This window comes from Bradyrhizobium sp. SZCCHNRI2009 (assembly GCF_032485115.1).
GTDB lineage: Bacteria > Pseudomonadota > Alphaproteobacteria > Rhizobiales > Xanthobacteraceae > Bradyrhizobium.
In genome coordinates, this window is the sequence record NZ_JAUEUH010000001.1 from 1 (window position 1) to 112,430 (window position 112,430).

Below are 112,430 nucleotides of genomic sequence, written 5' to 3' on the forward strand. Positions count from 1 at the left end.
AGCGATTGATCTGCGCGACCCCAAAACTGTCAACTATGTCCCCGAACAGGTGTAAGCTATGTCTCCGGGCTGAACACCGGCGTGCTCATACATCACGACCGTCCGGAGGACGCCGATGCGCTGGCACGGCGGATCGGCGACGTGACAACGGTGCTCCAGTTCTTCTCGGCGCGCCCGCTGTCTGCCGGGGTGCTCGAGGCGTCGTCGGCCAAGCGGATCATTGTGGCGGGCCCGATCGGCGCGAGCGTCGATCTCGATGCGGCCGGACGCAGGAACATGGCGGTGTACGAGACCCCCGGGCTGGCGTCAGCCTCGGTTGCCGAGTACACGATCGCGCTGGCGCTCGCCATTGGCAGGCGGATGACGGATGGGTGCCTGGAGCTGAGATCCGGACGATGGCATGCGAGCTTCGGCCGAGGGCTGTTCGGCAAGACGGTCGGTATCGTCGGGCTGGGCCGCGTCGGCGGCCGTGTCGCTGAACTGTGTAAGGCGTTCTCCGCGCGGGTTGTCGCCTGGAGTCCGTCGCTGACGGATGGACGAGCCGCGGAACTAGGTGTCCGGCGAACAGAGCTGGACGAGCTCGCAGCCAGCAGTGACGTGATCAGTCTGCATATGAGATTGAGCCCGACGACCAAAGGCCTGTTCGATGCGCGATTGATCGATCTGATGCGACCCACGGCGTTTCTGATCAACACCGCCCGCGCCGGTCTCGTGGATGGGGAAGCATTGCGGCAGGCGTTGAACGCGCGTCGGATCGCCGGTGCGGCACTCGACGTTTTTGAGGATGAGCCGATCGGACCGGGATCGCCCTGGCTCCAGACCGACAACGTCCTGCTGTCGCCGCACATGGCATGGATGAGCGAGGAGGCGCTGGAGGCGTTTGTCGGTGCCGCGGTCGATTTTGCCATTCGTGGAGACGACTCGCGTGTCCGTCGTGTTGTCTGAGCCGGCGCAAGCCCGAGTAGCTGGCGCCACGGTGTTCGTCGGCAGCGACCGGGTTCTCGGCGACACCTTGGACCACGCGGCCGCAGCCTTGGGAGCGGCAGGTTGCAATGTTATCCGCGGCCACGCCGAACCGCCGCCACACCGCACGCGCTACGCGCTTTCGACCGCCCGACGATACTTCGAGGCGGCATCAGTGCTCCTGATCAGCTCGCGGACCATCATCGACGCGGCGATGCTCGAGGTCGCGCCTCGGCTACACGCTGTTGTCTTTGCCTCGATAGGCACGGATTCGATCGATCTGCCGGCGGCGACCGATCGCGGCATCATCGTCGCAAACGGCGCGACGGCCGAAAACGTCGAAAGCCTGGCGGAGGCAACCGTGATGCTCATTGCGGCTCTCCTGCTGGACCTGCCGCGCAAGCAGCGCCAGTTCGCGTTGCGGTTCGCCCGTGCGCGGGCGGATGAACTGTCGGCGCGTATGGTGTCCGGCAAGACCATCGGGCTGATCGGGTTCGGCCGCATCGCGCGCTCCGTCACGCGACGGTTGCAAGGCTGGGGCACCGAGATTCTGGCTTATGACAGACATCCGGATGAGACGCCGGTCGCCGGCGTGCGTTTCGTCGAGCTTGACGAACTGCTGGCGCGCAGCGACGTCGTCAGCGTTCACTTGCCGCTGACCGCCGAGACGCGCGGGCTGCTCGGAGCTGCGGAGTTCGCGCGCATGAAGCGCGAGGCCTGCGTCATCAACACCTCGCGCGGCGGCATCGTCGACGAGGCGGCGTTGGCGGAGGCGCTTTCCGCCGGACGGATCGCTGGCGCGGCCATCGACGTCTTTGAGACGGAGCCTCCCCCTGTGGATCATCCGCTTCGCGGGCTGGAGAATGTCATCCTCACCGAGCATACGGTCGGCTGTACGCGGGAGCTGTTCGCCTCGCTCGCGCCGACCGCGGTTGAGAACGTCATGCGCGTGATCCAGGGGCGGGATCCGCTGCACATCCGCAATCCGGCCGCGCTGCTCCGCTGGCGCGAACGATTTCGGCGCCAGTCGGCGCAGCAGGCCTGGCCTGGCGGCGACACGAATCTGCAGTACGGGACAGGGGAGTACCGATGACCGCGATGCCGTCGAAGATTGCGGGCCGCACCGACGCGCTCGCCGAGGACACGGAGGTCGTCCTCATTCGTCAAACCGGGGGACCGGAGGTGCTCTCCGTGGAGCAGTCGAGGCTCGATCCGCCAGGGCCGGGCCAGGTGAGATTGCGGCAGACCGCCATCGGCCTGAACTATGTCGATACTTACTACCGCACCGGGCTCTACAAGACGCCGCTGCCCAGCGGCATCGGCTTCGAAGCCGCGGGGATCGTCGAATGCCTCGGAGAAGGGGTGGCCGGTCTGCGGCCCGGAGATCGCGTCGTCTACGCGATTGCAAGCCTGGGCGCCTACGCCCGACTGCGCAACGTTCCCGCTGAGCGGCTGGTGAAGGTGCCCGATGACATCACCGATCATCAAGCCGCCGCCATCGCGCTTCAGGGCATGACCGCGCACTATCTGCTTCGGCGCGCCTATTCCGTGCAGCCCGGCGACACGATCCTGGTGCACGCTGCCGCCGGCGGTGTCGGTCTCATTCTCTGCCAGTGGGCGGCAAGTCTCGGTGCGACCGTCATTGGAACCGTAGGCACGGAAGAGAAGGCCGAGCTCGCGCGCGCCAACGGATGCACCCATACGATCCTGTATCGGAGCGAGAATCTGGTCGAGCGTGTCTGCGACCTCACCAAGGGTGCGAAGCTACGCGTCGTTTACGACTCGGTTGGCCGCGATACTTTCGTGAGCTCGATGGATTGCCTTCAGCCGTTCGGGCTGCTGGTCTCGTTCGGCCAATCCTCCGGGGCGATCGGGCCCTTCGAGACGCGAATTCTCGCCGAAAAGGGCTCGCTATACCTGACGCGGCCGACGCTTTGGACGTACATCGCACGTCGCGAGGATCTCGTGGCGTCTGCTTCGGAGCTGATGGCTGCCGTCTCGCGAGGAACCATCAAGCCGAGGATCAGCCAGACCCTTCCCTTGATGGAGGCGGCCCAGGCGCACCGTGATCTTCACAGCCGCAAGACGGTCGGAAAGACGCTTCTCATCCCCTGAGCAGCATCTGCCGCGGCCCTTGCCGGATGATCGGCTATTTCCTGTCCATGGCACGGGCCTGGGCGGCAACGATGAGCACGCCGATCACGACCAGCAGGCCGCCGGCCGACTGAATCGGCGACATCCTCTCGTCCAGCCCTAGATATCCTGAAACGACGGTGGCCACAGGGCCGAGGGCGCTGATCATCGCGACGCGGCTTGCGCCGATCCGGCGCAGCGCCTCGGCCATCATGAAGACCGGCATCACGGTACTGAACAGCGCCATGCAGAGGGCGAGCAGGTAGACCCGGGTGGGCAGCACGAGCGCGCTCAGCGGGCGGAGTGCCATGAACTGAACGATGCAATACACGCTGGCCGTGGTCGTGGCATAGGCCGTGAAGCGTATCGAACCGAGCCTCGGCACGACTTCGCCGCTTCCAACGAGATAGACCGAGAAACTCACCGCGCTCAGCATGACGAGCAGCGCACCGAGCCAGAAATTTTCACTGCTCTTGTCGAGCTGCCCCGAAAGAACCAGCGCGACACCGATATATGTAATCGCCAGCGCGATCAGCTCGCGCCGGGTAATCGGCTTCCTGAGGACGACCGAGGAGATCACCACCACGATGGTCGGATACACGAACAGGATCAGCCGGCCGACGCCGGCGGCGACATATTGCAGCCCGATCATGTCGAGGAAGCTTGACAGATAGTAGCCGACGAAGCCCAGGGCGGCGAGCGCCATCGCGTCGTGTGCGGTGATTGACGGAAGCGTCCGGCCGCCGGAAGGCCCCCGATACAGGACAACCGCAATGACGAAGAAGGGCAGTGAGAAGATCATTCTCAGGGCCAGCAGCGTCACAGGATCGCTCATGTCCTCATAGGCGAGCTTGACGAATATCGCGCGAAGGGAAAACGCCACCGCCCCGATCGCCGCCAGCGCTACGCCGACAATATTGTGTGTCCTGGACACGGTCGTCGTTGACGCGCCGGGGCCGAGCGCCTCCGGCGCAGGCCCGAGCGGCCGCGAGATTGCGAGGTCATGTCTTTCGGAGATTCCGGCCATAGTCCGTCTCACTGACTCCCAGGTGGCGGCAGGATGATGAGCCCTGCCGGAGAGCGCCAACGCTTTTTAGGCAAGGCACCCTTCGCGTTCGACGAAGGTCCGCCGGCCGCTACGGCGAGACATCGGACATCGAAGATCACTCACGCCCAGGAGGGATTTACGGTCTCTTTCGACCTTGACCGGGGTGTGGTGGGTCAGGCTTACTTACGGTAGTGCCGCGCACTGGCTGCGCGGGGGGCGGAGATCGTCGGGAGGATCGCTCATGGCCCACGGGAATTGAAGGACTGATGCGACAAATCAACAATCTCATCCGGCGTATCGATCTGACGTCGCTCCAGCTCTTCGTCGCGGTGTGCGAGGAGGGGACGCTGACGCGCGCGGCGTCGCGGGAAAACATTGCCATGAGCGCGGTGAGCAAGCGCCTTGCGGAGCTTGAAGAGGCGCTTGGAACCGACCTCTTTGTCCGGCACTCCAAGGGCATGATGCTGGCTCCCGCCGGGGAATCCCTGCTGCATCACGCGCGATCGATGCTGACGAGCGTCGAGAAGATGGGCGCGGAGCTCGACGAATACCGCATGGGCATCAGGGGCCACATCCGGATGCTCGCGAACGTATCGGCCATCGTCGAATTCCTTCCCGACGACCTGCCGGCCTTCTTCGCGACCCACAGTCTGGTCAAGATCCACCTTGAGGAAAGACTGAGTGCGGGTGTCGTCAAGGCCGTCGAGGAAGGGTATGCGGAAGTGGGCATCTGTGTGTCCACGACCAACAGCCGTGACCTGTTTGCGCGTCCCTATCGCAGCGACCGGCTTGCGCTGGCGGTGCCGCAAGATCATCCGCTGGCCGATCGGGCATCGATCGATTTCGTGGAAAGCCTGGATTTTGATCATATCGGCTTTCACGCCGATAGCGCGATCTACACCCGTTCGCGCGCGGCAGCCGCGGAGGCTGGAAAGGCGGTCAATCTGCGGATCAACGTACCGAGCTTTGATGCCATTTGTCGGATGGTGCAGTGTGGCCTGGGTGTCGGGTTGATCCCGGATCGGGCATTCGAAGTGCTGGCTTCGGGCATGGGCATCAAGGCGATTCCGCTCAGGGACGACTGGGCCTATCGGGAATTGAAGATCGTGACCCGCGATCCCGCCGGGCTCTCGACCGTGACCAAGATGCTCGTTGAGCATCTGGCGCAATCGGGCGGCAATCGCGCGCCTGCGTCAACGGCGGCAGCTTCGGTGTCGGCGCCGAGCCCCCGCCACGGTCGATGACGCGGCGGGGACATCATCGTTGGTCCAGCCTGACCGTCGGGGCGGTCCGGCGAAGCCAGATCGCCGCGACGAGCGGGCCGAGCAGGCCCATGAAGAGCGACAGCGCGACAATGACCGTGCCGGCGCCGTAACGGCCGGCGAATACGCTGACCAGGAGGCCGGCGAGAGGTTGGGACAGGTTGTTCAGCATGATGATCAGGCCCGTCGTCTTGCCGAGATCTTCCCGGGGAATGATCTTCATGCGCAGGCTGCGAATGAAGACACTGAACATCTTGTCGAAACCGACAACGAGAACGAAGCCGAGCGCGTAGACGTGGGCGTGGGAAGCCAGTCCGGAGACGGCGCCGCCGGCAAAGATCATCGCATAGCTGATGACGCCCAAGACCTGCAGGGACGCAGGCGCATGCGCGGTGGCGAACAAGATGACCACGGTCGCGATCGCGCCTGCGGCCTGAAGAACGGCATAGTAGGAGTCTGTTTCTCCGTGGACACCGGTCACCATTGCCGCTGACGTTGCGAGGGTCACGCCAATGATGAGGTTGACGGCGGCTGCGAGAAGGACGGTCTCGACCAGGCCCGGTCGTCCGATGACGTGCCGAAGTGCGGTTTTCAGCGGCAGTGTCCAGCCGCTTGGCGCCGGCGTCGGTTCGGCCAATGTCGGCCGGACGAATCGCTGCCAGATGATCATGGCGCCGTCAGCCGCCATGAACAGGGCGGTCGTCGAGATCACCACGTATTCCCAGGACCATAGCTTGAGAAGACCGGCGGCGACCAGCGGCCCGAGCACCATGCCGAGCTGATCGGCAATCTGGGTGTAGGAGGCGACCTTCTCGAACCTGTGCCGATGAAAGACTTGAGGCAGCAGAACCTCGCGCGCCATCAGCCCCTGCGTCGTCAGAACGCCGCAGGCCACAGATATCCCGATCAGCCAGCCGATTCCGCCGAAGCCCGCGTAGGCGATCATGCCTGCGAAGCAGGCCACGGCACGAAGCTGCTGACTAATGTGCAACAGCGCCAAAGGGGATTTTCGATCGCACAGCACCCCGCAGATCGGAAACGACAAATAGCGCGGCAATGTCTCGAGCAGGAATGCCGCTCCCGACCAGGCGACGCTGCCGGTCAACTGGAAGATGACGAGCGGGACCAGAAACAGAAGGATCTGGTCCGCGAGCCGTGAGAGGAAGAGAGAGTAGAAGAAGGCTTGATGCTTCAGTTCCAACGAGCAACCCCAACCAGCTGATGAACCGCCTTAGTAAGACGATCCGCTGTCGGCGTCGAGATTGTGCTGCTCGTGACCGGCAAGGGGCGGATTGAACACGCTCACCAGCACCAGATCCTGCGTCGGGCCGCCGCGCAGATAGTGTTCGTCATGTTCGTTGAGAACATAGATGCTGCCCGGGCGGAGCCGATACACATTGCCTTGCATGTCCTCGACTTCACCTTCCCCCGCGATGCAATAGCATGCTTCCAGGTGAGATCGGTATTGCAACCTTGATACTGTGCCGGCGCGAACCACGGTATGGCATACGGCGAAACCCATTCCATCGCTCGCCGTCAATAGCCGGTGGCTCGTGCCATTTCCCCACTCGACGAACCGGCCTGTTTTTTCGACTTCTTCGAGATCGCGTACAAACATGTTTCCTCAGTCATTTTGCACAACACGACGTGTAACGGAATTCTCCTACCATGAGCTGCGACTCTTTGTTATAAAAACTCATCCAGAGGTTGCGGGAGCTTCCGAGTGTGCCTTTTCCATCACTATATTGAACGCAGTGTTCGAGACTGCCCAGAGAAGATCGCGGTGAAGATCGATGGCGCGTGCGCGACCTATCGCGAGCTGGATGATATCGGCAATCAGGTCGCCGGTCGTCTCGTCGATGACGGCATCCGTGCTGGAGACAGGGTCGCGATCTATGGCGTGATTTCCATCCGTTTGCTCGGTGTTGTTCTCGGCATCTTCAAGGCCGGTGCAGTCCTCGTGGGAGTTCATCACACCTTCGGGCTCCGAAAGCTGATGTTCGAGCTTCGGGACTCCGGTGCTTGTGCGGTGATCACCGATCGGGCGGCCGAATTGCGGGAGCGCCAGTTAGATTATACAATCTATAGTTGTAACGATGATTTTTCTGCTGCCGTGCCAGAACGCGACTGCTCGTTTTTCCGGGAGGTGCGGGAAGAGGATATTTCAGTCATCTTCTATACGTCGGGCTCGACGTCGCGCCCGAAGGGCGTCGCCGTCAATCACAAGAATATGATTGCGGCGTTCGAATCGGTGACCGGCTATCTCAGGAACACGTCCGAGGATGTGGTTCTGAGCTATTCGACCTTGGGCTCCGACTACGGCTTCTATAATGTGATGATGCCGCTCATGTTCGGAGGGACCGCGCTCGTCGAGCGCGCGTTGCCGGACGATCCCGATGAGATCATCGATCTCATCGATGCCCACGGCGTGACTGGGCTGCAGGTGTTTCCTCCCTTCATCTTCCATCTGTTAAAGGCGAGCGCGCTGGGAAGGCGCGCGCCGAGATCGCTGCGTTATATCTCCACGAGCGGGCAGGCCCTGCCGGTGAAGCATATCCGCCGCTTGCGAGAGGCGTGGCCGGGCGTCCAGATCTTCTCGAATTATGGGCTCACGGAGTGCAAGCGCGTCTCGTTTCTGCCGCCCGACGAGATCGATCAACGGCCGCAGTCGGTCGGCCGGGCCATTCCCGGCGTGCGGACCTATCTGTTTGCCGAGGATCGCTCCCTCGTGACCGAGCCGGGGCAGGTCGGCGAGCTCGGTGTTGCCGGCGACCTGCTGATGCAGAAATATTGGAACATGCCGGACGAAACCTCCGCCCGAATGATTGAGGGGGCGGCCGGTGAAGCTCGGGTGTTCCTGACGGGCGACCTATTCCGCGTCGATGGCCAGGGGTATCTCTACTACGTCGCAAGGAAGGACGACGCTTTTGCGCGGAGCGGGTTCAAGGTCAATCCGCGAGAGATCGAGCAATTGCTGATGGCCCACCCCGCGGTTTCGGAAGCGGCTGTAGTCCCCGTCGCCGACGAATCCGTCGGACATCTCCCCAAGGCATTGATCGTTGCGGAGCAGGCGACGTCCATCACGAGCCACGAACTGGTCGAGTACTGCACGATGCATCTCGATTGGCACATGGTGCCCGCCTTCGTGGAGTTCGTACCGGCGCTGCCGCGGACCGCGTCGGGAAAGACCGCGACCCGCGCATTGTCCTGATCCCCATCCTCATCCTCATTCTCATCCTCGGCCCAGCATCAGTGGAGGTCTTCGGGCATGACCAATCGACCTGCGACCGACGTCGACGCCTATCTTCAGCAATCTTCGATGATCAGATTGGCGCAGCAATTCGAGCAGTTGGCGACCGGAGCGGCACAGGTGCCGCGGCAGCCAGTGCTGACGCGGATCCGCAACCGGATAGCGGATACCGACGTGCTGGAGTATCACGACCGGCTGGTACCGAAGGCGGGACCACTGTTCTCGCATTTCCTCGCCAGCATTCCAGGCATCCTCGAGGAAGTGTCGCGCGTGGGCGTGGCGCTGAGCCGTCTGTCGAGGCAGCGGGCCGAAAGCAGCGGTCGGCCCTGCCTGCTTTATGAGATCGATGCCTTCGACGGTTCCAACGGACGCACGCTTGCTGCGTTTTCCGGCGGCGCGGTCAAGACACTGACTTGTTCTCCGAACAGGGCGAACGAAGAGCATTTTGAGCGCTTTGCCGATCCGGCCCTGTCGAGATTCATTCCGACGTCGTTCCTCAAGCTCGACGGGGACGTACTTCGCACGCTGGTGGACGACGAGGATTTCCATGGCGGCTTTGACTATATCTACGAAACGGCCGCCTTTCAGTTTTACGGCAAGGACCGCGATTTCCAGATCGAGCAGGGCTGTCGCATGCTCAGGGACGACGGGCTGGTCTTCTTTCTCGAAAAGCTCGATCACACCGACCGCCTCGAGTACGAACGACGGGAGCGCGTCAAGGACGAGCAGCACAAGGCGCACTATTTTACGCCCGAAGAGATCGAGTGGAAACGGCAGCAGATGCTGCTGCGCATGTATGAGGGCGAGGTTCTCCTCGACGAGCTCGTGAGCTCGATTGGACGACACTTCTCGCACTGCTATCTGTTGTGGAATAGCACGAATTTCTACGAGTTCGTCGCCTCGAACGACGGGCAGCGCATCGAGGAGTTCGTCCGCCTTCTCGGCCCGCCCTTGATTGAAGATCAGTTCGTCTTCGAGCGGCCAATGTTGCGAAAGGTGCTGGAGCGTGCGCATGGATAGGCTGGACGGGACGGTCTATTGGGGAGCGGACCAGCCGTCGCTCGCGACGCTCTATGCGAGCGTCGAGGCGTTGTTGCCACGATGGCACAAACGTGCGGAGGAAGCCCGCAGGCTTGGGAAGCTGCCGCGCGAGTCCGTCGATGAGCTGTTCGACGCCGGATTGCTTCAGCTCGCGATGCCGAAGCGTTTCGGCGGCCTTGAATTGGATTGGCCTGTCCTTGCAGAAGTTGCAAGGCTCGCGGCGCGCGCGTGCCCTTCGACAGCATGGATCGTGGGCCTCGTTGGAGGACACATTCAGATCGTATCGCGATTTCCAGCGGAGGCGTTGAACGCGGTCTTCCGCGGCGGAGCTCGTCAACTTGTCACGACAGGATCGGCGACGGCGGCCGGCGGAATATCGCGGGACGGTGGCGCATATCGGGTCGATGGTCGCTGGCGGCTCGGCTCCGGCGTGGACTATGCGACATGGGTGATCGTGTCCGGCTCATGCCTGCATCCGTCTCGACGCGACGCCCGGACGGTTATGGCGCTGCTGCCAGCCATCGACATCGAGATCGGCGATGATTGGCAGGCCATCGGAATGGCAGGGACCGGGTCGCGCGACATCATTATCCGCGATCGTTCGCTTTCAGAAAGCTGGGCGCAGCCGCTGGACAATGTTCTCGGGCGTTCGGCGGAACGCGGCGGTCACTACTTGCAGTCGGTTTCTCTTATTCCCTATCTGACCAGCGTGATCGTCGGTCCTCTGCTCGGCTGTGCGGAGGGAGCGGTGGCGGCGGGACTTGCGATCATGCGAGAGCGGCATGGACGGCAGCCAAACGGGAACCAATGGGCGTTTGCCATGCGCGCCGGCGAGATCATCGCCGATATCGAATGCGCACGGCTTTTGTATCGCAGCATTTTATCGAGACTGCATGAGGCGGGCTGCAACGGCCGCGATCTCTCCGATAGAGACTACGCAGCGATCAAGCGCGACCGGGCCAGGCTGACCCGCTTATGCATGAACGCCGTGCAACAGCTGATGTCCCAGCTTGGAACTTCCGTCATCGCGCAGACGCACCCGGTGCAGCGCCACTGGTGCGATCTCCAGGTCATGGCTGCACACATGGATGTGAATTGGGATCGCGCGATGGCGGACTACGGCACGGCTCTTCTTGTGCAGCTCTGAAAACAAGTGATTGAATAGCGCCGTTGACCTAGGGATGGGATCGCCGGATGTATTTCTTGATCGCCTCCATCGTTTCGATACCTTCATTTACGATCCAGTCGCGAAAGCGTGCGATCTCGGGGCGCCGCGCGGCGGTGTCCTGACAGACCAGATAGTAGGACATTGGATTCGAGAGGCGCGCCGCAAATGGCGCCATCAGTCGTCCTGATGCGAGTGCAGAGATGACCAGCGGCGTTCGGCCGATGGCAAGTCCCAACCCATATTCGGCCATCTCGAGCGCGAGCGCAGAATTTTCGCAATGAAATCCTGAAGTGGTATCGAAATCCTCGAGTCCGGCCTCGACCTGCCAAGCTTGCCAGTCCGTCGGCCGAACGATGGTATGGACCAGTGAATGGCGACGAAGCAGGTCTGATCCAGCAGGAAGTGCGGCTTCGCGAAACAGGGTGGGCGAGCAAACGGGGAACAGCTCTTCGTTCATCACGAACGTCGAATGGAGCCCCGGCCAGGATCCGTAGCCTAGCCGCAAGGCGACATCGATATCCTCTCTCGTAAAATCGACCAGGCGGAACGACGTTGAGACGGCGACGGCGATATCCGGAAACTGTTGCCGAAAGCCGATCAACCTCGGCGCCAGCCATCTCTGTGCGACGGTCGCCAGAAAGCTGGTTCTAAGTTTCAACGCGCTATGCGACGTCAGCCCTGTGACTGCCGACGAAATATCTGAAAATGTTCGGCAAAGTACGGGAAAGAGTTGCTGGCCGTTTTCTGTCAACTCTACGCCGCGGCCAACGCGGCGGATCAGGCGACGACCAAGTGCGTCTTCCAGAATCTTGAGCTGCTGCGTCACCGCAGCTGGCGTTACGCAGAGCTCGTCGGCTGCTTTCGTGACACTGAGGTTGCGAGCTGCTGCTTCGAAGGCGCGAAGCGCGTTCAACGGGGGGAGGCGAGGGCGCATCTGCCAGACCATTCCGAGAAGGCTCGTCCAAAACTCAACGCAGATCGAAAGCCCGCTGCAGAAACGGGCTCTATTGCTTGGCTCTAGCGATGGGCGCCAGCGTTGACTCACGGTTCAGTTTCCGTTGGAGTCCATTGTACGGCGAGTGCCCTCACCTTTCAATTGTGTGGTAATAGAATACAATCTTAAGATGGAATCAAGAGTTTCAAGTGAGGTGGCTTCATAAGACGCCAGTTTTGTTTTCGCGAGCTGCGCTGCCGTGGCCGATGCGCCTGTCCATCTGATCAAGGCGTATTGTTTCCTTCCAACAAACATCTGTTTCGGATCGATGCCCTCCGCGGCAAGGGCCGCCGCGGCTTCGAACAAGTGATGGAAGCCGCGGTTGGGGTGCTGGTGGTGTCGACGATTGCGAAGATCCGTCGCGCCTATTTTGTTCATGGTCAACCGGTCAAGGCGATCTGCCGCGAGCTTGGCGTATCGTGCAAAGTAGTACGCGAGGTCATCGGTTCCGAGGCAACGAAGTCCGATACGAGCGAGAGACGCAGCCGCTTCCGAAGATGAGCCTCTGGAGTGACGAGCTTGACCGGTTTCTGGTGAACGGCTGTTCGCCCCGGTGCGGCGCGTCACGGTGAAGGCGCGGATCGCTAGGCACAAGGGCCGGGCGTCCAGGTCAGCGCCCCTGGCGGCGCATCTCACCTATCTCAAGAGGGACGGGGTCACTCGCGATGGCCAGCCGGCACGGATGTTCGACGCCGCGGGCGATCAGGCGAATGAGGCTGCGTTCGAGGCGCTGGGCAGGGGTGACCGGCATCATTTCCGGTTCATTGTCTCTCCCTAGGACGCAGCCGACATGGAGAACCTCAGAGCGTTTACCCGCGATTTGATGCGGCAGATGGAGGCCGATCTCGCGACCAGGCTTGAGAGTCGGGTCTCTGGGGAATTGGTCTCCTCGGCTGACAACGCTTGTCCAAATTATCCTGGGATCAAGCGAGCCGATGTTCGTAGCTTATAGGCCAGGGCGCTCGGTTCTCTACAAGGATCCGTACGCTGAGGTCTTGGCAAGCAAGCATCCGGCACTCGGACGGGTGACCTGCCAATCATGCGCGGTTTCCTCCCTTGGAGGCTTTCGGGCGCAAGCCGCCCGCATATTCCACACCGTCACCGCTGCGGCCGGCATCCGCAATCCTTCACAAGAGCTGACGTCCCGCGGGACATCGGGAGCACAAGGTCTGGCTATTCGCATGCGTTATTTTCGATGGCCGCGCTCATTCGTGCCGAATCCTGAGCTACGATCCGAAAAGCTCAGGCGGGGCCTTCTCCTTCAAGGCTCCGCCGATATGCTTGTCGAGAAGCTTGGCGGCGCCTTCGAGCGAGCCCTTCTCCAGCAGATCGATGATGGCTAGGTGCTCGCCTGGTTGCCGCCATACCCGATCGCGGTCGAGCGTCTGACGGTATTCGATCAGGCGCCGCAATTCGTTCTGACGGGCGACGGTCTGGGCCAAGAACCTGTTACCCGACATAAGGGCGAGCGCCTCGTGGAAGTCGCTGTTCGACTTGAACAGCTCAACTTGGCCAAGCGTCTTGAACCCCGCGCTATGGAGAAATTCCTGCCGCTTGCGCTGCTCCGAAAGGACGGGACGATCGAGCTTGAAGGTCGAGGATCGCAAGCCTTGAGGCTCTAGGAGATTGAGGCCGGGCTGATTAACCTCACACTCGACAACATCCAAGCCCTGGCCGTCGCGCTAGGCGTTGAGCCCTCTGATGCTTGTGGCATCTATGGCACGGCATTTGAGATGGTTCCGCGCCTTCCCCGTGAGCGTGGGTGTGATCCGAGGCCGTCACTCTGGCAGGCCTTCGAGGTCGTCCCAGCCGAGCCCCACCTTTGGAGGGTGCGGGCGCCGCCAAAAATTCTCATTTGAAATCAAGGCGCCTTAAAAGTAGGTAGGGGGCCATAAGTCATTGATCTTGCTCTTGGCTTTCTCCCCTGTCGTACCCACCATCGAGTGCTGCGTGTGATTTGCCGTAATAGTGATCGCAGTACTGAAGGGGGTGTCGCTCCGCTTGTTTCCCCGGTTGGCAGCTTGAGAGGAGGCGGGCGGTCCATCGGGTCGGAGCAGCTATTTGAACTTCTCCGGCCAAAGCCCTGGTGCGATCGACTAGCTCTGCCGGGAGCTGCCAATGCTGTTGACGGGCGCAGATGTCGTTGCAGCGAATTGCTCAGGTGCAAGCCGAAGCTGGCCACCGGTTGACCACCGAAACCCCGTGAACAAACGGCGATAAAGGACGTCAATCGCGAGCAAACTTCATTGTTTTTGTTGATCTTTTCGCATGCTACTTACGTTCGGGACGCAGGGGTCGCAGGTTCGAATCCTGCCGCTCCGACCATTTTTTCAGGCGCCTAGCTTTTCATCTCCCGAGAAGCGCAACGAAATCACACGGCGCCACCCTGCACCATCCGGCTATTCGTGAGCATTTCGCCGCGGCAGACGACAGCGCTTCATCAAGCGTCCAATTCCTTCAGCTTCCGGTAAAGCGTGCGCAGGCTGATGCCGAGGGATTCTGCAAGCGATTCTCGATTGCCGCGATGCGTCAACAGGGCGGTCCGAAGCGCTCGCGCCTCGCGCTCCTTCGATGACGGCGGGTTCTCACCGTCAGCAGGCGCCAGCTTTGTTGCGGTTCGCTGCACCCGGTCGCGTCCCTCAATGTCCGGCGATCGCAGCGTCAGAGCACGCTCGATCGTCGCGGCTGAGATGACATCGTCATCGCAGAGCAGGGCCGCGCGCTCCAACACGTTGCGCAACTCGCGAACATTGCCCGGCAAGGCGTCGCCCTCGAGCCGCTCGGGTGCCGGCTGGGACAAGGTGAGCCTTCGCTCCGGCGCCACGCGGGCAAGCAGCGCTGCGGCGAGAAGCGGTAGATCAGCGGCGCGCTCGCGCAATGCCGGCAGAAGGATCGGAAAGGTCGACAGTCGGTCGTAGAGATCGTTTCTCGACAATGCGCGACGCATGCGCGCGATCAATTCCGTGGACCAGCAGAGCGCGATCAGGAAGGCCGGTGCGCGACCATTCCGATCAGCGCAGAGCGGCCGTGATGGCCGCTGCCTTCGCTGAGCTCCGTCTCGTATTCGCGCAGTTCGATGATCTCCAACTCACGGAACGCCTCTCGGAGCATGGTTTCCGTATAGAGGTGCGAGAGGGCGGAAGGGCCGCCCGTCTTGTACTCCAACTGCTTGGGCGTATAGCCCTGCAGGATCAGCGTCCCGCCCGGCTTCAGGCTTGCGATCATGCGCGCGAACAGCCGTTTCCTCAAATCTGGGGCGGCGAACTGCACAAAAATCGCTGCGATGCCGTCATACGCCGCACTTGGCCACGCGAAGCCGTCGCAATCGGCAAGCTGGTAGTTCACGCTGACTCCGGCTGACGCGGCAAGTTTGCTCGCTTTCGCCAGACCCACCTCCGAGATGTCGAAGGCGTCGACCTGAAATCCCTGCCGGGCGAGCCAGACGCTGTTGCGGCCTTCTCCGTCGGCGACGCAGAGAATGCGACTGCGGTACGGGAACGTGCCGACATGGCCGCGCAGCCATTGATTGGGTTCGGTTCCGAAAACGAAATCATCGCCTTCGAACCGTCGGTTCCAGCGGCCGGCGCCGGTGTCTGGCGGTACCTTCGTGACCATCGGCAGTCCCACTTTGAAGATGACAAGCGTGTTTGTTGGCAGCCGCAAGGAGCTTGCGAACTCCTCGGTATCAGCTTGCGAACCCTTGATCGCAAGTTAGGTGAACTGGAAGCCGGATCGTAGTCCATCAGCCCGTCAGACGCGGCAGGCGCGTGAGCAGGGGACGATCGCGCCGGCGGCTCGATACCGTCTCGCACGAACCGCGCTGGGACAGGCTCGACCGCCTGTTTGTTATCGTCTCGCCAAAGTGATAGCAACACGGGACGGCCTTGCGGCATGACGCCGTGGCCGCCGATGTAACGGACCGAATTGGTCGATTGAGGAATATGCGGACGAATATGGCAACCAAGCGTGCACGCAGCAGGTCTTCGCTCGAGCCTGACGCGCTGCTCGAGAAGGCTCACAAGGCAAGCGAATTCCTCAAGGCGCTGTCGCACGAAGCGCGGCTTGCCATTCTGTGTCTGCTGCTTGACGGAGAGAAGTCCGTCAGCAGCATTGAGGATTCGCTGCAACTCCGCCAGCCGACGGTGTCGCAGCAACTTGCCCGGCTGCGCGCGGACGATCTCGTCAAGGTGCGCCGGGACGGCAGGAACGTGTATTATTCGGTCTCGCGGCCGGAAGTGATCGAGGTCATGTCCGCTCTCTATCGCGCTTTCTGCTAAGTGGTGCTGATGGAGTCTCGCTGCCCGCGGAGATCGTCCGTCAGGCGGAGCCGGGGACGGCGGCGACCGTGTTTCCTGCGGTCACTCGATCGATGAACCCGGCTGCCGCGGCTATCACCGCGGAGGTCGCCTGTTGGTGGGGCGCATGTCCACAGCCTTCCAGCACGCAGGTCTCGATCCGGGCTGGCACGAGGGCGCGGAGCGTCTCAAGCTGAATATGCGTGAAGAACTCGTCTTCGCTGCCCTGAACAGCCAGCACCGGGGCGCGAACCCGTCCAACGTAGGGCTTGATCCCCCAGTCGCGGGCTTCTTCCCCAGTCCAAGCATCGACCAGCCGGCCAAAAAGATGATCGGTTCTGCTGCCATGATACCGTGCGAGCCGCGCCCTCAGGTCGCCGTGCTCGAAGTCTCTGATCTGGGCTGCGATGCCGTCAACCGTCCGCTGTTCGCGGAAGAGGTGAGGGGCGATCGCGACGACCCCGCTGACCTCATCGGGAAACGCGCCGGCAAACGTCAACGCGATCGCAGCACCGTCGGAGTGTCCGACCAGGATCGGGCGCCGCGCTCCGGTCGTCCGTAGCACTTCGGGCAGGGCATCCAGAGCCTCGGCGAGCAGATATTGCCGCGAATGGGGCGGCTCGAGCGGCTCCGAGTCACCCGAGCCCCAGCGGTCGAACACCAGGACGGAGCAGCCGGTCGCGGCCGCAAGCCGCTCGGGAAAATCGCGCCAGAGCCGGGTGCAGCCCAAGGCGTCATGCAGCAGGACGAGCGGCGGACGTTCCGGTCGCGTCGCCGCGAGCCAATGGCCGCGAAGCCTCCGGCCGGCCGCAACGAAGCTGAGCTGCCGCGCCGCCGCGACGACCACGTCGCGAATGTCCGGCGGGCCGAGATTGACGAAGTCGGCCGACGTGCGCGAGAAGAAGTCCTCAACGAGGGATCCGGCATCAGCCAGTTCGGCGCCGCGCAGCGCTGCCTCGAGATCAAAGATGACGCGTGGCGGTGTAACGAAGAAATCGCCGGTGATCAGAGCTTCGCGAATTCGCCTGCGGTCTGGCCCCTCGAGGCGGATATCGGCGCGCAGGCTGCCGCCGCGCCGCGTCAGAGTGGCACTGACCAGCGAGCTGTCCACCTCGGGAGCGTCGACCATCTCGACGAAGTCGTCGCGGCCGATCTCGTCGCGATACAACTGGTCGGCGAGCTCTTCTTCGTGCATCGACGCCTGGCCCCATTGCGGAACAATGCCGAGGCCTTCCGCCAGGCCGTCGAGCAAGCCTCGCTGGATGGTGGCCAGATCAGGGAGCTTGTCGCCGAGGATCTCGCGCATGCTGACGACGCGCTGGTGGGCCGAGGCGAGGTCGCGCTTGGCGAGCTTTTCCACCGGCACTTTGAGCGCAGCGATCATCTGCTCGGGGTCGAAGTCGATCAGCAGTGTTCCCTGGTAGAACAGAGTATCGCCGTCAAAGAAGCCGCCGGTGCCGCTGATCTTGCGGCCGTCGACGTCGATGTCGTTGCGCGGGCGGTAGCGCGCGGGGACGCCGAGCTTGTTGAGCCCGAGTGCGACGCTTTCGCAGATCCGGCGTGTCGTTTCGGTGAGATTCATGGCGCCGAGGCTGGAGCGGCCGAACACGAGCTCCCATCCGATCTGACCCTCGTCGAGATAAAGACCTCCGCCTCCCGTGATCCGCCGGCCGATCTCGATTCCCTTGCTCCGGCAATAGTCGAGCCGGACCTCATGGCTCAGGATCTGATGGATTCCGACCAGCGCCGACGGACGAAACCGCAGGAAGCGGATGGTATCGGGAATCCGCCGTGCCTTGTGAGCGTCGATGAGCGCCTGGTCGAAGGCGATATTGGCGCGTCCGCCCCGAATCCCGGTGTCGATGACCCGAAATGACTTGGCGCTGCTGGCCATCGCATCTTCCTCCCGGTTATTTGGGTAGTCCGCGCCGGAGTTGGCTGCGCACGTGGCGAATGTCGCGGCGATCGGGCTTGAAAGGGTATGAAGCAATGTCGCGCGGCGGCGAGTCGCCATAGGGGCGGTCGCAGGCGGACACATCGGCGGCCTCCTTGCCCGGGCAGCCGGACGTGCGGAAGGCCACGCCCGCGTCGATGATCGCGTCGACTTCGTCCTGCGGCAGACCAAAATCGACGAGTTGACCGCGCTCGTCGAAACGCATGCGCTGCAGGGAGTGGCTTCGATAGTCGATGAGATAGCGGGCGAGCTGGATGCGTCGCCATTGCGGGCGCGGCGCCGGCGGGAGATGATCCATCAACGAGCCTTGTTCGGGAAAGAACGCGAACAGGTGGCTGTGGCCGCCGAGGTCGCGAATTCTCTGCACCTGCGAGAGAACGTCGTGGTCGCTCTCGCCCATCCCGACGATGAGATGGGCGCCGAAACGTTCCGGGCCAAATATCTCGGCGGCGGCCAGCAGGATCTCCCAATATTTGTCCCAGCTATGCGGCGATTGAACCCCGCGGCCGCGGGTGCGGTCAAAGATGACCGGGTTGGCTGCATCGAGCGCGACCGTAAATATCTCGGCGCCGAGATCCTTGAGCTCCTGCACATCCAGTTGCGTCATCGTCGTCGGGTTGGACAGGATGGACACGGGTACGTGCCTGATGCGTTCAACCCATTTCCGCAGGACAATGCGGGTGTCCTGGTCCGACCGCGGATGCGTGATCATGCTGATACACATGCGATGGAAGCGCCCGCCGTCGCCGCCCGATGCAACGATGTCAATCACCTGGTCGTAGGGCACCGCAGGCCAGTCGACCCGAATGAAGTTGCGGTCGGCATAGTTGCGCTCCGCTTCGCGATGGCGCGCAAGCCCGCAATAGGCGCAGTTGGCGCGGCAACCTTCCGGATAGGTCAGCAGCAGGTTCAGGCAACGGGTGCAACTGGTGCGATGCATGTAGCCGTTCATGATGCCGAGGGTGATCGCCGCCGCCGTCGACATTTGCACGTACTCGGGCGACCGCATGTTCGGCGTCAGAACATTGTCGTTCGGCAGGTACGTGCCGACCGGCCGCACATCCTGCGCTCTCACGCGCCCGCCGTTGCGTGCTTCCGCCGGCACGGCGCCGGGCGCGCGCGGCCGCATGGCTTCGGCCGCGTTGAAGGTGCGCGTCTCCCCGGTGAGGAAATTCGGCACCGGATGCGTCGGTCCTTCGAGACAGCTCATGACGTCCTCCCCTGATCCTGCATCTTCACGCCCAATAGTTCGGCGAACTGATCCACCCCTCGGCGAGCGCAGTCGCGTCGGGGCGACGGCCGTCGCCATAGTGCGCCAGCACTTGCCGTCGTCGCAGCAATGCCCGGCTCAAGGCTGCATCGAAAATGTCGCCGAGCTCTTCGTCATAGTCATCGAGGGCGCCGCTGCGGCCGGACAGCATGTCTGCCGCGGCGTGCCCGGCGAGTGCCCCCGATTGCACGGCGGAGGCGATGCCGGCGCCGGTCACGGGGTTGGTCAGGCCTGCCGCATCGCCGGCCAGCAACACCTGGGTTGCGCCGAGCCGGCCTGTCGAACCCACCCTGCCGCCCACGGGTATCGCCCCGCCCGTCAACGCGAACGGGCGCGTTCCGATGCGGCGCGATGCCGACAGCGAGGCGAAGAGCGCGGCGAGCATCGGTTTCAGTCGCCGCCGGTCCTCTATCATGATGCCGACGCCGATATTGGCCACGGCGCCCTTGGGAAACAGCCAGCCATAGCCGCCGCGGTAGTCGGCGCTCAGGAAGATATCCGTGGCATCGTGCGGCACGATCAGCGGCGCGGTCAGTTGCCTCGTATCGACAAGCGCGCGATTGGTCTGGCCGATGGCCGCGCCGACCCGCGAGCGAGGGCCGTCGCAGCCGATGAGGACGCGCGGTTTCAGGGCAAGACCATCGGACGTATGAACTGTGCCGTCGATATCGATGGCAACCACGGAGGTGCCGTATCGGCACGCGGTTCCCGCATTCGCCGCCTCATCAGCGAGCATTCGATCGAAGGCGGCGCGATCGATCATCCAGCCGCGGAAGTCCGGCGTTTCCTCGCAATCCGTCGCTTCGGTGAAGGTCAGCATGCGCGTGATCTTCTGTTCGGCGACGGCCGTGATGTTCGGAATGTCCCGCTCGATCATGGCGGGCACGAACTCGGCACATTGGACCGGGCGACCCGCCTCGAGCCGGCGATCGACGGCGACGACGCGGTAGCCGGCTTTCGCGGCAATCGCAGCCGCACGGCTCCCGGCCGGTCCTAGTCCGACGACGACGATATCCGCTGCCTCGGCGTTCATCGTGCACCTCAGGCTGCGCAAGCCCGCCGTCCGGCGAGGCCGTCAAGCGCGATCGAGCAGCAGGCATGCTCCTGCTCGACCGGCCGGCCGATGGCGCGGGCGAGAGCTACGATGCCGTCCGCGGGATAGGCGATACCGTCAAATCCCGCCATGACGGCGTATGCGTCGGTCATCAGCTTATGGCGGCCCGCGGGGCGGATACAGCCAAGTTGAACCGGCGCGTGATTGATCCGTTGCCGCGCGGCGACCAGCACCTTCGCCACGTCGTCGGTGGATATCGTGGCGAAGGGCCGATCCGGCGGCGCATAGATCGGGGTCACCACCACCAGGATCAAGGCGGCAACCGGGTGGCGCGAAACGATGTCCAGCGCGGTTGCTTCGCCGAGTAGCCGGCCATAGTGCAGACCGATGACGATGTGTGGCACGACCTGCATCTTGGTGCCTGAGAGCGCGGCGAGCGTCGCCTCGAAATCCGCGACAGGACGGTCGAGGTGATAGACTTCGCGGATCGTCTGCTCCGAGCCGATCACGTCGAGCATCGCGACGTCGACCCCGGCGGCCTCCATGGATCTGGCGCGCCGTTCGTCGAGCAACGCGGAATGGACGGCGATGCGCAGATGGGGAAAGTCGCGCTTGAGCCTTTCGATGGTCGGATAGAAGCGATCGTACGGAACCTCGTTGCGCCGGTTGGATCCGCCTGAGAGCAGGAACCCGCGCAGATCCTTGAGCAGAATGAGATCGCGCACCTTGCGGTCGAGTTCGTCCGGTGTCGTTGCCGCGATCATCGGTTCGAGGATCTTCGCCTGACAGTGATCGCAATTCAGCGCACAGGCGCCGCCGGTGATGGAAAAGGCGGGAAAACTCGCCTTGCCGCAGCCCTTGAGTTCCTCGCTGGCATAGGCGCGGAACGTCGGCGTGTAGAACCGCATCGGTCCGAGTGCGCGCTCACGGGCTGCCGCCTCGAGTGCATCGACGAGCCCATGATCAAAACGCAGGTCGTCGAGCGGTTCGATCTCCTGCAGCTTCTCATACCATGCCATTGCGTTCCTCGCTTTTCATATGCGAAAAAACATATATATTGTCGGTCCGCCGTCGGCTTCGGCCGTCATTGATGCCTCATCACTTGTCGCGGTTCGCCATGAAGACACTCTGCGTCTTGCAGCATTTTGAGGCGGACTATCTCGGCTTGATGGAAGACCAGTTCGAAGGGCGCAACGTCGGCTTTCGCTATTGCCGGCCGTTTACGGCCGGAGGATCGATACCTGCGACGGCCGGCGACTTTGACGGCCTCGTTGTTCTTGGCGCCGGACCGCTTGGAGTCGTCAGCGGCAACCTGCTTCCGAGCCTCGGGCCCGAGTTGCGTTTGGTACGGGATTTCCTGGCGCGCGACCTGCCTGTCATCGGCATCGGAGCCGGCAGCTGCATAGTTGCGACCGCGTGCGGCGGCGGCACTCAGGAAGCTCCGCTCCGCTTCGTTGTGGAGACGGCCCGACGGGTCGATCCCGCGGCGCTCGGCGGTCATCTGCCGCAATCCTTTCCCATCGCGATCTACATGCGCGATCGCCCGGTGCTGCCCGCCGATGCCCGTGTTCTCGCGATCGACTCTGCGGGGGAGCCGGCGGTGTTTCAGCTTCGTGATAACTGCTTCGGGTTCCTCGGCCATCCCGGAATCAAGTCGGCCATGATCGAGGATCTGATCATGGAATCCGAAGAATGTCCTGATCGCACGGCGGAAACGCTCGCCGACCTGCGCGTGGTGCAGCGCGAGATCGCTGCGGCGCTCGGACCGCTGATGATTGGTTTGATCGAGTCGACGCATTTGATGCGGCCGCTCCCGTAGGACCGTTCTCCCGAGCAACGAATTATTTTCTTCAGCCTATAGATGTCATTCAAAAAATGGAATATGTTTTGTGCGTTCGTCCGATGGATTGGATGAAATCGATGTCAGCTTGTTGTCCACCTGGGACTCTGGTTCCTGGGCTCGTTGATCTTCTTGATCTTCATCAACTCCAAGGCGATGCGCCTCAAGATAGACTTGCCATGCACGCTCGTGCGTCGATGTGTGCTGCGCACGCTCAATAGCAGACGATCGGGGAGGACATCGTAAGAATGGCGAAAAAGCTCATCATCATCATGGTCAATACCGATCCCCGCAACGGCGAGGAACTCGGCGCGCCGTTCTTCCAGGCCACCGTTGCCGCGGCGATGGACTACGAGGTCGATGTCGTCTGTACCGCGACGGCGGGGCAGCTCATGAAAAAGGGCGTCGCCGAGAAACTCGTGGTCAAGCCGGGATCTCCGAAGACCGTCTATGACTTCATCAAGGACGCGCACGGAGCTGGAGTGAAGTTCTATTGCTGCTCTCCGAACCTCGATCTGTTCGACATGACCGAGCAGGATCTGATCCCTGAATGCGAAGGCATCGTCGGGGGTGCAAAGGTCATCGAGGAGGTGATGGAAAACGATAATGCCAAGGTGCTGACCTACTGAGGAGAGCCGCCAGATGACGAGCGGAGCTTCAATGGAGCTGACCTCTATCGGCGATCCGGTCTCCGAAGCGCCGGTCGTTCCCTACGAGAAGCTGGAAGAGGTGTTCGACGACATTCGCTCGCACGTCCTCTACGATCATGAGCTGCATGGCTGTCTCAATTGCGGCATCTGCACCGCGACATGTCCCTCGGCGCACTACTACGATTATTCACCCCGCGAGATCGTCCAGCTGCTGTGGACCGAAAATCTCGAAGGCATCTACGACGCGATGCAGGAGAAGATCTGGTCCTGCGCGCAGTGCTACACCTGTGCGGCCCGCTGTCCGTTCGAAAATTCGCCGGGCGGGCTCGTCATGATCATGCGCGAGGTCGCGATCAAGCACGGCATGCAGTCGGCGAAGGATGTGCTGCGGCCGTTCTCGCGGGTGCTTCTGAAGGTCATTTCCACGGGAAACCAGCTCGCGCCGAACATGATCACGCGCGATGCGTTTCCCGACTGGGGCCCGAACGTCGCCAAGGTCGACGCCCCGCTCAATATCCTGCGCAAGGCCATTCCGGTCCCGACCATGCACACCATGGACACGGCCTGGGAGGTCAACCTGAAGACGTCCGTCGAACTCTACACTATTTGGGAGGCGACCGGCGTGCTCGATCAGCTCGAGACGATCGACGAGAATCTGTTCGATGTCGTCAGTGACGTGATGGATGAGAAGCGCGAGGAGTACAACGAGTGGCTTGAAGAGCAGCAGAAAGAATAGGCCGCTGAGATGACCACAACAGACGGCGAGATCAATCGCTGCGGTGGACGACGGAGGAAACGATGGACGAAAAGCGCAGTGACAGTCAGTCGGCCTACGCCGGCTTTGGCGCGGAGTGGCGCCCTTCCAATCTGACGCCGGGCGAGGCGCAGACAGCGACGGCCTGGGTGGAAACCCGGATCGACCGTCGCTCGATGCTGACCAACAAGGACCGTGTCCACGACATCCGCGACGCGATGTGGGAGCTGGAGAAGGACGGCGAAATCGTCGTCCATCGGATCGACGAGCGCCACGAGCCGGTGGTGGCGCGCACGCTGTACGGCTGGGACAAGCGCATTCCCACCACCAACCTCTGGCAGCACAAGTCCTGCGGACAGTGCGGCAATATCCCCGGCTATCCGTCGAGCGTGATGTGGCTGATGAACCAGCTCGGCGTGCGCTATCTCGACGAGACCGATCAAACCTCTTGCACCGCCTGGAATTATCACGGCTCCGGGGTCGGCAATGTCGTCAGTCTGGCCGCCGTCTTCCTGCGCAACTTCCACCAGGCATACATGTCGGCCAAGGCGCAGGGGCTGCCGGTCGGAACCTACTTCCCGCTGGTCCACTGCGGCACGTCGTTCGGCAATTACAAGGAGATGCGCATCTTCTTGATGCATTCGGCTGAACTGCGCGAGCAGGTGAAGAAGATTCTCGGCAAGCTGGGCCGCCTGGTCGACGGCAAGCTGCTGATCCCCGAAGAGATCGTGCACTATTCCGAGTGGCTGCACGTCATGCGTCACCGCATCCGGGAGCGGCAGGTCATAGACGTGAGCAGCCTTCGCGCCACCGTTCATCCGGCTTGTCACGTCTACAAGATGGTTCCGGAAGACGTGATCTATGACGACACCGTCATGGACGGCAATCGCGTCGCGGTATCGACCGGCCTGATGCAGGCGCTGGGTGCACAGGTGATCGACTACTCCACCTGGTACGACTGCTGCGGCTTCGGTTTTCGTCATATCATTGGCGAGCGTGAATTCACCCGCTCCTTCGCCATCGACCGCAAGATCAGGGTCGCGGTCGAGGAGGCGCGGGCGGACGTCATGATCGGCCACGACACGGGTTGCATCACCACGCTCGACAAGAACCAGTGGATCGGCAAAGCCGTCGACAAGGTCTACGCGCTGCCAGTCATGGCCGATTGCCAGTTCGCGGCGCTCGCCCTCGGTGCGCATCCATACAAGCTCGCGCAGCTTCATTGGCACGCCTCGCCGTTCGAGGGGCTGCTCGAGAAGCTCGGCATCGACTGGCAGAAAGCCAAAGCCGAATTCGAGGCCTACCTCGATGAAGTGAAGGCCGGCCGCATCGAGACGCTCTACGACCCCAAACGCGCGATTACGTCGGGCCCAGGCTATGTCAAGCCGACGGCGACCTTGTCAGGAGCCGCATCATGACCCGTCCCGTTCTCATCGTTGGCGGTGGGCCGTCGGGGCTTTCCGCCGCACATGCGCTGGCCGCGGCCGGCCAGCGCGTCGTTCTCGTCGAGAAGGCGGAGCAGCTCGGCGGCGCGCCGATCCAGTCGGGCTATGCCAAGCTGGTGCCGTCCGGCGAATGGGCCAAGGACGCCATCGGTGGCATGGTGCGCCGGGTCGAAACCGACAGCCGTATCGAGATCCGAAGGCGCGTCACGGTGAAGGCCTTCTCGGGCAGCCCAGGCGACTTTCGCGTGACGCTGTCGGATGGCACGGTGCTGGAGGCGGGGGCGGCGATCCTGTGCACCGGCTTCACGCATTTCGATTCCGTCAACAAGCCGGAATGGGGTTTCGGTACCTACCCTGATGTGGTCACGACGACCCAGGTCGAGCAGATGCTCTCCTCCGGCACGGGCGTGCGCTGTCCGTCCGACGGACGCGAGCCGGAACGGGTCGCGATCCTGCTATGCGTCGGCTCGCGCGACCGCCAGATCGGTCGCGAGTGGTGTTCGAAGATCTGCTGCACGGTCTCCGCCAACATTGCCATGGAGATCCGCGAGGCGGTGCCACGGTGCAACGTGTATATCTACTACATGGATATCCGCACCTTCGGCCTCTACGAAGATCTCTACTACTGGGAAAGCCAGGAGAAGCATCGGGTCAAATACATCAAGGCGCGGATCGCCGAAGTGACATCGGACGGCAGGCGGCTGATCGTGAAGGGCGAGGACACGCTGGTGAAGCGGCCGATCTCGATTCCGTTCGACATGGTGGTGCACGCCATCGGCATGGATCCCAATGTCGACAACATGACGTTGTCGGCGGTGTTCGACGTCAAACTGCAGAAGCACGGCCATATCCAGAAGGCATCGGTCTATTCCAACACATCGGCGACCTCGCGGCCCGGCGTCTTCGTCGCCGGCGCGGCGACCGGGCCCGAGACCATCGACGATTCCATCGCACAGGGCCAGTCGGCAGCGATGGCCGCGCTGACCCTGGTCCGCGGCGCCATGATGGAAGCGGCCGAGTGATGTGGCCGATCACCAGCCATAGAGGCAAGGCGGGGGCCGAGCCGATGCGGCCGGTGCTTGATCTGTCCGGCCCCAGGCTGCGGCGGGCGTTCGAGAACCTCGTGGAATCCGCCGACGACACCGGCGGCGTCGAGCGTTATGTCGGAGCGCTCGCGCTCAAGGCCTCGCTGTTCGAGGAGGTGCTGGGCAAGGGGCGGGTCAGCGAGCTGACGGAGGCCGAATTCTGCGACCTCGCCACGTTCATCACGCCGGTGCGCCGGCGTGTGGGTGCGTGGCTCGGCCGCAACGGATTTGTGGCGATGCGCAGCAGGCTCGAGGCCCTGCTGCGCGGATGGTCCGATCTCGGCACCACCGACCAGCGCGTCGCCGCGTTCGTCACGAGCTTTCCAGCCGATCGCGAGCACCGCTGGTCGCGCGATCTTGCCGCCGAGGTCCTTCATTTCACCGCGCCCGACCGCTATCCGCTGATGACGCGCTGGATGTGGGACGCCAGGGTCAATACCGGCGTGTTGCGCGAGATATGGTACGACGAGGATGCCGAGGCCGGTACGATCGCCGTCGGCGACGGCCTCGCCACTTTCACGATGCTACGCGAGGAGCTCGAAGGTTTCCTGCAGGCGAACGGTGTCTTCCGCGATCTGGCCTTCTACGTCGATCTGCTCTGTGCCCACACCTATGCAAATTATATCAACGACAAGGGCGGCCAGTTCCTGCACGCGGACTTCTGCGGCGGCTTCAAGGCAGACGCGATGGCACATACTCGGCGTCTCCTGGGACTCGATGCGGTCGATACCGAGTCGGGGCGCACCCGCCTGAAGCTGATCGATGGCAGGGCCTATGTGCTCGGGCAGCCCCGCCTGCTGAGCGAATGAGGGAACATCCATGCCGATTCACGAAAAATCGCTGATCCGGCCCGAGAACCTCGTCACGCATGAACACCTGGAAATCGATGGCGTCGATGTCTCCGGGCACTGGAGCACGTTCATCACCTCGCGCGCCATCACCGACTACAACGAGCAGATGCAGGAGGAGATCGCGGCGCTCCCGGGGGGCGAGTTCATCCACCGCTGCTGGCAATGCGGCTCATGCACCAATGCCTGCACGATCAACGCCGTGAATCCCGACTTCAACCCGCGCTATTGGATCTACCTGATCCGCATGGGCTTCGAAAGCGAGCTGCTGCGTGACAAGGACATCATCTGGCAGTGCGTCTCCTGCAACAAATGCACCTATGCCTGTCCGCGCGACGTCAGTCCGGAAGGCGTGATGAAGGCCACGGCACATTGGCTGGAGCTGAAGGGCTATACGGAGAAGAAGCCGTCCACCGCGTTCGATGAGGTCTTCTCCGAGCAGGTCTTCGCCACCGGCAAGATCGAGGAAGGCCGCGTGCTGCGCCGGTTCTTCGCGCGGACCGGGCAGTCCCTGTCGCAGGGCTGGCTTGTCGAACTGATACGCAGTCTCGCCAGCCGATTGCCGGTCGGCCTCCTGGTGAAGTTGGGACTTGCCAGCGTGATCCGTCCCCGCACGCGCGGATGGCGGGGCGCCAGCCTCGCGATCGACGAGTATGTCCGTGAGTGCGAAGCAGCTGCCCGCAAGGCGCTTCGGCTGGACGTTCAGGGAGCTGAGTGATGAGCGACAAACACAAGCAGGTCGCCTACTATCCGGGCTGCGCGCTCGAAGGCACCGGGCACGCCTACAACCGCTCGACCAAGGAGGTCGGCAAGGCACTCGGCCTCGACCTGGTCGAGCTCAAGAACTGGAACTGCTGCGGGGCCATGGAGGTCAAGAACATCGATCCCAAGCTGCAGACCTATCTGTCGGCCCGCAACCTCTCGATCGCCGATGCGATGGGGTTCGATACCGTGATGGCGCCGTGCAATGGCTGCTATCACAATCTCAAGAAGGCCGAATACGACCTCGCCAAGGATCCCGCGTCGCGCGAGGTGACGGACCGACTGTCGCGCAAGGCCGGCCACGCGACCTACGAAGCGGGCAAGGTCACGACCATTCACGCGCTCGACTGGATCAAGGAATCGGTCGGCGAACAAGGCCTCAAGGCACGCGTGAAGAACTCGCTCAAGGGCCTGAAGGTCGCCAACTACTACGGCTGCATGTACACGCGGCCGCGTCACATCTTTCCGGAAAAGGACAAGGGGCCCGGCTCGGAATCGACCTCCAAGCCCCATTTCATGGACGACCTGCTGGCCGCGGCGGGGGCCGAAAATGTCGAGTACCCCCTCAAGACGGCGTGCTGTGGCGGCGCTCACACGCTGTCCGACAGTGACACCTCGACCAAGCTCGTTCTCAACCTGCTCACGACGGCCGAGGCCTGCGGCGCGGACGTGATCGCCACCGAATGCCCGACCTGCCACACCGGGCTCGAAATGCATCAGGTGCGCGCCGAAAAGGTCTTCGGCCGCAAGACGAGCGTCAAGATCCTGTACTTCACCCAGCTCCTCGGCATGGCGCTCGGGCTGTCGGCGCGCAAGGTCGGCGTGCAGGAGAATTTCTCGGATTCGACGGGTCTGTTGCGTGCGCGGGGGCTCGGCTGATGGCGGATATCGGTATCACGAGCCTCGACAACGTCGCGATGCGGCTCGACGGCATGTTGGCCGCGTCCGATGCTGCACTCGCGGCGGACGCCGCGCCGCTTGCCGAGGAGTTGCTGCAACTCGGCGAAACGATTCTCGAAACATGGCTCGCTGCGCACGGCGAGATTCCGACCGATCGCAAGGTCGAGACGTTTCGCCTGCTGGCGCTGCATCGGCAGGGTGCGCGCGGCGATGCAAGCTTCAACGCCTGCCGCGAGACATGCCGCGAGCTCGTCTATCATTATAATCTCGTGCGCCTCGAGCCAGGCCACGCGGAGGTCGCCCGGCGGCTGCGGCTGGGCGCCATGGTCGCGCGGCACCTCATGCTGTTCATCGGCGGCAAGCTGGAGGTGGCCGGGCTCGGCGAATTCTGCTGCGCGTCCCGGACGCTACGTCAACTCGATGCATCGATGCAGACCAACGAAACTGTTTGAGACAAGGAGAAGACGATGCCCATCGTCCGCGGCTGCAACCTTCCCGACGACCTCCTCTATGACGTCGACAACAACATCTGGTATCGCGAGAACGCCGACGGCACCGTGACGCTCGGGATGACCGCTGTGGCCGCGGCCATGGCCGGTCAGCTTGTCGCCTTCACACCAAAGAAGGCCGGCCGGTCGGTCGATGCGGGCAAGTCTTGCGCCACGATCGAATCCGGCAAGTGGGTCGGCCCGGCAAAGGTCGCCTTCAATGCAGAAATCGTCGAGGTCAACGATGCAATGAGCGCAGCGCCCAAGCTCGCCAACACCGACCCATATGGCGAGGGATGGATGGTCAAGGTGCGCCCGAAGGATTGGGCTGCTGCCAAGGCGGGCCTCGTGCCGGGCACGGCGGCCGCCGCCCCTTATGAAGCGAAGATGGCTGCCGAGAATTTCGCCGGCTGCGCGTAAGGAAGTGGATAGGCCGTGACTGAGACCGTCGCAATCAGGACATCGATGATAAGTCGCGGCCTCGCGGCCTTCATGTCGCTGCCGACCTATTTCCCGGGTGTCCTGGCCAGTCTGATCATCGCGATCGCGGCAACCTTCCTGTCCGAGCACTATGGCGGGCCGGTCATGCTGTTCGCCTTGCTGCTTGGGATGGCCTTCTATTTCCTGTCGCAGGAGGGGCGCTGCGTTGCCGGCATCGAGCTCGCCTCGAAGCGCATCCTGCGCGTCGCCGTCGGCCTGCTCGGGGCGCAGATCACGATTGCCGAGATCATGAAGCTCGGTCCGACGCCCGTGATCACGGTCGTCGGCGCGGTGATCCTGACCATCCTGTTCGGCGCGCTGGCCTCCCGTGCCATGGGTTTGAGCCGGCGGTTCGGAATCCTCACCTCCGGGGCTGTGGCGATTTGCGGAGCGTCGGCGGCGCTCGCGATCTCGTCGGTGTTGCCCAAGGGGGAGCAGCACGAACGCGACACGGTCTTTACCGTGATCGGCGTGACCGCGCTCAGCACGATCGCGATGATCGTCTATCCGCTGGTGATCGCAGGATTCCATCTCGATCACGCTGCAGTCGGCATGTTTCTTGGCGGCACCATTCACGACGTTGCGCAAGTGGTTGGCGCCGGCTTCAGCGTGTCGGAGGAGACCGGAAACGTCGCGACCTTCACCAAGCTGCTCCGGGTTGCCATGCTGCTGCCTGTCGTGGTGATGCTGTCCTACGTGTTCCGCGCCCATCACGTCGGTAAGGCCGGGCGACAATTGCCGGGGTTCCTGGTGGTGTTCGCCGTTCTGGTGATGCTCAACAGCGCCGGCGTCATTCCCGCATTCCTGCTTGCCCTCATCAAGGACGTTTCAAGGTGGTGCCTGGTGACGGCGATCGCAGCGCTCGGGATGAAGACGTCGCTCAAGGCGATGGCCGATGTCGGCGGCCGGGCGATCGCGCTGATCGTCGCCGAGACGTTGTTCCTCGCAGTCCTCGTGCTGATGGTCGTGCGTTGGAAAGCAGGAATCCAGTAATGCGCGCGGTTGCGCCTGCGAGAGACCGAACGGAGAGATGCAATGGCCGATGATAACAATACCAAGCGCATGTCGATGATTGTCACCAAGGGCACGCTGGATTGGGCCTATCCGCCCTTTATCCTGGCCACGACAGCGGCGGCCATGGGCCTCGAAGTGACCATGTTCTTCACCTTCTACGGCTTGACGCTGCTCAAGAAGAATCTCGACCTGAAGATTTCGACGCTCGGCAATCCGGCCATGGAGATGCCGATGTTTGGAATGCACATCGGCATGCCGAATCTCGTATCGGCCATCCCCGGCGTCGACGCGGCGGCGACGACAATGATGAAGAACCTGATCAAGAAAAAGGGGGTCGCATCGATAGAGGAGTTGCGCACGATGGCCATCGAAGCCGAAGTCAAGATGATCGCCTGCCAGATGACCATGGATCTATTCGAGTACACCAAGGACGACATGATCGAGGGGCCGGTGCTCGGCGGCGCTGCGACCTACATCGAGACGGCGACCAAGAGCGACATCAACCTGTTCATTTGAATGTATCACGAAGCCAGCACCAGAAATTACGGAGAGACAGGATGGCTGACCAGGTTCTCGATGCCAAGGGACTGAACTGCCCGCTGCCGATCTTGCGCGCGAAGAAGGCACTCAAGGACGTGCCGATCGGTGGCACGCTTCAAGTGCTCGCCACCGATCCCGGCGCTGTGAAGGACTTCGAGGCGTTTTGTCGCACGACCGGAAATGATCTCTTGGAATCCAAGTCGGAAGGCAAGCAGTTCGAGTTCCTGATCAGGCGAACGTCCTGACGCTACGCAATCTCTGCTACGCCGGAGTGCCTTTCGGTTTGACCGAGAGCGGAACCGCAACCAACGGAGGGGACCGGTGCAGTCTGCACGCTCCGCCGCCGGCGTTTCGCCGCCGTTTGCCCACGCTGCAAGGCGTACGACTGTGAAACGTCACCCTTGCGTCTTCGCTGGGGCGTCCTCGATCAGGTGGTCCGCAATGATCTCCACCAGGCTCGCGAGCCCGCCTTCCCATTTCCAGTGGGCCTTGCTCTCGTCCATGGTCAGCCGGCAGTTCGAGCATGCCGAGACCATCGTCTTTGCACCGGTCTTCTCGACCTGATCCATTTTGATCTTGAATACCTTGTGGCGAAGATCGGCAGCGCGCGCGATCGCCTGCACGCCGCCCCCGCCACCGCAGCACCAGTTGAGATTTCCGGTCGGGGTCATCTCGCGGAAGTCCTTCGCGAAATCCTGCAGGAGGAATCGCGCATCTTCGGTCGCGCCGCCACGACGGGAGATCTGACAGGGATCGTGATAGGTGATCGACTCCTCGATCGGCTTCAGCCTCAGCCTGCCGTCCCGCTTGAGTTGCGCCATGAATTCCGAAATGTGCACGACTGCGAAGGGCAGGGGGCGGCCGAGAATGTTGGCGCCCGACCAGCGCAGCGCACCGAACGCGTGGCCGCACTCCGGAATCACCACCGTCTTGGCTCCCACCGCCTCGGCGGCCTCGGTGATCCGCTGAACCATGATCCTGGCGACGTCCGCCTTGCCGGCCAGATAGCCAAAATTCGTGGCTTCATAGCCCTTCGTGCTCAGCGTCCAGTCAACGCCCGCGTGGTTGAGCAGCTTGGCCATGGCCACCACGGAATCGGGGTATTTCATCGTCTCGACGGACGAGAGCGTCAGCAGAATGTCGGCCTTGTCCTTGTCGAGCGCGATGGGCACGTCGTGCTCATCTTCGAGCCATTCGATACGATCGCGCAGCTTTTCGGCCGTCACGCCCAGCGGGCTTCCATGATCGCGCGAATTGTCGGCGGCCTGCAGAAGGTCTTTCGGTCCAAGTCCCGCCTTGACGAAGGCCTGCCGTGCGCCGCCCACGATGGAAGCGATGTCGATCCCCATCGGACAGATCGTGGTGCAGCGACCGCACATGGTGCAGGTATCGAACAGCAGTTCCTCCCATTCCCTGAGGTCCTCTTCCGTGACGCGGGGGGCGAAGAGCGAGAGCGGGAATTTCTGCCGGCGATAGGCCTTGGCAATCGGAAACAGCTTGTAGGCGGGCGTGTGCCGCGGATCTCCGGAGGCCTGATAGAAGTGGCAGGCTTCGGCACAGTTCCCGCAATGGACGCAGGCCTCGAGATAGCTGACCAGATGTCCCTCGGTTCGCGCCAGGAACGCTCTGCTGGCTGCTTCGACGTCGATTTCGCCGCCCATCGCCTTACCTCACCCGCAATTGTATCAGCTCTTCGCCTTCCGGATCGATCACATGCACCGCGCACGCAATGCACGGATCGAAGCTGTGTATCGTGCGCTGGATCTCGAGCGGCTGCCGAGGATCGTGGAGGGTGTGGCGATCCATCAATGCCGCTTCGTAAGGTCCGGGCTGGCCCTTGGAATCGCGCGGTCCCGCGTTCCAGGTCGAGGGCACCACGGCCTGATAATTATCGATACGCTTGTTCTTGATCACCACCCAATGCGCCAGCGCCCCACGCGGCGCTTCCATGAAGCCGACACCCTTGGCTTCGGCGGGCCAGGTTGAGGGATCCCACTTGTTCGAATTGTGGACGTTCAGATCACCCGCGCGGATGTTGGAAAGAAGACGGTCGTACCAGGTCGACATCTGGTCGACGACGATCTTGCTTTCCAGGGCGCGCGCCGCAGTGCGTCCCATGGTCGAGAACATCGCCGTCAGCGGCAGCTCGAGCTTGCCCAGCGCGTAACCGGCCAGTTCGCGCGTCGGCTCGTGACCTTTGGCATGGAGCATCAGCACGCGCGCGAGCGGGCCGACCTCCATGACATGGCTCTTCCAGCGAGGCGCCTTCAGCCAGGAATAGCTCGCACCGACATCGAGCTGCTCGAAGGGAGGCTTGGGACCGGTGTAATGCAGATTGGTCTCGCCCTCGTAGGGATGCAGGCCTTTGTCCTTGCCGGTTGCATAGTCGTACCAGGAATGGGAGACGAACTCCTGGATTTCCTCCGAATTGTTCATGTCGACGGGATGGATCGTGGTCAGGTCGCGATTGAGGATGGCGCCCGCCGGGATCAGCCAGCTGGCCGGGTCGTCCATGCCCTTTTCGGGAAAGTCGCCGTAGGTCAGAAAGTTGCCCACGCCTTCGCCGCGCGCGAACCAGTCCTTGTAGAAGGATGCGATGGCCAGCGTGTCCGGCAGATAGACCTGCTCGACAAAATCCTTCATTCGGCCGATCACGGTCTTCACCGTCTGCAGACCGTCGATGCCGATGGCGGTGCCGCCGGTGTTCAGGCTGATCGCCGACGGGGCGCCGCCGACCAGGAAATTCGGATGCGGATTCTTGCCGCCGAAGACGGTATGGAGCTGCACCACCTCGCGCTGCCAGGCGAGCGCTTCCAAATAGTGCGCGACCGCCATCAGGTTTGCTTCGGCCGGCAGCTTGAATCCGGGATGTCCCCAGAATCCGCCTGCAAAGATGCCGAGCTGGCCGCCTTCGACGAAGGCTTTCAGTCTCTTCTGCGTATCTGCGAAATAGCCCGGGCTCGACTTCGGAAAGCTCGAGATCGATTGCGCCAGTTGCGACGTCGCCGCCGGATCGGCCTTCAACGCCGACACCACGTCGACCCAGTCGAGCGCGTGCAGATGATAGAAGTGCATGACATGGTCGTGCACATATTGTGCGGCAATCATCAGGTTGCGGATGAGTTGCGCGTTCGGCGGAATGGCGTATCCCAGCGCATTCTCCACGGCACGGACGCTGGCGATGCCGTGGACCAGCGTGCACACGCCGCATATGCGCTGCGCGAAAGCCCAGGCCTCGCGCGGATCGCGTCCTTTGAGGATCAGCTCGATGCCGCGCACCATCGTGCCGGAACTGTACGCACCGGTGATGGCGCCCTGGGGATCTGTTTCCGCCTCGATCCGCAGGTGCCCTTCGATGCGCGTGATGGGATCGACCACGATGCGCTGGTTCATATCTCAACTCCCCGGCGGCTGTAGAAGATCCCGGTCTCGCTTCTGGTCAGGAAGACGAGGAAGGCATGCATGAGCTTGCCGAACGGGAACCAGATCAGGAACAGGCACACGGTCAGGATGTGCACGGACAGGAGCGTTTCATACGGCGCCCATAGGTGGCTCACCGCGATCAGCCCTGTCACGACCGGAAGGAACGTCACCAGCCAGCTGAAGTAGTCGTCAATCGTCGAAAGCAGTCTCAAGACCGGATTCGTCATCCGCCGCGCCAGCGCAGCCAGCAGCGACGCCAGCGTGAGCACCGACGCGGCCGAGATCACGCCGGTGGGCAAATTCGGCCATGAAAAGCCGAACAATCCGCGCAGGAATAGAATGTGCTGCGCCAGTCCGAACACGACGATGGCAAGGCCGACGTGAAAGACATAGCCGTTCACCGTGCTGAACAGCGACGCGCGCAGATAGGTGTTCGCGGGCCATAGGTGACGCACGAAGCCCCGGAACGCGCCAACCACGGCGTGCGGTGCACCGGCTCGCTTCGCCGATCTGTCGTTGGTCCAGGGCAGGAGCAACAGTGACGCGAGCCGCCACACCACGCCGCCCACGAATATCGCGATTGCAATCTCGATCGCGGGCCCGCGCACGAAATCCAGTAGGCTCATGGCAGGGTCTCCCTCTCCGCTCGTTGTTTGCGCCGGCGCGCCAGCCAGGCGCTGGCGATCCCGACCGCCGCGCCCGCAGCCGCGGCGCCGCCGATGATCTCCGGATCATTCAACGTGTTTGAGGAAAGCGGCTGGTAGAAGCTGCCGCGATCCCAGAAATTCGGTTCGGAACACCCCAGACAGCCGTGCCCGGACTGGATCGGGAAGGAGACGCCACCATTCCATTTCACGGTCGCGCACGCATTGTAAGTCACGGGCCCCTTGCAACCGACTTCATAGAGGCACCAGCCCTTGCGTGCTCCCTCGTCGTCGAACTGCTTGGCGAACTGCCCCTTGTCGTAGAACGGTCGGCGATAGCAGCGGTCATGAATCGTATCGCCGAAAAACGCTTTCGGCCTGCCCTTGTCGTCGAGCTCGGGAAGCTTGTTGAAAGTCACGAAATACGCAACCGTGCCAGCGATGGCTTCCGGAATGGGCGGGCAACCGGAGACATTGATCACCGGTTTGTCGGTGATGATGTCGCTGACGGCAACTGCGCCGGTGGGGTTGGGATTTGCGTGCGGGATGCCGCCAAAGGCCGCGCAGGTCCCGACTGAGATCACCGCGGCTGCATCTGCGGCCGTCTCCTTCAGCACCTCGAGGTTGGTCTTGCCGGCGTTGGTGGAGTAGACCCCGCCATCTCTCGTCGAGACTGAGCCGTCGACCACGACGACATATTTGCCCTTGTTCTCCTTCATGGCAGCGAGGCGGGCCGCTTCCGCGGCAGCACCCGACACCGCCATCAGCGTTTCGTGATAGTCGAGCGAGATGAGATTGAAGATCATGTCCTCGATGGTCGGACCGAAAGAACGCGTCAGCGATTCCGTACAGCCCGTGCATTCCTGAAATGAGAGCCAGATCACGGATTGGCGCCGCGTATTTGCCAACGCCTCCGCCATGCCCTTCGCGGCCATCGGGGGCAACGCCAGAAGGCTGGCAAGATAGGTCGTATATTTCAGCAGGGCGCGGCGGGAGACGCCCCGGCGCGTCAAGAGCTCGCCGATTGTCTCGGTTTCATGCATCTTCGGCATCCTCTGAAGAGACGCGGTCGATCAGATCTTCAGACAGTTTGTTGCTGGCCGCAGCGATGTCGGCCGCATGGCCTGTCAGGACCTCCGGGGACGCCGTGATTTCGATGCGTTCGGCGGCGAGCTTGTCCCCGGCGCCCAGGTGGCGAACCCACCACACGCCGGCATAGCGCGTCTCCCAGATTTCGCTGATGCCGGCTGCGGTCAAAACGGCCTCCAGGTCACCGTGGCCCAACCGCTCCTCCAATTCGCTGCGGTCCGCAACCGTGAGAGGCAGGCTGCACAGATCGATCGCCGCGCAAGCGCCGGTATTGGCAAGCACATCGAGGTGATGGGCGATCTCGCGGAGCAGGCTGTCGATCATCCCGGTGCGGAACCCCGCTGCGGCATCCGCTTCAACTGTCATGGTGCCACCTGCTGAGTAGCGCTTTGATCTGCTGACATGCGGTGGGAATGGCCGCGCCAACCGCGGGCGTCAGCGACAGGCCCCATTGCGTGGATTCGGGTTGAACCGCGACGAGCGCCCGACGCGCCGGCTCGCAGCCGGTCAGCCGCGCCGCCGACATCAGGTCGGCAAGCGCGACCTCATGAGCCGTCCGCTTCTTTCCCGTCAGCTGCCGGTCCATCTCCGGACCTTGAAAGATCCTTACGGTGCCGGGCTTCGCGCCCAGTTCCACGGCGTCCACGGCGATGAGCGAGCCGAAATCTTCGATCTCCGAAAACAGGGACAGCCCGAGCGTCCCGCCATCCCGCAGAGCAACACGATGCGGTATCTCGCCCGTGCATTCCAGTGCATCGAGGGCCCGAATGACGTGCACGCCAATGCCGTCATCGCTCAGCAGGATATTGCCGATTCCGAGCACCAGCGTGTGGGTCGCCGCGACATGCGTCCGCATAGGAGAACTCCTGCGAGATCAGGCGCCTCATATTCTATGCAGCGAATATGATGCTCTTATCTTGATCCACGTCAAATCGAGTTCATCGAGCGGGCTATGATTTAGCACCCAAGTAATTGCGTGGAACCGACATGTGCCTTGGCATCCCGATGCGGGTCGTGGAGTGTGACGGAGTCATGGCGCGATGCGAGGCCAAAGGCATCGAGCGCATGGTGAGTCTGTTTTTGCTTCAGCATGAAACGATCGATCCCGGCGATCACGTCGTGGTTCATGTCGGTTACGCCATCCGGAAGATGTCAGAAGCCGAAGCGTCGAGTGCATGGGATCTCTTCGACGAACTGCTTGCGGCGGAAGACGCACTGCGCGGCAATGCATGAACGCGCCATGCGGGCCGCCTGCGTCAGCCGGACTAACGTAAGGGGACGCCGTCGGCGATCGAAGCCGCGCTGCTCGATCGGGCGCTTCGCTCCGAAGCACGACGACGTGCATTTGCATGTCACGACGGCATGGACTCTGCGGACCGTTGGCCTCGATCGTCGCGGCGCGGTTCAGGGCATCCGCTTCGGGCTGGCCTTCTGCGAGGCCTCAGGCAGGCGGCTGGTGCGCTGATCAGGTAATGACGAAGCATCGATCGATTTCAGAAGCAGACAGCCAGGCCGGCCATCTTGAACGCCTTTGTTCTCAGGGTGGCTTCGCGAGCGTATGCCCTCAAGCCGAGATCATCGGAAAAGTTGGAGCTGCTCTTACCGAAACGCCGCAACGAATCGCCACGAATCGGGTGAAACGAGCGTGCGCTTGCTACCCTGGCCCAGCGTAGCCGGATTCGACGAGGTGTTTTCCACATGACAGCGCGATCTCCACGCGAGGCGCCGCTTGCGCGACGAACCGGAACAGCATGGCGGCACGCCAATGTCGGCCGGCTGCTCAACAATGCGGTGCGCCGGTTCGAATCCCGGGTCCTCCAATTGATGGCCGAGAGCGGTCATGGCGGGACGCGGATCGCCCATGTCAGCCTCACCCGCAATCTCGATGTCGAGGGCACCCGGCTGACCGAGCTCGCGCGGCGGGCCTCGATGAGCAAGCAGGCGATGGGCGAGCTGGTCGATCAATGCGTCGAGCTGGGTCTGGTGTCGCGCGAGGCCGATCCGAGCGACCGGCGCGCGCGCCTGGTCCGCTTCACGGCGGCCGGACTGAAATGGCTGGAGGCGTTCGGCGACGCCGTCGACGTGGCCGAAGCCGAGATGCGCAAGGAGCTCGGCAAGGCCGTGATGGACGCGATTCTGCGAGGGCTGTCGGCCTACGGCGCCCGCTTCGATACGCTCGACGACACCAGATAGTCAGGTTGCTTGACTATTTTGCCGGGCGCGGTAGCCTTCCTCCGTTGCGAGGAGAAGCGCCGTGATCGAACGTCTGAGCGCCTCGGTGCTGATCGTGGGCGGCGGTCCGTGCGGGCTGATGCTGGCCAACGAGCTTGGCCGCCGCGGCGTGTCCGCAATCCTGGTCGACGAGAAGCCGGGAACGGCCTTCAACCCGCAGGCCAACGCGACGCAGGCGCGGACGATGGAGCATTTCCGCCGGCTCGGCTTCGCCGACGAGGTCCGGCGCGCCGGCCTGCCCGCGGATTACCCGACCGACGTCGCCTATTTCACGCGCTACACGGCGCATGAGCTGACACGTTTTCAATTGCCGTCCGCAGCACGCGCGACGGAACTGGTGAAGGGTCTGTCCGGCTCGTGGAGCGCAGCAGAGCTGCCGCACCGGGTGTCGCAGAAATTCGTCGAGGCGATCCTGCGTAGGCACGCGGCGCAGCTTGCGGGCATTCAGTTGCGCTACGGACATCGGTTGATCGGCTACGTCGCGGATGACGGCGGCATTGCCGCCGACGTCGAGCGTGTCAGCGACGGCGCGCGCTGCGAGGTCGCGGCTGAATTCCTGATCGGCGCCGACGGTCCGCGCTCCCCGGTGCGACAATCGCTCGGGATCTCCTACGGCGGAACGACGGGAATACGGCGCGATTTCATGGGCGGCCGCATGCTCGCGGTCTATCTCCGCTCGCCGGAGTTCTACGCCAGTGTCCCGCATGCGCGGGCCTGGATGTATGTCTGCTTCAATCGAGACCGCCGCGCCTTCATGGCCGCAGTGAACGGACGCGACGAGTTTGCCTTCCACACCCAGCTGCGGCCCGGCGAGGACGAAAGCGCGATCACTGCCGATGATGCAAGGACAGCGTTCCAGCGCGCCTGCGGTGCGCCCATTCCCTGCGAGGTGCTTTCGCACCTCACCTGGACCGCGGGTCATGCGCTGGTCGCCGAGCGCCTGCAGCGCGGCCGGGTCTTCCTTGGCGGCGATGCGGCGCATCTGTTCACGCCGACCGGCGGACTCGGCTACAACACCGCGATCGAGGACGCGGTCAATCTGGGCTGGAAGCTCGCGAGCGTCGTCAAGGGAACGAGCCCCGTCTCGCTGCTCGACAGCTATGAGGCCGAGCGCCGTCCGGTGGCGCTGCGCAACACCGACTACGCGCGCGGCTTTGCGGATTCGCTCGGCCTGTTTGCCGCGGCGCCCGAGATCGAGGACGCGACCGCGGCCGGCGACGAGGCACGGCGCATCGCCAGCGCCTATCTCGATCAGCATGCGCGCGCCGAGTTCAACATCCCCGGCGTCACCTTCGGCGGCCGCTATGATGGCTCACCGATCATCGTCCCCGATGGCACCCGGCCGCCGCCGGATGCGGCCAACGCCTACGTGCCGAGCGCCTGTCCCGGCGGCCGCGCGCCGCACGCCTGGCTGGAGCAAGGTATCTCGCTGTACGACCGCTTCGGCTTCGAATGGACGCTGCTGCGGTGTGAGGGCAGCGGCCTCGATGAGGATCAACTCCGTGAGGCCATGGGGCCGCTGCGTGCCGATGTCGAGATCGTCACCTTGCCGCGGGCCCTGCGCGATCTCTACGAGGCCGACCTCGCGTTGATCCGTCCCGATCAGATCGTGGCGTGGCGCGGGAGCGCGGCGCAGGCCGGCCTGCTTCGACGCGTGCTGGCTCGGGCGCTCGGAGGAGATGCACGCACTCACTGAGCGCTGTCTGGCGCGGGTCCGATACCGAGAAGCCATCGATGTCGTGCTGCGGGGGCGTGCCGCAGCATTTGGAACCCGCCGCGTAGTTGCGCGCGGAAGCATTCTGCAGGGCAGCCACGCGGGGCTTAGGAACGATCGTCGGGCGAGGCTCTTGCCGTCGGGACGATCAAGAGCCAACCCCTCGGAGATCAACGATGAGCAGGATGATCCACAACCATCAGACGAAAGCGATCCGAATTGCCATGGCCGCCTCTGCCGTGACCGTGTTGGTGGCCGGCGGCGCGGTCGCCGCTCCGAAAGGTCAGCCGCCCGCCAAGGATCAGCATTTCATGACCGAGGCGATCGAGGGCGACATGTCCGAGGTGAACATGGGCAAGCTGGCGCAGCAGAAGGGGCAGAGCGATCAGGTCAAGCAGTTCGGGCAGGCCTTGCAGCAGGACCATAGCGAGCATCTGCAGAAGGCGCAGCAGCTTGCGAGCCAGAACGGGATGAAGGTGCCGTCCGAGCCGAGCAAGAAGCAGAAGGCCATCTACAGCCGGTTGGAAGGCATGTCCGGCGGTCGGTTCGACCAGGCGTTCGCGCAGGCGATGGTTCGCGATCACCAGGAGGATATCAAGAAGTATCAGAAGCAGGCCGCGGCAAACTCACCGCTGTCGGACTTCGCCCAGCAGACCGTGCCGGTGCTGCAGAAGCACCTCGACATGGCGAAATCATTGGCGAAATGACATGGGCCAGAGCGACCACGATGCCTCAGCCTCGTCCAGGCGTCGTGATCGCCAATGATCGCGCCATCTGAAGAACAAGTTTGCCGACCACGAGGCCAATGCAACGCTGGCTGAGACGCTGGCGAAGCAGCCTCGCAAGATGGCCGAGCCGGGACCGGCGGAAAATCGCACGTCGGCACTGCGTGTTCGGCATCGGAGTGTCGTCCGCCCCAGCATTGCCCGACCTTCGTCCGGCTGCTAGCGTTCTCCCATGAGGCACGGGCAAGCGATAAGACGATGACTGACGTGATGACCGAATCGGAAAAGGCGCAGCAGATCGTGGCTGCGCTGAGGGCGGCGGAGGCGAGCCCGCCGGAAGCGGCACTGCAGACGTTGAACGGCCTGATGGGCCTCGTCCGCAGCCCGAGCGCGGAGCAGCCGCTCGAGGTGGAGGAGGCGCGCTCCGCGGCCTTCATGTCGATCTGCGAGGTCGGCAAGGCACTGCATCGCGGGCAGCCGACGGAGGCGCTGTGGCCGACGGCGCTGTCGGCCAGCGAACGCTGGCTGGCGCTTGCCAAGTGAGCAAGGGCGAGTGAGGACGAGCCAGACCGGTGCGGACCGCATGAGTTGGCGTGCCATGGCGCCAAGCGATCTTGCTGACGTCGATGGAATCGCAGCCCGCGTGCACCCGAACTATCCCGAGGACAGGAGTGTTTTCGCGGAGCGTCTGCGTCTCCACCCTGATGGATGCCGCGTGCTGCGTGGGACCGGCGCCGGCATCGCCGGCTATGTGCTCAGCCATCCCTGGCATCTCGGCCGGCCGCCGGCCTTGAACCGGCTGATCGGAAGCATTCCGTCGGCTGCATCGACCTACTACATCCACGATCTCGCCTTGCTGCCCGCGGTTCGCGGCAGCGGCTCGGCGACCGTGATCGTCGAGGAACTGATCCGACACGCGCGTGCGCTCGGCCTGGAGTCGCTGTCGCTGATCGCCGTCAACGGCTCGACGCCATTCTGGGAGAGGCAAGGATTTGTGGTCGACAAGGCGGCCGCCGCGGATCCGACCGGCAGCTATGGCAGCGACGCGAACCTGATGATCCTGCGGCTCGCCTAAATTGCGCGAGCGTCTTTCGCGGCGGGGGTACAATGCGTAGCGGCCCGGCGATGGGTCGGGCCGCTCGCTGTTCTTGACGTGCTCTATTCCGGCATCGACATCGGCCGCCGCCACATGTCGCGCCGCCGGCTGAAGCGATTGGCGTGCAGCATCCATCCGGTGACAGGCTTGCCGTCGCGGTGACGGCCACCGCTCTCCGCAGCCGCCCAGGCGGCGACGGCGCCGAGCAGCAGCGCGGTGGCCACCGAGAACGCCAGGATGACGGTGCCGGCGCGCGTGCGCGAGATCGCGTTCTTGGCTTCTGCGATCACGCTGTCCACCCGCCGCTCGGCATCGGGAGCAGCGAGACCGGTCGTGCCGCTGACGAGCTGCACGAGATAGCTGCGATCCTCCGGGCTGACGCCATTGTGGCTCGACGCCGTGAGCAGGATGCGGCCGGCCTCGCCGCGTGCGGGGGCGAGATCCGGGCTGGGTGCTCGCCGCGGCGCGCGGAACAGATGGTCGAGCTCATAGCTCAGGATCGATGGTTCATTGGCCGTCGCCGGCGCAGTCAGTGGATTGGTCCGCGTCGCCGCGGACGCGCCGAGCACGGCCAGGATAGCGCCGAGCACGACTGCCAGCGCCCAGGCTGAGACGCCATGCAGGCCGTCGCGCTTTTCGATATCTTCGCTTTCGGCAAGCCCGTGCGTTGCGCGCAAGCGGCCCGCCATGTAGCCGCCGCAGCCGAAGCTGATCAGCGCCTGCAGCACCAGATAGAGGCCGGACAGGAGCCAGAGCGCCACCGAGGCGTCGCGCCATGTCGGCGCGGTGGAGCTGACACCGAGGCCGACCGACATGGCAAAGCTGATCAGGATCGAAGAGACCGCGGCGGCGGTCAGGGCTCCTGCAACGACCGGCGTCCATTGCAGGGTCCAGCTATCGGCCGTCGCGCTTGAAAGGGGTGATGTGACGACCGGCGAAGTTTCCATGGCCATGATGTCGTCTCAGCGCAGACCGAAGAACGACAGAACGGCCATGATGACCACGATCAACCCCACGAGATAAATCAGTCCGTCCATGATGATCCTCCTCCGGTTCGACATTGGTCGCCGTATAAGCAACAGCGAGGCGCAATGTTCCGTGCACGTATCAGCGGAGGAGGAGAGGACGCGTGACCGTCGGCCTCGGATGGGACTTGCCGCAACAGCTAACGGATCATGAGCCAAAGGATCATGGTGCCGTTGCGCGATGCAATAGAGCAGGGCCAGGGGGGCGTGGCGGCCAGAGATGTCGCCGCCAGCCATGTTTCAATTGTTGCCAGGTTTGGATGGATCGCGCGGCTCATTCCCCGCGCGAGGGCTGACGCAATGACCCGCGGTCAATAGCGTGGGTCGTAGCCGCGCTGCCGGGCATAGGCGTAAGCGGGGTTGATGCCGCAGCCCGCATCGGTCCCCGAGGCCGCCGCCTGGCACTGACGATAGGTGGAGAACTGACAGTTGCCCGGATAGCCCCACATCCTGCCCTGCAGGCAGAAGCGGTCTTGCGCGGCGGAAGCCGGTGAGATCGCGGCGAAGCTCGCGAGGACGGCGGTGGCAGACAGCGAGGCAAATAACAGGCGGCGCATGCGTTTATCCTTGCGTTGAAAAGTACTATTGCAACGCGAGGGGGCGCAGGCCCGTTCCTCGCGCGCAACATCAACTGTTTTGTGTCGGCGGCGCAGCGACGCGTTCACAGGCCGACGAAATTGTCTGGATGTTGGCGCTTGCCCGAGTTGGCCTTTTGAAGATCGGAGGAGCCCACCGTTGCGGAGCTTGGCAACGCGCGTCATGGCGTGATGCCGGAACATTCGTCCACCGCTCCGGTTGCTTTTGGCCGCTGGTGATGGACCGATCCCATGTTTCGCCGATCCAAGACGTCAGACGCCGCACATCGCGACTCTTCGAGCGTTTTCGCGAGCCGCCCGCGCGCACCTGGCACCGGCGGGATGCTGGCTCTGCTCGGGTTCGCGTTCCTGATCCACTATTTCGATCAGCGGCCCGAACAGACGGAAGGCTCGGGAGGCGCGCGCCGGTCCGGCGCTGGACACGGCCGGCTGGCGCGTTCGCCCGCGGAGCTTCCCGCGCGCGGCTGGAAGGACGTCCTGTTCCGGGTCTATGAAAACGTCACCGAGCACAGGATCGTCGCGCTCGCCGCAGGCATGACGTTCTACACTCTGCTGGCGATCTTTCCGGCGCTGGCCGCGTTGGTGGCGATCTACGGCCTGTTCTCCGATCCGGCCAAAATCACCGGACATCTGGAACAGTTGCAGGGCGTGATGCCCGGCGGCGCCATCGACATCGCGCGCGACCAGTTGACGCGCGTCTCTGCCAACGGCCGTCAGGCGCTGGGCATCACCTTCCTCGTCAGCCTGGCGATCTCGCTGTGGAGCGCCAATGCGGCGATGAAGTCGCTGTTCGACACACTCAACATCGTCTATCGCGAGCCCGAGAGGCGCGGCTTCATCAAGCTGAACGCGATTTCGCTGCTGTTCACCGGCGGTGCGATCCTGTTCGCGCTGCTTGCGATCGGCGCCGTCGTCGTGCTCCCGGTGCTGCTGAACTATCTCGGCATGTCCGGGGCCGGCGACCTGGTGCTGCGGATCGGCCGCTGGCCGGCGATCTTCATCTGCGTCGCGCTCGGACTGGCCCTGATCTATCGCTACGGGCCGGACCGCGAGGAGCCTAGATGGCGCTGGATCAGTTGGGGCAGCGCGCTGGCGGCGGCGCTGTGGCTCGCGGGCTCGGCGCTGTTTTCCTGGTATGCGGCGAATTTCGGCAGCTTCAACGCGACCTACGGCTCGCTCGGCGCCGCCATCGGCTTCATGACCTGGATCTGGATCTCCGCCATCGTGATCCTGATCGGTGCCGAGCTCGATGCCGAATTGGAGCATCAGACCCGGCGCGACACCACCACCGGCGCCGCACAGCCACTTGGCACCCGCGGCGCCACGATGGCTGACACGGTGGGCCGTGGGAGCTGATCTGCCGTCGGCTGAGAATGCAGGTGCGATCGGCTCGGCCGTGCGAGATGCCGCACGGGCATCGCAACGCACGGGGCCCGCGCCACGGCGATCTCGTGGAACCGCCCGCCTGAGACGGAACCGGGGAACCCGAGGCGGATCCGCCGTGTTCCTATCGGGTCGTCGCGAAGCCCCGAATTGTCGGGTTCGCTGCGGCGTCGTCTCGATTGTCACGACGGAGCTTATGCATGACGGAGCAGCCTGTTCGCGGAAGCGACGAGGGTGGGCCCAGGGATCTGCCGCGCATTTCCACCGGAAGTGAAGGCCTCGACGACATTCTCGGCGGCGGCTTCGATCCCAATCGCCTGTATCTGTATGAAGGCCGGCCCGGCACCGGGAAGACCACCATCGCGCTGCAGTTCCTGCTCAAGGGCGCAAGTTGTGGCGAGCGCGTGCTGTACATCACGCTGTCGGAAACCCGGCGCGAGCTGGAGGTCGTGGCGCGGCGCCATGGCTGGTCGCTCGCCGGCGTCGACATGTTCGAGCTGGTGCCTCCGGAAACGACGCTCGACCCTGAGCGCGAGCTCACCGTGTTCCATCCGGCGGAGGTGGAGCTCAGCGAGACCACCGGTCTGATGTTCAACGAGGTCGAGCGCATCAATCCCAGCCGTGTTGTGATCGACAGCCTGTCGGAGCTTCGGCTGCTGGCCCAGAGCCCGCTGCGCTATCGCCGCCAGGTGCTCGCGCTGAAGCACTTCTTCACCAAGCGCAACTGTACCGTCGTCCTGCTCGACGACCTGTCATCCTCGCAGGACGACCTGCAGCTCCACTCGGTTGCGCATGGTGTCGTGATGCTGGAGCAGCTCGCGATCGAATATGGCGCGGAGCGCCGCCGGCTGCGCGTGATCAAGATGCGCGGCATCTCGTTCCGGGGCGGCTTCCATGATTTCACGATCGCCTCGGGCGGGCTCAGGATCTTTCCGCGCCTGGTCGCCGCGGAGCATCACCGATCCTTCGCCGGCGATTTCACCTCGAGCGGCAACGCCGAGCTCGATCAGCTCCTGGGCGGCGGGCTGGAGCGCGGCACCAATGCGCTTCTCATCGGTGGGGCCGGTGTCGGCAAATCCTCGGTGGCGCTGATCTACGCGATCGCGGCGGCCCAGCGCGGCGAGCACGCCGTCTTCTTCGCGTTCGACGAGGGCCGCGGCACCGTGGAAGCCCGTGCCCGGACGCTCGGCCTGCCGCTCGAGCGCCATATGGAATCCGGGCGCATCCATTTCCAGCAGATCGACCCGGCCGAGCTGTCGCCGGGCGAATTCGGCGCCATCGTTCGGCAGAGCGTCGAGCAGGACGGCGCCCGCCTGATCGTCATCGACAGTCTCAACGGCTATCTCAACGCGATGCCCGACGAGCGCTTTCTCATCCTGCAGATGCATGAGCTGCTGACCTATCTCGGCCAGCAGGGTGTGCTGACCATCCTGGTGCTCGCGCAGCACGGCCTGGTCGGGCCGTTGGATACGCCGCTGGACATCAGCTATCTCAGCGATGCCGTGCTGATGCTGCGCTATTTCGAGGTGGGAGGGGCGGTGCGCCGCGCATTGTCGGTGGTCAAGAAGCGCAGCGGTCACCACGAGCACAGCATCCGCGAGTTTCGCCTGAGCAGCTCCGGCATCACCCTCGGCCCGCCGCTCAAGGAATTCAGCGGAATATTTTCCGGCAATCCGCGCTTCACCGGAACGGATATCCCCGACATGGACGTGCGGGATGGGCATTGAGCGAGATCACCGCGTCCTCGTCTTCGCGCCGATCGGGCGGGACGGGCCGGCATCGGCAGAGCTGCTCCGCAGTGCAAGAATCGAGACGACCGTCTGCTCTGACCTCACGCAGCTGCTCAGTGAGTTGAGCGCAGGCGTGGGCACGGTCTTCGTTGCCGAGGAAGGGTTGTTCGCAAAGGACACCGCCGCCCTCACGCAATGGGTCGAGCGGCAGCCGGCCTGGTCCGATTTGCCCTTCATCGTGCTCACGAGTCACCGCGAGCAGAGTGCCGTCGTCACGTGGCGGCGCAATCTGGTAAGCGCGCTGCGCAATGTCTCGCTGCTCGAACGGCCGGTCCAGCCGATCACGCTCACCAGCGCCGTTCAATCCGCGCTGCGGGCGCGACGTCGTCAATACGAGATTCGCGCCCTCATCGAGGCGCGCGAGCAGGCGGCGCAGCAGCTCGAGCAACTCGTCGTCGAGCGGACGCGGGCGCTCGCGGAGTCGAACGAGCATCTTCGCATCGAGATGGCCGAGCGCGCGCGGGTCGAGGAGACCCTGCGCCAGACGCAGAAGATCGAGGCCATCGGCCGGCTGACCGGCGGCGTCGCGCACGACTTCAACAATCTGCTGATGGTGATCTCCGGCGGGCTCGACATGCTCGACCGCCAGAGCGATCCGGCGCGGCGTCGCCGCCTGATGGACGGCATGATCCAGGCGGCGCAGCGGGGCGCCAGCCTGACCCGCCAGCTGCTCGCGTTCTCGCGCCGGCAGGAGCTGCGGCCCGAGCCGGTCGACATCGCCCGCCAGATCGGCGGCATGCGCGAGCTGCTCGACCGCAGCCTGCGCGGCGACGTGCATGTCGAGTTCGATTTCCCCGATGCGCTCTGGCCCGTCGAGGTCGACCCCGGCGAGCTCGAGCTCGTCGTGCTGAATCTCGCCGTCAACGCTCGCGACGCGATGCCGACCGGCGGCACGATCGTGGTGCGGGCCGAGAACCTCCGCAACGTGCAAGACGATCAGATCGCCGGGGACTACGTCCGCCTGTCGGTGATCGATACCGGCACCGGCATGACGGAGGAGGTTCGCGTCCGGGTGTTCGAGCCGTTCTTCACGACCAAGGATGTCGGCAAAGGGTCCGGCCTCGGGCTGGCCCAGGTCTATGGATTCGTCACCCAGTCACGCGGCACTGTCCGCATCGACTCCGAGCCGGGCAAGGGGACGACGATTGCCCTCTACCTTCCGAGGTCCGAGCACGCGGCGTCCAGGGAGCCGCACCATCTCCTCGATCTGCAGCGGCCCCAGGCCCGCCGGCGCAACGAAGGCCGCGTGCTGCTGGTCGAGGATGACGATGAGGTCGCTGCGCTCGTCGGCGAGATGCTCCGCCAGCTTGGCTATGAGGTGACCCGCGCCTCCAGCGCCGCCGCGGCGCTCGGTGCGCTGGCTGACGGACGAATCGTCGATCTCGTGTTCTCCGACGTCATGATGCCGGGGGGCATGAACGGTGTCGAGCTGGCGCGCGAGATTCAGAAACGGCGCGGCGACATGCCGATCCTGCTGACCAGCGGCTATTCGGGCGCTGCCGTTCACGCCGCCAAGGAGGCGGGCGTCCGCATCCTGTCGAAGCCATATCGCATCGACGAACTGGCGACAGCGCTCGATGCGGTGAAGATGGACCACGTCTGGTCGCAGGCGCGCATCTCGTGATACGGGGGGCTGATCGGGAGCTGCTGATAGCGAGCTGCGGTCTTGGACCTCTCCGGTTCGCGATCAACCGCGCTCGATCAGCACCGAAACCGTGACATGCCCGACCTCGCCGTCATCGGAGCTGACCTTGAGGCTGACGTTCGTGGAGGAGGGATCGAGCCGGTCGCGCGCGATTGCAAGCGCGGTGTCCGCCGTCTGCATCAGCACCGTCTCGACATCATCGAAATCGACGCCATCGCCGCGCATTTCGCCAGGACTTGTCACATAGAAGCGCATCTCGTTCGTCCTGATCTGCCGTCACCCGAAGGCGGGAGCCGTCGATCTGGTGGAGATATGCGGGATCGAACCCTCCAGCAGCCCCGACCTTCTCAAAATCGAACATGGTGACAAGGTTCCTGCGGATGTCCGCAACACCCTGACTGCCGACCTCCTGAGGCACCCGGTTCACAGCTGAGACCGAGGGCTTCGGCGAGCGCAGCATCTTAATCGGGAACTGATACTCGTGGTCGGCGACGAGACCGAACCTCCGCCAGGCGTTGCCGCAGCTCAGCGACGAGTTGCGCCACGCGTGCCGCTGCCGAGCCAACGCCGAGGTGCCGATGGTGTTCAGCTCGTGCCCTTCCGCAACCGGCCGATCAGGATCGTCATGGGATGCCTGACCCGTTCGCGATGGCGAAGCTGACCATCGGCTTGAGGCCGGGTCTTCAGGACCGGAGGCGAACATCGAAAACGGCTGAATGCGAGGTTTGTTCCTCGCGGATCAGTTTTTTGCCGGCAGCCAGCCGCGACCGAACCGGTACTCACCGCCGGTCGTCCATCCAATTGACAGATCCGCAGGCGGTACAATTGAACAGACGCGCCGCTTCGCCGGTTCGTGGGTTCAGGATGCTCTGAACCGCGCGCGCCGGTTGTCCGCAGCCGCGGCAGCGCGCCGGCTCGGTCCGACCGCTGTGGGAGTCACTGCTCTGATCCGACACGTCTGCCATGGCTGCCCCGAAACGGACGAGAGCGGGCGGTGGATCAGGTCGACCGCGCACGCCGGTCTGAGATGGGAGTGGGGGCGCCCGACGCTGGCCTTTTCCGGTCGATCCGCGGTTCCCCGCACCCGGCCGCGCTGCGATGACCCGCCGAGAAAATAGATGGCGTCGGTGTCGGACCGCCGAACCTTGCATCGTCCTCTGCGAAGGACACGGAGGACTCCAGACATGACCCCCAGAATAGTCACTGCGGACGAATGGACCGAAGCGCATCGCGCCCACCTCGCCCAGGAGAAGGCCTTCATCAGGCAGCGCGATGCGCTGGCTGCCGCCCGCCGGGCGCTGCCGTGGGTCCGGGTCGAGAAGGACTATGTCTTCCAGGCGGCGGACGGACCCGTCAGCCTGGGCGATCTGTTTCAGGGACGGAGCCAGCTGATCGTCTATCATTTCATGATGGCGCCGGGCGATCCGCACCGCTGTCCCGGCTGCTCGTTTCTGTGCGACCACATCGACGGCGCCAACCAGCACCTCCGCCACCACGACGTCAGCCTGGTCGTCGTGTCGCGTGCGCCGCTCGCCGAGATCGCGCCGTTCAAGGCGCGCATGGGCTGGGCGTTCGACTGGGTGTCATCCGAGGGCAGTGATTTCAACTTCGACTTTCAGGTCTCGTTCTCGGACGAGCAGATCGCGACGGGCAAGGCCGCCTACAATTTCGCACCCTTGACGAGCAGGTCGCCCGAACTCCCGGGCCTGACCGTGTTCACCAAGGACGACGCCGGCAACATCTTCTGCACGTTCCAGGTCCGCTCCCGCGGCGGCGATCCCCTGATCGGCGCCTATCACTATCTCGATCTCACGCCCAAGGGCCGCAACGAGACCGGCCGCGGCAACCTCTCCGATTGGGTGCGCCTGCACGATGAATATGAGGAAAGCGGCGCGCGAGACTGTCATTGCGGCCGGTAGATCGAAACGAGTAGGGCGGATCAGCGCAGCGTGATCCGCGGCGCCGTCAGTGCCGCCATGCGGACACAGGAAATCGTGAAGGGTCCTCATAGGATCGATGCCCGGTCGGCGGACTTGTCGCGCGTGATGACGCATTCGAGGAGGCTTCCATGCGCCGAGCCATGTTGCGACTGACGATATCAGCCCTGGTTTTTGCCTGCGGCACCGCCGCCGCGCTGGCGCAAAGCCAGACCACGCCGGATCAGCAGAAGACGCAGCCGCCTGCGATGGCCCCGGGAACCGGCTCGCCGATGGGCGGCATGATGGGCGGCGGCATGATGGGGCATATGCCCGGCCCGATGGGACGCGGCGGGATGGGCGGCGGCGTCATGGGCCCGGCATTGATGCGCATGGTGTTCGCACTTGTCGACACCGACGGCGACGGCACGATCTCGCTGCAGGAATTCCAGGCGGCGCATGAGCGCATCTTCAAGGCCATGGACAGCAACAAGGACGGCAAGTTGACCCCGGAAGAGATGCAGGCGTTCATGCACGGGCCGCAATGACCGGCGTCAAACCGGCGTGATGGCCGGGCCTGCGCTGGCGCGAGTCCGGCAAGTGCGGCCATTTCGCTGATCTCGATCAAGTGCCCGCCGCACGGACGCGCAACAGTGCCGCCGTCAGATCCGATCGCCGCGTGCGACGAACTGCGTCGACGCGGCGGCAGACCAGCCGGAAAGAGGCGAGCATGACCTACTATTTTGCCAAAGCGGTAAATCTATCGTTCGACGCGGCGATCGAGCGGGTGACGGCCGAGCTGAAGGCACGCGGCTTCGGCGTTCTGACCCGCATCGATGTGCAGGCGACGCTGCGCGAGAAGATTGGCGCCGACTTTCGACCCTACACCATCCTGGGCGCCTGCAATCCGAAGCTGGCGCATGAGGCATTGCAGGCGGAGAGCCGGATCGGCACCATGCTTCCCTGCAACGTCATCGTCCAGGATGTCGGCGGGAGGGTCGAGGTCGCCGCCGTGAATCCCGTCGCCTCGATGCAGGCCATCGAGAACGCGGCGCTCGCGACGCTCGCCACAAAGGTCTCTGACGCTTTGAAGGCGGTGGTCGAGGCGGTCTAGCTCTGCCGTCCAACGGGACCACCGCTGATCGGAGGATCGCCGGCCCAGGTGCATGACGACACCAGGGCGGATGGACCGCGGTGATCGCCCGCGCGCATCAGGCGTTCTTGCAGTGGCGGTTGCTCCCGGCGCCGAGGTCCTGCGAGCTGGTGCGGCTGTTCGGAGAGGAGCTGCACGCCAACAAGGCGACGCCCCACGATCTCCGCGCCACGCGCCCGATTGTCGACGATCCTGGGGCCGCAGCGCAGCTTCCGCGTGACGTCATTGTATGTCGGACGTCATGTCACAGCGGTAGAACTACGGAAAAGCCGGAATTCTCAACGCGCTTTAACGAGAGTGGAACAAGTTGCATCAATTTTTGCGCAGACATGTCGCCGGGCGCGCGGGACGATCGTCACCGCCGCCGACCATCTGCAAACGAACTATTCATCTGGAGGTTACCTTGTTGTTTCGATCGAACAGCCGCTCGGACGCGGAAGCACAGCTTGCAGCAATCAGTCGCGCGATGGCCGTGATCGAATTCCAGCTCGACGGCACGATCATCACCGCGAACAAGAACTTCCTGAACGCACTCGGCTATCAGCTAGAGGAAATCCAGGGCAGGCATCACAGCATGTTCGTGGAGCCTTCCGAACGCGACGGTGCCGCCTACCGCGAGTTCTGGGCGGCGCTGAGCCGCGGCGAGCTCAAGGCCGCCGAGTTCAAGCGCATCGGCAAGGGCGGTCGCGAAATCTGGATCGAAGCGTCCTATAATCCCGTCCTCGACAGCGCCGGCAAGCCGGTGAAGGTCGTCAAGTTCGCGACCGACATCACCGAGAAGAAGCTGCGCAGCATGGCCGATGGCTCCAAGCTTGCCGCCATCGATCGCGCGCAGGCCATGATCGAATTCAAGCTCGACGGCACCATCGTCAGTGCCAACAAGAATTTCCTGGACGCGCTGGGCTATCGCCTCGACGAGATCCAGGGCAAGCATCACAGCATGTTCGTCGAACCGGCGCTGCGCGACAGCGCGGCCTACCGCGAGTTCTGGGCAGCTCTCAATCGCGGCGAATATCAGGGCGGCGAATACAAGCGCATCGGCAAGGGCGGCAAGGAAGTGTGGATCCTTGCCACCTACAATCCGGTGCTGGATGCGACGGGCAGGCCAATCGGGGTCGTCAAGTTCGCAACCGATGTCACCGCGCAGAAGCTGACGAACGCCGACCTCGCCGGCCAGATCGAGGCCATCGGCAAGTCCCAGGCCGTGATCGAGTTCAACATGGACGGTACGGTCATCACCGCGAACGACAATTTCCTGCATGCGCTCGGCTACACGCTGGCCGAGATCCGGGGCAAGCATCACAGCATGTTCGTCGAACCGTCCGAGCGGGAGAGCGCCGCCTACCGCGACTTCTGGGCCAGCCTGAACCGTGGTCAGTACCAGTCGGCCGAATACAAGCGCATCGGCAAGGGCGGCCGGGAGGTCTATATCCAGGCCTCCTACAATCCGATCCTCGACCTCAACGGCAAGCCGTTCAAGGTGGTCAAATACGCGACCGACGTCACCCGGCAGGTCTTCGTTCGCATGGGCAACGAGCGCGTGCGCGCCATGATGGAATCGGTGGCGGCGGGCGCGGAGGAGCTCAACGCGTCCGTGCGGGAGATTTCCGAAGCCATGACGAAGTCGCGCGAGACCGCCATGGGCGCGGTGGACCGTGTCACCTCAGCCGATGCGCAGGCGCAGCGGCTCTCTGATGCCGCTCAGTCGATGAGCGGCATCGTCGAGATGATCCACAACATCACCGGCCAGATCAATCTGCTGGCGCTGAATGCCACCATCGAGTCCGCCAGGGCCGGCGAAGCTGGCAGGGGCTTTGCCGTCGTTGCCTCCGAGGTCAAGAACCTCGCCACCCAGGCGAAGACCGCCACCGACAAGATCGCGACCGAGATCGACAGTCTCAACAATATATCCGGGGGCGTCGTCACGTCTCTCGGCTCGATCAAGCAGGCGATCCAGAACGTCAGCGAGTATGTGACGTCGACGGCTGCCGCCGTCGAGGAGCAGAGCACCGTTACGAGCGAGATGTCGTCCAGCATGGCGCGCGCCGCGGCCGAGGCTCAGGCGCTGGCCGAGCGCGCCGCGGCTTGAGGTCGGACCGGAAAGCACCGATCGCGCGGCGGCCTGTCAATCCAGGCCGCCGCGCCGTTGCAGGCAATGTCGCCGCTTCGCACGTCATGCGCCTGTCGTCTTTCGCCGAATTCCACCTTTCTCATCGGGGCGATCCGTGGCTGATATCCTCGCATTTCCCGCCCGGGCCCCGTTGCGGATCATCGGCGCGAAAGCAGAACGGCGGCGCGATGCGGTGGTCGCCAGCGAGATCGGACGGCTGCGGCGCGAATTGGAGGCCTGGCGAAGCGCGGTCGACAATCTGGACCGGTGCATCAGGTCGGATCCGGCGCTCGCGTCGCTTGCGGCCGAGTGCGACAAGATCCGCGACCTGATCTCCGTCACCGCGGGCAAGCTTGAAACATTGCTGTAGAACCGGCCGCCCCAGGGGTCGCGAGGAGTCGTGGTCAGGCTGGGACCGGCTGCTCCGGGCAGTTCGTCAGCCGCGCCGGCGCGCCCACGGCGGTGCAGCCCGACGGCACATCGGTGGTGACGACGGCACCGGCGCCGATCTTGGCAAAATCACCGATCGCGACGTCGCCCAGCACGGTCGCGCCCGAGGCGAGCAGCACGCCGCGGCCGATCCGCGGGGCGCGGCCGGGCAGCGCGTCGTGTCGTCCGATCGTAACGTTCTGCAGAATGGTGACGTCGTGGCCGATGCTGCTGTGGGCGCCAATGACGATGCCGGTGGCATGATCGAGAAACACCGCGGTCCCGAGCCGCGCCGAGGGATGGATGCTCACCTGCAGGGATGTTGACGAGTCCGCCTGCATCAGGAGCGCCAGGTCGGGTTGCCCGTTGCTCCAGAGCCAGTGCGCGACGCGATGCGCCTGCAGCGCGACGTAGCCTTTGTAGTTCAGCAGCGGCGGCAGCAGCGCCGTCGTCGCTGGATCCTGCGCCGCGATCGCCCCGAGGTCGCGACCCGCCGCCTCGACGAGCTCAGGCGCGGCGGCATACGCCTCGCGCGCGACCGCGGCAAATCGGGCGCGCGCGGCATCGCCGCTGCCGAGGCGGATGCCAATCTGCTGCGCGACGGCGCTGCCGAGATCAGAATGATCGAGGATTGCAGCCGACAGGGCGAGGCTGAACACGGGATCGGCCGCGGCGATGCGCCGGGCCTCGTGCTGGATCGACGACCAGAGCTCGGGACTGGATAGGTGTGTGTCGGCCATGGCAAAGCCTGCTCGATAACAGGTGACGGCGACAATATAGCCTGACCTGCGCGTTGCAGAAACCTGGACGACGCCGCGCGGGCGTCGTCATCCGATGTGGCCGGCGACAATCCACGCCGAAGGTCGCAGCCCGTTCAGTTCTGCGCCGTCCGCGCCGCCGCGGCGGCGACGCCCGCACCGATCAGAAGGGTGCCGCCCGCCTTGTTGAAGATGCTGATCACCTTCGCGCTCCGTACGAGCGCGCGGGCGCGCGAGGCGATCAGCGCATAGCCGACGGCATTGGCGAAGGCGAGCACGACGAAGGTCGATTCGAACACCACCATCTGCGTGAGGAAGCTGCCGTTCGGACTGAGGAACTGCGGCAAGAACGCGACGAAGAAGGTGATGCTCTTCGGGTTCAGCGCCGTGACGATCCAGGCGTGACCGAGCATTTTCGGCGCCGAGGTCCTGTCGGTCCGCGGCACGGCGTTCAGCGCGCCGCCGGCCTGCCACAGCTTGATCCCGAGCCAGACGAGATAGGCCGCGCCGATCCATTTCAGCACGGTGAACAGCAGCGCCGACGTGGCCAGCAACGCACCGACGCCCAGCATGGACAAGGTCATGGCGGTGAAGTCGCCCAGCGCGACGCCGAGGGCCGTCGGCAGCGCGGTTCGCCACCCCTGGCCCAGCGCATAGGAGACCACCAGCAGAACCGTCGGCCCCGGGATCACCAGGAGGATGATGGACGTTCCCGCAAACGCGAACAAAGTCTCGATCGTCATGCTGATCGTCTCTCGCGAGGACATATGCGACGTTGGTATATCGAGGCGGATAGGGCCTCAATGATCTTTGTTGCGAGGGCCGCTTTGCTGTTTTCCTCGACGATCACAATCCGTCTGCCAACGCAAGGCGTGTCATGAACGACCTTCGGTCGCTGCGGCGCTCCAAAAGAAAGCGCTTTCGCTTTTCCAGAAAATGTGCTCTACTGCATCCATCCTGCTTCGCCACGAGGGGCGTATCGCGATCGTCACGACACGTGAGGCGGGGAGGCGATGGCCGCTTATCTGCCGCAGCGTGCTTGCACGCGGACGAACGGCAGCTGGCGGACGTGAAGTCGTGTGGTCCTGGCGCCGCGACGCTGGCGCTAAGCTTTCGGGCGATGAGTCCGAGGGCGACGGTGGCTAAAGAGCCGTACACCGGGGAGATCACGGTATAAGCGTGAAGACCATCGCGCGGGGAATGCCGGGATGTCTCGGCTGAACCTGTGGTTCCTGCCGCCTGCATTTTTTTCGCAGGCGGGCCATGGGGGCGGCCAGCTCCCGGCATTCCCCGCGCCCTCGTGTTTCGCGAGGGATCGTCGATCCCATCAGCCCGGGCGCGTTGCGTCGCGGGATCTCGCCGATGCGCGCCAGAAGGCTGAGCCGGCGCGCGCGAAACAGAACGAGCGGGAGGACGCCTCCGTGCGCCGACGAGCGACCTGCCCAGTGGCCGTTTGCCCAGCGCGCGGGTGCTCGCGCCGCAGCCGGATTTGATCTACACGGGGGCGTTTACGATGGACCATTCATGACGTCTCGCGTGCACCGGTGCGTGGGACAATCCGGAGTTGCATATGTCGCCCAGCCAAGCATCGCCCCTGACACTCGTTGTCGAAACGGCCGAGATCCTGACCTCGCTCGGCGTCGCGCCGGAGCGGCTGCGCGGTGGGACGCGCGCCGCCCGTTCGCCGGTGACCGGCGAGGTGTTGGCCCATGTGCATGACGACAGCAGGGCGGATGCGACCGCGGTGATCGCGCGCGCGCATGCCGCGTTCCTGCAGTGGCGGCTCAAGCCGGCACCGAAGCGCGGCGAACTGGTGCGGCTGTTCGGCGAGGAGCTGCGCGCCCACAAGGCCGCGCTCGGCCGCCTGGTCTCGATCGAGGCCGGCAAGATCGTCTCCGAGGGGCTCGGCGAGGTCCAGGAGATGATCGACATCTGCGACTTCGCCGTCGGCCTGTCACGCCAGCTCTATGGCCTGACCATCGCCACCGAGCGCGCCGAGCACCGGATGATGGAGACCTGGCATCCCCTGGGGGTCACCGGCGTGATCTCCGCCTTCAACTTCCCCGTGGCGGTGTGGGCCTGGAATGCGGCGCTGGCGCTGGTGTGCGGCAACAGCGTCGTCTGGAAGCCGTCGGAGAAGACGCCGCTCACCGCGCTCGCGACCGACGCGCTGCTGGCGCGTGCGCTGCAGCGTTATCGCCGCGAGGGCGGCGAGGCGCCGGAGGGGCTCGCCGGCCTGCTGCTCGGCGGCCGCGCGGTCGGCGAGATGCTGGTCGACGATGCCAGGGTGCCGCTGGTGTCGGCGACCGGATCGACCGCCATGGGGCGCGTCGTCGGCGCCTGTCTTGCCGGCCGCTTTGCCCGCGCCATCCTCGAGCTCGGCGGCAACAATGCCGCGATCGTCACGCCCACGGCCGATCTCGATCTCACCCTGCGCGCCGTGGCGTTCGCGGCGATGGGCACCGCGGGCCAGCGCTGCACCAGCCTGCGCCGCCTGTTCGTGCATGCCGACGTCTACACCCAGCTCGTGCCGCGGCTGAAGCAGGCCTACGCCTCGGTGGCGATCGGCAATCCGCTGGAGCAGGGCACCTTGATCGGCCCGCTGATCGATCGCGGCGCCTACGACGCCATGCAGGACGCGCTGAGCGCCGCGCGGGATCACGGCGGCCGCGTGTTCGGCGGCGAGCGCGTCGCGGTCGGCGGCTTTGCGGAGGCGTACTACGTGCGGCCGGCCCTGGTCGAGATCGAATCGCAATCCGGTCCGGTCGAGCGCGAGACGTTCGCGCCGATTCTCTATGTGATGCCGTATCGCGATCTCGATGCCGCGATCGAGCTGCACAATGCGGTGCCGCAGGGGCTGTCGTCGTCGATCTTCACCAATGATCTGCGCGAGGCCGAACTGTTCGTGTCGTCGCGCGGCTCCGATTGCGGCATCGCCAACGTCAATATCGGCCCCTCGGGCGCCGAGATCGGCGGCGCGTTCGGCGGCGAGAAGGAGACCGGCGGCGGCCGCGAGTCCGGCTCGGATTCATGGAAGGCCTATATGCGCCGGGCCACCAACACCGTGAACTACGGCCGCAGCCTGCCGCTGGCGCAGGGCGTCAAGTTCGACCTCGGCTGATCGATGCGACGGGGCTCTCTCATCGGCGGAACCGCTTCGCTGCGTCGTGCGTTGCGCGCTGATAAGGAGATGCACCATGGCAACGAAGAAGAAAGCCTCGACCGCAAAGTCAGCGCGCGGACGCAACCAGGATCGCGCCCGCGTCGCGGGTGGACAGGACCACGAAGTCCGCTACGAAGCCAAGAAGAGCGGCCGCTCGGCGTCCGCGGTGAAGAAGGCGGTCAAGAAGGTCGGCAACAGCCGCAAGAAAGTCGAGCGCAAGCTGACGCGCCAGTGACGTCAATGTTGCTTCGGCCGCTCCGGCGGCCGAAGCGATCCCCTCGCCCAGCGGAGCGCCTTGGGCGAGTGCAGCGGATCGGGCCCATCGCAGGTCGGACAAGCAAGCTCGCGGCGCCCGCCCTTGCCCTCGCGAACCGCGAGCGCACGGCCGCAGGTCGGGCATGGCTTGCGCAGCAGCCACGGGACCGGATGATTCGGCATGATTGCGTCTCCCGGTGGAGGCCTCAGGCTAGGGCATCTCGGGGTAGTTACGGAATCACTTATTTGAATCACGGCGGATATTCCGGCTCTCCGTGCCGTGAACAATCAGGGCAGGTGTCGCCGGTCGCGGCCAGGACGGCCTCGATCGCCGCGAGCGCGTCCGAACTACACAAGCCGCGTGGCGGATCGTCGCGTGCGATGCGAAGCGCCCGTGCCAGCGCATGCGGGTCGCCGCGCTCGCGCATCCAGCCGTGCTGTTCGCATTCGACGATCGCGCCGGCCTCGCGCAGGGTGGCGACCGCCCAGCGCTCGAGACGCTGGCTCGCGGAATGGTGTGTGACGGCAGTCTGCATCGGCCACGCTCTCCCGCCGGGAGAATCCATGAATCGGCGGGCGTTTCCAGGCCCGTCCTGCAGGGCAGGGATTCCAAAATGGAGGGGCTGGCTTGCCGCGGATTATTCGGCGGCCCGGCTTGAGATCGCCGCGGGCTGGGGCCATCCTTGATGGAGTTTGAGTGAAACGGATGCAGACCGGAATGCAGATCAGGGCCAACGAGGATTTGCTGCTCATCATCGATGTGCAGAACGATTTTTGTCCCGGCGGCGCGCTCGCCGTGGCCGACGGCGATGCCGTGGTGCCGGCGATCAACCGGCTGAGCGGGATGTTCGATCACGTCGTCCTGACCCAGGACTGGCACCCGGCGGGACACAGCTCGTTCGCCTCGAGCCACCCCGGCAAGGCGCCGTTCGAGAGCGTCACGATGCCCTACGGGCCGCAGACCTTGTGGCCGGACCACTGCATCCAGGGCACGCCGGGCGCCGCCTTCCATGCCGAGCTTGCGACCGACAAGGCGCAGCTCATCATCCGCAAGGGCTTTCGTGGCGCGATCGATTCCTACTCGGCGTTCTTCGAGAACGACAAGACCACGCCCACGGGCCTCGCCGGCTATCTGCGCGAGCGCGGCCTGAAGCGGGTTTTCCTGGTCGGTCTCGCCACCGATTTCTGCGTGCACTATTCGGCGGTCGATGCGCGGCGGCTCGGCTTCGCGGCCATCGTCATCGACAACGCCTGCCGCGGCATCGACCTCGGCGGCTCGATGGCGGCGGCCAAGGCGCAGGGCGCGGAGGCCGGGGTCGAGCGGATCGCCGAGCTGGCGTAGCGACGATGGACTACGCCGCCGCGCCGATGGTCGGCTCGGCGATGGCGCCGGCGACGCGGACGCGGACGCGCAGCGCGTTGCCGGGGAGGTAGGCGATCGGCATGTCCTCGACATCGACCGTCTTGAGCGTGTCGCGGTCGGCGCCGGCCTGCACCGCGCGCTCCTCGGCGATGGCCCGCGCCGCCGCGATGGCCTCGTCGCGGGTCAGGTCGCGGAAGACCTGGTCGGCCTCGCCGGAGACCTGGGCGATGGCGGCGCCGACCGCGTTGGCGCAGTCGCCATGGTCGACGCGCACGATGGTGGAGATGCCGGCAAGGCGCTCCGGCACCAGGAAGGCGCCGCCGCCCACCGCGAGCAGCGGCACGTCGCCGGCCTCGGTCTTCATGCGGTCGATGTCGCCCTCGAGCTTGCGGTGGGCGTCGGCGAGCGCGGCGTCGATCAGGCTTTTCGGCAGATGCGCGACGCGCGATCTGTCGCCGATGTCGATCAGCCCCGCCGCGACCGCGACGTCGGTCGCGGTCAGACGGTCGCCGCCAAACACCAGCGCGTCGGATGTCAGCCGGTATCCGACGCTGAGTGGGCCGACGCGGACCGGATCCTGCTCGACATGGCTGCCGCCGCCGAGCCCGATCGAGAGCAAATCGGGCATGCGGAACAGCGTGCGGACGCCGCCGACCTCGACGACAGTGTTGGCCTCGCGCGGAAAGCCGTGGCGCAACTGGCCGATGTCGCTGGTGGTGCCGCCGACGTCGACGACCATGGCGTCGTCGAGGCCGGAGAGATACGCGGCGCCGCGCATCGAGTTGGTGGCGCCGGAGGCGAAGCTCATGACCGGGAAGGCGGTCGCGATCTCCGCCTGCATCACGGTGCCGTCGTTCTGCGTCAGGAACAGCGGCGCATCGATGCCGGACTCCGCGATCGCCTTGCGGAAGGCGGCGACCGTCGTGACCGCGAGGTCGTGGAGCGCGGCATTGAGCAGGGCGGCGTTCTCGCGCTCCAGCAGTCCGATGCGGCCGAGGTCGTGCGAGAGCGTGACGGCCACATCAGGGCAGATCTCGGCGAGGATTGCCCGCGCCGCGATCTCACAGCTCGGGTCGAGTGGCGAGAACGACGAGGCGACCGCGACCGCGCGCAGGCCCTTGGCCTTGATCGCGCGCGCGGCGGCTTTCAGGCCGCCGATGTCGAGCGGCATGAATGGGCGGCCATCATAATCGTGGCCGCCTTCGAGCATGAAAGTCTCGCCGCTGACCAGCGCGGCGAGATCGCCCGGCCAGTCGCAGAACGGCGGCAGCGAGGCGGAGGCGGGCATGCCGATGCGGATGGCGCCGATCTTCTGCAGGTGCCGCCGCTGCACCACCGCATTGATGAAATGCGTGGTGCCGATCACGACCGCGTCGACCGGCACGGCCGCCGCGGGATTTTCTCGCAGCGCCTTCAGCGCCGCGAGGATGCCGGAGGTGACGTCGGCGGTGGTCGCAGCCTTGACGGAGTGGACGACATGGTCGTCGGCAATCAGGACGGCGTCGGTGTTGGTGCCACCGACGTCAATGCCAATCCGCTTCATTCTCAGGGAGCTCCAGGGGTCGCAAACAGCGACCGGAAATCGAGGTCGTAACCGAAGGCGCGGGGGCCGACGAATTCGAGCCCGCGCGGGCTGGTCAATACGGCGGGCGCGGGCAGCGCGATCACGGTGACGCGCTGGCCGTAGCGCGCCGTCTCGGTGCCGATGCCGTGGCCGTTGACGCTGTCGAGCACGCAGATCAGGTCCGGCGACATCGCGATGGCTTCGCCATCGCGCCAAGCCACGATCCATTCGTTCTGGAACGACAGCTTGAGCCGGGTGCCGCGATCGTCGTCGCTGCCCTCCACGACGGCACTGCCGCGCAGAAAGCCCTCGGTGGTGCGGCGCTCGACGTCGACGATCTTGCCGCTGAACAGCCGCTGGCCGCCCTCACAATCGAGGATCGCCGCGATCGGATCCTGGTGGCGCCGGTTGGCTGCATCGACCGCACGGCCGATCGCAATCGCCTTGGTGGTGGTGAAATGGATGCCCCAGTCCTTGACCTCGCGGCCCGTGCGCGGCGCCTTGCTGGTCGAGGCGATCGAGCCCATCTCGACGCAGATCTTGCGGCTGGCGCGCTCCATCCACTTCCAGCTCGGCACCTTGGTCACGACGGCCTCGATGCCGCGGGGATCGTAGAGCGTGCAGGGATAGGGCTTGAGGTCGCCGATCGCGACCGATGTCATCTGCGCCTCGGGAAAGGCGCGGCCCATGCAGTCGGCGTCGACCACGGGGATGTTCAGATGCGCCGCCGCCATCAGCGCCTGCATGCCGTTGCCGCCGCCGATCTCGACCGACATCACGGCGCGAAATGTGATGCCGTTGATCTCCTCCTGCATGCGCACCGCACGCGCGATGCTGCGGCTGTCGGCCAGCCGTTCCTGCCCGACCAAGGGGGCGCCCATGTTGGAGACCACCGCGACCCAGTCGTCGTCGGCGAGGTCGAGCGGCGATATCATCTGCACGCGATGCCCCTCCGCATAGAGCCGGCGCAGGTTGAGCAGGCCGAGATAGGGACTGCCGCCGCCGCCGGTGCCGAGGATCCAGGCGCCGACCGCGAGCGCCTCGATGTCGTCGAGGCTGATCGTCTTCATGCCGGCTGCGCTCACGGCACAAGCTCTTCGACGTCGCTCTGTGACTGCGGCGCACGGTACTGCTGCGGGAATAGGAATATAACGCTCACAATATCAATCCTCGAGAATGACGAGATCGGCCGGACGCCAGTCGAGCGTGACCGTTTGACCCGGCGCGTGGAGAGGACCAGCTCCGGAATTCGGCTGTTGCGCCAGCACGTGCTGTCCGCACTCCAGGGCGATGCGGTACAGCACCGCGCCGCCGAGGAAATTGGTGCTCTCGACTGTGCCGCGCGCGGACATGCCTGTCCGCTTGGCATCGGCCACCTCGGCTGGCGATACCGAGATCTTCTCCGGCCGCAGCGCGACCGACAGAACCTCGGCCTCGGCTGCTGCAACTGTGTCCGCCAGGGCCAGCACCAGACCGTTGCCGACGGCTATCCCGACGCCCTTGTCCAAGGTCACGCGCTGACCACGAAAAATGTTGGTGTCGCCGATGAAATCGGCAACGAAACGCGTCCGCGGCTGATCGTAGATCTCGAGCGGGGTGCCGATCTGCTCGACGCGGCCGGCGTTCATGACCGCGATGCGGTCCGACATGGCCAGCGCCTCCTCCTGGTCGTGGGTGACGAACACGAGGGTGAGGCCAAGCGTCTTCTGCAGCCGCTTGAGTTCGAACTGCATCTGCTGGCGCAATTTCTTGTCGAGCGCGCCGAGCGGCTCGTCGCAGAGCAGCACGCGGGGCGAGATGACGATGGCGCGGGCGAGCGCGACGCGCTGCTGCTGGCCGCCGGACAGTTGCGCCGGCCTGCGGTTCTCCAGGCCTCCGAGTTCAACCATCGCCAGCGCTGCCTTCACCTTCGCGGCAATCGTCGCCTTGTCGATCTTGCGCATGCGCAGGCCGAAGGCGACGTTCTCGGCCACGGTCCGGTGCGGGAACAGGGCGTAGTTCTGGAACACCATCGCCATGTCGCGCTTGTGCGCCGGCACGTGGGTGATGTCGGCGCCGTCGAGGCGGATCTCGCCGGCGCTTGGGCTGTCGAAGCCGGCGATCATGCGCAGGGTGGTGGTCTTGCCGCAGCCGGACGGGCCGAGCAGCGAAAAGAACTCGCCAGGCCTGATGTTCACGGCAACCGCGTCGACTGCGCGTACGCCGCCGTCATAGATCTTGCTGACCGCGGCGATCTCGATGGCAGCGCTCATGCGCGGAAGATCCGGTTGACCCGGCTGTCGATCTCGTCCTTCCGTGCGTTGTACCACTTCCAGTCGACCTGGATCAGCTTGCCGACCTTCTCCGGCGTCGTCAGCAGCTTGGCGTCATACTTGGAGTCGAGCTTGACCTTCTTGTTGGCCGGCGAATACCAGACGGTCTCAGCGAGGCGCTTTTGAACCTCGGGGCGCAGCATGTAGTTGATATAGGCGTTGGCGAGATCCTTCACCTTGCTGCCAGGCGTGATGCTCAGCACTTGCTCGAGCGACAGCACGCCCTCGTTTGGCGTGACGAAGTCGACCGGCTGGTTCTGGCCGTCGTAACGATAGATGCCGGAATCATGCAGGATGCCGAGGCCGACCTCACCGGACAGGATCAGCTTCTCCATCGCGCCGGTGAAGTCGACCAGCTTGATCGGCTTCAGCTTCTCCAGCGCTGCATAGGCGGCGTCGAGGTCGGTCTGGCCCTTGCCATACAGGGCGCCGCACATCATCACGAACGCCTGTCCAAGGCTATTGGCAGGGATCACATAGCCGCCGCGCGCGCCGTTGAATTTCGCATCCCAGTAGTCTTTCCACGACGTGACGCTCCCATAGCCCTTGTCGGTGCGCATGCCGAGCCCGATGGCGCTGGTGAAGATGCAGACGCCGACGATCTTGTCGCTGACGGCGTAAGGGTAGACGTCGGCAATGTTCGGAACCAGCTTGGGGTCGACCTTGGGCTCGACGAGACCCATCTCCACGGCCGCCCACTGCTCGTTGGAGTTGGTGTGCAGCACGTCGTAGATGGGAGCCGAGCGCGAACTCGCCTGCAGCTTCGGCAGGAATGGCAGCGCGGTGTCGGTCTTGAGCTTGCACTTGAACTCGCTTTCGAAGGCCGGGCCGATCTCGGCCTTCATCACGTCACCCCATTTGCCGCCCCAGCCGGTGACGTTGAGAACGGGCTCGTCCGCACGCGCGACAAAGGGAGCAGCGACAACGCCGGCGCCGAGCGACGCAGCCGCGGTCAGCAGGCGGCGGCGGCTCAGGGGAAAACGACGCGATGAGGCGGTCATGTCCGGGATCTCCCTTAGAGTTTGACGTAGGAGCGAAGACCTACGGTGCGGTCGAGCGCGATGACGACGATGAAGGCGAGCAGGATCGAGACCACCGAGGCCGCGCCGATGGTGCCGTCGAGATCGAACTTCAGATAGTTGAACAGCGTGATCGGCAAGGTCTCGCTGCCCGGCGCGACCAGGAACAGCGACACCGGAAACTGGTCGAACGAGACGATGAAAGCAAAGATCGCGCCTGCCAGAACGCCGGGCTTCACCAGCGGCAGCGTGATCTCGAAGAAGGTCCGGGTGGGGCTGGCGCCGAGATTCTGCGCGGCTTCCTCCAACCTGACATCGAAATTGTGCAGCACGGCGAGCGTGGTCCGCACCACGTAGGGAATCGTCACCAGCGTGTGACCAGCCACCAGCCCCCACACCGGGCGTCCGACGTCGAGCAGTACGTAGGACTGGAACAGCGCAAGACCGGTCAGGATCGCCGGCAGCATGAGCGGCGACAGCATGGTCGCCACGATCAGCCGGGAGCCTGGCAGGTTGCCGCGGGCGATCGCCAGCGCGGCCGAGGCGCCCAGCACGGTGGCCGCGACCGTGGTCATGGCCGCGACTTCGATGCTGAACAGCAGCGCGTGCATGAAGTCGCCCGAGGCGAAGAATTTCTCGAACCAGCGAAAGGAGATGCCGACTGGTGGAAACTGGATGAAAGGCGTCGGGTTGAGCGCGAACACGATCACGATCGCAATCGGCGCCAGCAGGAAGACGAGGATGGCGGTGTTGGCGGCGAGATAGAGCCTGCGGCCCCACCGGAGCGGCCGCGCCTTGCTGCGAAGGGCAGGTGTGGCCGCCAGACCGATTGGCGCAGCGAGCGGCGGCCGCGATCCCGGAGCAAGGCTCGTCATCTGCGCCCTCATTGCAGCTCGCGCTGGCCCGAAACGAGGCCGAGCACGTGATTATACGCGATGACGAGCGAGAGCGAAATGATGAGCAGCACCATGCCGAGCGCAGCCGCGAAGCCGACGTTGAAGTTGGCGGAGATCTGCTGGTAGATCAGGATCGGCAAGGTCATGACCTGGAAGCCGCCGAGCAGGATCGGGGTGACATAGGCGCTGATCGCGAGCGCGAAGACGAGCAGCGAGCCGGCGAGGATGCCGGGCAGGCTGAGCGGCAGGGTGACCTCGAGAAATGCGCGCCATGGGCTGGCGCCGAGATTCTCCGCCGCCTGCTCCAGCCGCTCGTCGATGCGGCCGATCACGCCGGTGAGCGTCAGCACCATGAAAGGCACATAGATGTGGACCAGGCCGATGATGATGCCGGTCTCATTGTACATCAGCTGCAACGGCCTTGTGACCAGCCCGAGCGAGGCCAGGATCTGGTTGATGACACCCTTGTCGGACAGCAGCGTCATCCAGGCGAAGGTACGCACCACGATGCCGGTCAGCATCGGCGCCAGCACGGCCATCAGCAGCAGCGCATGGCCGGTGCGGCTCTTGATACGCGCCATCCAATGCGCGAGCGGGTAGCCGATCACGAGCGCGGCGAGCGTCGTCCAGAGGCCGATCCGGATCGTGGTCCAGATCACCTCGAGATAATAGCCGTCATCGCCCATGCGGGCATAGTGCCTGGCTGTGAGGGCGACGTTCGGCATGACCACGGGGTTGCCGGTCAGGACGCTCATCACCGCCATCAATCCGATCGGCAGAAAGAAGAACAACGCAAACAGCAGCGCGCTCGGCAGGATCAACAGCGCCAGGCTGTTGACGCGCGGCGCGCTGCTGCTCGTCATCAGGAGGCCAGTCCGGCCAATTGCTCGATGGTCTGGCCGAGCGGATCGCCGGTCATGCGCCGCAGCTTTGCGGCCATGCTGCCGAGCTCGCGGCGGACATTGGCACGCTCGATCTCGGTGGTGGCCTGGACCGAGTAGGAGACGGCGATGCCGATCAGCTCACCGCTCTCGCCGCCCGTCAGCGCAAAGCCCTGCGAGCCGACGCCCTCGATGGCCTCGTCGGCGGCGTCCGAGATGCCGGTCCGGCGGATCTCGTTCAGCCGCGCCATCAGCTCGGTGAAGTTCTGCGGCGAGTTGGCCGGGACCTTCGGGTAGTCGAGCGGCACGCGCGTCCGGATCTCCTGGTCTGTCAGACGCGCCAGCATGGCGCGGCCGTTCGAGGTGATGATGGCCGGCGTGCGCTGGCCCGGCGGGTTGACGACGCGCAGCGGGTTGGAGCCGGGCACGATGCGCAGCACCACCTGCTGATAGCCGTCGAGCACGGCGATGTAGCCGGTGTGGCCGGTGCGCGCGCAGACATCGCGCAGCTCGCGCTCGGCGGTGGCGATCAGGTCGTCATGGGCCCGGTGCAGCCGCCCGAGCTCGAAGGTGAGCAGGCCCGGCCGGTAGCGGCGGCTGTGCGGATCCTGCTCGAGCAGGCCGCAATCGCGCAGCGAGCGGAGCAGGCGGGAGGTCGAGCTTTTCGGTTTGCCGGTCAGGACCTGGACGTCGGCAAAGGAGAGGTCGGGCCGCGCGGTCGAGAAGCAGCGCAGGATGTCGATGGCGTTGGTCAGAGCGCTCATGATGATACCGTTTGTTCCATTTTTTGGAACGTAGTCCCAAATTCTAGAAGCGGCAGACCGTCTGCCGCAAGGCGAAATTACTGGCAACGAGGTGCCCGAATGCGCGTCAGGGTGGTGGTCGGGGCGCCGGGCGCAGACGGAGCATGCTCAGCCTCACTGCGCCACGGTGGACCTGATGCGACCGACGGCGGCGTCTACGCCCGTCCAGGCCGGCTTGTCCGGAGCAAACTGCTGACGAAGATAGGCGACGAGTTCGGCGATCTGGACGTCACTGAGATGGTCCTTGAACGCCGGCATGTAGCCGAGATCGGACGAGACCGGCTTCATGATCCCGTGCAGGATCACCTGGATCAGATTGTCGGGTGTGGCGCTGTGCAGGTTGCTGTTCAGCGCCAGCGAGGGCCGACTGCCGAACAGCGGCAGGCCGCCCACCTCGTGACAGACCGCGCAGGCGCCGAGATAGAGCCGTGCCGCCGGAGACGCCGTCGAGGTCGCCTTGGTGCGCGCTTCCAACTCCGCGGCCATCGCCTCCAGCTTCGCTGCCTCGGGCGAGGGCGTCTGGAACGAGGCGAGATAGATCGCCATGGCCCGAATGTCCGCGTCGGGCAGCGTCGCGAGATCCTTCACGATCGGCGCCATCGGACCGGCCGCGACACCATGGAAGCGCGATTGCCCCGAGCGCAGATAAGTGTAGAGCTCGTCCTCGGTCCACGGGATCGGGGCAGTCGAGAGCGCGGTCAGCGCAGGGGCTTCCCAGCCATCGGCGAAGCCGCCAGCCAGATGTGCGTTGCGCTGCTCGGCGCCGAGCGCGTTGCGCGGCGAGTGACAGGCGCTGCAATGGCCGAGGCTTTCGACGAGATAGAAGCCGCGATTCCACTGCTCCGATTGTGTCGGATCGGGCCGGAACGGCTGCGTGTCGTGAAACAGAGCGTTCCATCCGGCGACCAGCGGCCGCAGGTTGAATGGGAAGCGCAGCGCGTTGTCAGGCGCCTGCTGTCTCACTGGCGCCTGTGCCATCAGGTAGGCGTAGAGCGCCTGCAGGTCGGCATCATCGGTTCGCGCGAAATGCGTGTAGGGAAACGCCGGATAGAGCTGCCGGCCGTCGCGATGCACGCCCTCGCGCATCGCGCGCTCGAAGGCGGGATAGGACCAGGCGCCGATGCCAGTCTCGACGTCGGGCGTGATGTTGGTGCCGAACAGCGTGCCGAACGGCGTTTCCAGTGCGCGGCCGCCGGCATTGATCAGGCCGCCATCCGCGGTGTGGCAGACAGCGCAATTGCCGAGTGCCGCGAGCGCCTCGCCGCGCGCGATCGTCGCTGCGGAATAGACCGAGGGATCGGGGCGCGTGATCGGCGCGATGGCGCGCCAGGGCAACACGGCGGTGGCGATGCCGATCGCCGCGGCGCATGCCGCGACGGCGGTGGCGATCACGCCGCCCCGCTTGGCAAAGGGCTTGTGCCACGTGGTCGCCGGTCTTTCGGGGGCGGGCAGCGACTGCGGCGCCGGCGTCTCCACCCGTTCGCCGCGCAGGCCTTTCAGAATGCGCTCCGGCGTGAATGGCGGCTCGCGGAAGCGGACGCCGGTGGCGTCGTAGATCGCATTGGCGATCGCGGCGGCGCTGGGCACGGACGCGGACTCGCCGACGCCGAGCGGCGGCTGATCCGGCCGCGGCAGCATCAGCACGTCGATCTCAGGCACGTCGGGGAAGGTGATGATCGGATAGGCGCCCCATTCCCGTGCCGCGACCTTGCCGCGCGTGAAGGGAATCTCCTCCATCAGCGCCCGGCTGGTGGATTGGATGACGTTGCCTTCGATCTGGTGGCGTACCCCGTCTGGATTGATCATCAGGCCGGAGTCCTGGCCTGCAATGACCCGCGTGACGCTGACATCGCCGGTGGTCGTATTCACCGCGACATCGGCGATCCACGCCGACCATGCCGCGCCGTAGCCGGGAAACTTGCTGTGGACGTAGAGCGCGTAGGCGAAGCCGCGGCCGTGGACGACGCCGTTGTCGGGCGTCTTCTCTTCCCGCACGGGGCGCGGCGTCCAGCCGGCGCGTTCGGCCACGGCGTTCACGAGATCACGCGCGCGCTCGTCCTTCAGATAGCGCAGCCGGTATTCGATCGGGTCGACGCCGGCCTCGGCGGCGAGCTCGTCGATGTAGGATTCGTGCGCGAAGGTGTTAGGCAGCGCCGAGACGCCGCGGAACCAGGAGGCACGCACGATCGGCGGCATGTCATGCGCCGTGACGCGCATGTGCTCGTAATCGTAAGGCGGGATCGCGGTGCGGTCGCCCATCTCGAACACCGCAGGCTCCGGCGCGATGCGGCCGGTGAGCAGCAAGGCCAGCGTCGGTGCGCCGTTCGAGGGATAGCGCGTGGCGAACTCATAGGCCGCAACCGATCCATCGGCATTGAGGCCGCCATTGACGTCCATCAGCTGCGCAGTGCCCTTCGGCTCCCACAGGTGCTCCTGCTCGCGCGACAATTGCACGCGCACCGGGCGGCCGACCGCACGCGACAGCAGCAGCGCATCGGCTGTGACATCGTCGGCGCAGTTCCGGCCATAGCAGCCGGCGGCCTCCAGCCGGATCAACTCGATGTGATCCTCTGGACAGTCGATCAGCTTGGCGAGATCGCCGCGCAGGACGTGCGGATTCTGCGTGCCGGAATAAATGCGGGTCTGCCCGTCGCGATAGTCGGCGACGGCGCAGGACGGCCCGATCGAGCCGTGCATCTGATAGGGCCAGAGATAGGTCCTCCGCATCGGCTTGGCGGCGCCGCCGATGGCGGCATCGACATCGCCTTTGTCGAGCAGCCGGCGCGGAGCGGACGGATTGGCTCGCAGCGCGTTCTCGACATCGTCGAGATCGCGCAAAGTCGGCACCGGCCTCCAATTCACCTCGAGGCGCTCGGCGGCCAGGATCGCGTTTTCCTCGCGCTCGGCGACGACGCCGATGAAATCGCCGATGACGACGACGTCGACCAGACCCGGGACGTCGCGGACCGAGTCTCTGTCGACGCCGAGAAGGCTGGTGCCGATGAAGGGACCGGCATCGACACCGGCATAGGGCGGACGCACGACGCGGCCATGCAGCATGCCGGGGACGCGGACATCGTGCACATAAGTCAATTCGCCGGTCGCTTTCGCCGGCAGATCGACGCGCGGTACCGAGCGGCCGACGACCTGATAGTCGTTCACCGACTTGACGATGACATCGTCGGCGAGCTCGAGGCGGATCGTCTCATCGCCGATCAGCTCGCCATAGCTGAGGACGCGGTTGTTGGGCCCGCGGACCAGTCCGTCCTCGACTGTCAAGTCCTGAACGTCGAGGTCGAGCTGCGTGGCCGCCCGCGCCAAGAGGAAGGCGCGCGCCTGCGCCGCCGCCTTGCGCAGCGGCACGGCGGTGATCTGAATTGTCTCACTGGCTATGGTCGCGCCCTGGTTCGGTACGACCGCGGTGTCCCCGAGCACGACCACGACCCGGGCAAAGGAGACATCCAGCTCTTCCGCGACGATCTGTCCCAGTGCGGTGCGGATGCCGGTACCGAGATCGACATGGCCGTTGAAGGCCGAGACCTCGCCTGCGGCCGTGATCCGGATGAAGGTTTCGAACCGGCCGTCGTTGCCGGCCATGGGACGCCCGACGACCAGCCAGCCGCGAGACATGTCGGCGTCCTTGGTGAGGCGATCGTTCATCAGTCCAGCGCCTCGAGCGTGTGGCCGGCCGCGCGCATCACCGCGCGGAGGATTTCGACATGGGCACCGCAGCGGCAGAGATTGTAGCGCAGCGCCTGCTTGATCTCGTCGCGTGACGGATCGGGCTTGATCGCCAGCAGCGCCTTGGTCGTCATGATCATGCCGTTGAGGCAGTAGCCGCATTGCGCGGCCTGCTCGGCGATGAAGGCCTGCTGCACCGGATCGGGCGCCTCGCGCGAGCCCAGTCCTTCCAGCGTGGTGACGTCGCGGCCGATGCAGCCTTCCACCGGAATGATGCAGGAACGGGCGGCGCGGCCATCGATCAGCACGGTGCAGGCGCCGCATTCCCCCAGGCCGCAGCCGTATTTCGGACCGTTCAGAGCGAGGTCGTTGCGCAGCACATGGAGCAGGGGCGTGTCCGGCGCGGCCGCGACGTCATGCGTCCGTCCGTTCACGGTCAGCCGAATCGTTGCTGGCGTCATGCCCTTCTGTCGTCCGCTATGCTATCGTTAACGAGGATGCGATGGTGATCGCTCCGAGCGTATCGTTTGTGTACTAACATGCAAGTGGCACGTATTGCGCTGCAGCGTATGCACGATTTGTCGTCATTGTGCAGGGCAAACTGATCGTTTATCCGGCAATCGTGCTTTTCGTTCGCGGTGGCGCTTGACAGTCGGCGGAGGGGCGCGACATCATTCGTATACGAACGAATTGCCGCGGCGCGTGGATGGCTGCCGCCAACTCCGCTTCAAGATGGGCTTCTCTGCATGGTGACTGAGACGGCGAGCGACGGTGCAGGGGACAAGATCCGCTGCGATGCCTGCCCGGTGATGTGCTACATCAAGCCGGGCGCGGCAGGCGCCTGCGACCGCTATGCCAATCAGGACGGTGTGCTGGTGCGCGTCGATCCGCATATCCTGCTGGAGCGCACGGTGTCGCATGGCGGCAAGCTGGTGCCGTTCCAGGCGAGCGGCGACTGGGACGGCAAGATCGTGCATCAGCCGGAGCTGTTCGTCACCGCGATCGGCGCCGGCACCACTTATCCCGACTACAAGCCGGCGCCGTTCATCGTGTCATCGGTCGTCGATGGCGTCGACATGGTCACGGTCGTGACCGAGGGCATCTTCAGCTATTGCGGCGTCAAGGTGAAGATCGACACCGACCGCTATCTCGGCCCGGAAGCGGCGACGGTGCGCGTCGACGGCGAAGCGGTCGGTCACGTCACGACCAGCGAATACGGCTCGCAGATGTTGTCGCTCGGCGGCGTGCATCATCTCACGGGCGGCTCCAAGAAGGAGGGGCGTGTCACCTGTGACGCGCTGATGGACCTCAGCAACCGCAAGGCCGTGGAACTCGTGGTTGACGGCGGCTCCAGCGTGATCGTGCAGGCGGGGCAGCCCCCGATCGTCAACGGCGTCAAGGAAGAGCGCATGCGCGTCGGCTGCGGCTCGGCCACGATCGGCATGTTCGCCAAGCAATGGCAGGGCAAGGTCGACGAGGTCGTCGTGGTCGATGATCACATCACCGGCGTGCTGTCAGAGCACCAGGCCGGCAAGCTGCTCGACATTCCCGCGACAGGCATCAAGATGAAGGGGCGACGCTCGACGCCGGGCCGCTACTTCCAGGTGGCGCAGCCCGGAACCGGCTGGGGCGGCACCGACATCTCCGATCCGCTGTCGATCCTCGGGCCATTCGATCCCAAGACGGCGAAGCCGGGAACGACGCTGCTGATGGTGTCCACGACGGGCGAGCATGCCGGATACTACGTGCTCGACGAGACGCTCAGGCCGGTGCCGCGCGAGATGCCGCCGGAGCTGCAGTTCTCGGTCGAGCGCATCCAGGAGAACTGCGAGCCGGCGCTGTGCACCGTGCTGTTCATGGCCGGTGCCGGCGGCTCGCTGCGCGCCGGCGTCACCGACAATCCGGTGCGGCTGACGCGGTCGGTCAAGGATACGCTGACGCGGGTGACGAGCGGCGGTGCGCCGGTCTATGTCTGGCCGGGCGGCGGCATCACCTATATGGTCGACGTGACCCAGATGCCGGCCGGCGCCTTCGGCTATGTGCCGACGCCGGCGATCGTCGCGCCGATCGAGTTCACGCTGAGGCTATCGGATTATGCGGCGCTCGGCGGGCACATGGATTACGTCCAGCCGCTCGCTTCGCTCAAGGATGTCAGCAAGGACATTCGCCAACTGCCGTGGCCGAGGCCGGGTGCATGACCCGGCAGCCACAGATCGCCTTGTTGCCCGACCGGCGGCTGCATCTGCAGGACGGCCCGATCGATCTGATCATCGGCGTCGACGCGGTCGATGGTGATATCCGCGCGGCCTATCGTGCGGCGGCCGAGCGTTTCACGGGTCTCTTGGACGAGCTGTGTGCCGAACTGTCCGATCTGCGCAGGGGCGCCGATCACGATCGATGCCCATTGAAAGGTGTCGTCGCGCGGCGGATGCATGCGGCCGTGTCGCCGTTCGCCCGCGAAATGTTCATCACGCCGATGGCCGCGGTTGCCGGGAGCGTGGCCGAGGAGATCCTCGGCGCCATGTGCGGCGTGGCGAAGCTGACGCGGGCCTATGTCAACAATGGCGGTGACATCGCACTCCATCTGCGGGATGCCGCCACCTTCAGCGTCGGGCTGATGGACCGTCCCGACGGCGCCGGTGTGATGCGCAGGATGACGCTTCGTGCTGCCGATGCGATCGGCGGCGTCGCCACGTCGGGCCGCCACGGCCGCAGTTTCTCGCTGGGCATTGCCGACGCGGTGACGGTACTCGCGCGCAGCGCGGCGCAGGCGGATGCGGCGGCGACGGTGATCGGCAACGCGGTCGATCTTCCGGGTCATCCGGCCGTGCTTCGCCGACCCGCCTGCGAGTTGCAACCGGAGACCGATCTCGGTGATCGCCTCGTCACATGCGAGGTCGGAGAGCTCCGTGATGTCGAGGTTGCCGAAGCGCTGGCCGCGGGCGAGCATCGTGGGCAGTCGCTGCTGTCGGCCGGTCTGATCGAAGGCGCCGTTCTGCAGCTTCGCGGCAACATTCGCGTTGTCGGTCCGCGCGCGATCGAGATCGTTCGTCGGCCGCAGTTGCGAGCGGCGGCGGCGTGAGGTTTGATGCATGATGTGCAGGAACACGAAGGATCATCGATGAGCGCCGTCATCAGAAAGATCGTGACCGTGGTCGAGGAAGTCCATCAGGAGATGGGCCGGTCCGTCTCGCCGCCGACGCGGCGGGCTGCGGCAGTGGCGGTGATCGAGAATCCGTTTGCCGGCCGCTATGTCGAGGACCTGTCGCCTCTGATTGCGATCGGCGAGGAGCTGGGCGAGATGCTGGCCAAGCGCGCCGTGGCCGCGCTCGGCATCGAAGGGCCGGCCGCGCACAGCTACGGCAAGGCGGCCGCCGTCGGCAGCGACGGCGAGCTGGAGCATGCGGCCGCGATCCTGCATCCGAAAATGGGCGCGCCGGTGCGCAAGGTACTCGGCAAGGGCGCGGCGCTGATCCCGTCGTCGAAGAAGCGCGGCGGCGTCGGCTGCACGCTCGACATTCCGCTCGGCCATAAAGATGCGGCCTTCGTGCGCAGTCATTTCGATGGCATGGAGGTGCAGATCAACGACGCGCCGCGCGCCAATGAGATCATGGTCGCGCTCGCGGTCACCGACAGCGGCCGTCCGCTGCCGCGCGTCGGCGGGCTCACGGTCGCCGAGATCAAGGGCGAGGACGGTCTACGGTAATTCGACTCAACATGGAGGCTGAAGGGATGCGACGGAGAACGATGCTTGCGGCAGGCCTGGGCCTTGCCGTCGCGGGACTGACGGGCGCGGCGCGCGCCGAGGACGTCATCAAGATCGGCGAGATCAACAGCTATTCGCTACTGCCGGCCTTCACCGAGCCCTATCGCAAGGGCTGGCAGCTCGCGGTCGAGGAGATCAATGCGGCCGGCGGCATCAACGGCAAGAAGCTCGTCGTCGTCTCCAAGGACGACAGCGGCAAGCCGGCCGATGCGCAGACCGCGGCCAACGAGCTGGTGTCGAGCGAGAACGTGGCGATGCTCGCCGGTACGTTCCTGTCGAACATCGGCCTCGCCGTCAGCGACTTCGCCAACCAGAAGAAAGTGTTCTTCCTGGCGGCCGAGCCGCTGACCGACGCCATCACCTGGGCGAAGGGCAACAAATACACCTTCCGCCTGCGTCCGTCGAACTACATGCAGGCGGCGATGCTGGTGGAGGAGGCCGCCAAGCTTCCCGCCAAGCGCTGGGCCACCATTGCGCCGAACTATGAATATGGCCAGTCGGCCGTCGCGGTGTTCAAGAAGCTCTTGTCGGAGAAACGGCCCGACATCCAGTGGGTGGACGAGCAGTGGCCGCCGCAGGGCAAGATCGACGCCGGTCCGGTGGTGCAGGCCGTCGCCGCCGCCAATCCGGAGGCGATCCTCAACGTCACCTTCGGCGCCGATCTCGTGAAGCTGGTCCGCGAGGGCAACACCCGCGGCCTGTTCAAGGACCGCAAGGTCGTCAGCTTCCTGACCGGCGAGCCGGAATATCTCGATCCGCTCAAGGAGGAGACGCCCGAGGGCTGGATCGTCACCGGCTATCCCTGGTATTCGATCAAGACGCCCGAGCACGACGCGTTCCTGAAGGCGTATCAGGCCAAATATAACGACTATCCGCGGCTTGGTTCGATCGTCGGCTACCAGACCATCAAGTCGGCAGCCGCCATCCTCGCCAAGGCCGGCTCGACCGATACCGACAAGCTGATCGCCGCGGCCGAGGGACTGTCGGTGCCGTCGCCCTTCGGTGAAATCACGTTCCGCAAGATCGATCACCAGTCGACGCTCGGCGCTTACGTCGGCAAGACTGCGCTGAAGGACGGCAAGGGCATCATGGTCGACGCCGTCTATCGCAAGGGCTCGGACTATCTGCCTGGTGACGCGGAGGTCGGCAAGCTCCGGCCGAAGGACTGATCCACACGATCCTGCTTCTCCCTCTCCCGCAGGGGGAGAGCGGGCGGGGTGAGGGAATACGACGCCTGATCTGCAGGTTCGGGCCGAGATCCCTCACCCCACGCTTGCTCGCCAGCTCTCTGAGGGAGCGCCGAGCGCAAACGCGGCTCATCGATTCGACGATCTCCTCACGCGGACCGCCCATGGCCTTCTATTTCGTCCAGTTCCTGACCGGCCTTGCCAGTGCAGCCTCGCTGTTCCTGGTGGCGTCGGGACTGTCGATCATCTTCGGCGTCACCCGCATCGTGAATTTCGCCCATGGCGCGTTCTACATGCTCGGCGCCTATGTGGCCTTTTCGCTCACTGAGAGGCTGTCCGGTCCGCTCGGCTTCTGGGGCGGCATCGTCGTGGCAGCGCTCGCGGTCGCGGCCATCGGGGTGCTCGTCGAGATCGTGCTGCTGCGCCGGATCTATCACGCGCCGGAGCTGTTCCAGCTGCTCGCGACCTTCGGCTTGACGCTGATGGTCGAGGATCTCGTCGTGCTGATCTGGGGGCCGGACGATCTGGTCGGCCGCCGCGCGCCGGGATTGAAAGGTGCGGTCGACTTCTTCGGTCAGAACATCCCGAGCTACGACCTGTTCCTGATCGCGCTCGGTCCGATCGTGCTCGGGGTGCTATGGTTGCTGTTCCAGCGCACGCGCTGGGGCATCCTGGTGCGCGCGGCGACGCAGGACCGCGACATGGTCGCGGCGCTCGGGGTCAACCAGAAGTGGCTGTTCACCTCGGTGTTTGCGGTCGGCGTCTTCCTGGCCGCGCTCGGCGGCGCGCTGCAGATCCCGCGCGACGCGGTCCATCACGCGATGGATCTGCGCATCATCGTCGAGGTGTTCGTGGTCGTCGTGATCGGCGGCCTCGGCAGCATCCTCGGCGCCTTCGTTGCCGCCGTGCTGGTGTCCGAATTGAATGCGTTCGGCATTCTCATTTTTCCGACGATCTCGCTGATCCTGGTGTTCCTGGTGATGGCCGTGGTTCTAGTGGTCCGTCCCTGGGGCCTGTTCGGCAAGAAGGAGGCGCCGGCGCGCCGCACGCCGGGCCTCACCGTTATTCCGTGGCGCCCGCTGAGCTCGGTCGAGCGGCTGGCGTCTCTCGTCGCGCTGGCGCTGGCGGCGATGCTGCCCTTCATCGCCGGCAACTACGCGCTGACCGTGGGCGCCGAGATCGCGATCTTCGTGATCTTCGCGGCGTCGCTGCATTTCCTGATGGCGGTCGGCGGGCTCGCCTCGTTTGGTCACGCCGCCTATTTCGGCCTCGGCGCCTATGGCGTCGCCTTCCTCGCCAAGATGGCGGGGCTGCCGATGATCGTCTGCCTTTTGCTGGGCCCGCTGCTCGGCGCGCTCGGCGCAGCCGTGTTTGGTGCTTTCGCGGTCCAGCTCTCCGGCGTCTACTTCGCGATGCTGACGCTGGCGTTCGCCCAGATCGTTTGGTCGATCGCGTTCCAATGGGTGGCCGTGACCGGCGGCGACAATGGCATTCTCGGTCTCTGGCCGGAAAAGTGGGCGGCCTCGCCGTCGCACTTCTATTGGCTCGCACTCGGCGTGTCGGCGCTCGTGGTCAGCGTGCTCCGGCTGATTACTTTCTCACCCTTTGGCTACGCGCTGCGCGGCATGCGCGACTCGCCGCTGCGCAGCGAGTCGATCGGCATCAACGGCAAGCGTATCCAGTGGACCGCTTTCATCATCGCCGGCACGACGGCCGGCATCGGCGGCGCGCTGTTCGCCTATCTCAAGGGCAGCGTCTTCCCTGACAACATGGGCATCTCGCTCTCGGTCGATGCGCTGGTCATGGTGCTGCTCGGCGGCGTCGAGACGGTGCCCGGCGCGATCTTCGGCGCCATCGTCTACAAGGCGCTCAACATCTGGCTGGTCAGCCAGACCGACTGGTCGAAGTTCGTGCTCGGCATCTTCATCGTGCTGATCGTGGTGGTGTTCCCGAAAGGCATCGTGGGCGTGGTCGAGACCGTCATGCATCGGCGCCGCGCAGTGTCCCCCAAGGGGGCTTCGCTGTCGGCCAAGATGGAGGGCGCACAATGAGTCTCGGCGTGTCGCTGCTCTCGGTCGAAGGCCTGTCTAAATCCTATGGCGGCATTCACGCCGTCCGCAACGTGTCGTTCACGCTGCGGGCCGGCGAGATCCTGGCGCTGATCGGCCCGAACGGCGCGGGGAAAAGCACCTGCTTCGACATGCTCAACGGCCAGAACGTGCCGGACAGCGGCCGCATCACGGTGATGGGGCAGGAGACCACCGGGCGCAAGCCGCGCGAGGTCTGGCGGCTCGGGGTCGGCCGCACCTTCCAGATTACCGCGACCTATCCGACCATGACCGTGCGTGAGAACATCCAGGTCGCGCTGGTCTCGCATCATCGCCGCCTGTTCGATTTCTGGAGCCCGATGGTTGGCATCGAGCGGGACGAAGCCGATCGCCTGCTCGATCTCGTCGGCATGGCCGGCTATGCCGAACGGCCCTGCGGCGAGCTCGCGTATGGCGACCTCAAGCGGCTGGAGCTCGCGATCGCGCTTGCCAACCAGCCGAAGCTGCTGCTCATGGACGAGCCGACCGCCGGAATGGCGCCGCGCGAGCGTGTCGAGCTGATGCGGCTGACGGCTGGAATCGCGCGTGAGCAGTCGATCGGCGTCCTCTTTACGGAGCACGACATGGACGTGGTATTCGAGCATGCGGACCGCATTCTCGTGCTCAATCGCGGCAGCCTCATTGCCGAGGGATCGCCAGCCGAGGTGCGCGCCAACCGGGAGGTGCAGGCGATCTATCTCGGCGAAGGCCTGCTGTATGATGCCGATCATCGCGAGGGAGCTCCGACATGAAGCTGTCCGTCGCCAGTCTCAACAGCCACTACGGTCCGGCGCATATCCTGTTCGACATCGGCCTCGAGGTCGGCGAGGGCGAGGTGGTGGCACTGCTCGGGCGCAACGGCGCCGGCAAATCGACGACGTTCCGCTCGATCGTCGGCCTGGTCGAGCTGCGCGAGGGCCAGATCATGTTCGAGGGCAAGGACATCTCGTCCGCGCCGACCCATGAGATCGTCCGCGCCGGCCTCGGCTATGTTCCGGAAGAGCGCCGCATCTTCACCGAGCTGACGGTGGAGGAAAACCTCGAGGTCGGTCGGCAGAAGCCGCGGCCCAATGCGCCGCAATGGACGCGCGAGAAACTCTATCAGTTGTTTCCCAATCTCGGCGAGATGAAGAACCGCCCGGGCGGCCGCATGAGCGGCGGCGAGCAGCAGATGCTCACCATCGCCCGTACCCTGATGGGCAATCCGTCGCTGGTGCTGCTCGACGAGCCCTCGGAGGGTTTGTCGCCGAAGATCGTCGAGCAGATGGTCGATGCGATCCTGACCATGAAGAAAGAAGGCGTCTCGCTGGTCGTCTCCGAGCAGAACCTGCATTTTGCCAAGCTGATCTCGGACCGCGCCTATATCATCGAGCGCGGCCGCATCTGCTTCTCCGGCACCATGGCCGAGCTCGACGCGCGGCCCGACATCCGCGACGCGCATCTGTCGATCTGAGGCGAGGGAAGATATGGCCAAGAGCGCCACGCTGAAGCGATCGGCAAGGACCGCAACGAAGACCGCGCCGAAGCCGCAGGCAAAGGCCGCCGCGAAGGCCACGGCCAAAGCGGCGAAATCAAATTACGTGCTCGACGATCAGATCGGCTTCATCCTGCGTCAGGTCTGGCAGCGCCACACGATGATCTTCGCGCGCGACATCGGCAGCAACCTGACGCCAACGCAATGGGCGGCACTGTCGAAGCTGGTCGAGACCGGGCCGTGCTCGCAAAACCAGCTCGGACGGTTCACGGCGATGGACGTCGCGACGATCAAAGGTGTGATCGACCGGCTGACCGCGCGCGGTCTCACCGAAACCAGCCCGGACCCGCAGGATGGTCGCAGGCTGCTCGTCAGCCTGACCCGCGCCGGCCAGCAGCTCGCGGAGAAGACCGCACCGCTCGCGCTCGCCATCTCCAAGGAAACACTGGCGCCGCTCGATGCGAAGGAACGCGAGACGCTGCTGGGGTTGTTGAACCGGCTGCGGTAGCCCTTCCTCCACGTCATTCCGGGGCGTCGCGAAGCGACGAACCCGGAATCCCGAGCTGAGGGAAAGAACAGCGCAGGCCAATCTCAGGATTCCGGGTTCGCCCTTTGGGCGCCCCGGAATGACTGTGTATGCCGCTCTACGACGATATTACTTCGCCACGATCTCCGGGATCTTCGTGGCCGGCGGCGTGTTGCGGCTGCGCTGGGTGCGGACGATGCCGTCGATGATGGTCATGCCGATACCCGGGAGATCGCCGAGCTGGACGCTGTCGAGCAAGGTCGTGGCCGGCGAGTGCTGCGCCTTGTCCATGATGACGAAGTCGGCGGAGCGGCCGACCTCAATCAGGCCGCAGTCGAGCTCGCGCATCCGCGCTGTGTTGCCGGTAGCGAAGCAGAACGCGATCTCGGCGGGGACGTCGCCGAGCGAGGACAGCAGCGACACCATGCGCAGGATGCCGAGCGGCTGCACGCCGGAGCCGGCCGGCGCGTCGGTGCCGAGGATCACGCGGTTGAGTTCGTTCATCTCGCGCGCGGTGCGCAAGGTGAACAGCGCCGAGCGCTCATTGCCGTTGTGCACCAGCTCGAGCCCAGCCTTGCAGCCCTCGCAGATGCAGCGGATCTGGTCGTCGGGCAGGGCGGTGTGGCCGCCGTTGATGTGTCCGATGACGTCGGTGCCGGCCTCCAGCACGACGTCCTTGTCGATCAGGCCGGAGCCGGGAATCGACGGACCGCCGGTGTGAATGGTGCTCTGGATGCCGTATTTGCGCGCCCAGCCGACCATCTTGCGCGCGGTCGGGCCGTCCTTGACACCGCCGAGGCCGACCTCGCCGAGCAGCTTGACGCCGGCCGCCGCGAGCTCCTTGAAATCGTCCTCGACCATCTCGCATTCGATCACCGGCGCGCCGGCATGCACCTTCACACCGCCGGGGCGCAGCGTCCAGAATGCGCGCTGCGCGAAGATCGCCATCGCCTTCAGGCCGACGACGTCGCGCGGGCGACCGGGCATGTGCACCTCGCCGGCGGAGATCATCGTGGTGACGCCACCATGCAGATAGGAGTCGATCCAGTTGGTCTGGTTCTGCCGCGGCGTCCAGTCGCCGGCGACCGGATGAACATGGCTGTCGATCAGGCCTGGCGCCACCGTCGTGCCATGGGCATCGACGATGGTCGTCGCGCCTTCGGTGTCGACGTCCTTGAAGCGGCCGATGCCCGTGATCTTGCCGTTCTCGGCGACGATCGTGTCGGCGTCCAGGATGGGCCGTTCCAGTGCGCCGGACAGCATCAGGCCGATGTTGCGGATGACCAGCTTGCTGGGACCGGTTGCTTGCGGCGCGTCATGGGCCATCGGGATATCCTTCTTTCCTGGCAAGGCATTTGCGGCAGTTTGCGCCTGCACGCGGCGCAGCATCAAGCCGGTTTCGGTCATTCGTACACGAATGATAAGGTCCGGCAAGCTGCGGCCTGCACGAAGATTTGGCGCGGGCTGCCTACCCTTCAGACACCGCGCGGGCCCTATGAGCGCGGCGACATCCTCGGCTTCGGTCGCGAGTTCGACGTTCCCGTCCCCGTGCTTGTGGCGGTGGTCTACGCGCTGGTGACGAACCGCATCCCTGGACGTTGCCGCCGCAATCCGGCATCACCTCGTGCGATCTTTTTGCGACGTGGGTGACGGCAGATGAGCGACGACCTCCACATGATCGGCGCGGGCGGCATCACCGCCTCGGTCAAGGCTGATGGCGCCGAGCTGTGCTCGTTGAAGACGGCCGGGGGCCTGGAGTTGCTGTGGCAGGCCGGAGCCGTCTGGCCGCGCCATGCGCCGTGGTTGTTTCCGATCGTCGGCCGACTCAAGAATGACCAGCTCCACCACCGCGGCCAAACCTATCCGATGACGCAGCACGGCTTCGCCCGCGACCTCCCATTCACCTGGCTGGAGCGCGGGGCCGAGTCGTGCGCGTTGCAGCTGACCGACGACGAGACGACGCGGGCGCGCTATCCGTTCGCCTTCCGTCTCACGGTGAGCTACCGGATCACCGCTGATGCGCTGGACGTGGCGGTCGAGATCGCCAACCCCGGCGCGGAGGTTCTGCCAGCCTCGTTCGGATGCCATCCCGCCTTCAACTGGCCGCTGCTCCCCGGCCAGCCGAAGGAGAGCTATCGGCTGATCTTTGCAGAGCCGGAGCCGGCGCCGATCCGCCGTCTGACAGGAGGTTTGCTGCGCGAGCGGCCGGAGCCCTCACCGATCGAGGGGCGCGTTCTCCCGTTGAGCGAACGTCTGTTCGACGACGATGCCGTGATCCTCGATCAGCCGGCCAGCCGTTCGCTTCGCCTCGTCGGAACCACAGGACCGGCGCTTGAGTTAACTTGGGATCATTTTCGTCAGCTTGGAATCTGGTCGAAGCCCGGCGGCGTGCCGTTCCTGTGCATCGAGCCGTGGCGCGGTTTCGCCAGTCCGCTCGATTTCGACGGCGAGTTTGCGGCCAAGCCCGGCGTCATGCACATCGCTCCGGACTCTGCAGAGACGCTGCGATGCCGCATCCGGGTCGACGGATTGGTATGACTAATGCTCGCAGCGCCCATTTGCGTGCACAGCGGTAACTGTGACTCGCAGTTTTGGGCCTGGAAATGACGGCGCCGTGACCTACATCAGAGACGAGCGCGGAACTTTGGCTATGATGTGTCGAACGACCGGCGGTTGGTGGCGCTTTCTCCGAACTGATAACGGTCGATCATCGAACATGACGTGCGGCGTGATGTCAGGCGCTCTTAGCTGGCTCTTGCAGCCGGGCAGCGCTGCGAGTTCGCCATCAGCCGGCGTGCAGAGATCTCGCGGCGGGGGCGCGTAAGTGGCGTTACGCGGGGAACGGGAGGATGGGATGGTGTTGAGAGCTGTTATCGGCACGATTACATGCGCCGTGTTGCTCACGGCGAGCGATGCTGTGGCGGGGGCCTATCAGCCGGGTGACTTCCTCAAGCTTGATCTGTCGAAGGCCGTGTTGTCGCCGGAGCCGCTCGGCCCCGAGGCGCATTTCGAACCTGTGCCCATCGAAGCCAAATCAGATCGACCTGCGGTCGCCGTCCGTTCCGCGATCGACCCGGACGAGCGCTCCGCCATCCCGCGCGCCATCGCCAGCCGGCGCGCTCATGGCACCAGGACGGCCGAGCGGCCCCGCGGCGCCGCCCGCGCCAAGCTCGTCCATCGGCGCGGCAATCCGCTCGACGCGCAGGCGATGGATACGCGCATTCAGACCTGGCCGTGCCGGCCTGGCAGCGGCGGCATCTGTAACTGGCGCTGATCGGCGGGGCTACCCCGCGCGCCTGTTGCGTTCAGGAACCTCGCTCCCGACATCTTGATTGAGGCGGATGCCGGCTCGCTTGAACTCGCAAGCGGAGCAAAGGCAAGTTGAGCGCTTCCCGCCAAGGTCTTGATGTTCGAGGCTGCCGCCGGCGTTTGCTGGCGAATGGCTCGCGCGATTCCAGGAGCTTTCATGAACGCCATCGACACCCAGGGTATCCGTCTGCCCAAGCTCGGGCTCGGCACCTTTCGCATGCAGGGCACTGTCTGCCGCGAGGCCGTCGAGAGCGCGCTTGCGCTCGGCTACCGCCACATCGACACCGCCGAGATGTATGCCAACGAGGACGCGATCGGTGCTGCACTTGCGGCAACAAATCTGCCGCGCGCCGAATTGCACGTCACCACCAAGGTCTGGCCGGAGAACCTCGCGCCGGACGCGATCCGTCGCGCGTTCGACACGAGTCTGAGGAAGCTCAGACTGGATTTCGTCGATCTCTATCTCATCCACTGGCCGGCCAAGGGGATGAACCTGCCGGCCGCGCTGGAGACGCTGTTGAAGCTGAAGGAGGAGGGGCGTACGCGCGCGATCGGCGTCGCCAACTTCACCGTCGCGCTGCTGAAACAGGCGGTGGAGGACGTCGAGGCACCTGTTGCCTGCAATCAGGTCGAGTATCATGTGATGCTCGACCAGTCGAAGCTGATGGCCTACATGGCGAGCCGGTCGATTCCCCTGGTGGCCTATTGCCCGCTGGCGCAGGGACGCGCGGCCGCCGACGAGACGCTGGGGGCCATCGGCAGGAAGCATGGCGCGAGCGCCGCCCAGGTCGCACTGAAATGGCTGTTGGACCAGGATGGGGTGGCGGCGATCCCCAAGGCCGCGCGTCCGGAGAGTCAGCGTGCGAACTGGGATGCGATGAAGCTTCAACTCGATGATGAGGATCGTGCCACCATCGCGTCCCTCCCGAAGGACAAGCGCTTCGTCAATCCGGCCTTTGCGCCGGAATGGGACCGCTGACCACCACGCGGAGCTCCTGCGAGAACGGACGTCAGAACGAACGCCACAGAAAATGGCCCCTCTCGGGGCCATTGCTGTGTCGAAGTTGCAGATCAGTCGCGCCGGATGATCACGGTGCGATCGTGATGGCGGTGGAACGGCCGGACATAGCGGTGAGGCCGGTACTCACGATGCATGCGGTATTCGGCGTGGGACCGATCCCAGCCGTGGTGGTAGTGATGGCCGCCACGCTTGATGACCACCGTCTCGGCGTTGGCGATCGACGGTGCCGCGAGCGCGACGACCGCAAGGGAAGCGAGCGCGAGAGCGATTTTCTTCATGTTGTCCTCCAGAATGAAAGTGCGGGATCAACTTGAAGTGTGAAAGAACGTTCCGCAGGAACTTCCACGAAGTTGCTGAATACACGTTCAGATTTGGTCTTCACGCTCGCGCGCGAACCGTGCCGTCCCCTCGAGCCTGCCGCGTCAGTCGCACTTCCTGAGCGCTGGCGTCGGCTTGCCGTTGGCGACGAAGCGGCCGTCACGAATGGTGTAGCTGTCGTCCTCGCCGCGATTGAACGCGGAGCGGATGTTGCCGTCGGCGGTCCGGGTGATCCCGTTCTCTCGCGTCTGGCGTGCTTTGGGCAGCACGATCGAGAGCACCAGCGTCTGGTCCGCCTCGACGCGTGCGCTCGCCACCTGGTTGACGTCGGACGGATCGTGGTCACGACGATAGATCAGGTGACCATCGTCAGTGACTTCGTAGGAGATGATGGCGCCGCGGCCCTTGACCGCGGGTGCGCTGCAGTCGGCGGCCCAGGTTCCGATCAGGCCCCAGGTCCGAGCAACCTCGACGGTGTCGTCGGCCCGGGCGGCAGACGCTGATGATGCGCAGAGGACGATTGCGATGAGAGGGCGGGAGATCGAAATCATGCGGTCTCGCGGGGATGACTGCCGTGACATCTTAATGCACTGCGTCAATGGCGCAACGACAGACCTGCGCCGAGATCGTTGGCACAAAGTCTCATTCTTTCCGGGCCGGCCTTGCTGGCGAGGGGGACAAGGCGCATGCTCCCCGCAACTACAAACAAGCGTGGGGAGGCTGACCATGTCTGCGCTGTCGCGCCGCAAATTCCTGCTGTCGTCCGGAGCGGCCGCCATGGCCGCGCTATCGGGTCCTGCCGGCGCCGCGGTGGGGCCGGCCGACAAGTTCGATCTGGTGATCAAGGGCGGCGACGTGATCGATCCAAGCCAGTCGCTCCGAGCCAAGCGCGACATCGGGATCCGCTGGGGCGTCGTCGAAGCGGTCGAGCCCGAGATACCGGCCGAGCGGGCGCTGCGGTCGATCGACGCCAACGGCCGGTTGGTGACGCCGGGCCTCATCGACCTCCACAGTCATGTCTATCCCTATGGCTCGGCGATTGGGATCCCGCCCGACGAACTGGTGCAATTCCAGGGCACCACGACGGTCGTCTCGGCCGGCGACGCCGGCGTCAACAATCTTGCTGCGTTGCGCCGCTTCATCGCCGCCCAGTCGCGGGCCCGCATCTACGCCTTCGTCCACATCGCCAACAACGGCCTGTCGGCGTTTCCGGTGGCCGAGCTCTACAACATCGACAATGCGCAGGTAGACGCCTGCGCCATGGCGCTGGCGGAGAACCCGGACTTCCTGCTCGGGGTCAAGGTGCGGATGTCGGAGAACGTGATCTTCAAGCATGGGCTCGAGCCGCTGAAGCGCGGCATCAAGGCCTGCGAGCTGTGCGGCTGGCCGGCGCGGATGATGGTGCATATCGGTGGGGTCGAGACCGGCGAGTTGATGTCGCAGATCCTGGACCTGCTGCGCCCCGGCGACATCCTGACCCATGCCTATTCCGGCGCGCCGAATATGGGCGGCGCCTTCACCAACATCGTCCAGGACGGCAAGCTGCTGCCCGCGGCGCTCGCCGCCAAGCAGCGCGGCGTGCTGTTCGATGTCGGCCATGGCGGCGGCAGCTTCGATTTCACCGTGGCCGAGGTCGCGATCCCCGGCGGCTGCGGCCCGGACACCATCTCCTCCGACATCCATGTCTTCTCCGGCAACAGCCCCGGCATGCCGTTCCTGCCCAACGTGATGGCGAAATTCATCGCTATGGGATTTTCGTTGGAGCAGGTGGTGAGCATGGCCACCTCCGCGCCGGCCAAGATCATCAACCGTGCGCCGAAGATCGGCAGCTTGCAGGTTGGCGCGCCGGCCGACGTCGCAATCATGGACCTGGTCGAGGGGCCCGTCAGCTTCGTCGATACCCGCGGCAACAAGCGCGAGGGCAAGCTGCAGCTCAAGCCGGTGCAGACGGTGATCAATGGCGTGCCGTTCGGGCGGCCCTACCAGTCGCCCTTTTCGGTGCGGTGAGCAGCGCGCGATCACTCGATCGCGCGCGTCCGCTCCACATTGGATGAGCGCAATGGGACCCCGAACTCCTCCCGGCAGACGTCGGCGAGGACTGCGATGCCCTCGCGGATCTCCTGATGCGAGGGGCTGGCGAAGCACAGCCGCAGGCGGCTCCGCGCATGCGCGGCGTCGGTGGACCATTCCGGTCCCGGATTGATCGAGACGCCGCGTTTGAGCGCTGCCTGTGACAGCTTCATCGCGTCAACCTGGTCCGGTAGCTTGACCCAGAGGAAGATCCCGCCCCTGGGCGGCGCGAACTCGGCCGCGGTGCCGAACTCGGCGTTGAGCGCCTCGATCAGGGTGTCCAGCTTGGCGCGCAGTCCCCGCACCAACTGCGGCACGTGGGTCGCGAAATGCGGCCTGCAATATTCCGCGAGCACCATCTGCTCCAGTGCACCCGAGCCGGCATCGGTCTTGAGGGACAGCAGCACCGACATGATCTCCCAGGGGGCGACCAGGAAGCCGACCCGCAACGCCGGCGCGACCGACTTCGAGAACGATCCGAGGTGGATCACACCGCCATGGTCGGACATGCCGTGGATCGCGCGGGGCCGTTTGCCGTCCCAGATCAGGTCGGCGTAGCAGTCGTCCTCGAACACCGGCACGCCATAAGCGCGCGACAGCCACAGCAGCTCGGCCCGCCGGCTTTCCGGCATGATGGTGCCGGTCGGGTTCTGCACCGTGGGAATGGTATAGATGTATTTCGGCCGGATGCCGCGATCCCTGAGATCAGCCAGCACCGTCGCCAGCGCATCCGTTCGCATGCCGTCCTGGTCGAGCGGGATGCCGATGACCTTGACGCCCAGTCGTGCCAGCCGCGTCAGCGTGCCCTGGTAATTGTCCTGTTCGACCAGCACGGTGTCGCCGCGCGTGAGCAGCGCCTGGTTGACGAGGTCGAGGCCCTGCAGCGAGCCGGACAGGATCATGATGTCGTCGGCGCGCGCCGACATGCCCGCGTCCCGCGTCAGCTTGGCGGCAAGAAAGTCCCGCAGCGGCCGGTAGCCTTGAGGCCCATGCGCGAGGCCGTAGGTGGCGAGCGCGCGTCCCTCGCGGGCGAGCACGGCGTCGGCGGCCGCGCGCAAGCCCTCCACGGGCACGGCATCGGCGTCGTTGTTGCCGCCGACGAAGCTGTATTTTGCGAGTCCCGTCCAGCGCGCGGCGGGTGCGGGCAGGCCGGGGCTGAGGAGGGGTGCAAAATCGAATGCGGCCATGAGGCGCGGCTCCCTTGTTCTCGATTTGAGGCGACTTTAAACAGATACCAGGGCGCTTGTCCTGGCAGGGCCGGTCCTTTTCCCGGGGGAAGGCGACCTTCGAGCGGCGGTTCCGCCGCTCTGGCGCGCGCCTGCGATCCCGGCTAAAGCAGCCCGGAAAAGCAGCGAGACTTGCAATGGCCGACTCGATCCAGGAAGTTCTGTACGCCTTCGCCAAGGGCGAGATGGTCGTCGTGACCGATGACGACGACCGCGAGGGCGAGGGCGATCTCATCGTCGCCGCCTCGCTCTGCACGCCCGACAAGATGGCGTTCATCATTCGCCATACCTCCGGCATCGTCTGCGCGCCGATCACCGCCGACGACGCGCGGCGGCTGCGGCTCGACCCGATGGTCGCGCACAATGATTCCAACCACACCACGGCCTTCACCGTTTCGATCGACTACAAGCCGGACGGTGGCACCGGAATCTCGGCCGAAGAGCGCGCCTCCTGCTGTCGTGCGCTCGCCAACCCGAATGCCGGTGCCGCTGATTTCGCGCGCCCCGGCCATATCTTCCCGTTGATCGCGCGTGACGGCGGCGTGCTGCTGCGCTCCGGCCACACCGAGGCGGCGGTCGATCTCTGCAAGCTCGCCGGGCTCCCGCCGGTCGGCGTCATCTCCGAGTTGATGAACGACGACGGCACGGTCATGAAAGGCGAGCAGGTCGTTCGTTTCGCTGCGGCCCACAATCTCAAGCATGTCACCATCGCCGATCTGATCTCGTACCGGCAGGCGCGCGAGAAGCTGATCGAACGGGTGTCGACCTTCACGACCGACAGCCCGATCGGGCCACTGCAGGGCTTCGCCTACCGCTCGCCGTTCGATCCGATCACCCACGCCGCGTTCGTCTATAACGGCATCGGCGACGGCAAGAACGTGCTGACGCGGCTGCACAAGCCCAACATCGTGAAGGATCTGATCGCAGGTCCGCAGCGTATCCAGGCGGTGCTGCAGCACTTCAAGCGGGCCGGTCGCGGCGTGTTGATCTATCTGCGCGACGGCGCGGCCGGCGTTCCCGTCGAGCCGGTCGAAGAGCCGCATACCGCGGAGGCCGATCGCCATCGGCAGTGGCGCGAGGTCGGCGTGGGTGCGCAGATCCTGCGTGATCTCGGCGTGACCTCGATCCGGAACCTGACGTCGTCGGTGCATGACTACAAGGGCCTGTCGGGTTTCGGCATCGAGATCGTCGCCAACGAGCGGCTTGAAGGCTGAACTTCCAGGATTTAACCTCTCAACTGCTGCGACCCGTGCGCAGCGAGACGCGAAAGGACCATTCATGAGCGCGCGCCCTCAGGCAAAGGACAAGCCGGCCCAGTCGAGCTTCCAGTGGGACGATCCCTTCCTGCTGGACGATCAGCTGACCGAGGACGAGCGCATGGTGCGTGACACCGCGCGCGCCTACGCCCAGGACAAGCTGCTGCCGCGCGTGACCAAGGCCTATCTCGAGGAGAAGACCGACCGCGAGATCTTCAACGAGATGGGCGAGCTCGGCCTGATCGGCATCACCTTGCCGGAGGAATATGGCTGCGCCAATGCGAGCTACGTCGCCTATGGCCTCGTGGCACGCGAGATCGAGCGCGTCGATTCCGGCTACCGCTCGATGAACTCGGTGCAGTCCTCGCTGGTGATGTATCCGATCTATGCCTATGGCGACGAGAGCCAGCGCAAGAAATATCTGCCGAAGCTCGCCAGCGGCGAGTGGGTCGGCTGCTTCGGCCTGACCGAGCCGGATGCCGGCTCCGATCCGGCCGGCATGAAGACCCGCGCCGAGAAGGTGGCCGACGGCTATCGCCTGACCGGCAGCAAGATGTGGATCTCGAACGCGCCGATCGCCGACGTGTTCGTGGTGTGGGCCAAGTCGGCCGCGCATGACAACCAGATCCGTGGCTTCATCCTCGAGAAGGGCATGAAGGGCCTGTCGGCGCCGAAGATCGGCGGCAAGCTCTCCTTGCGCGCCTCGATCACCGGCGAGGTCGTGATGGACGGCGTGGTGGTGCCGGAGAGCGCGCTGCTGCCCAACGTGTCCGGCCTCAAGGGGCCGTTCGGCTGCCTCAACCGCGCCCGCTACGGCATCTCCTGGGGCGTGCTCGGCGCCGCCGAGGATTGCATGCATCGCGCTCGCCAGTACACGCTCGACCGCAAGCAGTTCGGCAAGCCGCTGGCTGCCACGCAGCTGGTCCAGAAGAAGCTTGCCGACATGGAGACCGAGATCGCGCTCGGCCTGCAGGCCTCGCTTCGCGTCGGCCGCCTGATGGACGAGGGCAAGATGGCCCCGGAGATGATCTCGATCGTCAAGCGCAACAATTGCGGCAAGGCGCTCGACATCGCTCGCGTCGCGCGCGACATGCACGGCGGCAACGGCATCTCGATCGAGTATCAGGTGATGCGCCATGCCGCCAACCTCGAGACGGTCAATACCTACGAGGGCACGCACGACGTCCACGCGCTGATCCTCGGCCGCGCCATCACCGGCATTCAGGCGTTCTTCTAACTGCTGTGCGCGACGCCCATTCGCTGCATAGGGCGGTATACGCGGGCGCCGTTGCGCCCTCGCTGTCATCGTCCGCGAAAGCGGACGATCCAGCAATCACCGGCCCATCGAGGCTCATCGCCGTCTCGAAGTACTGGATCCCCCGCTTTCGCGGGGGATGACGGCAGCGAGTGAGGCAGGCGATCTGCCCCATGCACAGGGAAGGCACGCCATGGCCGAGAATGACGACGTCCCGTTCAACCGCAACTTCCCGCTTCGGGCGGGCGTCGTCGAGCAGGTCCGCCCGGGCATTCGCCGCGTCCTCTGCAACAATCCGAGTCCGTTCACCTTCACCGGCACGGTCAGCTACATCGTGGGGACCGGCAACGTCGCGATCATCGATCCGGGTCCGGACAACGAGCCCCATGCGCAGGCGCTGCTCGATGCCATCAGAGGCGAGACCGTCACGCACATCCTGGTGACGCACACGCATCGCGATCACTCGCCGAACACCGGCCGGCTGAAGGCCGCGACCGGCGCCACCGTCTATGCCGAGGGCCCGCATCGCGCCTCGCGGCCGCGCTACGAGAGTGAGAAGCACAGTCCGGAATCCGGCGTCGACCGCGACTTTGCGCCGGATGTCACCGTTGCTGACGGCGATGTGATCGAAGGGCGGGGCTGGCGGGTCGAGGCCGTGGCGACGCCGGGCCATACGGCCAACCATCTCGCCTTCGCCTGGGCCGAGCGCAGCACCACCTTCGTCGGCGATCACGTCATGGGCTGGGCGACGTCGATCGTGGCGCCGCCCGATGGTTCGATGGTCGACTACATGGCTTCGCTGGAGCGGCTCGCCGCGCGGCCCGAGGAACTGTATTTCTCAGGTCACGGTCCGGAAATTCCGGAGGGACCGCGCTACACGCGCTTCCTGATGCGCCACCGCCAGGCCCGCGAGGCCTCGATCCTGCATCGCCTCGCCAAGGGCGAGGCCGACATCCCGACCATGGTGCGCGCGATCTATATCGGCATCGATCCACGGCTCACCACCGCGGCCGGCTATTCCGTGCTGGCCCATCTGGAAGACCTCGTCGCCCGCGGCGTGGTCGCGACGGAAGGTGATCCGGTGATCGGCGGGACGTATCGGCTGGTGTAGCGAATAGCGAGTAGGGGAAGAGTGCGAGCCGGGAAGACTTCGTTCCCTATTCGCTACTCCCTATTCGCCATTCGCCCCGCTCACTTCTTCACCGTCTTCGCATTGCCCTTCGCCGCCACCGGCGGCGGCGTGACCTTCTTCACCGGCTTCTGCGCCTCGGCCTCGCCGGCGTTGGACAGGTCCTCGATCAGCTTGGTCACGCGCGCGGCATTGCTGCCGATATCTGACTCGAAATAGCGCGAGGCGGAGCGGACGTCGACGCGGGAATCCTCGCCGTCGGGCTGGATGCGGATCGAGATGTCCTCGCGGAAGCCCATGATCGGCGTACGTGCGACCGCCTCGATGCGGCCGACGCGGCGCGGCGGCTGCGGCGCGCGTTCGTCGACCACGAACCATTTGCGCCGGTTGACCAGCTTCAGGGCGATCGCGTAGGCGCGATCGGGCGGCAGCTCGATCTGCACCGGCTCGATGTCCGGATAGAATTTCTGCTGCTGCTCGGCTGAATACAGCCCGGCATAGACGGCCGTGTTGGTGCCGTCGCCGTTGCGGAGCGGCGCCAAAGCCTCGAAGCGCGGCGGATCGATCGGGTCGGTGGTGATGTCGTAGATCTTCGGCAGCTTGCGGTACTGGAGCGCGAGGTAGGCCGGATAGGCCAGCACCACGGCATCGATCATGAAGGCGAGCAGGATCCGGCTCATGCCGCGGCTGCCGTTGCGCCAGATCGCGACGAAGGCGGCAAGCCCGAGCAGGATCGACAGCACGGCGAGCCCCAGCGCGCCGAAGAACGTCGCCAGCGCCGGCTTCATCTCCAGAAAATCGAAGCGCAGGATCAGGATCGAGACCAGCACGGCGACGACCGAGAACACCGCCAGATTGCGGGTCCAGGTCGCGAGGCTGGAGATCGGCTCCGACAGATAGGGGGCGTGAAACCTGCGTGCCATCGTGTCAGGAACTGCCGGGGTTGGGCCGCTGCCTGCGTTGCCGGGCGGCCGGATCACCCCGTGTGAGACCACGCGGATGGCGCAAATTCAAGAGGCGTTTGGCCCGGAGAGGGTGGTTGATGCGGAGACCGCGTCAGGCGGCTCGGTCTGTGCGGCTGCGCAACGCCGTCAGCATCAACAGAACGGTTGCGATCGAGAAGGCTGCGCCGGTCGTGAACGTCGCCTGCGACCCATAGGCGTGCCACAGCCATCCCGCCAGCAGGCTCGCGACCAGCAGCGCAGCGCCGGTCACAAGGTTGAACAGGCCGAACGCGGTGCCGCGCAGATCCGGCGGGGCGGTATCGGCGACCATTGCCGACAGCAGCCCCTGCGACAGCCCGAGGTAGAGGCCCCACAGCGCGACGCCGATCGCGGTGCCGATCAGGCCGGGCACGAAGGCCAGCGTCAGGTCGGCGGCTGTCAGCACCACGAGGCCGCAGGTCAGCACGTTGTTGCGGCCGATGCGGTCGGAGAGGATGCCGGCGGGCATGGCGACGCCGGCATAGATCAGGTTCATCAGCACGTAGACCAACGGGATCAGGGCGAGAGCGAGGCCGTCGGCCTGCGCCTTCAGCACCAGGAACGCCTCGCTGAAGCGGGCCAAGGCGAACACCGCGCCGGTGGCGACCACGATCCAATAGGCCGATGGCAGCTGGCGCAGCTCGCGCGCATGGACCGGCCAGTCCCGGCGCGCCGCAGGCGCGGTCTGCGCCGGCTCGCGCAGGCCGAACAGGATCAGCAGCACGGCAAGCGTGGCCGGCAGCGCCGACCACCAGAACACCGCCCGGAAGTCGTCGGCGTAGAGCGCCATCAGCGCCACGGCGAGGAGGGGACCGGCAAAGGCTCCGATCGTGTCGAGCGCCTGGCGCAGGCCGTAGCTCGCGCCGCGGATGCCTTCCGGCGTGACGTCGGCGATCAGCGCGTCGCGCGGCGCCTCGCGGATGCCCTTGCCGATGCGGTCGACGAAGCGCGCCGCGAGGATCTGCCATGATGTGCTGGCGAGCGGAAACACCGGCTTGGTCAAAGCCGCCAGCCCATAGCCGATTGCGACCAGCAGCTTGCGCTTGCCAATGCGGTCGGACAGTGCGCCGGAGAACACCTTGGTGATTGCGGCGGTCGCCTCGGACACGCCTTCGATCAGGCCGATGGTCACCGTGGAGGCGCCGACCACGGTCGCGAGGAAGACCGGCAGCAGCGCATGGATCAGCTCCGAGGAGATATCCATCAGGAGCGATACCAGCCCGAGCGTCAGCACCGTCGACGGTATGTCGCGCCATGTCGTGGACGCTGGGAGGCGCGCTCTTGAACTCATGCCCACCTTCTAGATGCGGCCCGGCATGCCCGCCTTGCGCCACGTCAACGCCACGGCGGCACGCAACGCCACGGCCCCGCCGAAGGGGAGGGGCCGTGGCTGCCTTGGTCAGGCTTGCGCCGGATGCTCAGTGCGAATGCACCAGCGGGCAGGCGGACTCCGAAAGCTTGCCGAACGCCTCCTCGCCGGACATCGTCTGGATCAGCTTGTAGTAGTCCCAGGGGTACTTCGACTCCTCCGGCTTCTTGACCTGCATGATGTACATCTCATGCTCCATCAGGCCGTCGGCGCGGATCTTGCCGTTCGACGTGAACATGTCGTCGATCTTCATATTGCGCAGCTGGTCCATGACCTTGTCGGACTCGGTGGTGCCGGCCGCCTTCACGGCATTGAGATAGGTGATCGTCGCCGAGTAGTAGGCGGCCTGGTTCATGGTCGGCTCGCGCTTGGTCTTTTCGTAGTAGCGCTTCGCGAAGGCGCGGGTCTTGTCGTTGAGGTCCCAATACCAGCCGGTGGTGAGATAGAGACCCTGCGCGGTCTTCAGGCCGAGACTGTGGATGTCGCTGATGAAGGCGAGCAGCGCCGCCGGCTTCATCGTCTTGGCGATGCCGAATTCATCCGCGGCCTTGATCGAGTTCGTGAAGTCGTTGCCGGCATTGGCGAGGCCCAGAACCTGCGCGCCCGAGCCCTGCGCCTGCAGCAGATAGCTGGAGAAGTCCGACGTGGAGAGCGGCACGCGGACCGCTCCGACCACCTTGCCGCCATTGGCCTCGACCACCTTGGACGCGGCTTCCTGCAACTGGGTGCCGAAGGCGTAGTCGGCGGTCAGGAAGAACCAGCTCTTGCCGCCCTGGCTGACCATGGTCTTGGCGGTGCCGTTGGCGAGCGAGGTCGTATCGTAGGCGTAGTGGACGGTGTAGGGCGTGCAGTCCTTGCCGGTCAGCGAGGCGCCGGCGGCACCGATCGCGATGAACGGTATTTTCTTCTCCTTGGCGGCGTTGGCCATCGCGAGGCTGACCCCCGTGTTGGAGCCGCCGAGGATCATGGTGACCCCGTCGCGATCGGCCCACTCGCGCAACTTCTGGGCGCCGACGTCCGGCTTGTTCTGATGATCGCTCTCCATGAACTCGATCTTGTTGCCGAGCACGCTGCCGCCGAAATCCTCGATCGCCATCTTTGCAGCCTCGACCCCGCCCGGCCCGATCACGTCGGCATAGAGCCCGGACATGTCGTCGATGTCGCCGATCACGACCTTGTTGCCAGCGGCGTGAGCGGCCGTGGCGGCCAGTGATGCTCCCAGCAGCCAGGGCAGCAGGCGGGTTGATCTTAGCATGGTGGCGTTCCCTCGTTTTTTATGGTGCCGGACCTTAGGAACGCTCCCATGGGCTTCCTATTCGCCTTTGGTCGAGGCGAGGGCGATGGAACTTTTTGCGCGGAACGCAAACGGCCCCCGCGGGGCGCAGGGGCCGTGAGTCTCGCGCGGAGCGGGAGTGCTTGCTAGGCAGCGGCGTTGGGGAAGCGATAGCTCTTGAACTGGTCGCGCAGCGCAGTCTTCAGGATCTTGCCCGTTGCCGTGTGCGGGATGCCGTCGACGAAGGCGACGTCATCGGGCATCCACCATTTGGCGATCTTGCCTTCCATGTATTTCAGGATGTCCTCGCGCGTCGTGGTCTGGCCGGGCTTCAACTGCACGATCAGCAGCGGGCGCTCGTCCCATTTCGGATGATAGACGCCGATGACGGCAGCCTCGGCGACGGCGGGATGGCCGACGGCGAGATTCTCGAGGTCGATCGAGGAGATCCATTCGCCGCCGGACTTGATGACGTCCTTGGAGCGGTCGGTGATGCGCATGTAGCCATGTTCATCGACGGTGGCGACGTCGCCGGTGTCGAAGAAGCCTTCATCGTCGAGGATGTTGCTGTCGACCTTGTAGTAGGCCTTCGACACCGCGGGACCGGACACCTTGAGCCGGCCGAAGGTCTTGCCGTCCCACGGCAACTCGGTGCCGGCATCGTCGGTGATCTTCATCTCGACCCCGAACGGCGGGAAGCCCTGGGTCTGCAGCACATCGAGCTTGGCGTCGCCGTCGGCGGCGAGGAACGGCGGCTTCAGGGTGGCGAGCGTGCCGATCGGGCTCATCTCGGTCATGCCCCAGGCATGGCGCACGCCGATGCCCATGTCGAGGAAGGCCTGGATCATCGAGCGCGGCATCGCCGAGCCGCCGCACACGACCATCTTCAGATGCGGCAGTTTGAGGTTATGCGCCTGCATGTGCTGCAGCAGCATCAGCCACACCGTCGGCACGCCGGCGGTGTAGGTCACCTTCTCGGTGTCGAGCAGCTCGTAGACGGACGCGCCGTCGAGCTTGGGGCCGGGCATCACCAGCTTGGTGCCCATCGAGGGAGCGGAGAAGGCAATGCCCCAGCTGTTGGCATGGAACAGCGGAACCACCGGAAGCATTGTGTCTGCTGCGGACGTACCGAGTGAATCCCGGCTATTGGCCATCAACGCATGCAGCACGTTGGACCGATGCGAATACAACACACCTTTCGGATCACCGGTGGTCCCGGACGTGTAGCACATCGCGGCTGCGGTGTTCTCGTCGAAGGTCCCCCAGGCGAAATCGCCGTCGGCCTCGCCGATCCACGATTCGTAGGCGACGGCATTCTTGAGCGTCGTCTGCGGCATGTGCGCGGCGTCGGTCAGCACGATGTAGCGCTCGACGCTCGGCAGCTTGTCGGCGAGCTTCTCGAGGATCGGCACGAACGTCAGATCGGTGATGACGATGCGGTCCTGGGCATGGTTGATGATCCAGCCGATCTGCTCGGGAAACAGGCGCGGATTGACCGTGTGACAGATCGCGCCGATTCCCATGATGCCGTACCAGACCTCGAGATGACGGCCGGTATTCCAGGCGATGGTGGCGACGCGGTCGCCCAGCTTGATGCCGTCGCGCGTCAGCTTCTGCGAGACCTTGAGAGCGCGGTCGTGGATTTGCCGATAGGTGGTGCGAACGATGGGGCCTTCGACCGAGCGGGTCACGACCTCCTGGGAGCCGTGGATTGTCGCCGCATGCTCGATGATCCGGTGACAAAGCAGGGGCCAGTCTTGCATCAAACCAAGCATCAGGTCGTTCCTCCGGTATTCGCTTGCAGCGAGGGTCTTTTGGTCTCTTTGGTCAATTTTAGCGCGCGCCGCACCCGACGCAAATGGGCTTGTGATGGCCACGACGTCGCGCCGGGCGTGATGGTTAGCGCTGTGGCCGTGGCGATCGCATTGAGCTGGCTCATGGCGGTGCCGGCGGCGGCCGCGAAATCGGCGCACCGCAGCCCGCCCGCGGCCTCTGAGCCCGCAGCGAAGCCGGCCGACGACGTTGCCAAGGTGCCGCTTCCGCAGCCGCGGCCAGCCGACGCGCCGGCGCGGCAGGCGGCCAAGGGTGAGGATGCCGCTCCGCGCGACGCGGCCAGCGGCGGTCCGAAGGCGGATGCCCAAGCCCCGCCGCCGCCCTCGGCCTGCCGGCTGGCCCTGACCGAAGAGGTCGCGATCGCGCCATCGATTCCGCCGATCAAGGGGCCTGGCGGCTGCGGCGGCGAGGACCTGGTGCGGCTGGAGGCGGTGGTGCTGCCTGACAAGCGCAGGGTGGCGCTGACGCCCGCGGCGACCATGCGTTGTCCGATGGCGACCGCGGTCGTCAACTGGGTGCGCAACGACGTGGCGCCGCTGGCCGAGCGGCTCGGCAGCGCGGTCACCGCGCTCGACAATTTCGATTCATATCAGTGTCGCGGCCGCAACAATGTCAGCGGCGCGCAGTTATCGGAGCACGGCCGTGCCAATGCGCTGGACGTCCAAGGGTTCAAGCTGGCCGACGGCCGCCTGGTCGATCTCACCGACCGCACCCAGCCGCGCGATTTGCGCGAGGCGGTGCTGCACGCGGTGTGCACCCATTTCTCCACGGTGCTCGGCCCCGACTCCGACTGGTACCACGAGGATCACATCCATCTCGACCTGATGGAGCGGCGGAACAATTACCGGATCTGCCAATGGGACGTGTTGGATCCGCTGCCGAAGGTCGCGCCCCTGATGCCGGCGATGCGTCCCGACGATGCGCCGCCGCGCGAGACGGCTGAGGACGGGGACGTCAAGGGCGGCAAGGCCGCGGCCAAAGCGGGGTCGGCTGCCACACCCGGTGTCAGTGCGGAGAAGGCGGCTGCCCCGTCCGAGTCAGCTGCTGATGACGGCGCTGCAGCGGAAGCTGAAGAGACGGAGCCGGCAGCGTCTCCGCCCGCGGCTCAACATGTGCCAGCCAAGAGTGGTGGCAAGAGGAAGCACAAGAACAAGTCATGAGTGGCGTTGCGCCGATCGCAATGACCAGCTAGGCGCTTTGGTATCAAAGTAGAGGGGGGCGCCGACGTGATGAAGTTGTCTTGTCAAAGGAAGTCTGGCTGTCGGTTCCTCGGAGGCGTGGTCCTGCTGCTGATCGGGACCTGTCCGCTAAGGGCCAACGATTCCTCCGCGGCAATGGCAGCGGGCGGGCTGACCCTGGTCAAGAATCAGCAAGTGCGGATGGTGTCGGAGGTGCTGCGCATTGCGCCCCGGCTGGTCGAGGTCACCTACGTGTTTCAGAACACAGAGTCAGACGACGTTACCACCCTGGTCGCCTTTCCACTGCCGGACCTCGACCAGCAGACCTTGAACGTGCATCCCGTAAATCTCGCCTTCGAAGGCAAGGCCAATTTCGTCGGTTTCGAGGTCTGGAGTGATGGGCGGGAGATCGCGCCGGATGTGGATGTGAGAGCCTTTGATGACCGCGGCCGCGATGTCACTGCGGAGCTCAGGCGTCTAGGCGTCGATCCGGTCAATCCGAGCCTCGACGAGGTCCGCCACGGGGCTGCATTGCGGAGCCAGCATCTGGCCGAGTTCGAAGACAAGGATATTCTTCCGATCTGGAAAACGCGTGTCAGCTTTCACTGGCAGCAGAGATTCCCGGCCGGCAAGCAGATCACGATCAGGCACCGCTATCGGCCTGTCTATGGCTCATGGTACACGCCGACCGATTCCCGGGTGTCTCGAGTCAAAACTTCGAGCGAACTCGGTGGGCCCTGGTGCTTCGATCGCGGGTTTGTTGCTGCCGAGCAGCGCCTGCTCGATCGAGAAAGCGCGGCTAACAAGAATGGCTCAGGCGGCTCTGACATTCTGTATGACAATGTCCAATATGTGCTGAAAACCGGCGCCAATTGGCATGGCCCAATTGGCCGTTTCGAACTGCAGATCGATAAGGGCGGAGCGGACTTGGTCTCGACCTGCCCGGTTCAGGGACTGACGCTGCAGCGGGTCCCTTACGGCTTCAGCGGCGTTGCAATCGACTACACCCCGACTAGCGATCTCGACATCCTGTTCGTGTCCAGCCGGTTTCTCGGCAAGGCCGATGGATCCGACGCCAGGACCAAGTAAAGGCACTAGCTAGCCTGCGGATATGCTGGGGTCAGGCAGGAGCCGCGCGAAGATGATCTCGCTCATGCCAGTATCCGAGGCAGCACCAGTCCAAAACAAAAGAGCGCCGGTTGCCCGACGCTCTCGAAAAGGGTGCTAAACGAGTTTCTCGGCTTTGAAATTTTGTCCGCCGTTCCAGGAGGTGCTCACTGCATCGCAGCGTAGGTGCCCCCGCCCTGCAGCGCCATCTGCGGCTTGTAGGGCGAATCACCCTTCTTCGGATCGAGGACCACGACGATGGTGCCGACCTTCACCCGGTTATAGAGGTCGATCGCGTCCTCGTTCGTCAGGCGGATGCATCCCGAGGAGATCGAGGCGCCGATATATTCCGGCTGGTTGGTGCCGTGGATGCGGAACAGCGTGTCCTTGCCGTTGGCATAGAGGTACATCGCGCGCGAGCCCATCGGATTGTCGGGGCCCGGGGCGACGAAGGTCGGAACGCCCAGCCGCTCGATCTCGCCCTTGGTCGGATGCCAAGCCGGCCACTCGGTCATGGCGCCGACCTTGGCGATGCCCGACCAGGCCATGGCCTCTTCGCCGACGGTGATGCCGTAGCGGATCGCCTTGCCGCCATCCAGCACGTAATAGAGGTAGTGGCTGTCGGAATCGACGACGATCGAGCCCGGAGCTTCCTTGCGGTGATAGTCGACGATCGCGCGCCGATAGGGCTCGGCCACCGGCGTGTTGGTGTAGCGGATCTTCGCGAGAAGTTCCTTGTCCTTCGGCTTGAAGGCCTGGGTGTTGGTCGCCTCGTACGTCGTGGCCTGCATGCAGCCCGACAGCATCAGGCCGGCGGCCAGGAGTCCGAGTTTCACCTTCAGCGACATGTCACCAATTCCAATCGACAGCTGACGTTGCAATGACACGGCCGCGCCACTGCAGCGCGATTCCACATGTCCCATTATCGTCAAAATCGTTCTCAATTCCAGCCGATACACGCACAGGTCACGCTGCAGCGCCGCGATTGTTGCTTTTTTGCCGCAAAGTTGCGGGCAGTCATCCACAGCTGTGCTTCGAATGGCACGGTCAGCTCCCCCTCGGCGCCGCGCGAGAGGCCGCGGAGCATTGGCGCGAAAAGCCGATGGACCGGACTCGCAAGCTGCGTCACAAGGCGGCAGCATCCCACCGCTAAGTCCCCGAAATTCAGGTTTCGCGATTCGGAGTTTGTCCATGTTCTCGGTGTTCGTCCCGTCCGAAACCGCGCTGAAGAAGATGGCGATCACCGATCCCGCGGCTCTGCCCGACAATGCGGTCTGGGTCGACCTGGTGAACCCCAGCAATGCCGAGGATCGGGCGGTCGAAAAGCTGGCCGGGATCGCGGTGCCGACGCGCGAGGACATGCAGGAGATCGAGATCTCCAGCCGCCTCTATATCGAGAACGGCGCCCGCTACATGACGGCTACGCTGATGTGTCACTCGGACTCCGATATGCCCAGGACCACCGCCGTCACCTTCATCCTGGCGGGCCACCGTCTGGTGACGGTCCGCTACGACCAGCCGCGACCGTTCGCCGTGGTGGAGGCAAAGCTCGCTCGCAACTGTGCGCCCGGGATCACCGGCGAGATGGTGCTGATGGAGTTGCTCGATGCGGTAATCGACCGCTGCGCCGACATTCTCGAGAAGGTCGGGGCCGATATCGACCAGGTCAGCCACGAGATCTTCGAGCCGAACAATGAGCGTCACGGGCACGCCAAGCAGTATTCGCAGATCCTGATCGCGATCGGGCGCAAGGGCGACCTGACCTCGAAGGTGCGTGAGAGCCTGGTGTCGATCGGTCGTCTCGTCACGTTTCTCTCTGCGGTCGTCGAAGGCGTGAAGTGGTCGAAGGATATGCGCGAGCAGCTCAAGACCATGCAGCGCGACGTCGCCTCGCTGACCGACCACGCGTCCTATCTCGCGGGCAAGATCACCTTCGTGCTGGATGCGATGCTCGGTGTCGTCAACCTCGAGCAGAACAACATCATCAAGCTGTTCTCGGTGATGGCGGTGGTGCTGATGCCGCCGACCTTGATCGCATCGATCTACGGCATGAACTTCAAGATGATGCCGGAGCTCGAATGGGTGCACGGCTATCCGATGGCGCTGGTGCTGATGCTGATCTGCGCGATCGTGCCGTACTACATCTTCAAATTGAAGAAGTGGCTGTAGTGCCGCGGGCCTGAAAACCCTGGCTCTGGCGACAGATCTGGGCGAGGCCTGCGGCATTGTGCCGTCATTCCAGGTGATGCCTCATTCGCGCCCCGTTGTTAGCTGCGGGGCAGAGTCCGTCGCTATGCACCTCAGGTGACACAAGCGGTGAGATGCAACACATAATAGGAAATACTTGTTAGGCCGGCTGCAAAGCCGCTGCAAAGCCGCCCCAATTCCTCAGGTAAAATTTGATGGGAACGCTGAACGTTTGATCGAAACTTCTCTGCGATAAATCTGCACCAGCATGACAAACAACGAGCGCCTCGGCGCGTGGCATGCAAGGCAGAGCTCGAGGGCGCGTTCATCGCGCCTTATCCAAGAGGCGGCGGCAATGGTTGAGAAACGCATAATGGCATCGAACAACGTGATCGATCTTGCCAGCTATCAGCGCAGCCGCGCCGACATCGTCGTGGCCCATGCGCTGTCGCCGCGCACCTGCCGCTACTGCGGCGCCGATCTCGAGGAGGACGAGCGCGACGATGATTGCTCCAGCGCCCTCAACGTCGAGTCCGACCGCCTGCGCTGGCGCGCCGCGCAGATTCTGCGCGGTTTGGTGTGCGAAGGCTGAACGACCGTTCTCGACGTGACGGTATTCAGGCAATGCCGTCTGCGCGGCCAGTGATTGGAAATTCAGTACGCCGATCCCATCCCATGAACAGCGTTCCCTCCGGGAGCGCTGTCTTGTTTGTGGTGGTCGGTAGGTCCGTATCGATCTTCGGAGATGGCGTTAATCACGCCTTCGCGCGGTCATCCGGAACTTGCCGAACGTGGCAAGCCGCCATGAACCAAATCGAACACGGGCAAGCGTCTCCGCGTCGATTGCCTCAGACGTGCTGGCCGCCGTTGATGTGGATCTCGGCGCCGTTCACGTAGGAGCTGGTCTCCGTGCACAGCACGTAGATGATCTTGGCGACCTCGTCGGGCGTGCCGAGGCGCTGCATCGGGATCTGCTCCTGCACGATCTTCTCGGTGCCCGGCGACAGGATCGAGGTGTCGATCTCGCCCGGCGCGATCGAGTTGACGCGGACGCCGACCCGGCCGAAATCCGACGCCATCTCGCGGGTCAGGGCGGCCAGCGCCGCCTTGGAGGTCGCGTAGGCCGCGCCGGCGAAGGGATGCACGCGCGAGCCGGCGATCGAGGTGACGTTGACGACGGAGCCCCTGGCCGCCTTCAGCTCCTTGATCAGGCCGCGCGCCATCATGATCGGCGCGAAGAAGTTGACGCGGAAGACGTGATTCCAGGTGTCGAGGTCGGTGTCGACGGTGCCGAGCCGGGCACCGCCCGCGCCCTTCGGCGAGATCGCGGCGTTGTTCACCAGCGCGTGCAGCTCGCCGCCGTCGATCCGCTGTTTGATCTCGGCGATCGCGCGCACGGTGTCCTGGGGATCGGACAGGTCGACCTGGACGTGGTCCTCGGGGCCGGCGCCCCACGGGCATTCTTCGGGAAAGGGGTGCCGCGAGCAGGTGAGGACGCGCCAGCCGGCTGAGGAGAAGCGGATCACGGTGGCATGGCCGATGCCGCGGCTGGCACCGGTCAGCAGCATTGTGCGCCGTGGCTGATTGGAAGAGGTCGGCATGAACTGCGTCTTTCACGATCCCGGACGGGATCAACTTACCACAATGGTTGTGCGTTCGGCGCCTGATTCACGCGCGCGATGGCGATTCGTTGGCGTATCGGACGCCTGGAGGCCGGGCGCAAGCCCGCGCGGCGATCCCCTACGGATACATCCGCACCTTGGTCCACGGCCGGCCCGAAGCCTCGCGCCGGAATTCGATGCGGTCGTGCAGGCGGAATGGCCGGTCGTGCCAGAACTCCATGCTGACGGGCGTGATGCGCCAGCCGCTCCATCCTGGCGGGCGCGGCACCTCGCCGATGATGTATTGCGCGGCGACCTTGGCGATCGCCTGCTCGAACGCGAAGCGGCTCTCCAGCGGCTGCGACTGCTTGCTGGCCCAGGCGCCGAGCTGCGCCTGCTTCGGCCGGGTCGCGAAATAGGCGTCGGCCTCTTCGTCGGTCACCGGCGCCACGAGGCCGCGGATGCGGACTTGGCGGCGCAGCGACTTCCAGTGAAACAGCAGCGCGGCCTTCGGATTGGCGGCGAGCTCGCGGCCCTTCTGGCTGGCCTTGTGGCTGTAGAAGACGAAGCCGTCCTCGTCATAGCCCTTCATCAGCACCATGCGCACGTCAGGCAGCCCGCTGTCGTCGACCGTTGCCAGCGCCATCGCATTCGGATCGTTGGGCTCGCTCTTGCCGGCTTCGGCAAACCACGCCGCAAACAGCGCAAACGGCTCGCCGGCCTGGGTAAAATCGGCCGATGTACCGGATGTTAAGGTTGTCTGGTGTTTGATGCTCGTGGGGTCGGTCATGTGTATGGGGAGTCCGAGTTTTGCGTTCACCCGCGGCCAGGCGCGTGCAAGTCCATTCTGGTCCGGCCCTATATAGGGCATCGGTCCGGCTTGGCCTATCCGCGATCGGTCATGCCGGCACGGCTTTGACACTCATTCTAATCGGCCTGTCCGGCGGCGGCTGCAGCCTGTCGCGCCCTGAAACGGCCTTTGCCAAGATGGACGATGCGGAGATCACCGGCGCGGTCAGCCCGCCGCCCGAGCGCGAGCCGACCGAAGCCGATCTCGCTTTTGCCCGCAACGCCGCGTCGGACGTGCTGACCAAGGGGAGCAAGGATTCCAGCCAGCCGTGGCAGAATCCGCAGACCGGCGCCCGCGGCTCGGTGACGCCGATCGCCAAGTCCTACACGGCCGACAACGGCCGCACGTGCCGCGATTTCCTGGCGAGCTACGTCAACGGCAAGACGGAACGCTGGCTGCAGGGCTCGGCGTGCCGTATCGAGCGTGGGCGCTGGGACATCCAGACGCTCAAACCCTGGCAGCAAAGCTAGCCGGGGTCGTCTGGAACCCGTTGCAAAAATACAACGGACTCCCCAGATGAAATGCGAAGCGGGCGGGGAGCCCATAGGTTAGTATCTGACTTTCTGTAAGGAGACGTGACGGATGCGCGACCCCTATGAGGTCTTGGGGGTGCCGCGAAGCGCCAGCGCTGCGGCCATCAAGAGCGCCTATCGCAAGCTCGCCAAGAAGCATCATCCCGACAGCAACAAGGATGACCCGAAGGCATCGGCGCGGTTTGCCGAGATCAATTCGGCCAACGAGATCCTGGGCGACGAGGAAAAGCGCAAGCAGTTCGATCGCGGGGAGATCGACGCTGACGGCAAGCCGCGCTTCCAGGGCTTTCCGGGTGGCGGCGCCGGCCGCGGCGGGCCGGGTGGCGGCTTCGAGAGCTATACCTTCCGCAGCGGCGGCGGGCCGGGCGGCGGCTTCGGCGGTGGCGGATTCGAGGACATTCTGAACAGCATGTTCGGCGGCGCCGGCGCGCGCGGTGCACGCGGCGGCGGCGGCTCGTTCGAGTTCGACACCGGCGGTGTCGGCCTCGACCTCGATCTGAAGGTTGCAATGTCGGTCTCGCTCGAGGAGTCCGTCAATGGCGGCGAGAAGCGGGTGCGGCTGCCGTCGGGCAAGGAGCTCAACGTCAAGGTCCCCGCCGGCGTCACCGCCGGCCAGCAGATTAGGCTGAAGGGGCAGGGCGAGAGCGCGCCCGGACACCGGCCGGGTGATCTCCTGATCACGATCCAGATCGCGCCGCATCCGTTCTTCAAGGTCGAGGGCAGCGACCTCAGGCTCGATCTGCCGATCACGCTTTACGAGGCGGTCCTGGGCGCCAAGGTGAGGGCGCCGACGCTCGGCAGCGCGGTCGAGCTGTCGATCCCGAAGAACACCTCCAGCGGCCGGACCTTCCGGCTCAAGGGTAAGGGCCTGCCCAAGAGCGACGGCTCGGCCGGCGATCTGTTCGTCACCACCCGGATCGTGCTGCCCGACGGCAACGACGCAGAGCTCGAAGCCCTGATGACCAGATGGCGCGACCGTCATCCCTACAATCCGCGCAGCAACCTCTCCTGAGGTTGCGCGTTGCGGACGACTCGGCTGAAAACGAGCTGGAAAGCTGAGAAAAAAGTGCGGCCTCGAAAGGGGGACCAGCGCGGTACAAAACCCCGATCGAGGCCGCTTCCGTGTCGATCGGCGGATCGAACACTCCTCATTTTTTCGTGAACATTTGGCGCTATATTGAGACGTGCCGGTGACCTGATTCCAGATTTCCGGTGACCGAATTGCGGCGCCGACCCTGGCGTGTCTCCCGCCTGAGCCATGCGGGGATCAGGATCCTCTCGGGCAGCGCTCGCGGCCATCCTGCAAACGCTTCTGATCACGGCCGTAATCGCGCCGAGGCCGGCACCTCGCGAAATCGGGCAATGGTCCGCCGCTAGCCGCCCGCCCGTTCGGTCTGGTCATAAACAAGGCGCGCGACCTGAGTGAGACGCGTCCGGTCACTGCCGCCGCTGACGACGTAGCTGACGCCGCGCTCCGCCCACGAGAGTGCAGCGGTGTTGCCCTGCGCCGTATAGCGCATCTCGGCCGCCTCGATCCCGACCTTGGTCGCATACACCGTGAAGCGCTCGCCGGAGGTGCTCTCGTACATCAGGAAGGACGCCGGGCCGGTCGGCCCGGGCAGCAGCCGGCCGCCGACGAGCTTCAGTCCGGTGGTTTCCAGCTCCGGCGCCTGCACGGTGCGACCGCAGCGCCGCGTCAGCCATTGCTGCAGATGGGCCTTCTCGTCGCCAGGAACCTCCACCGGATGGCGCACCTCCACGACATAGAGCCGGTGCGCATCGAGCGCCTCGCCGGCAAGGGCCTGCAGCGGCGACGGCGAGGACGCGGCGCCACGCGCGACCCAGCCGACCGCGCCGCCGACCGCGAAGGCCGCCACGCTTGCCGCCATGGCCGCGACGACCCAGCGCCGCGGCCGGCGCTCCAGGCCGTCGAGGTCGAGCCGCGGCGGCACCGGCTCGTTGACGATCGAATCGTAGCGGGCATGGAGCGCCTCAGCCATGCTGCGCCAGGATTGCACCCGCTCGGCGTCCGCCGGATGCGCGGCCAGCCAGCGCTCGACGTCGCTGCGGCGCTCGGCCGGCAGCTCGTTGTCGACATAGGCGTGCAGCTCGTCTTCGGTGACGGGAATGGTCGGCTCGGTCATCATCGGGATCTCGTTGCAATCGGGCGGCTGCGGCGATGCGCGGTCGCTGCAGGCTTGGGCAGCCGAACATGGCAGGGCGGCTTTTGTGCAGTGGTCATTTCACCCTCCGCAGCGCCGGCCGCTCGCCCTCGAGCACGGCACGGACATGGGCGCGGGCGCGGGCGAGGCGGGACATCACGGTGCCGATTGGGACACCCTGGATATCGGCGACCTCGCGGTAGCTCATGCCTTCGAGCACGACGAGGAGAAGCGCCGCGCGCTGCTCCTCCACCAGGGTCGCCAGCGCGCGCTCGATGTCCCGGCCCTCGGCCTCGGTGCCGCTGGCGTCGGCATTGTCGTCCTGGAGCGGCATGAAGTGCGGCCGCCGCGCCAAGGAGCGCCGGCGGTTCTTGTTCAGATTGGTCAGGATCGTGTACAACCAGCTCCTGATGTCGCCGCCCAGGAACAGCCGCTCCGAGCGCAGCGCCCGCACCAGCGTGTCCTGGACCAGTTCGTCGGCCGCGTCCATGTCGCGCGCCAGCGCCCGGGCATAACGGCGCAGTGCCGGAATCATGGTCTCGACGCTCTGGCGGAACGCGTTCATGGAATGCCCTGCGGCTGTTCGCTGCGATGACAAGGGCGCAGGCCGCAGCCGGCGTCTTGCAAAGATCATAACCCCGCGATGATCAGCGTATTCCGGACCGCAAGCCCTGCGGGGGAGTTTGCCACAGAGCGGGCGGAATGGGGCTGTACCGGGCCAGACCGGTGGTGTACGTCCAGTCCTTAATAATCAGTTCGATGGGAAGCCGCATGGCGCAGATTTCAGGTTTGATGCAGGGCAAGCGCGGGGTCGTCCTTGGCGTGGCCAACAACCGCTCGATCGCCTGGGGCATCGCCAAGGCCGCGCGCGCGGCCGGCGCGGAGATCGCGTTGACCTACCAGGGCGACGCGCTGAAGAAGCGGGTCGAGCCGCTGGCGGCCGAGCTCGGCGGGCTCGTGCTCGGCCATTGCGATGTCACCGATCCCACGACCATCGACGCGGTGTTCGACGTGCTCAAGGAGAAGTGGGGCCAGATCGATTTCGTGGTCCACGCCATCGCCTTCTCCGACAAGGACCAGCTCGACGGCCGCTACATCGAAACCACGCAGGACAATTTCTCCAAGAGCATGCTGATCAGCTGCTACTCGCTGACGGCGATCGTGCAGCGCGCCGAGAAGCTGATGACCGACGGCGGCTCGATCATCACCTTGACCTATTACGGCGCCGAGAAGTGGATGCCGCACTACAACGTGATGGGCGTCGCCAAGGCCGCGCTGGAAGCCAGCGTGCGCTATCTCGCCGCCGATCTCGGCGAGAAGAACATCCGCGTCAATGCGATCTCGGCAGGACCTATCAAGACGCTGGCCGCCTCGGGCATCGGCGACTTCCGCTACATCCTGAAGTGGAACGAATACAACGCGCCGCTGCGCCGGACCGTGACCATCGACGAGGTCGGCGACAGCGCGCTGTATCTCTTGTCCGACCTGTCGCGCGGCGTCACCGGCGAGGTGCATCACGTCGATTCCGGCTATCATGTCGTCGGCATGAAGCGGCCCGAGGCGCCCGACATCTCGCTGAACAATTCCGTCGGCGCCAAGGAATAACGTCAACGCGCAATGCCACGGCCCACGATCTACTACATCCGCCACGGCGAGACGGAATGGAATGCGCTCGGCCGGCTGCAAGGCACGCAGGACATTCCGCTGAACGCGCTCGGGCGGGTGCAGGCGGTGCAGGCCGGCAACATCCTGGCCGAGCTCGCTGCGCGCAACGGCCATGATGCGGCGCGCCTGCCCTACGTCGCTAGCCCCCTCAGCCGCGCCCGCGCGACCATGGAGTTGGTGCGTGAGACCCTGAGCCTGCCAGCCGAGGGCTATGCGCTCGATGCCCGGCTGCGCGAGATCGGCTACGGCAAATGGGAAGGGGCGACGCTGCCGGAAATGCAGGCGGCCGATCCCGCCTTCTATGCCAGGCGGCTGACCGACAAATGGTCGCTGGCGCCCGAGGGCGGCGAGACCTATGCCGACGTCGAGCGCCGCGTGCGCGACTGGTACGATGGGCTGTCTGGCGATATCGTGGCGGTCGCCCATGGCGGCACGGCGCGGGCGCTGATGGTCGCGCTGGGCTTCGAGACGCCGCACGGCGCCGTCGACCTGCCGATCCAGCAGGGCGCGGTCTATGTGTTCGGCGAGAACGGGTTCGAGAAGTACAGTTAGTTTGTCTCCGTCGTTCCGGTGCGCCTTGCAGAGGCGAACCCGGAATCTCGAGAGTCCGGTCTGGTCCTTCGGACCATCCCGGAATGATGGTTTTTCCGGTTGGGTGATCAGCTCATGTCCTTCAACACCTTCGGCCACATGTTCCGCGTCACCACCTTCGGTGAGAGCCATGGCGTGGCCATCGGCTGCGTGGTCGACGGCTGTCCGCCGCGGATCCCGCTCGCCGCCGACGAGATCCAGCGTGATCTCGACCGCCGCCGTCCCGGCCAGTCGCGCTTCACCACCCAGCGCCAGGAGCCGGACCAGGTGAAGATCCTGTCAGGCGTGATGGCTGATCCCGACACGGGCGTGCAGGTCACCACGGGCACGCCGATCGCGCTCCTGATCGAGAACACCGACCAGCGCTCCAAGGACTATTCCGAGATCAAGGACAAGTTTCGTCCCGGTCACGCCGACTTCACCTACGAGGCCAAATACGGCCTGCGCGACTATCGCGGCGGCGGTCGTTCCTCGGCGCGCGAGACCGCGACGCGCGTCGCCGCCGGCGCGATCGCGCGCAAGGTCCTGCCCGACGTGAAGGTGCGCGGTGCGCTGGTGCAGATGGGTCCGCACAAGATCGATCGCGGCAACTGGGACTGGGACGAGGTCGCGCGCAATCCCTTCTTCTGCCCCGACAAGGACAAGGCGGCGTTCTTCGAGGACTATCTCGACGGCATCAGGAAGTCCGGCTCGTCGATCGGCGCCGTGCTCGAGATCGTCGCCGAGGGCGTGCCGGCGGGACTTGGCGCGCCGCTCTACGGCAAGCTCGATGCCGATCTCGCCGCGGCGATGATGAGCATCAACGCCGTGAAGGGCGTCGAGATCGGCGCCGGCTTCGGCGCGGCCGAGCTGACCGGCGAGGAGAACGCCGACGAGATGCGCTCGGCCAATGACGGCACGCGCTTCCTCTCCAACAATGCCGGCGGCATTCTCGGCGGCATCGCCACGGGACAGCCGATCGTGCTGCGCTTCGCGGTCAAGCCGACCTCGTCGATCCTCACCCCGCGCCAGACCGTCGACCGCTCAGGCCAGGAGACCGAGATCCTGACCAAGGGCCGTCACGACCCCTGCGTCGGCATCCGCGCGGTTCCCGTCGGCGAGGCGATGATGGCCTGTGTGTTGGCCGATCACCTGCTGCGCCATCGCGGCCAGGTGGGGTAGCCGCACGCTGCCGCCGCGGCTGTTTGCTGTTGCCACGCTGCTCGCCTAGTGTCGTCCCATGGACACTTCCAAGCTGCGGGACATCAAGGACTGGCTGGTCGACGGCGCGCGCTCAGCGGCGACGCCGAGCCAGATGATGTCCGAATGCTGCGATCGTCTGGTCGGGCTCGGCGTGCCGCTGTGGCGCGTGGGCGTGTTCGTCCGCACCCTTCATCCTGATATCGCCGGCCGCAGCTTCATCTGGCGCCAGGGGGCGGAGGTCGAGATGGGCTCGGTCGATTTCGGCTTCGAGAGCACGCCGGCCTACAGGGACAGCCCGCTTGCGCGCGTGTTCGAGCAGGGGACCGAGTTCAGGGCCGATCCTCGCGATCGGGAAGCCGAGCTCTTTCCGATCCTGATGGATCTGCGGGCCGAAGGCGTGACCGACTATTTCACTCTTCCTTTGACCTTCATCGACCGTGCGGTCCACGCGTCGAGTTGGACCACCAAATCTCCAACAGGCTTCACCGACGCGCATCTGAATGCAATCCGCTCGCTGATGCCGGCTTTGGCGCGCTACACCGAGATCGTCACGCTTCGACGTACGGCCTCGATGCTGCTCGACACCTATGTCGGCAATCGCGCCGGCGAGCGCATCCTGGGCGGCCAGATCCGCCGCGGCCATACCGATACGCTGGATGCGGCGATCTGGCTGTCGGATCTGCGCGGCTTCACGCCCTTGTCCGATCGCCTGCCGGCTGAGGACGTGGTGGCGATCCTCAACCACTATTTCGACTGCCAGGTCGATCCGATCCGCGAGCAGGGCGGCGAGGTGCTGAAGTTCATGGGCGACGGCCTGCTCGCGGTGTTTCCGTTTCGCGAGCAGGGCGGCGATCCGACCGAGGTCTGCGCCCGCGTCCTTGCGGCGGCGCGCGCCTCGCGGGCCCGCGTCGATGCGCTCGAATACGCGGCCAGCGGCACCGGGGAACGCTTCCGCTTCGGCGTCGCGCTGCATGTCGGACGGCTGCTCTATGGCAATATCGGCGGCGGCAACCGGCTCGATTTCACCTGCATCGGTCCGGCCGTCAATCTTGCGGCCCGGCTGGAGAAGATCGCCGCGCGGCTGAGGCGCACCGTGGTCGCCTCGGAGACTTTCGCCGGAGCCTGTGCCGAACCATGGACCGATCTCGGCGCGTTCCCGATCGCGGGCCTTGCGACGGAGCAGCGCGTGTTCGGGCTTCGCGAAGAGGATTAGTTCTCCGGCCTGAAGCACGATCCGGAAAGGTGGAAACCGGTTTTCCGAAAGATCATGCTCTAGGTCTCCGGCTCGGTGGTGAACAGCAGCGGATAGCCCTTGGCGCGGCCGGCATCGGTCGCGCGCGTCGCCTTGGTCTCGGCGACGTCCTTGGTGAACACGGCCACCACGCAGACGCCGAGCTTATGCGCCGTGATCATGACCTTGTAGGCCTGGTCCTCGGTCATGCTGAATTCCGCCTTCAGGATCATCACCACGAAATCGCGCGGCGTGAAGTCGTCGTTGACGAGGATCACCTTGTAGAGCCGCGGACGCTCGGTCTTGGTGCGTACCTTCGTCTTGGGCTTGGTGACGGCATCGTTCATTCTAAGGGCGCGCCTGTGTTCCGGATGCGGCAGTCACGCCACGATACAGGCTTCGGCCGCTCCGGGAAACCACGGGCTGCATGCCTTGCGCGATGGGCGCACGCGGCTGCCTGACATCCGGGCAAACCCCAGGGGACTAACCGGAATGTGAATGGATGTGTGCGTTCCCGCTTTGCGCTCTGCGGATTGCATGTCACCATCATCAGACGCGATTGGAGGGCAGCTCATGCGCTGGTGGATCTCGATCGGGGTGGCGTGTCTGGCGGGCGCCTTGGCTGGCGGCGACGTCGCCACCGTCGTGGCAGCGCCGAGGGCCCAGCCGGCGCAGCAGCTGAGCGAGAAGGAAGCGTCCGTCGACGTCGAACTGATCCTCGCCGTCGACGTGTCCTACTCGATGGACCTGGACGAGCTGGCGATCCAGCGCGAAGGCTACGCCCAGGCGCTCAGCTCGCGCGAGTTCCTGCAGGCGCTGAAGAGCGGCGTGCACGGCAGGATCGCCGTGACCTATTTCGAATGGGCGGCCTCGAGCGACCAGAAGATCATCATTCCATGGCGCCTGATCGACGGACCGGAAAGTGCCGACGCCGTCGCCGCCGAGATCATGAAGACGCCGATCCGCCGGGCGTCGCGCACCTCGATCTCCGGCGCGATCTACTTCGCCATGCCGCTGTTCGATGAGAATCCCTACCGCGGACTGCGCCGCGTCATCGACATCTCCGGCGATGGGCCCAACAACAATGGTCCCTCACCGGTGACGATCGCGCGCGACGAGGCCGTCGACAAGGGCATCACCATCAACGGCCTGCCGATC

112 protein-coding genes and 4 pseudogenes (1 of these 116 running past the window's edge) are annotated in these 112,430 nt (G+C 64.9%); 68 read left to right on the top strand and 48 right to left on the bottom strand.

Annotation, left to right across the window (positions count from 1 at the left end; translation table 11 throughout):
- Positions 1-81: 81 nt before the first annotated feature.
- From QX041_RS00005 to QX041_RS00015, 3 genes are read left to right on the top strand one after another with little or no spacing between them, the layout of a single operon-like run.
- Positions 82-945 carry an NAD(P)-dependent oxidoreductase gene (locus QX041_RS00005; protein ID WP_316164199.1) on the top strand — a complete coding sequence of 288 codons (864 nt, stop codon included), beginning with the start codon at positions 82-84 and terminating at the stop codon, positions 943-945.
- Complete coding sequence (locus QX041_RS00010; RefSeq protein ID WP_316164200.1) at positions 926-2,056, top strand: 2-hydroxyacid dehydrogenase; 1,131 nt, start codon at positions 926-928, stop codon at positions 2,054-2,056. Before QX041_RS00005 ends, QX041_RS00010 begins: the two co-directional genes overlap by 20 nt.
- 5 nt (positions 2,057-2,061) lie before the next feature.
- Complete coding sequence (locus tag QX041_RS00015) at positions 2,062-3,078, top strand: quinone oxidoreductase family protein (RefSeq protein WP_172180200.1); 1,017 nt, start codon at positions 2,062-2,064, stop codon at positions 3,076-3,078.
- 34 nt (positions 3,079-3,112) lie between these two features.
- Here QX041_RS00015 and QX041_RS00020 read toward each other — a convergent pair whose 3' ends face one another.
- Entirely contained in the window at positions 3,113-4,123 is a 1,011-nt protein-coding gene (locus QX041_RS00020) for a DMT family transporter (RefSeq protein ID WP_172179960.1), read from the bottom strand.
- Positions 4,124-4,410: 287 nt separating this feature from the next.
- Here QX041_RS00020 and QX041_RS00025 point away from each other — a divergent pair, with 287 nt between their 5' ends.
- Positions 4,411-5,388: a LysR family transcriptional regulator gene (locus tag QX041_RS00025; RefSeq protein WP_315752132.1), complete on the top strand. Its 978-nt coding sequence runs from the start codon at positions 4,411-4,413 to the stop codon at positions 5,386-5,388.
- A gap of 13 nt (positions 5,389-5,401) precedes the next feature.
- Here QX041_RS00025 and QX041_RS00030 read toward each other — a convergent pair whose 3' ends face one another.
- Both QX041_RS00030 and QX041_RS00035 read right to left on the bottom strand, forming a co-directional pair.
- A complete protein-coding gene (locus tag QX041_RS00030; RefSeq protein WP_172179964.1) occupies positions 5,402-6,607 on the bottom strand; it encodes an MFS transporter in 1,206 nt (401 codons plus the stop codon).
- A gap of 30 nt (positions 6,608-6,637) precedes the next feature.
- Entirely contained in the window at positions 6,638-7,024 is a 387-nt protein-coding gene (locus QX041_RS00035) for an ectoine synthase (protein ID WP_172179966.1), read from the bottom strand.
- A 105-nt stretch (positions 7,025-7,129) separates the two neighbouring features.
- Between QX041_RS00035 and QX041_RS00040 the strand changes: the two genes are divergently transcribed.
- Genes QX041_RS00040 through QX041_RS00050 form a run of 3 tightly spaced genes read left to right on the top strand, consistent with a single transcriptional unit; the run spans position 7,130 to position 10,844 of the window.
- Positions 7,130-8,617, top strand: coding sequence for a class I adenylate-forming enzyme family protein (locus tag QX041_RS00040; RefSeq protein ID WP_315752131.1), 1,488 nt, complete (start codon positions 7,130-7,132; stop codon positions 8,615-8,617).
- A 57-nt stretch (positions 8,618-8,674) separates the two neighbouring features.
- Positions 8,675-9,676, top strand: a complete 1,002-nt coding sequence (locus QX041_RS00045) for a hypothetical protein (RefSeq protein WP_315752130.1) — start codon at positions 8,675-8,677, stop codon at positions 9,674-9,676.
- A complete protein-coding gene (locus tag QX041_RS00050) occupies positions 9,669-10,844 on the top strand; it encodes an acyl-CoA dehydrogenase family protein (protein WP_172179972.1) in 1,176 nt (391 codons plus the stop codon). The genes QX041_RS00045 and QX041_RS00050 overlap by 8 nt, the downstream gene beginning before the upstream one ends.
- 28 nt (positions 10,845-10,872) lie before the next feature.
- Here QX041_RS00050 and gcvA read toward each other — a convergent pair whose 3' ends face one another.
- Positions 10,873-11,811: a transcriptional regulator GcvA gene (gene gcvA, locus QX041_RS00055; protein ID WP_172179974.1), complete on the bottom strand. Its 939-nt coding sequence runs from the start codon at positions 11,809-11,811 to the stop codon at positions 10,873-10,875.
- A 375-nt stretch (positions 11,812-12,186) separates the two neighbouring features.
- Between gcvA and QX041_RS00060 the strand changes: the two are divergent.
- Both QX041_RS00060 and QX041_RS00065 read left to right on the top strand, forming a co-directional pair.
- A pseudogene (locus QX041_RS00060) lies at positions 12,187-12,392 on the top strand (IS21 family transposase); the annotation flags it as partial.
- Positions 12,389-12,721 (top strand): annotated as a pseudogene (locus QX041_RS00065) (type VI secretion protein); the annotation flags it as partial. The pseudogenes QX041_RS00060 and QX041_RS00065, both read left to right, overlap by 4 nt.
- A 364-nt stretch (positions 12,722-13,085) precedes the next feature.
- Here QX041_RS00065 and QX041_RS00070 read toward each other — a convergent pair.
- The 3 genes from QX041_RS00070 to QX041_RS00080 form a co-directional block, all read right to left on the bottom strand.
- The gene (locus tag QX041_RS00070) at positions 13,086-13,526 is read right to left on the bottom strand and encodes an FCD domain-containing protein (protein WP_315715441.1); all 441 of its coding nucleotides are present in this window, start codon (positions 13,524-13,526) and stop codon (positions 13,086-13,088) included.
- Positions 13,527-14,299: 773 nt separating this feature from the next.
- Positions 14,300-14,818 (bottom strand): helix-turn-helix domain-containing protein, encoded by a 519-nt coding sequence (locus QX041_RS00075; RefSeq protein WP_316164201.1) that lies wholly within the window; start codon positions 14,816-14,818, stop codon positions 14,300-14,302.
- A gap of 23 nt (positions 14,819-14,841) precedes the next feature.
- On the bottom strand, positions 14,842-15,474 hold the full coding sequence (locus tag QX041_RS00080) for a class I SAM-dependent methyltransferase (RefSeq protein ID WP_316164202.1): 633 nt from the start codon (positions 15,472-15,474) through the stop codon (positions 14,842-14,844).
- Between the two features lie 338 nt (positions 15,475-15,812).
- On the opposite strand from QX041_RS00080, the gene QX041_RS00085 reads away from it, so the two are divergent.
- The gene (locus QX041_RS00085) at positions 15,813-16,136 is read left to right on the top strand and encodes a metalloregulator ArsR/SmtB family transcription factor (RefSeq protein ID WP_315715794.1); all 324 of its coding nucleotides are present in this window, start codon (positions 15,813-15,815) and stop codon (positions 16,134-16,136) included.
- Between the two features lie 40 nt (positions 16,137-16,176).
- Here the strand turns inward: QX041_RS00085 and QX041_RS00090 are convergent, their stop codons facing one another.
- From QX041_RS00090 to QX041_RS00105, 4 genes are read right to left on the bottom strand one after another with little or no spacing between them, the layout of a single operon-like run.
- Positions 16,177-18,048, bottom strand: a complete 1,872-nt coding sequence (locus tag QX041_RS00090) for an alpha/beta fold hydrolase (RefSeq protein WP_316164203.1) — start codon at positions 18,046-18,048, stop codon at positions 16,177-16,179.
- A gap of 16 nt (positions 18,049-18,064) precedes the next feature.
- Positions 18,065-19,288, bottom strand: coding sequence for a radical SAM protein (locus tag QX041_RS00095; protein WP_316164204.1), 1,224 nt, complete (start codon positions 19,286-19,288; stop codon positions 18,065-18,067).
- A 55-nt stretch (positions 19,289-19,343) separates the two neighbouring features.
- Positions 19,344-20,411, bottom strand: a complete 1,068-nt coding sequence (locus QX041_RS00100) for an NAD(P)/FAD-dependent oxidoreductase (RefSeq protein WP_316164205.1) — start codon at positions 20,409-20,411, stop codon at positions 19,344-19,346.
- Positions 20,412-20,419: 8 nt separating this feature from the next.
- Entirely contained in the window at positions 20,420-21,451 is a 1,032-nt protein-coding gene (locus QX041_RS00105; protein WP_316164206.1) for a radical SAM protein, read from the bottom strand.
- 83 nt (positions 21,452-21,534) lie between these two features.
- On the opposite strand from QX041_RS00105, the gene QX041_RS00110 reads away from it, so the two are divergent.
- The 13 genes from QX041_RS00110 (at position 21,535) to QX041_RS00170 (ending at position 31,483) form a co-directional block, all read left to right on the top strand.
- On the top strand, positions 21,535-22,251 hold the full coding sequence (locus QX041_RS00110; protein ID WP_316164207.1) for a hypothetical protein: 717 nt from the start codon (positions 21,535-21,537) through the stop codon (positions 22,249-22,251).
- Positions 22,252-22,520: 269 nt separating this feature from the next.
- Positions 22,521-22,901, top strand: coding sequence for a DsrE/DsrF/DrsH-like family protein (locus QX041_RS00115; RefSeq protein ID WP_315802231.1), 381 nt, complete (start codon positions 22,521-22,523; stop codon positions 22,899-22,901).
- 31 nt (positions 22,902-22,932) lie between these two features.
- Positions 22,933-23,658: a 4Fe-4S dicluster domain-containing protein gene (locus tag QX041_RS00120; RefSeq protein WP_316164208.1), complete on the top strand. Its 726-nt coding sequence runs from the start codon at positions 22,933-22,935 to the stop codon at positions 23,656-23,658.
- A 62-nt stretch (positions 23,659-23,720) separates the two neighbouring features.
- The gene (locus QX041_RS00125) at positions 23,721-25,094 is read left to right on the top strand and encodes a heterodisulfide reductase-related iron-sulfur binding cluster (protein WP_316164209.1); all 1,374 of its coding nucleotides are present in this window, start codon (positions 23,721-23,723) and stop codon (positions 25,092-25,094) included.
- Complete coding sequence (locus tag QX041_RS00130; RefSeq protein ID WP_316164210.1) at positions 25,091-26,143, top strand: FAD-dependent oxidoreductase; 1,053 nt, start codon at positions 25,091-25,093, stop codon at positions 26,141-26,143. Before QX041_RS00125 ends, QX041_RS00130 begins: the two co-directional genes overlap by 4 nt.
- On the top strand, positions 26,140-27,015 hold the full coding sequence (locus tag QX041_RS00135; protein WP_315828039.1) for a hypothetical protein: 876 nt from the start codon (positions 26,140-26,142) through the stop codon (positions 27,013-27,015). Before QX041_RS00130 ends, QX041_RS00135 begins: the two co-directional genes overlap by 4 nt.
- A 10-nt stretch (positions 27,016-27,025) precedes the next feature.
- On the top strand, positions 27,026-27,772 hold the full coding sequence (locus tag QX041_RS00140; protein WP_315752118.1) for a 4Fe-4S dicluster domain-containing protein: 747 nt from the start codon (positions 27,026-27,028) through the stop codon (positions 27,770-27,772).
- Positions 27,772-28,695: a CoB--CoM heterodisulfide reductase iron-sulfur subunit B family protein gene (locus QX041_RS00145; protein WP_316164211.1), complete on the top strand. Its 924-nt coding sequence runs from the start codon at positions 27,772-27,774 to the stop codon at positions 28,693-28,695. The genes QX041_RS00140 and QX041_RS00145 overlap by 1 nt, the downstream gene beginning before the upstream one ends.
- Positions 28,696-28,733: 38 nt before the next feature.
- The gene (locus tag QX041_RS00150) at positions 28,734-29,168 is read left to right on the top strand and encodes a hypothetical protein (RefSeq protein WP_316164212.1); all 435 of its coding nucleotides are present in this window, start codon (positions 28,734-28,736) and stop codon (positions 29,166-29,168) included.
- A 15-nt stretch (positions 29,169-29,183) separates the two neighbouring features.
- Positions 29,184-29,624, top strand: a complete 441-nt coding sequence (locus QX041_RS00155; RefSeq protein ID WP_316164213.1) for a glycine cleavage system protein H — start codon at positions 29,184-29,186, stop codon at positions 29,622-29,624.
- Positions 29,625-29,669: 45 nt separating this feature from the next.
- Entirely contained in the window at positions 29,670-30,677 is a 1,008-nt protein-coding gene (locus QX041_RS00160; protein WP_316164816.1) for a YeiH family protein, read from the top strand.
- Between the two features lie 9 nt (positions 30,678-30,686).
- Positions 30,687-31,214: a sulfur carrier protein DsrE2 gene (dsrE2, locus tag QX041_RS00165; RefSeq protein ID WP_315828043.1), complete on the top strand. Its 528-nt coding sequence runs from the start codon at positions 30,687-30,689 to the stop codon at positions 31,212-31,214.
- A gap of 41 nt (positions 31,215-31,255) precedes the next feature.
- Positions 31,256-31,483: a sulfurtransferase TusA family protein gene (locus QX041_RS00170; protein ID WP_315715462.1), complete on the top strand. Its 228-nt coding sequence runs from the start codon at positions 31,256-31,258 to the stop codon at positions 31,481-31,483.
- Between the two features lie 150 nt (positions 31,484-31,633).
- Here QX041_RS00170 and QX041_RS00175 read toward each other — a convergent pair whose 3' ends face one another.
- The 7 genes and pseudogenes from QX041_RS00175 to QX041_RS00200 all read right to left on the bottom strand — a co-directional run bounded on the left by QX041_RS00175 (position 31,634) and on the right by QX041_RS00200 (position 37,250).
- Positions 31,634-32,587: a (Fe-S)-binding protein gene (locus tag QX041_RS00175; protein ID WP_316164214.1), complete on the bottom strand. Its 954-nt coding sequence runs from the start codon at positions 32,585-32,587 to the stop codon at positions 31,634-31,636.
- Positions 32,588-32,899 (bottom strand): annotated as a pseudogene (locus QX041_RS34345) (4Fe-4S dicluster domain-containing protein); the annotation flags it as partial. It lies immediately after the preceding gene.
- Positions 32,900-32,903: 4 nt separating this feature from the next.
- Entirely contained in the window at positions 32,904-34,631 is a 1,728-nt protein-coding gene (locus QX041_RS00180) for a nickel-dependent hydrogenase large subunit (protein ID WP_316164215.1), read from the bottom strand.
- On the bottom strand, positions 34,628-35,269 hold the full coding sequence (locus QX041_RS00185; RefSeq protein WP_316164216.1) for a hypothetical protein: 642 nt from the start codon (positions 35,267-35,269) through the stop codon (positions 34,628-34,630). Before QX041_RS00185 ends, QX041_RS00180 begins: the two co-directional genes overlap by 4 nt.
- A 14-nt stretch (positions 35,270-35,283) precedes the next feature.
- Positions 35,284-36,357, bottom strand: a complete 1,074-nt coding sequence (locus QX041_RS00190; protein ID WP_316164217.1) for a hydrogenase small subunit — start codon at positions 36,355-36,357, stop codon at positions 35,284-35,286.
- On the bottom strand, positions 36,341-36,760 hold the full coding sequence (locus QX041_RS00195) for a hydrogenase expression/formation C-terminal domain-containing protein (protein WP_316164218.1): 420 nt from the start codon (positions 36,758-36,760) through the stop codon (positions 36,341-36,343). Before QX041_RS00195 ends, QX041_RS00190 begins: the two co-directional genes overlap by 17 nt.
- A complete protein-coding gene (locus QX041_RS00200) occupies positions 36,750-37,250 on the bottom strand; it encodes a HyaD/HybD family hydrogenase maturation endopeptidase (RefSeq protein WP_316164219.1) in 501 nt (166 codons plus the stop codon). The genes QX041_RS00195 and QX041_RS00200 overlap by 11 nt, the downstream gene beginning before the upstream one ends.
- Before the next feature lie 131 nt (positions 37,251-37,381).
- On the opposite strand from QX041_RS00200, the gene QX041_RS00205 reads away from it, so the two are divergent.
- The 7 genes and pseudogenes from QX041_RS00205 to QX041_RS00235 all read left to right on the top strand — a co-directional run bounded on the left by QX041_RS00205 (position 37,382) and on the right by QX041_RS00235 (position 42,140).
- Positions 37,382-37,627, top strand: a complete 246-nt coding sequence (locus QX041_RS00205) for a HypC/HybG/HupF family hydrogenase formation chaperone (RefSeq protein ID WP_315715469.1) — start codon at positions 37,382-37,384, stop codon at positions 37,625-37,627.
- Between the two features lie 163 nt (positions 37,628-37,790).
- Positions 37,791-37,856 (top strand): annotated as a pseudogene (locus QX041_RS00210) (adenosine-specific kinase); the annotation flags it as partial.
- 236 nt (positions 37,857-38,092) lie between these two features.
- A complete protein-coding gene (locus tag QX041_RS00215) occupies positions 38,093-38,587 on the top strand; it encodes a MarR family winged helix-turn-helix transcriptional regulator (RefSeq protein WP_316164220.1) in 495 nt (164 codons plus the stop codon).
- A gap of 61 nt (positions 38,588-38,648) precedes the next feature.
- Positions 38,649-40,322, top strand: coding sequence for an FAD-dependent oxidoreductase (locus QX041_RS00220; protein WP_316164221.1), 1,674 nt, complete (start codon positions 38,649-38,651; stop codon positions 40,320-40,322).
- Positions 40,323-40,516: 194 nt separating this feature from the next.
- Positions 40,517-41,047, top strand: coding sequence for a DUF4142 domain-containing protein (locus QX041_RS00225; protein ID WP_409998660.1), 531 nt, complete (start codon positions 40,517-40,519; stop codon positions 41,045-41,047).
- Between the two features lie 288 nt (positions 41,048-41,335).
- The gene (locus QX041_RS00230; protein ID WP_315715796.1) at positions 41,336-41,608 is read left to right on the top strand and encodes a hypothetical protein; all 273 of its coding nucleotides are present in this window, start codon (positions 41,336-41,338) and stop codon (positions 41,606-41,608) included.
- A gap of 55 nt (positions 41,609-41,663) precedes the next feature.
- Entirely contained in the window at positions 41,664-42,140 is a 477-nt protein-coding gene (locus QX041_RS00235; RefSeq protein ID WP_316164817.1) for a GNAT family N-acetyltransferase, read from the top strand.
- Between the two features lie 83 nt (positions 42,141-42,223).
- On the opposite strand, the gene QX041_RS00240 is transcribed toward QX041_RS00235, so the two are convergent.
- Together QX041_RS00240 and QX041_RS00245 are read right to left on the bottom strand one after the other, a co-directional pair.
- Entirely contained in the window at positions 42,224-43,114 is an 891-nt protein-coding gene (locus tag QX041_RS00240) for a hypothetical protein (protein ID WP_316164222.1), read from the bottom strand.
- A 383-nt stretch (positions 43,115-43,497) separates the two neighbouring features.
- Positions 43,498-43,743: a DUF3551 domain-containing protein gene (locus QX041_RS00245; RefSeq protein ID WP_315715474.1), complete on the bottom strand. Its 246-nt coding sequence runs from the start codon at positions 43,741-43,743 to the stop codon at positions 43,498-43,500.
- 360 nt (positions 43,744-44,103) lie between these two features.
- On the opposite strand from QX041_RS00245, the gene QX041_RS00250 reads away from it, so the two are divergent.
- From QX041_RS00250 to QX041_RS00260, 3 genes are all read left to right on the top strand, one after another.
- Complete coding sequence (locus QX041_RS00250) at positions 44,104-45,138, top strand: YihY/virulence factor BrkB family protein (RefSeq protein WP_316164223.1); 1,035 nt, start codon at positions 44,104-44,106, stop codon at positions 45,136-45,138.
- Positions 45,139-45,365: 227 nt separating this feature from the next.
- On the top strand, positions 45,366-46,892 hold the full coding sequence (locus tag QX041_RS00255; RefSeq protein WP_316164224.1) for an ATPase domain-containing protein: 1,527 nt from the start codon (positions 45,366-45,368) through the stop codon (positions 46,890-46,892).
- Entirely contained in the window at positions 46,882-48,579 is a 1,698-nt protein-coding gene (locus tag QX041_RS00260; RefSeq protein ID WP_316164225.1) for a response regulator, read from the top strand. The genes QX041_RS00255 and QX041_RS00260 overlap by 11 nt, the downstream gene beginning before the upstream one ends.
- A gap of 63 nt (positions 48,580-48,642) precedes the next feature.
- On the opposite strand, the gene QX041_RS00265 is transcribed toward QX041_RS00260, so the two are convergent.
- Positions 48,643-48,855, bottom strand: coding sequence for a hypothetical protein (locus QX041_RS00265; RefSeq protein WP_316164226.1), 213 nt, complete (start codon positions 48,853-48,855; stop codon positions 48,643-48,645).
- A gap of 929 nt (positions 48,856-49,784) precedes the next feature.
- Here QX041_RS00265 and QX041_RS00270 point away from each other — a divergent pair.
- The 5 genes from QX041_RS00270 to QX041_RS00290 all read left to right on the top strand — a co-directional run bounded on the left by QX041_RS00270 (position 49,785) and on the right by QX041_RS00290 (position 54,149).
- Positions 49,785-50,519 carry a thioredoxin family protein gene (locus tag QX041_RS00270; protein WP_315715480.1) on the top strand — a complete coding sequence of 245 codons (735 nt, stop codon included), beginning with the start codon at positions 49,785-49,787 and terminating at the stop codon, positions 50,517-50,519.
- 149 nt (positions 50,520-50,668) lie between these two features.
- Positions 50,669-51,064, top strand: a complete 396-nt coding sequence (locus tag QX041_RS00275; RefSeq protein WP_316164227.1) for an EF-hand domain-containing protein — start codon at positions 50,669-50,671, stop codon at positions 51,062-51,064.
- Between the two features lie 182 nt (positions 51,065-51,246).
- Positions 51,247-51,630: a DUF302 domain-containing protein gene (locus QX041_RS00280; RefSeq protein ID WP_316164228.1), complete on the top strand. Its 384-nt coding sequence runs from the start codon at positions 51,247-51,249 to the stop codon at positions 51,628-51,630.
- A gap of 505 nt (positions 51,631-52,135) precedes the next feature.
- The gene (locus QX041_RS00285) at positions 52,136-53,758 is read left to right on the top strand and encodes a PAS domain-containing methyl-accepting chemotaxis protein (RefSeq protein WP_315715483.1); all 1,623 of its coding nucleotides are present in this window, start codon (positions 52,136-52,138) and stop codon (positions 53,756-53,758) included.
- A 172-nt stretch (positions 53,759-53,930) separates the two neighbouring features.
- Positions 53,931-54,149 carry a hypothetical protein gene (locus QX041_RS00290; RefSeq protein ID WP_316164229.1) on the top strand — a complete coding sequence of 73 codons (219 nt, stop codon included), beginning with the start codon at positions 53,931-53,933 and terminating at the stop codon, positions 54,147-54,149.
- Positions 54,150-54,183: 34 nt separating this feature from the next.
- Here QX041_RS00290 and QX041_RS00295 read toward each other — a convergent pair whose 3' ends face one another.
- Together QX041_RS00295 and QX041_RS00300 are read right to left on the bottom strand one after the other, a co-directional pair.
- Positions 54,184-54,948, bottom strand: coding sequence for a serine O-acetyltransferase (locus tag QX041_RS00295; RefSeq protein ID WP_316164230.1), 765 nt, complete (start codon positions 54,946-54,948; stop codon positions 54,184-54,186).
- 134 nt (positions 54,949-55,082) lie between these two features.
- Positions 55,083-55,709, bottom strand: a complete 627-nt coding sequence (locus QX041_RS00300; protein ID WP_316164231.1) for a LysE family translocator — start codon at positions 55,707-55,709, stop codon at positions 55,083-55,085.
- 827 nt (positions 55,710-56,536) lie between these two features.
- On the opposite strand from QX041_RS00300, the gene QX041_RS00305 reads away from it, so the two are divergent.
- Both QX041_RS00305 and QX041_RS00310 read left to right on the top strand, forming a co-directional pair.
- Complete coding sequence (locus QX041_RS00305; RefSeq protein ID WP_315752091.1) at positions 56,537-58,087, top strand: aldehyde dehydrogenase family protein; 1,551 nt, start codon at positions 56,537-56,539, stop codon at positions 58,085-58,087.
- A gap of 76 nt (positions 58,088-58,163) precedes the next feature.
- A complete protein-coding gene (locus tag QX041_RS00310) occupies positions 58,164-58,364 on the top strand; it encodes a DUF3606 domain-containing protein (RefSeq protein WP_315715488.1) in 201 nt (66 codons plus the stop codon).
- A gap of 2 nt (positions 58,365-58,366) precedes the next feature.
- On the opposite strand, the gene QX041_RS00315 is transcribed toward QX041_RS00310, so the two are convergent.
- Both QX041_RS00315 and QX041_RS00320 read right to left on the bottom strand, forming a co-directional pair.
- Positions 58,367-58,567 carry a hypothetical protein gene (locus QX041_RS00315; RefSeq protein WP_315715489.1) on the bottom strand — a complete coding sequence of 67 codons (201 nt, stop codon included), beginning with the start codon at positions 58,565-58,567 and terminating at the stop codon, positions 58,367-58,369.
- 68 nt (positions 58,568-58,635) lie between these two features.
- Positions 58,636-58,920, bottom strand: a complete 285-nt coding sequence (locus QX041_RS00320) for a hypothetical protein (RefSeq protein ID WP_315715490.1) — start codon at positions 58,918-58,920, stop codon at positions 58,636-58,638.
- Between the two features lie 170 nt (positions 58,921-59,090).
- Here QX041_RS00320 and pncA point away from each other — a divergent pair, with 170 nt between their 5' ends.
- Positions 59,091-59,726, top strand: coding sequence for a bifunctional nicotinamidase/pyrazinamidase (gene pncA / locus QX041_RS00325; protein ID WP_316164818.1), 636 nt, complete (start codon positions 59,091-59,093; stop codon positions 59,724-59,726).
- A gap of 10 nt (positions 59,727-59,736) precedes the next feature.
- On the opposite strand, the gene QX041_RS00330 is transcribed toward pncA, so the two are convergent.
- The 9 genes from QX041_RS00330 to QX041_RS00370 form a co-directional block, all read right to left on the bottom strand.
- Entirely contained in the window at positions 59,737-61,290 is a 1,554-nt protein-coding gene (locus QX041_RS00330) for a hydantoinase/oxoprolinase family protein (protein WP_316164232.1), read from the bottom strand.
- Between the two features lie 2 nt (positions 61,291-61,292).
- A complete protein-coding gene (locus QX041_RS00335; RefSeq protein WP_316164233.1) occupies positions 61,293-62,396 on the bottom strand; it encodes a DUF917 domain-containing protein in 1,104 nt (367 codons plus the stop codon).
- A gap of 78 nt (positions 62,397-62,474) precedes the next feature.
- The gene (locus QX041_RS00340; protein WP_316164234.1) at positions 62,475-63,563 is read right to left on the bottom strand and encodes an ABC transporter ATP-binding protein; all 1,089 of its coding nucleotides are present in this window, start codon (positions 63,561-63,563) and stop codon (positions 62,475-62,477) included.
- Positions 63,560-64,624 (bottom strand): extracellular solute-binding protein, encoded by a 1,065-nt coding sequence (locus tag QX041_RS00345; protein ID WP_315828062.1) that lies wholly within the window; start codon positions 64,622-64,624, stop codon positions 63,560-63,562. The genes QX041_RS00340 and QX041_RS00345 overlap by 4 nt, the downstream gene beginning before the upstream one ends.
- Before the next feature lie 14 nt (positions 64,625-64,638).
- Positions 64,639-65,517 (bottom strand): ABC transporter permease, encoded by an 879-nt coding sequence (locus QX041_RS00350; RefSeq protein ID WP_315715496.1) that lies wholly within the window; start codon positions 65,515-65,517, stop codon positions 64,639-64,641.
- Between the two features lie 8 nt (positions 65,518-65,525).
- The gene (locus QX041_RS00355; protein WP_315715497.1) at positions 65,526-66,401 is read right to left on the bottom strand and encodes an ABC transporter permease; all 876 of its coding nucleotides are present in this window, start codon (positions 66,399-66,401) and stop codon (positions 65,526-65,528) included.
- Positions 66,401-67,183 carry an IclR family transcriptional regulator gene (locus tag QX041_RS00360; RefSeq protein WP_316164235.1) on the bottom strand — a complete coding sequence of 261 codons (783 nt, stop codon included), beginning with the start codon at positions 67,181-67,183 and terminating at the stop codon, positions 66,401-66,403. The genes QX041_RS00355 and QX041_RS00360 overlap by 1 nt, the downstream gene beginning before the upstream one ends.
- A 153-nt stretch (positions 67,184-67,336) precedes the next feature.
- Positions 67,337-70,882, bottom strand: a complete 3,546-nt coding sequence (locus tag QX041_RS00365; protein WP_316164236.1) for a molybdopterin cofactor-binding domain-containing protein — start codon at positions 70,880-70,882, stop codon at positions 67,337-67,339.
- On the bottom strand, positions 70,882-71,364 hold the full coding sequence (locus QX041_RS00370; protein ID WP_316164237.1) for a (2Fe-2S)-binding protein: 483 nt from the start codon (positions 71,362-71,364) through the stop codon (positions 70,882-70,884). Before QX041_RS00370 ends, QX041_RS00365 begins: the two co-directional genes overlap by 1 nt.
- Before the next feature lie 285 nt (positions 71,365-71,649).
- Here QX041_RS00370 and QX041_RS00375 point away from each other — a divergent pair, with 285 nt between their 5' ends.
- The 8 genes from QX041_RS00375 to QX041_RS00410 all read left to right on the top strand — a co-directional run bounded on the left by QX041_RS00375 (position 71,650) and on the right by QX041_RS00410 (position 79,925).
- A complete protein-coding gene (locus QX041_RS00375) occupies positions 71,650-73,101 on the top strand; it encodes a 6-hydroxynicotinate reductase (protein WP_316164238.1) in 1,452 nt (483 codons plus the stop codon).
- Positions 73,098-73,985: a UPF0280 family protein gene (locus QX041_RS00380; RefSeq protein ID WP_315715502.1), complete on the top strand. Its 888-nt coding sequence runs from the start codon at positions 73,098-73,100 to the stop codon at positions 73,983-73,985. Before QX041_RS00375 ends, QX041_RS00380 begins: the two co-directional genes overlap by 4 nt.
- Before the next feature lie 39 nt (positions 73,986-74,024).
- The gene (locus tag QX041_RS00385) at positions 74,025-74,609 is read left to right on the top strand and encodes an amino acid synthesis family protein (RefSeq protein ID WP_315715503.1); all 585 of its coding nucleotides are present in this window, start codon (positions 74,025-74,027) and stop codon (positions 74,607-74,609) included.
- A gap of 26 nt (positions 74,610-74,635) precedes the next feature.
- Positions 74,636-75,838, top strand: coding sequence for an ABC transporter substrate-binding protein (locus QX041_RS00390; protein ID WP_315752083.1), 1,203 nt, complete (start codon positions 74,636-74,638; stop codon positions 75,836-75,838).
- A gap of 182 nt (positions 75,839-76,020) precedes the next feature.
- Entirely contained in the window at positions 76,021-77,907 is a 1,887-nt protein-coding gene (locus QX041_RS00395) for an ABC transporter permease (protein WP_316164239.1), read from the top strand.
- The gene (locus QX041_RS00400) at positions 77,904-78,695 is read left to right on the top strand and encodes an ABC transporter ATP-binding protein (RefSeq protein ID WP_316164240.1); all 792 of its coding nucleotides are present in this window, start codon (positions 77,904-77,906) and stop codon (positions 78,693-78,695) included. The genes QX041_RS00395 and QX041_RS00400 overlap by 4 nt, the downstream gene beginning before the upstream one ends.
- A complete protein-coding gene (locus QX041_RS00405; RefSeq protein ID WP_315715507.1) occupies positions 78,692-79,396 on the top strand; it encodes an ABC transporter ATP-binding protein in 705 nt (234 codons plus the stop codon). Before QX041_RS00400 ends, QX041_RS00405 begins: the two co-directional genes overlap by 4 nt.
- Positions 79,397-79,409: 13 nt before the next feature.
- Positions 79,410-79,925: a MarR family winged helix-turn-helix transcriptional regulator gene (locus tag QX041_RS00410; protein ID WP_316164241.1), complete on the top strand. Its 516-nt coding sequence runs from the start codon at positions 79,410-79,412 to the stop codon at positions 79,923-79,925.
- Positions 79,926-80,072: 147 nt separating this feature from the next.
- On the opposite strand, the gene QX041_RS00415 is transcribed toward QX041_RS00410, so the two are convergent.
- A complete protein-coding gene (locus QX041_RS00415) occupies positions 80,073-81,269 on the bottom strand; it encodes an amidohydrolase family protein (protein ID WP_315715509.1) in 1,197 nt (398 codons plus the stop codon).
- Here QX041_RS00415 and QX041_RS00420 point away from each other — a divergent pair.
- The 4 genes from QX041_RS00420 (at position 81,249) to QX041_RS00435 (ending at position 84,231) form a co-directional block, all read left to right on the top strand.
- Complete coding sequence (locus QX041_RS00420) at positions 81,249-81,593, top strand: hypothetical protein (RefSeq protein WP_316164242.1); 345 nt, start codon at positions 81,249-81,251, stop codon at positions 81,591-81,593. The genes QX041_RS00415 and QX041_RS00420 overlap by 21 nt on opposite strands.
- A 6-nt stretch (positions 81,594-81,599) precedes the next feature.
- Complete coding sequence (locus tag QX041_RS00425; protein WP_316164243.1) at positions 81,600-82,481, top strand: aldose 1-epimerase family protein; 882 nt, start codon at positions 81,600-81,602, stop codon at positions 82,479-82,481.
- A gap of 316 nt (positions 82,482-82,797) precedes the next feature.
- Positions 82,798-83,217 carry a hypothetical protein gene (locus QX041_RS00430; RefSeq protein ID WP_316164244.1) on the top strand — a complete coding sequence of 140 codons (420 nt, stop codon included), beginning with the start codon at positions 82,798-82,800 and terminating at the stop codon, positions 83,215-83,217.
- A 192-nt stretch (positions 83,218-83,409) separates the two neighbouring features.
- On the top strand, positions 83,410-84,231 hold the full coding sequence (locus tag QX041_RS00435) for an aldo/keto reductase (RefSeq protein WP_315828072.1): 822 nt from the start codon (positions 83,410-83,412) through the stop codon (positions 84,229-84,231).
- 92 nt (positions 84,232-84,323) lie between these two features.
- Here the strand turns inward: QX041_RS00435 and QX041_RS00440 are convergent, their stop codons facing one another.
- Together QX041_RS00440 and QX041_RS00445 are read right to left on the bottom strand one after the other, a co-directional pair.
- The gene (locus QX041_RS00440) at positions 84,324-84,551 is read right to left on the bottom strand and encodes a hypothetical protein (RefSeq protein ID WP_315715512.1); all 228 of its coding nucleotides are present in this window, start codon (positions 84,549-84,551) and stop codon (positions 84,324-84,326) included.
- A gap of 144 nt (positions 84,552-84,695) precedes the next feature.
- The gene (locus QX041_RS00445) at positions 84,696-85,142 is read right to left on the bottom strand and encodes a hypothetical protein (protein WP_315752075.1); all 447 of its coding nucleotides are present in this window, start codon (positions 85,140-85,142) and stop codon (positions 84,696-84,698) included.
- A gap of 175 nt (positions 85,143-85,317) precedes the next feature.
- On the opposite strand from QX041_RS00445, the gene QX041_RS00450 reads away from it, so the two are divergent.
- Positions 85,318-86,598 (top strand): amidohydrolase/deacetylase family metallohydrolase, encoded by a 1,281-nt coding sequence (locus QX041_RS00450; RefSeq protein ID WP_315828073.1) that lies wholly within the window; start codon positions 85,318-85,320, stop codon positions 86,596-86,598.
- Between the two features lie 11 nt (positions 86,599-86,609).
- On the opposite strand, the gene QX041_RS00455 is transcribed toward QX041_RS00450, so the two are convergent.
- Positions 86,610-87,848 carry a PLP-dependent aminotransferase family protein gene (locus QX041_RS00455; protein ID WP_316164245.1) on the bottom strand — a complete coding sequence of 413 codons (1,239 nt, stop codon included), beginning with the start codon at positions 87,846-87,848 and terminating at the stop codon, positions 86,610-86,612.
- 176 nt (positions 87,849-88,024) lie between these two features.
- On the opposite strand from QX041_RS00455, the gene ribB reads away from it, so the two are divergent.
- From ribB to QX041_RS00470, 3 genes are all read left to right on the top strand, one after another.
- Entirely contained in the window at positions 88,025-89,101 is a 1,077-nt protein-coding gene (gene ribB, locus QX041_RS00460) for a 3,4-dihydroxy-2-butanone-4-phosphate synthase (protein WP_315715516.1), read from the top strand.
- Between the two features lie 64 nt (positions 89,102-89,165).
- Positions 89,166-90,380: an acyl-CoA dehydrogenase gene (locus QX041_RS00465; protein ID WP_315715517.1), complete on the top strand. Its 1,215-nt coding sequence runs from the start codon at positions 89,166-89,168 to the stop codon at positions 90,378-90,380.
- Positions 90,381-90,591: 211 nt separating this feature from the next.
- On the top strand, positions 90,592-91,509 hold the full coding sequence (locus tag QX041_RS00470; protein ID WP_315752072.1) for an MBL fold metallo-hydrolase: 918 nt from the start codon (positions 90,592-90,594) through the stop codon (positions 91,507-91,509).
- 80 nt (positions 91,510-91,589) lie between these two features.
- Here the strand turns inward: QX041_RS00470 and QX041_RS00475 are convergent, their stop codons facing one another.
- From QX041_RS00475 to QX041_RS00490, 4 genes are all read right to left on the bottom strand, one after another.
- Positions 91,590-92,450, bottom strand: coding sequence for a DUF1499 domain-containing protein (locus QX041_RS00475; RefSeq protein WP_315715519.1), 861 nt, complete (start codon positions 92,448-92,450; stop codon positions 91,590-91,592).
- 133 nt (positions 92,451-92,583) lie between these two features.
- Complete coding sequence (locus QX041_RS00480; protein WP_316164246.1) at positions 92,584-93,801, bottom strand: MFS transporter; 1,218 nt, start codon at positions 93,799-93,801, stop codon at positions 92,584-92,586.
- Between the two features lie 127 nt (positions 93,802-93,928).
- Positions 93,929-95,134: an ABC transporter substrate-binding protein gene (locus QX041_RS00485; protein WP_315715521.1), complete on the bottom strand. Its 1,206-nt coding sequence runs from the start codon at positions 95,132-95,134 to the stop codon at positions 93,929-93,931.
- Between the two features lie 164 nt (positions 95,135-95,298).
- A complete protein-coding gene (locus tag QX041_RS00490) occupies positions 95,299-96,927 on the bottom strand; it encodes a fatty-acid--CoA ligase (RefSeq protein ID WP_315752068.1) in 1,629 nt (542 codons plus the stop codon).
- A 120-nt stretch (positions 96,928-97,047) separates the two neighbouring features.
- Between QX041_RS00490 and QX041_RS00495 the strand changes: the two genes are divergently transcribed.
- Together QX041_RS00495 and QX041_RS00500 are read left to right on the top strand one after the other, a co-directional pair.
- Complete coding sequence (locus QX041_RS00495; protein WP_316164247.1) at positions 97,048-98,145, top strand: extensin family protein; 1,098 nt, start codon at positions 97,048-97,050, stop codon at positions 98,143-98,145.
- A 117-nt stretch (positions 98,146-98,262) separates the two neighbouring features.
- Positions 98,263-99,252: a DUF4424 family protein gene (locus tag QX041_RS00500; protein WP_316164248.1), complete on the top strand. Its 990-nt coding sequence runs from the start codon at positions 98,263-98,265 to the stop codon at positions 99,250-99,252.
- A 185-nt stretch (positions 99,253-99,437) separates the two neighbouring features.
- Here QX041_RS00500 and QX041_RS00505 read toward each other — a convergent pair whose 3' ends face one another.
- Positions 99,438-100,118, bottom strand: coding sequence for a L,D-transpeptidase (locus QX041_RS00505; protein ID WP_011925214.1), 681 nt, complete (start codon positions 100,116-100,118; stop codon positions 99,438-99,440).
- Between the two features lie 343 nt (positions 100,119-100,461).
- Here QX041_RS00505 and QX041_RS00510 point away from each other — a divergent pair, with 343 nt between their 5' ends.
- Both QX041_RS00510 and QX041_RS00515 read left to right on the top strand, forming a co-directional pair.
- Positions 100,462-101,439: a magnesium transporter CorA family protein gene (locus QX041_RS00510; RefSeq protein WP_316164249.1), complete on the top strand. Its 978-nt coding sequence runs from the start codon at positions 100,462-100,464 to the stop codon at positions 101,437-101,439.
- A 391-nt stretch (positions 101,440-101,830) separates the two neighbouring features.
- Positions 101,831-102,049, top strand: a complete 219-nt coding sequence (locus tag QX041_RS00515) for a hypothetical protein (RefSeq protein WP_409998659.1) — start codon at positions 101,831-101,833, stop codon at positions 102,047-102,049.
- Positions 102,050-102,305: 256 nt separating this feature from the next.
- Here the strand turns inward: QX041_RS00515 and QX041_RS00520 are convergent, their stop codons facing one another.
- Both QX041_RS00520 and pdxH read right to left on the bottom strand, forming a co-directional pair.
- Positions 102,306-103,058, bottom strand: coding sequence for an SDR family oxidoreductase (locus tag QX041_RS00520; protein ID WP_316164250.1), 753 nt, complete (start codon positions 103,056-103,058; stop codon positions 102,306-102,308).
- Between the two features lie 139 nt (positions 103,059-103,197).
- Complete coding sequence (gene pdxH / locus QX041_RS00525; protein ID WP_315715527.1) at positions 103,198-103,848, bottom strand: pyridoxamine 5'-phosphate oxidase; 651 nt, start codon at positions 103,846-103,848, stop codon at positions 103,198-103,200.
- Positions 103,849-103,973: 125 nt separating this feature from the next.
- Here pdxH and QX041_RS00530 point away from each other — a divergent pair, with 125 nt between their 5' ends.
- Positions 103,974-104,378: an RT0821/Lpp0805 family surface protein gene (locus QX041_RS00530; RefSeq protein ID WP_315752065.1), complete on the top strand. Its 405-nt coding sequence runs from the start codon at positions 103,974-103,976 to the stop codon at positions 104,376-104,378.
- A gap of 112 nt (positions 104,379-104,490) precedes the next feature.
- Positions 104,491-105,453 carry a DnaJ C-terminal domain-containing protein gene (locus tag QX041_RS00535; protein WP_316164251.1) on the top strand — a complete coding sequence of 321 codons (963 nt, stop codon included), beginning with the start codon at positions 104,491-104,493 and terminating at the stop codon, positions 105,451-105,453.
- 361 nt (positions 105,454-105,814) lie between these two features.
- On the opposite strand, the gene QX041_RS00540 is transcribed toward QX041_RS00535, so the two are convergent.
- Together QX041_RS00540 and QX041_RS00545 are read right to left on the bottom strand one after the other, a co-directional pair.
- The gene (locus QX041_RS00540) at positions 105,815-106,588 is read right to left on the bottom strand and encodes an anti-sigma factor (protein WP_316164252.1); all 774 of its coding nucleotides are present in this window, start codon (positions 106,586-106,588) and stop codon (positions 105,815-105,817) included.
- Between the two features lie 91 nt (positions 106,589-106,679).
- Positions 106,680-107,168 (bottom strand): sigma-70 family RNA polymerase sigma factor, encoded by a 489-nt coding sequence (locus QX041_RS00545; protein WP_315802311.1) that lies wholly within the window; start codon positions 107,166-107,168, stop codon positions 106,680-106,682.
- A gap of 206 nt (positions 107,169-107,374) precedes the next feature.
- Between QX041_RS00545 and fabI the strand changes: the two genes are divergently transcribed.
- The 4 genes from fabI to QX041_RS00565 all read left to right on the top strand — a co-directional run bounded on the left by fabI (position 107,375) and on the right by QX041_RS00565 (position 111,254).
- Complete coding sequence (gene fabI / locus QX041_RS00550; protein ID WP_316164253.1) at positions 107,375-108,208, top strand: enoyl-ACP reductase FabI; 834 nt, start codon at positions 107,375-107,377, stop codon at positions 108,206-108,208.
- A 12-nt stretch (positions 108,209-108,220) separates the two neighbouring features.
- Positions 108,221-108,820 (top strand): histidine phosphatase family protein, encoded by a 600-nt coding sequence (locus tag QX041_RS00555; RefSeq protein WP_315715533.1) that lies wholly within the window; start codon positions 108,221-108,223, stop codon positions 108,818-108,820.
- A gap of 114 nt (positions 108,821-108,934) precedes the next feature.
- Entirely contained in the window at positions 108,935-110,020 is a 1,086-nt protein-coding gene (aroC, locus tag QX041_RS00560; protein WP_315715534.1) for a chorismate synthase, read from the top strand.
- Positions 110,021-110,078: 58 nt separating this feature from the next.
- Positions 110,079-111,254, top strand: coding sequence for an adenylate/guanylate cyclase domain-containing protein (locus QX041_RS00565; RefSeq protein ID WP_316164254.1), 1,176 nt, complete (start codon positions 110,079-110,081; stop codon positions 111,252-111,254).
- 59 nt (positions 111,255-111,313) lie between these two features.
- On the opposite strand, the gene clpS is transcribed toward QX041_RS00565, so the two are convergent.
- The gene (gene clpS / locus QX041_RS00570) at positions 111,314-111,619 is read right to left on the bottom strand and encodes an ATP-dependent Clp protease adapter ClpS (protein ID WP_315715536.1); all 306 of its coding nucleotides are present in this window, start codon (positions 111,617-111,619) and stop codon (positions 111,314-111,316) included.
- Positions 111,620-111,845: 226 nt separating this feature from the next.
- On the opposite strand from clpS, the gene QX041_RS00575 reads away from it, so the two are divergent.
- Positions 111,846-112,430: the 5' portion of a DUF1194 domain-containing protein gene (locus tag QX041_RS00575; RefSeq protein ID WP_316164255.1), read on the top strand. It continues 270 nt past the right edge of the window; the window shows 585 of its 855 coding nt (coding positions 1-585); its start codon is at positions 111,846-111,848; its stop codon lies beyond the right edge, outside the window.

Bases quoted from the DNA above. Each gene is read 5' to 3' on its own strand.
- QX041_RS00270 (WP_315715480.1), top strand. From the start codon at position 49,785: ATGACCCCCAGAATAGTCACTGCGGACGAATGGACCGAAGCGCATCGC.
- QX041_RS00225 (WP_409998660.1), top strand. From the start codon at position 40,517: ATGAGCAGGATGATCCACAACCATCAGACGAAAGCGATCCGAATTGCC.
- QX041_RS00200 (WP_316164219.1), bottom strand. From the start codon at position 37,250: ATGCGGACGCATGTCGCGGCGACCCACACGCTGGTGCTCGGAATCGGC.
- QX041_RS00245 (WP_315715474.1), bottom strand. From the start codon at position 43,743: ATGCGCCGCCTGTTATTTGCCTCGCTGTCTGCCACCGCCGTCCTCGCG.
- QX041_RS00085 (WP_315715794.1), top strand. From the start codon at position 15,813: ATGGCAACCAAGCGTGCACGCAGCAGGTCTTCGCTCGAGCCTGACGCG.
- QX041_RS00440 (WP_315715512.1), bottom strand. From the start codon at position 84,551: ATGAAGAAAATCGCTCTCGCGCTCGCTTCCCTTGCGGTCGTCGCGCTC.
- QX041_RS00545 (WP_315802311.1), bottom strand. From the start codon at position 107,168: ATGAACGCGTTCCGCCAGAGCGTCGAGACCATGATTCCGGCACTGCGC.
- gcvA (WP_172179974.1), bottom strand. From the start codon at position 11,811: ATGGTCTGGCAGATGCGCCCTCGCCTCCCCCCGTTGAACGCGCTTCGC.
- QX041_RS00490 (WP_315752068.1), bottom strand. From the start codon at position 96,927: ATGCTTGGTTTGATGCAAGACTGGCCCCTGCTTTGTCACCGGATCATC.
- QX041_RS00565 (WP_316164254.1), top strand. From the start codon at position 110,079: ATGGACACTTCCAAGCTGCGGGACATCAAGGACTGGCTGGTCGACGGC.
- QX041_RS00015 (WP_172180200.1), top strand. From the start codon at position 2,062: ATGCCGTCGAAGATTGCGGGCCGCACCGACGCGCTCGCCGAGGACACG.
- QX041_RS00415 (WP_315715509.1), bottom strand. From the start codon at position 81,269: ATGGCCCATGACGCGCCGCAAGCAACCGGTCCCAGCAAGCTGGTCATC.
- QX041_RS00035 (WP_172179966.1), bottom strand. From the start codon at position 7,024: ATGTTTGTACGCGATCTCGAAGAAGTCGAAAAAACAGGCCGGTTCGTC.
- QX041_RS00130 (WP_316164210.1), top strand. From the start codon at position 25,091: ATGACCCGTCCCGTTCTCATCGTTGGCGGTGGGCCGTCGGGGCTTTCC.
- QX041_RS00450 (WP_315828073.1), top strand. From the start codon at position 85,318: ATGTCTGCGCTGTCGCGCCGCAAATTCCTGCTGTCGTCCGGAGCGGCC.
- QX041_RS00430 (WP_316164244.1), top strand. From the start codon at position 82,798: ATGGTGTTGAGAGCTGTTATCGGCACGATTACATGCGCCGTGTTGCTC.
- QX041_RS00170 (WP_315715462.1), top strand. From the start codon at position 31,256: ATGGCTGACCAGGTTCTCGATGCCAAGGGACTGAACTGCCCGCTGCCG.
- QX041_RS00320 (WP_315715490.1), bottom strand. From the start codon at position 58,920: ATGCAGACTGCCGTCACACACCATTCCGCGAGCCAGCGTCTCGAGCGC.
- QX041_RS00215 (WP_316164220.1), top strand. From the start codon at position 38,093: ATGACAGCGCGATCTCCACGCGAGGCGCCGCTTGCGCGACGAACCGGA.
- QX041_RS00305 (WP_315752091.1), top strand. From the start codon at position 56,537: ATGTCGCCCAGCCAAGCATCGCCCCTGACACTCGTTGTCGAAACGGCC.
- QX041_RS00175 (WP_316164214.1), bottom strand. From the start codon at position 32,587: ATGGGGATCGACATCGCTTCCATCGTGGGCGGCGCACGGCAGGCCTTC.
- QX041_RS00355 (WP_315715497.1), bottom strand. From the start codon at position 66,401: ATGACGAGCAGCAGCGCGCCGCGCGTCAACAGCCTGGCGCTGTTGATC.
- QX041_RS00195 (WP_316164218.1), bottom strand. From the start codon at position 36,760: ATGACAGTTGAAGCGGATGCCGCAGCGGGGTTCCGCACCGGGATGATC.
- ribB (WP_315715516.1), top strand. From the start codon at position 88,025: ATGGCCGACTCGATCCAGGAAGTTCTGTACGCCTTCGCCAAGGGCGAG.
- QX041_RS00080 (WP_316164202.1), bottom strand. From the start codon at position 15,474: ATGGTCACGAAGGTACCGCCAGACACCGGCGCCGGCCGCTGGAACCGA.
- QX041_RS00315 (WP_315715489.1), bottom strand. From the start codon at position 58,567: ATGCCGAATCATCCGGTCCCGTGGCTGCTGCGCAAGCCATGCCCGACC.
- QX041_RS00190 (WP_316164217.1), bottom strand. From the start codon at position 36,357: ATGCCGAAGATGCATGAAACCGAGACAATCGGCGAGCTCTTGACGCGC.
- QX041_RS00380 (WP_315715502.1), top strand. From the start codon at position 73,098: ATGACCCGGCAGCCACAGATCGCCTTGTTGCCCGACCGGCGGCTGCAT.
- aroC (WP_315715534.1), top strand. From the start codon at position 108,935: ATGTCCTTCAACACCTTCGGCCACATGTTCCGCGTCACCACCTTCGGT.
- QX041_RS00310 (WP_315715488.1), top strand. From the start codon at position 58,164: ATGGCAACGAAGAAGAAAGCCTCGACCGCAAAGTCAGCGCGCGGACGC.
- QX041_RS00350 (WP_315715496.1), bottom strand. From the start codon at position 65,517: ATGACGAGCCTTGCTCCGGGATCGCGGCCGCCGCTCGCTGCGCCAATC.
- QX041_RS00115 (WP_315802231.1), top strand. From the start codon at position 22,521: ATGGCGAAAAAGCTCATCATCATCATGGTCAATACCGATCCCCGCAAC.
- QX041_RS00150 (WP_316164212.1), top strand. From the start codon at position 28,734: ATGCGGCTCGACGGCATGTTGGCCGCGTCCGATGCTGCACTCGCGGCG.
- QX041_RS00330 (WP_316164232.1), bottom strand. From the start codon at position 61,290: ATGAAGCGGATTGGCATTGACGTCGGTGGCACCAACACCGACGCCGTC.
- QX041_RS00540 (WP_316164252.1), bottom strand. From the start codon at position 106,588: ATGATGACCGAGCCGACCATTCCCGTCACCGAAGACGAGCTGCACGCC.
- QX041_RS00360 (WP_316164235.1), bottom strand. From the start codon at position 67,183: ATGAGCGCTCTGACCAACGCCATCGACATCCTGCGCTGCTTCTCGACC.
- QX041_RS00475 (WP_315715519.1), bottom strand. From the start codon at position 92,450: ATGGCACGCAGGTTTCACGCCCCCTATCTGTCGGAGCCGATCTCCAGC.
- QX041_RS00180 (WP_316164215.1), bottom strand. From the start codon at position 34,631: ATGAACCAGCGCATCGTGGTCGATCCCATCACGCGCATCGAAGGGCAC.
- QX041_RS00555 (WP_315715533.1), top strand. From the start codon at position 108,221: ATGCCACGGCCCACGATCTACTACATCCGCCACGGCGAGACGGAATGG.
- QX041_RS00535 (WP_316164251.1), top strand. From the start codon at position 104,491: ATGCGCGACCCCTATGAGGTCTTGGGGGTGCCGCGAAGCGCCAGCGCT.
- QX041_RS00425 (WP_316164243.1), top strand. From the start codon at position 81,600: ATGAGCGACGACCTCCACATGATCGGCGCGGGCGGCATCACCGCCTCG.
- QX041_RS00375 (WP_316164238.1), top strand. From the start codon at position 71,650: ATGGTGACTGAGACGGCGAGCGACGGTGCAGGGGACAAGATCCGCTGC.
- QX041_RS00390 (WP_315752083.1), top strand. From the start codon at position 74,636: ATGCGACGGAGAACGATGCTTGCGGCAGGCCTGGGCCTTGCCGTCGCG.
- QX041_RS00385 (WP_315715503.1), top strand. From the start codon at position 74,025: ATGAGCGCCGTCATCAGAAAGATCGTGACCGTGGTCGAGGAAGTCCAT.
- QX041_RS00295 (WP_316164230.1), bottom strand. From the start codon at position 54,948: ATGGCCGACACACACCTATCCAGTCCCGAGCTCTGGTCGTCGATCCAG.
- QX041_RS00250 (WP_316164223.1), top strand. From the start codon at position 44,104: ATGCTGGCTCTGCTCGGGTTCGCGTTCCTGATCCACTATTTCGATCAG.
- QX041_RS00090 (WP_316164203.1), bottom strand. From the start codon at position 18,048: ATGGCCAGCAGCGCCAAGTCATTTCGGGTCATCGACACCGGGATTCGG.
- QX041_RS00510 (WP_316164249.1), top strand. From the start codon at position 100,462: ATGTTCTCGGTGTTCGTCCCGTCCGAAACCGCGCTGAAGAAGATGGCG.
- QX041_RS00275 (WP_316164227.1), top strand. From the start codon at position 50,669: ATGCGCCGAGCCATGTTGCGACTGACGATATCAGCCCTGGTTTTTGCC.
- QX041_RS00410 (WP_316164241.1), top strand. From the start codon at position 79,410: ATGGCCAAGAGCGCCACGCTGAAGCGATCGGCAAGGACCGCAACGAAG.
- QX041_RS00300 (WP_316164231.1), bottom strand. From the start codon at position 55,709: ATGACGATCGAGACTTTGTTCGCGTTTGCGGGAACGTCCATCATCCTC.
- fabI (WP_316164253.1), top strand. From the start codon at position 107,375: ATGGCGCAGATTTCAGGTTTGATGCAGGGCAAGCGCGGGGTCGTCCTT.
- QX041_RS00495 (WP_316164247.1), top strand. From the start codon at position 97,048: ATGGTTAGCGCTGTGGCCGTGGCGATCGCATTGAGCTGGCTCATGGCG.
- QX041_RS00470 (WP_315752072.1), top strand. From the start codon at position 90,592: ATGGCCGAGAATGACGACGTCCCGTTCAACCGCAACTTCCCGCTTCGG.
- QX041_RS00045 (WP_315752130.1), top strand. From the start codon at position 8,675: ATGACCAATCGACCTGCGACCGACGTCGACGCCTATCTTCAGCAATCT.
- QX041_RS00445 (WP_315752075.1), bottom strand. From the start codon at position 85,142: ATGATTTCGATCTCCCGCCCTCTCATCGCAATCGTCCTCTGCGCATCA.
- pdxH (WP_315715527.1), bottom strand. From the start codon at position 103,848: ATGACCGACCCCACGAGCATCAAACACCAGACAACCTTAACATCCGGT.
- QX041_RS00480 (WP_316164246.1), bottom strand. From the start codon at position 93,801: ATGAGTTCAAGAGCGCGCCTCCCAGCGTCCACGACATGGCGCGACATA.
- QX041_RS00240 (WP_316164222.1), bottom strand. From the start codon at position 43,114: ATGGCCATGGAAACTTCGCCGGTCGTCACATCACCCCTTTCAAGCGCG.
- QX041_RS00370 (WP_316164237.1), bottom strand. From the start codon at position 71,364: ATGACGCCAGCAACGATTCGGCTGACCGTGAACGGACGGACGCATGAC.
- QX041_RS00265 (WP_316164226.1), bottom strand. From the start codon at position 48,855: ATGCGCTTCTATGTGACAAGTCCTGGCGAAATGCGCGGCGATGGCGTC.
- QX041_RS00280 (WP_316164228.1), top strand. From the start codon at position 51,247: ATGACCTACTATTTTGCCAAAGCGGTAAATCTATCGTTCGACGCGGCG.
- QX041_RS00405 (WP_315715507.1), top strand. From the start codon at position 78,692: ATGAAGCTGTCCGTCGCCAGTCTCAACAGCCACTACGGTCCGGCGCAT.
- QX041_RS00505 (WP_011925214.1), bottom strand. From the start codon at position 100,118: ATGTCGCTGAAGGTGAAACTCGGACTCCTGGCCGCCGGCCTGATGCTG.
- QX041_RS00025 (WP_315752132.1), top strand. From the start codon at position 4,411: ATGCGACAAATCAACAATCTCATCCGGCGTATCGATCTGACGTCGCTC.
- QX041_RS00340 (WP_316164234.1), bottom strand. From the start codon at position 63,563: ATGAGCGCTGCCATCGAGATCGCCGCGGTCAGCAAGATCTATGACGGC.
- QX041_RS00455 (WP_316164245.1), bottom strand. From the start codon at position 87,848: ATGGCCGCATTCGATTTTGCACCCCTCCTCAGCCCCGGCCTGCCCGCA.
- pncA (WP_316164818.1), top strand. From the start codon at position 59,091: ATGCAGACCGGAATGCAGATCAGGGCCAACGAGGATTTGCTGCTCATC.
- QX041_RS00345 (WP_315828062.1), bottom strand. From the start codon at position 64,624: ATGACCGCCTCATCGCGTCGTTTTCCCCTGAGCCGCCGCCGCCTGCTG.
- QX041_RS00235 (WP_316164817.1), top strand. From the start codon at position 41,664: ATGGCGCCAAGCGATCTTGCTGACGTCGATGGAATCGCAGCCCGCGTG.
- clpS (WP_315715536.1), bottom strand. From the start codon at position 111,619: ATGAACGATGCCGTCACCAAGCCCAAGACGAAGGTACGCACCAAGACC.
- QX041_RS00155 (WP_316164213.1), top strand. From the start codon at position 29,184: ATGCCCATCGTCCGCGGCTGCAACCTTCCCGACGACCTCCTCTATGAC.
- QX041_RS00520 (WP_316164250.1), bottom strand. From the start codon at position 103,058: ATGCCGACCTCTTCCAATCAGCCACGGCGCACAATGCTGCTGACCGGT.
- QX041_RS00050 (WP_172179972.1), top strand. From the start codon at position 9,669: ATGGATAGGCTGGACGGGACGGTCTATTGGGGAGCGGACCAGCCGTCG.
- QX041_RS00465 (WP_315715517.1), top strand. From the start codon at position 89,166: ATGAGCGCGCGCCCTCAGGCAAAGGACAAGCCGGCCCAGTCGAGCTTC.
- QX041_RS00365 (WP_316164236.1), bottom strand. From the start codon at position 70,882: ATGAACGATCGCCTCACCAAGGACGCCGACATGTCTCGCGGCTGGCTG.
- QX041_RS00515 (WP_409998659.1), top strand. From the start codon at position 101,831: ATGGCATCGAACAACGTGATCGATCTTGCCAGCTATCAGCGCAGCCGC.
- QX041_RS00160 (WP_316164816.1), top strand. From the start codon at position 29,670: ATGATAAGTCGCGGCCTCGCGGCCTTCATGTCGCTGCCGACCTATTTC.
- QX041_RS00105 (WP_316164206.1), bottom strand. From the start codon at position 21,451: ATGGCATGGTATGAGAAGCTGCAGGAGATCGAACCGCTCGACGACCTG.
- QX041_RS00485 (WP_315715521.1), bottom strand. From the start codon at position 95,134: ATGCTAAGATCAACCCGCCTGCTGCCCTGGCTGCTGGGAGCATCACTG.
- QX041_RS00125 (WP_316164209.1), top strand. From the start codon at position 23,721: ATGGACGAAAAGCGCAGTGACAGTCAGTCGGCCTACGCCGGCTTTGGC.
- QX041_RS00020 (WP_172179960.1), bottom strand. From the start codon at position 4,123: ATGGCCGGAATCTCCGAAAGACATGACCTCGCAATCTCGCGGCCGCTC.
- QX041_RS00140 (WP_315752118.1), top strand. From the start codon at position 27,026: ATGCCGATTCACGAAAAATCGCTGATCCGGCCCGAGAACCTCGTCACG.
- QX041_RS00260 (WP_316164225.1), top strand. From the start codon at position 46,882: ATGGGCATTGAGCGAGATCACCGCGTCCTCGTCTTCGCGCCGATCGGG.
- QX041_RS00120 (WP_316164208.1), top strand. From the start codon at position 22,933: ATGGAGCTGACCTCTATCGGCGATCCGGTCTCCGAAGCGCCGGTCGTT.
- QX041_RS00400 (WP_316164240.1), top strand. From the start codon at position 77,904: ATGAGTCTCGGCGTGTCGCTGCTCTCGGTCGAAGGCCTGTCTAAATCC.
- QX041_RS00255 (WP_316164224.1), top strand. From the start codon at position 45,366: ATGACGGAGCAGCCTGTTCGCGGAAGCGACGAGGGTGGGCCCAGGGAT.
- QX041_RS00145 (WP_316164211.1), top strand. From the start codon at position 27,772: ATGAGCGACAAACACAAGCAGGTCGCCTACTATCCGGGCTGCGCGCTC.
- QX041_RS00100 (WP_316164205.1), bottom strand. From the start codon at position 20,411: ATGAACGCCGAGGCAGCGGATATCGTCGTCGTCGGACTAGGACCGGCC.
- QX041_RS00285 (WP_315715483.1), top strand. From the start codon at position 52,136: ATGGCCGTGATCGAATTCCAGCTCGACGGCACGATCATCACCGCGAAC.
- QX041_RS00395 (WP_316164239.1), top strand. From the start codon at position 76,021: ATGGCCTTCTATTTCGTCCAGTTCCTGACCGGCCTTGCCAGTGCAGCC.
- QX041_RS00435 (WP_315828072.1), top strand. From the start codon at position 83,410: ATGAACGCCATCGACACCCAGGGTATCCGTCTGCCCAAGCTCGGGCTC.
- QX041_RS00230 (WP_315715796.1), top strand. From the start codon at position 41,336: ATGACCGAATCGGAAAAGGCGCAGCAGATCGTGGCTGCGCTGAGGGCG.
- QX041_RS00205 (WP_315715469.1), top strand. From the start codon at position 37,382: ATGTGCCTTGGCATCCCGATGCGGGTCGTGGAGTGTGACGGAGTCATG.